Origin of the sequence: Pantoea sp. Lu_F5_004 (assembly GCF_051136245.1) — a bacterium.
Lineage (GTDB): Bacteria > Pseudomonadota > Gammaproteobacteria > Enterobacterales > Enterobacteriaceae > Pantoea > Pantoea agglomerans.
Genome location: NZ_CP194946.1, coordinates 57,672 through 171,487, shown reverse-complemented (window position 1 = coordinate 171,487; position 113,816 = coordinate 57,672). Strand labels below are relative to the sequence as shown.

Genomic DNA, 113,816 nt, shown 5'->3' with positions numbered 1-113,816 from the left:
TGGGTTCTGCTTATCTGGCAGGTCTGGCCGTCGGCTTCTGGCAGGATCTGGATGAAGTCCGCTCTAAAGCGGTTATTGAGCGTGAATTCCGTCCAAGCCTGGAAACCACCGAGCGTAACTTCCGTTATGCTGGCTGGAAAAAAGCCGTAGCCCGCGCCCAGGCGTGGGAAGAACAAGAGTAATATCAATGCCCGCGACCGTTTCTGTCGCGGGCCTTTTCCCCGCTCCACTGCCCCGCTGTGTTACACTGCCTGCCTGTTTTTTGTCAGGTAGATGCCATGAAACGAGAACTTGCCATTGAATTTTCCCGCGTAACCGAAGCTGCCGCCCTGGCAGGCTATCACTGGTTAGGACGCGGCGACAAAAATGCGGCTGACGGCGCGGCTGTCCATGCCATGCGTCATGTCCTGAACTCCATTGAAATCGACGGTCAGATTGTGATCGGTGAAGGCGAAATCGACGAAGCTCCGATGCTCTATATCGGTGAAAAAGTCGGTACCGGCCGCGGCGATGCGGTCGACATTGCGGTCGATCCGATTGAAGGCACCCGCATGACGGCGCTTGGCCAGGCTAATGCGCTGGCGGTGATGGCCGTAGGCGATAAGGGCAGCTTTCTGCACGCACCCGACATGTACATGGAAAAACTGATTGTTGGCCCCACAGCGCGTGGAGAGATCGATCTCGACCTGCCGCTGGAAACCAACCTGCGTAACATCGCCATCGCGATGAAAAAGCCGCTGTCGCAGCTAACCGTGTCGATTCTGGCAAAGCCGCGTCATGACGCAGTGATCGGCCAGTTGCAGCAGCTGGGCGTGCGGGTGTTTACCTTCCCGGATGGCGATGTCGCCGCCTCCATTCTGACCTGCATGCCGGACAGCGAAGTCGATGTGATGTATGGCATCGGCGGCGCACCGGAAGGCGTGGTCTCTGCGGCGGTGATCCGCGCGCTGGATGGGGATATGCAGGGCCGGTTGCTGGCGCGTCACCACGTGAAAGGCGACAGCGCTGAAAACCGTCTGCTGGGTGAACAGGAGCTGCAGCGCTGTGCAGAGATGGGGATTGAAGCGGGCAAAAAGCTGACGCTGAATGAGATGGCACGCAATGACAACGTGGTGTTTGCCGCCACCGGCATTACCAGTGGCGAACTCCTGAAAGGCATTACGCGTCAGGGCAATATCGCCACCAGCGAGACCCTGCTGATTCGCGGTAAATCACGCACCATCCGCCGTATTCAGTCGATTCACTATCTCGACCGTAAAGATCCGGCGCTCCATCCCTTTATCCTGTAACCGGCTGGTTGCCGCGCTCCGGCTGACGTGAGAGCGGTAACCAGCAGAGCAGCATCACCAGCGCCGTAAAGAACATCAGCATGCCAAGGCTGAACTGATCGCGCTGCGGCATCATGGCTGACAGCCACGCCACCAGGCCCGATCCCAGGTTCTGCATCCCGCCAATCAGCGCGCCCGCGCTACCCGCCAGCCAGGCATAAGGTTCCATCGCGCCTGAAGTCGCCAGCGGGAACAGCATGCCAGCCCCAAAGAAGAACAGCGCAGCCGGAACCAGCAGCGTCCAGATATTCATCACGCCGAACCATGCCGGGATCCACATCAGGATGCCCGCCAGCAGGCAGCTATTTACGCCCCACCACATCAGACTGTGCCATGAACCCTGCTCGCGACCGGCAAACCAGGCACCAAAAAATGCTGCCGGAATCGGCAGGATGAACAGGATGCTGACGGTCAGGCTATGCAGGCCGAGCACGCCGCCCAGCAGGACGCCACAGCTCGACTCAAATACCGCAATCCCGGCCAGCGCGCCAATCAGCAGCACAATGTAGCGAACGAAATTCGCGTCGCTGAGCAGGCGGGCGTAGCGTTTAAAGAAAGGTGTCACTTCCGCGCTCTGCGGTCGGGTCTCCGGTAGCCAGCGTGCCATTGAGACGGTTACCGCCAGACAGAGCAGCAGCAGAAAGGCAAAGCAGGCGTGCCAGCCAAAGAGCTGAGTCAGCAGTGCACCAATTACCGGTGCCAGCAGCGGGCTGACCAGAATGCCCATATTAAGCAGGCTGTTAGCGCGCCGCAGTGCGTGCCCCTCGTAGAGATCGCGCGGCATGGTGCGGGCCATCACGCCAGCTACGCCGGTGCCCAGTCCCTGAACAGCGCTGCCGAACACCAGCATATCGAGCGATGTCGCCATCAGTGCCGTAATTGCGCCGATCATAAAGATCATCATGCCCGCCAGGATCACTGGACGACGACCGATGCTGTCTGACAGCGGGCCATAGATCAGCTGGGATCCGCCATAGGTCATCAGATAGGCCGCCATCACACGCTGCAGCGCGCCATCCCGCACATTCAGAGCATCCGCCATCACCGACATCGCCGGGACATAGATAGTCTGTGCCATCTGCCCTACTGCCACCAGCACAATGAGCATCACCAGCAGCGGGCGATTTTCGAGTTTAGTCATCATGATTATGCAAAATTTCTTTCTGTGAAAGGAAGTTAAAACAGCGGTTCACCCGCCAGTCATCTTGTTATGGCGGGCAAAATATCAGGATTAGATGACAAAGCGAGAGGTGAGCGAAAAGGTCCCGGCTTGCGCCTGTCAAGTTTATGGGCCAGCCTGTAAAGACAAAGCAACAGTTTGTCGATTAGAGCCTTTGCCCCGGCGCAGGCTGGCAATCTCACCGGGCAGCCGCGAAAATAGTGACCTGCCTGAATAATCAACAACCAGGGAGTGATTATGGCTGAGTGGGTCAATGCTGAAGTAAAGGAAGTAAAAAACTGGACGGATGCGCTGTTCAGTCTCCGGGTAAAAGCGCCCATCGATCCCTTTATCGCCGGGCAATTTGCCAAGCTGGCACTGGAAATCGACGGTGAGCGGGTACAGCGCGCTTACTCTTACGTCAATGCGCCGAAAGATGATCTGCTGGAGTTTTACCTGGTCACCGTGCCAGAGGGCAAACTGAGTCCGCATCTGCAGGCACTTCAGCCTGGCGATCAGGTGATGGTCACCAAAGAAGCGGCAGGATTCTTTGTGCTGGATGAAGTCCCTGAGTGCAAAACCTTATGGATGCTGGCAACCGGCACCGCTATTGGCCCCTACCTGTCGATGCTACAGCAGGGCGAAGGTCTGGATCGCTTTGAAAACATCGTGCTGGTTCATGCTGCACGCTATGCAGCCGACCTGAGCTTTTTGCCGCTGATGCAGCAGCTGCAACAACATTATCAAGGCAAGCTGCACATCCAGACGGTGGTGAGTCGCGAAGAGATCGCCGGTTCGCTGACTGGCCGGGTCCCGGCGCTGATCGAAAACGGTGAGCTGGAGCGCGCCACCGGGTTAAGCCTGGATGCTGACAGCAGCCATGTGATGCTGTGCGGCAACCCGCAGATGGTGCGTGATACCCAGCAATTACTGAAAGAGACGCGCGAGATGCGCAAGCACCTGAAGCGCAAGCCGGGCCATATCACCAGCGAACATTACTGGTGAGCCGTTTGCCGGTATCGCACCGGCTGAGTCGCGGTACCAAACCGGTTAGCGCCGGCGGTACCGCGAAAGAGACCGAGATCGAGCAGCAGGCCAGCCAGTAACATAAACGGAATGGCGCGACCCAACAGCCAGGGCAGTATGCCGTCCAGCATGCTCCAGTTCCCTGCCACCAGTAGCCAGGCAACAATCACCAGAAATCCCCAGTAGCCGCGGCGATTACGATCGTGCAACCGTTTAACGATAACCGCGCTGGCGGGCCATAGCAGGCAGACCACGCCAAAGGCCGCCATCTGAGTATCAAGCCAGTCGTTAGCCGCTAACGCGAATAACAGGGTTGTTGTCAGCAACCAGACCGCCTGCCAGATCCAGAAATCACGTCGTCCCAGCCGGCCGCGCCAGGAAAAACACCATTGTTGTAACGTCATGCATTATCATCCAGAGAGAAGAGAACCGCTGCGGTTTTGACCTCGCGGATAAAAACCGTTTTAATTTGCGCCTGAGTTTACGGGTTAGGATCGACAAAATGAAGAATTTGCCTGGCGCACTGCTGTTATCGTTTGCGCTGACGGTTCCGGTCTTTGCCGCCGATCCGCCACCGCAGGATCGGGCCGATGCGTTGCCCACCGCCCCCTATCTGCTGGCGGGCGCCCCCACCTTTGATATGACTATCGGCCAGTTCCGCGAAAAGTATAATCAGGCCAACGGGGCGCTGATGCTGCCGGAATATCGCGCCATTGATAATCGGGGTGACAAAAGCACCCTGACGCGCGCCGCCAGCAAAATCAATGAAACTCTCTATGCGTCTACCGCGCTGGAGCCCGGTACCGGCAAAATTAAGACGCTGCAGATTACCTGGCTACCGTTGCCAGGCCCGGATCAGAACGCCTCACAGCAAAAAGCGCTGGCCTACATGACCGCCATGTTGCGCTTCTTTGTACCGGGACTGAGCGCCGATGAAGGACGTAAAAAGCTGGAGGGTTTGCTGAAGCAAGGTAAGGATTTACCCTACTTTGCGCAGGTCGAGGGCGCGTTGCGTTTTGTGGTGGCTGACAACGGCGACAAGGGGCTGACCTTCGCCGTTGAGCCGGTCAAACTGGCGCTCGCCAGCCCCTGATGATGAGGCCGAAAATGACGAAAAGCAAAGCCATCGCTACATTTGATCTCTATACTGTCTGGCAGACAACGCTGCCAGCTGGCAGCGATTTTTCATGTATCGCTTTATGCGGAGGATAGAATGCGACATCCACTGGTTATGGGTAACTGGAAGTTGAATGGCAGCAAGCAGATCACAGCTGAACTGATCGCCGGTCTGCGCAAGGAACTGTCTGGCGTTGAGGGTTGTGGCGTCGCCATTGCACCGCCAGCTCTCTATCTCGAGCAGGCAAAACACGCCATCTCCGGTAGCCACATCGCACTGGGTGCGCAGAACGTAGACGTTAACCTGTCTGGTGCGTTTACCGGTGAAGTTTCCGCAGAGATGCTGAAAGATATCGGCGCGAAATATATCATTATCGGTCACTCAGAGCGCCGCACTTACCACAAAGAGAGCGACGAATTCATCGCGAAGAAATACGCGGTGCTGAAGTCAGTGGGCCTGGTACCGGTGCTGTGCATTGGTGAAACCGAAGCGGAAAACGAAGCGGGTAAAACCGAAGAAGTCTGCGCTCGTCAGCTGGATGCCGTTCTGGAAACTCAGGGCGCCGAAGCGTTTAAAGATGCGGTCATCGCGTATGAGCCAGTCTGGGCCATCGGTACCGGCAAATCTGCCACCCCTGCTCAGGCACAGGCCGTTCATAAATTCATTCGTGATCATATCGCGAAGAAAGATGCGGCTATCGCAGAACAGGTCATCATCCAGTACGGTGGCTCAGTTAACGATAAAAATGCAGCTGAGCTCTTCACCCAGCCCGACATTGATGGCGCGCTGGTTGGCGGTGCCTCACTGAAAGCGGACGCTTTCGCTGTGATCGTTAAAGCTGCAGCGGCTGCAAAAAGCGCCTAAGCAGTAAACGTACCGATTAAAGGCGGCTTAAGCCGCCTTTTTTATGGGCGCTATCAGCTGACAGGCGTGATCCTGTACCTCCTCCGCCGAACCGCTGTTCAGCAGCAGCCAGTTTCGCTCTATCGCCATCAGCACCAGTCGTCCATCACTTAATTCAGCCAGTGCCAGCCCATATTTCCCCATCTCGCTGCGTGCCTCTGGCCGCTCATCGGCCAGTCGGATAAACGCACTCTGCCGGGTCAGCTCGTCCGGGGTCAATGCACGCAGCCAGTAGCGGTGCTTACGCAGCGTGATGCTCTGCCACCGCCCGCTAAGCTGTGGCGTCAGCTGATCAAGCTGCTGACGCACATCGGGTCGCAGGCAGGAAATATGAATATGGAGCTGGTTCTGCGTGCGGCCATGCTGTGAATTGATAGCCAGTGACAGGACCCGATCATCAATAGGTGAGCCGTGTCGCTGCGCAAGCAGAGTCCGCTCATTCCAGGCAAGGGCAAAGTAGTTGGGCGTAGCGGATTGCAGTAACCCCGGGCTTTCGATGCCGGTGATCCTGTCGATCGGGATCAGCAGATACTGCAACGGCCCGTGCATATCTTTCAGCATGGCATAGCGATGCCGCTGATCGACGCGCTGACAGGGCGCAGGTTCTCCACCACTCTGCTGGTGAGGCAGACATTTCTCGCTGACGATCTGCCACAATGCATCACTGTTCTTTTTGAAATGCAGTGCGGCAGCCAGCATCCCCGCAATGACCAGTACCAGCAGAACCGCAACCAGGCGGGTTGCACGACGATGTGTCGGCATAACAACGCTTCCTGAATGGCTTAGCAGCCTGCATCCTCGCCTGGCGAGAAAAAAATGTCACGGGGAATTCTGGCAGATAACCCAGCGGCTGGGCGGAGAAGAGAAAAACCGGGATGGTAGAGGATAAGCGGTCAGCGCAGGGATGCGCTGACCGCAACGCATTACGGTTTCATGACCTGGTCATAGCTGCCGCCATCGGCGAAGTGAGCTTTCTGAGCCTGTGTCCAGCCACCAAACTTGTCCTTAATGGTAAACAGCTTCACTGGCGCAAAGGTGCTGGCGAATTTCTTCGCAATTTCAGCATCACGCGGACGGTAGTAGTTCTGTGCAGCGATAGTCTGGCCTTCTGGCGAGTAGAGGTATTTCAGATAAGCGTCGGCGACTTTACGCGTCCCCTTTTCATCTACCACTTTATCGACCACCGACACGGTCGGTTCAGCCAGAATCGATTCGCTCGGGGTGACAATCTCGAACTTGTCTTTGCCCAGCTTGTTAACCGCCAGATACGCTTCGTTTTCCCAGGCGATCAGCACATCACCAATCCCGCGCTCAACGAAGGTATTGGTTGCGCCGCGTGCGCCGGAATCCTGCACTTCAACGTTTTTAAACAGCGCTCTGACGTAAGCCAGCGCTTTGGCCTGATCGCCGTTGTTATGATCCAGCGCCCAGCCCCAGGCCGCCAGATAGTTCCAGCGTGCGCCGCCGGACGTTTTCGGGTTAGGGGTAATAACAGATACGCCTGGCTTCGTCAGGTCGCTCCAGTCATGGATGCCTTTAGGATTATCTTTACGAACCAGGAAGACAATGGTCGAGGTGTAGGGCGCAGAGTTGTCCGGCAGACGCTGAATCCAGTTTTTATCAATACGACCGCGTTCTGCAATGGCATCAACATCCGATTGCAACGCCAGTGTGACCACATCCGCCCGAATGCCGTTAATCACGGAGGTCGCCTGCTTACCGGAACCGCCATGCGACTGACGGACCACGACATTATCGCCGATTTCCTGTTTGTAGTGCGCACTGAACGCTTTGTTGTACTGTTCGTACAGCTCACGCGTTGGATCGTAGGAAACGTTTAACAGCTGAATGTCTTTCGCCAGAACGCTGGTTGAGGCCAGCAACAGGGTAACGCCGATACTCCACTTGTTCATTACGCACTCTCCCAATATCGTTATGGGCTAAGCGTGACATAAACCAATACAGAGCTAAAAGAATTAAAAATAAGCTGTTATAACCATGGGGAATATAGAGGCGGGATGCCGGGGCGCGCCAGGTCGCACACCCCGAAGAAGAATTAATAGAGTTTTTTCGCGGTGTCGAGCCAGTCGCGTTTGAACGGACGCTTCATATTTTCAATGGCGTCGACGATGTCGTGATGCACCATCTTCTCGTTCTGAATACCGACGCAACGGCCGCCGTAACCCTGCATCAGCAGTTCAATGGAGTAGGCACCCATGCGTGAAGCCAGAATACGGTCATACGCACAAGGTGCACCGCCACGCTGAATGTGGCCCAGAACGGTAGAACGGGTTTCACGCTTGGTTTCTGTTTCGATGAAACGCGCCAGATCGTCGATATCGCAGATGTGCTCAGTAATCGCCACGATAGCGTGCTTTTTACCTTTGGCGATGCCCGCTTTGATTTCCGCTACCAGCTCTTCACGGGTATACGGGAACTCAGGCAGTACGATGAACTCACAGCCACCGGCAATGGCGGCCGCCAGTGTCAGATCGCCACAGTAGCGACCCATCACTTCCACAATCGAAATACGCTGATGCGATGAAGAGGTATCACGCAGGCGGTCAATCGCTTCAACCACAGTTTCCAGCGCAGTGAAATAACCGATAGTGTAATCCGTTCCGGCAACGTCGTTATCGATGGTGCCTGGCAGACCAATGCACGGGAAGCCCATTTCAGTCAGGCGCTTAGCCCCCATGTAGGAACCGTCACCACCAATAACAACCAGCGCATCGATGCCGCGCTTTTTCATGTTCTCAATGGCAACCTGACGCACATCTTCATTACGGAACTCAGGGAAGCGAGCTGAGCCCAGGAAAGTGCCGCCGCGGTTAATCATGTCTGAAACGCTGTAGCGATCAAGATTGATCATGCGATCTTCGTACAATCCCAGGTAACCGTCATAGATCCCAAAAACTTCCAGTCCTTCACTCAGCGCGGAACGCACCACGCCACGAATAGCTGCGTTCATGCCTGGGGCGTCACCGCCGCTGGTTAATACACCAATTTTTTTGATCATGACAACCTCTGGATTGTTCAAAACTAAGGGTTAATCCTGCCTGTCGATCGCTGCTGAAGCTCATTTTACGACTCGCGCGACACGTGATGGCAGATAGTATATCAAAGGCTTGCTGCTGAATTGATTCAGGTCAGACAACTTTTCACTATTTTTTGCAGCAATGTTAGCGTTACGTCATCCCTGCCGTATCGATTTGATTCATTTAAGTTAAAAACCTAAAGAATCCTTTCTCTCGAACGGTACCACAGAACAGGGATCCTGATGGATAATTACGTCTGACCCGGGAAATTCTTTGCGTAACGCCTTCTCAACCTGATCGGCTACCCGATGCGCCTGCACCAGTGGCAGCTGATCTTCCAGTTCCAGATGCAGCTGAATAAATTTGGTCGGCCCGGACTGACGGGTTCGCAGATCGTGAACGCCCTGCACCTGCGGCCAGTTTGTCGCAAGCGTCAGGATTTGCTGCCGTTCCTCTTCCGGTAACGCGCGATCCAGCAATGACTGAACCGCCTCGTAGCCCATACGCAGTGCGCTGTAGAGAATAAAAATACCAATGCCCAGCGCGAACAGGGCATCCGCGCGGGCAAAGCCGTAGCTGCTCAGCACCAGCGCAATCAAAATAGCGCCATTCATGATGACATCGGACTGATAGTGCAGCATGTCAGCCCGGATCGCCTGGCTGCGGGTTTTACGAACCACCCATCGCTGAAAGGCCACCAGTACCAGCGTTGAGCTCAGCGCCACCACGGTTACTACAATACCGACGCCGGGCGCCCGCAACTCATTGGGCGTCGCCAGATGCTGCAGGCCGGTCAGAAACAGAAACAGCGCCGAGCCAGAAATAAACATACTTTGCGCCAGCGCTGCCAGCGACTCCGCTTTGCCGTGCCCGAAAGTATGATCCTCGTCGGCAGGCTGCAGCGCATAACGCACCACCAGCAGATTGGTCAGCGAGGCGGCGATATCCACCAGTGAATCCACCAGAGAGGCCAGTAAACTCACCGAACCGGTGTACCACCAGGCAAAAATTTTCACGAGCAACAGCACAGACGCAAGAATGGTCGCGCCGAGCGCAGCACGCTTTACCAGTCTGCCATAAGAGGGTTGCATGCCAGATTCCCTGTGCGGCATCAGTGATGATGCGCAACAAAATGAATGAATGGCTCAAGTTTAACATCGGGAGGCGGGCACTGCTTAGCGAGTCGTTCAACGGATCGGACTCTTTTGGAAAAGCGCGACAGGCACAAAAAAACAAGCCCCGGCCTCTGTGGGAGGACGGGGCAAAGTGCCATACACATCAGTACCAGGCCACATTCAGGCCCTGATCTGGGCTGAGAAAGGGGCGACGACTACTTTTTGCCGCCTTTTTTCCCGGCTTCTGATGCTTTTTCACGATCGTTTTTGAAATTTCCGCCGCCGCTACTCTGACCGCCTTTCTTACCGGCTTCAGACGCTTTTTGCGGATTATCTGCGAAATTACCTGAACCACCACGATGCTCTGCCATAACTTACTCCGTTAATAGATTCATTCAGGACTACATAATGTGGTTGCTGCTCCCTGAGACTTCGCAAAGACACTTAACTTCCCTGCAGTGACAGGATTAAGTGTAGAGGGTGCGCCTGAACCGGCAAGCGTAACGCGGGGGATTTATCTCATTGAAAAATATAATTAAAGTTTTCTATGCCTGCCTGTAATTCATTCACTTTCAGTGAGTTATAATATTTAACAGGCGGTAAAACCCTTACCGGTACGCTTAAATTTAAGTCATGACCTGAATAGTAAAGAATCGGCGAGACTTATCCATTAAAGCTCAACAAGCGCTAATCAAACAGGGGTTTTATTGCGTGGTGATGATTCCAGTCAAAATAAAAAAAGTGAAAAAAAGGTAAAAAAAACCCCCACCATCATGGCGGGGGAAGACAGGGATGTGTCTATGGCAAGGAAAACAGGGATACTATGTTACTGGTTACTGCTGGTACTACTCACTGCCTGCAGCGATGACGCTGACTGCAAATTCGAAAACTGTCGCAGCTCATTAAGCCGCCGCTGGTAATTCTGCTGTAACGCCGACTGCTGGGCTGGCGTTAGCAGCTGGAACATTTGATTCTGTACGCGCGCCATCTCGACCTGCTGTTCAACCTGAACTCTGGCGATCACTTCCGCCTTCTCGCGGATGGCCGCTTCGTTAAACTGGTCTGCAGTCACTAACTCATGTAGTGCTGCGATATCGTCAATATGGACGACCGGGCGCTCATGTCGGGCCTGTTGCATCAGGTCTCGCATCTGCTGACGTTGCTCTTCAGTCAGCTCGATGCCATCGAACATGTGGCTTTGCGGATTTTGCGTCATACTGCCTGTCGGCAATCCGCCATGATGCATCTCGTCAATCGTCGTCGCATCTTTAGCACCTGCGCTGGCGACACTCAGAGCCATCGCTGAGGCAAGGACGACGGCGGTTAATTTGCGCATCGTGTACTCCAGTTCGTTCCGTTTTGCGATTCAACGAGAGCCAGTGTACGGCGACAGCTGCAAACATCCGTCAGGGGGTGTAAAACTACGTAAAGCGATGGATAGGTGCGCCAGGAACACGGTATTTTGCCTGCGGAGGGCTACAAAAATGAATAAAATCCTGTTGGTAGATGACGATCGCGAATTAACTTCGCTTTTAAAAGAACTGTTAGAAATGGAAGGGTTTGAAGTGGTGGTAGCCAGCGATGGTGAACAAGCGCTGAACCTGCTCGATAACTCAATTGATTTGCTTTTACTGGATGTCATGATGCCGAAGAAAAACGGTATCGACACCCTGAAAGAACTGCGTCAGCAACATCAAACCCCCGTCATCATGCTAACGGCGCGCGGCAGCGAGCTGGATCGCGTACTGGGCCTCGAACTGGGCGCAGATGACTATCTGCCTAAGCCGTTTAACGATCGTGAACTGGTGGCGCGTATCCGCGCTATTCTGCGGCGCTCAAACTGGAGTGAACAGCAGCAGCAACACGACAATAGCTCGCCCACGCTGGAAGTGGACTGCCTGCGTCTCAATCCCGGCCGTCAGGAGGCCAGTTTCGATGATGTCACGCTGGATTTGACCGGCACGGAATTCACCCTGCTCTATCTGCTGGCGCAGCATCTGGGCCAGGTGGTGTCGCGTGAGCATCTGAGTCAGGAAGTGCTGGGCAAACGCCTGACGCCTTTTGACCGCGCTATTGATATGCATATCTCCAATCTGCGTCGCAAGCTGCCTGAACGCCGTGACGGCCATCCCTGGTTCAAAACCTTACGTGGCCGCGGCTATCTGATGGTTTCGGCATCATGATTGGAAGTCTGACCACCCGTATCTTCGCCATCTTCTGGTTGACGCTGGCGCTGGTGTTGATGCTGGTGCTAATGGTGCCCAAGCTCGATTCACGACAGATGACCTCGCTGCTGGAAAGTGAACAGCGGCAGGGCATCATGATTGAGCAACACGTCGAAGCAGAGCTGTCACAGGATCCCCCTAACGATCTGATGTGGTGGCGTCGTCTGTTTCGGGCAGTGGAGAAGTGGGCACCGCCGGGTCAGCGGCTGCTGTTAGTGACCAGTGAAGGTCGGGTGATCGGCGCGCAACATAACGAAATGCAGGTTATCCGCAATTTTATCGGCCAGTCTGACAATGCCGATCATCCGCAGAAGAAGAAATATGGTCGTGTTGAGCTGGTAGGGCCTTTCGCCGTTCGGGATGGCGAAGATAACTACCAGCTTTACATGATTCGTCCCGCCAACAGTTCCCAGCTCGATTTCGTCAATCTGCTGTTTGACCGTCCCCTGTTACTGCTTATCGTCACCATGCTCATCAGCTCACCACTGCTGCTCTGGCTGGCCTGGAGCCTGGCTCGTCCGGCACGTAAGCTGAAATATGCTGCCGACGAAGTCGCAAGCGGAAACCTGCGTCAGCATCCGGAACTGGAATCGGGCCCACAGGAGTTTCTGGCGGCGGGTTCCAGCTTTAACCAGATGGTCAGTGCGCTGGAGCGGATGATGACCGGTCAGCAACGTCTGTTATCGGATATCAGCCATGAGCTTCGTACCCCGCTCACCCGTCTGCAACTGGCTACCGCGCTGCTGCGTCGGCGTCAGGGTGAAGGCAAAGAGCTGGGCCGCATTGAGATGGAAGCACAGCGTCTTGATGGCATGATTAACGATCTGCTGGTGCTGTCGCGCACCCAGCATAAAAATGCGCTGGTCAGCGAAGCGATGAAGGCGAATCAGTTGTGGAATGGGGTGCTGGAAGATGCCCGCTTCGAAGCGGAGCAGATGGGCAAGAAGATGGATATTCCCTATCCGCCTGGCCCGTGGCCGCTTTATGGTAACCCCCATGCGCTGGAGAGTGCGCTGGAAAATATCGTACGCAATGCGCTGCGCTATTCACACACCCATATCAGCGTCAGCTTCTCCGTCGATATTTCCGGCATCACGGTACATGTTGATGACGATGGACCTGGCGTGAGTCCGGAAGATCGTGAACAGATTTTCCGGCCTTTCTACCGTACCGATGAAGCACGCGATCGCGAATCCGGCGGCACCGGTCTTGGCCTGGCGATTGTTGAAACGGCAGTGCAGCAACATCGCGGCTGGGTTAAAGCGGATGACAGCCCATTGGGCGGCCTGCGTCTGACCCTCTGGTTGCCGCTCTACTCCTCCGCTCGTCAATAATTTGTTATGCTTCGGCCCCTGTCATCGGGGGCCTTATGCTTAACATTGTCTTGTTTGAACCAGAAATTCCGCCGAATACCGGCAATATCATCCGCCTGTGTGCCAATACTGGCTTTCAGCTTCATCTGATTCAGCCGCTTGGTTTTGCCTGGGATGACAAGCGTTTACGCCGCGCCGGGCTGGATTACCACGAATTCACTGCCATTAAATTCCACGCCGACTATCAGGCATTTATCGCCTCAGAGTCGCCTGAGCGTCTGTTTGCGCTGACGACCAAAGGTACGCCCGCACACAGTGCCGTAGCGTACCAGGCTGGCGATTATCTGCTGTTTGGCCCGGAGAGCCGTGGTCTTCCGGCTGAGATCTTAGCGGCGCTACCGGCTCAGCAGAAAATCCGTATCCCGATGAAAGCGGAAAGCCGCAGTATGAATTTGTCGAACGCCGTTTCGGTGGTGGTCTATGAAGCCTGGCGCCAGCTTGATTATGCGGGCGCGCTGATTAAAGACTAGATGCCGTCGCCAAACTGAAAACCCGCCAGGCTGCCATTAAAGTGCTGATCCATATCCATCGACGGCTTTTCACTGCCTGGCTTACCGACGATTCGCGCGGGTACGCCTGCTGCGGTGGTGTGCGGCGGCACGGGCTGTAACACCACGGATCCGGCACCGATTTTGGCTCCCTTGCCAACTTCAATATTGCCCAGGACTTTCGCACCGGCACCAATCATCACCCCTTCACGGATTTTCGGGTGACGATCGCCGCTGGTTTTGCCGGTTCCGCCCAGCGTAACCGATTGCAGGATCGAGACATCATTCTCAACCACGGCGGTTTCACCAATCACAATGCCTGTGGCATGGTCGAGCATGATGCCGTGGCCTATGTTGGCGGCGGGATGAATATCGACGGCAAAGGAGACGGAGATTTCATTCTGCAGATAAACCGCCAGCGCGCGCCGGCCTTCATTCCACAGCCAGTGGCCAATGCGGTAGGCCTGTAAGGCGTGAAAACCTTTGAGGTAGAGCAGCGGCGTGGAGTATTTATCGACTGCCGGGTCACGCTGGCGCACCGCCTGAATATCGTACGCCGCTGACATAATCATCGACGGATCTTCACGGTAGGCTTCTTCGACGATTTCACGAATGGCGATGGCGGGCATAATCGGGTTAGCCAGCTTGTTGGCCAGCATATAACTCAGTGCGCTACCGAGATTTTCATGCTTGAGCAATGTCGCGTGGAAGAAGCTGGCCAGCATCGGCTCACAATCAGCCAGGGCGCGCGCTTCTGCTTTGATATTATTCCAGACCAGTTCTAACTCATCAGACGACATTGCTGTTTTCTCCCGATAAAAAAAGCGCCTGAATGGGCGCTGCAGGTGATGATGCTACGCGTCCTGCGTTAGCCAGTGCTGTTTTCGTCCTTCCTTGTTCGTCCCAGCAGACTCAATGCTGCATCTCTCGCCGGCTTTTCGCAATACAGCACCTGATAAATCTGCTCGGTGATCGGCATTTCCACACCAAAACGGGCAGCCAATGCTTTGACTTCTTTGGTGTTTCTGTAGCCTTCTACTACTTGTCCGATAATGCGTTGCGCGCTATCTACATCCTCGCCCTGGCCCAGCATCATGCCAAAACGACGGTTACGTGACTGATTATCGGTACAGGTCAGCACCAGATCGCCCAGACCCGCCATCCCCATAAAGGTGGTGGGATCGGCACCCAGCGCGGCGCCCAGCCGGCTCATTTCAGCCAGACCACGGGTGATCAGTGCGGTACGCGCATTCGCGCCAAAACCAATTCCGTCAGAGATCCCGGCACCAATAGCAATCACGTTTTTTACCGCACCGCCCAGCTGTACGCCGATGAAGTCAGGGTTGTTATAAACGCGGAAGCTCTTACCGCAGTGCAGCTTCTGCTGCAGATCCTCAGCAAACTGCGCATCCGTTGCGGCCAGCGCGATAGCCGTCGGTAATCCGGCTGCCAGCTCTTTCGCAAAAGTCGGTCCGGAGATTACAGCCAGCGGAATGTCATCGCCGACAATTTCCCGCGCCACATCCTGCAGCAGACGGCCGGTCTCTTTTTCCAGCCCTTTGGTCGCCCAGACAATACGCGAGTCGGATCGCAGATGAGGCTTGATCTGCTGCAGTACCTCGCCAAAGACATGACTCGGCACCACAACCAATAAATCGCGGCTGGCAGCAATAGCTTTGGTCAGATCAGGTTCAAGGGAAAGATTGTCGGGGAACGGGACATCAGGCAGGAAAGCGGTGTTGCAGCGGTCACTCTGAAGTTGCGCCAGATGCGCCGGGTTATGTCCCCACAACAGCACCGGATGGCCGTTGCGGGCCAGCGTAATCGCCAAAGCGGTGCCGTATGAACCGGCACCGATGACGCTAATCGAAGCGTGAGTTGTCATCAGGCATCCTGATGTGGTTCAGCACCTTCTTCACCTTGCTGCTGCTGCAGGTAGTTCATGAACAGCGCATCAAAGTTAACCGGTGCCAGGTTCAGCTGCGGGAAGGTACCACGTGATACCAGGCTGGTAATGCATTCGCGTGCGTACGGGAACAGGATGTTCGGGCAGTATGCGCCCAGGCAGTGTGCCATCTGCGTTCCTTCGATACCGCTGATGGTGAAAATACCGGCCTGCTGAACTTCACACAGGAAAGCGGTTTCTTCGCCCACGGTGGCGGTTACAGTCACACGAAGTACCACTTCGTAAACTTCGTCAGCCAGCTGAGAAGATGCAGTGTCCAGATCCAGTTTAACGTCCGGTTCCCACTCTTTCTGGAAAACCTGTGGTGCATTTGGCGCTTCAAAAGAGATGTCTTTGGTGAATACGCGCTGAATCTGGAATTGCATTTCGTTGGTGTTATGTTCTGACATGTGACCAAATCCTATGTATGAGATTGTCCGGCGTAAAATTACGCCTGCAGTAAGGGATCTAAACCTTCGCGATTATCGAGTGCGAATAAGTCGTCGCAGCCACCAATGTGCTGCGCATCAATAAAAATCTGAGGCACGGTGGTGCGGCCGCTACGCTTGATCATCTCTTCGCGTTTCGCCATGTCTCCATCAATGGGGATCTCCTGAAACGATACGCCTTTTTGCGTTAACAGCGCCTTCGCCCGATGACAGTAAGGGCAAGTCGCCTTGGTATACACTTCAACATTTGCCATGATCAGCACCTCTGTATGATTATTTGCCGCGAACTAACGGCAGATTTTCGCCGCTCCAGCCACTGATACCATCTTTCAGCACTGAAACCTGCTCAAAGCCGGCCGCGCTGAGATGCGCAGCAGAATCACCCGCGCTTTGTCCGGTTGCACACACCACAATTATGGGCTGCGCTTTATGCTTTGCCAGTTCGTCGATGTTGCCTTTTTTAATCTCAGCGGCTGCGACATTCAGCGCACCTGAAATATGACCTCTGCGGAAATCGTCGCGCGAACGCACGTCTACAACTACCGCGTCCTCTTTATTAATCAGGCGGGTTGCTTCACCGCGACTGATCGTTTTTACCTTAGAGAACATTCCTTTAACGGTAGTCACAATCACCAGAACGAGTAAAACGACCCATGCCAGACTCAGGATGGGGTGATTGCTTGCAAACTGCATAATTTCTTGCATGAGGGGTAACGACTCCAGACCGGGCTAATAAGCTAAAACAAGGGTTCTGAGTATACCTGCGCCACTTCGCATGTACAGATGCTATGCGGCCAGAGTATCGATTTGTGCTTCATTTTCCAAAAAAAGTGGCTGAATAGCAAAAATGGCGTAAGGCTTAATCCATGTCATTGTGAAAGTGGACATAACTGGAAAAGCAAATGCCAGTGGGGAGCACTGGTAAGCGGCGGTTCATCGTGGAATAATCATTGGCCTATGAAGGGAAAAACAACCGTTTCGCACACAAGGACCCGTCCCAACGGCGATAACCTGCCGTTGTTCACACACTTGTCCAGCCTCTCCCTTAGCCTGCTTTGTGCGGGGGCACTGTTATTGCCTGCGGCCGCCGTTAGTGCAGAAGACAGCAAATCTCAGTTGCAATCTATTCAGCAAAACATCGCTGAAAAAGAGAAAAGCGTTAAAGCGCAAAAGCTTCAGCGCAGCAAATTACTGGATCAGTTGCAGAGCCAGGAAAAAATCATCGCTCAGGCGAGCCGTCAGTTGCGTGACACCCGCAATAGCCTCAACGCCCTGAATGACGAAATCAAACAGCTTGCCACCTCCATCGCCCGCCTTGAAAAACAGCAAACCCAACAGGAAAACCTGCTTTCAGAGCAGCTTGATGCGGCGTTTCGTCAGGGTAAGCACAACGGTGTACAGCTGTTGATGGGCGGTGAAGAGAGCCAGCGCAGCGAGCGTATTCTGGCCTATTTCGGCTATCTGAATGCTGCGCGCCAGAAAAATATCGAATCGCTGCAACAGACGCGTCAGGATTTGGCTCAGCAACGCGCCACGCTGGAGCAGAAGCAACAGCAGCAGAAAGGCTTATTAGCGCAGCAGCAGGGCCAGCAGCAGAAGCTGCAACAGGCGAGCGAAGCGCGGAAAAAAACCCTGACGAAACTGGAAAGCGCGCTGGAAAAAGATCAGGCCGATCTGGTCGAGATGCGTCAGAACGAAAGCCGTCTGCAGGATAAGATTGCCCGTGCGGAACGCGAGGCGCGCGAGCGCGCCGCCCGTGAAGCGCGTGAGGCGGAAAAAGTGCGTCAGCGTCAGGCGCAGGCGAAAGCCAAAGGCTCCAGCTATCAGCCGACCCAGAGCGAACGCGAACTGGTGGCGCGCACCGGTGGACTTGGTCGTGCCGGCGGGCAGGCCTTGTGGCCGGTACGCGGACGCATTGAACATCGCTTTGGTGAACAGCTGCAGGGTGAACTGCGCTGGAAAGGACTGGTGATTGATGCGCGCGAAGGTACCGAGGTGAAAGCTATCGCCGATGGCCGCGTGCTGATGGCCGACTGGTTACAGGGTTACGGCCTGGTGGTCGTGCTGGAACATGGTAAAGGCGATATGAGCCTGTATGGCTATAACCAAAGTGCGCTGGTGAGCGTGGGTACGCAGGTGAAGGCAGGACAGCCTATCGCACTGGTGGGCACCAGTGGTGGCCGCGGTACCCCGTCGCTCTATTTTGAAATCCGACGTCAGGGACAGGCCGTCAATCCACTCCCGTGGTTAGGAAAATAGGTTTTGCTGCAACTTCGAAAAATCCCCGTTCTGTTGAGCGCCCTGCTGTTCAGCTACGCTGCGCAGGCGGGCAAACTGGCCATTGTCATCGATGACGTAGGCTATCGACCTGCCGAAGAGAACAAGGTCCTGCAGATGCCGCAGGCCATTTCTGTGGCGGTTTTACCCAACGCGCCACATGCCCGTGAAATGGCCACCAAAGCGCACCAGAGTGGTCACGAAGTGTTGATCCATCTGCCCATGGCGCCGCTGAGCAAACAGCCGCTGGAAAAAGATACCTTAACGCCGGAGATGAGTAGCGAAGAGGTTACCCGCATCATGCGCAATGCGGTTAACAACGTGCCTTATGCCGTAGGTCTGAACAACCATATGGGCAGCAGGATGACCTCCAGCCTGCCCGGCATGCAGAAAGTGATGCAGGCGCTGAACCACTATAATCTCTACTTTCTGGATAGCATGACCATCGCTAACAGTCAGGCTGTTCCTGCCGCACAGGGCACCCAGGTCAGGGTATTAAAACGCCGGGTATTTCTGGATGACAGCCAGGATATTAATGCCATCCGCCAGCAGTTCAGTCGGGCGGTGAAACTGGCGCAGCGCGACGGTTACGCCATTGCTATTGGTCATCCCCACCCTAACACCGTGCGGGTGCTGCAGCAGATGTTACCCACATTGCCAGCCGACGTTACGCTGGTTCGCCCCAGTCAGTTGCTGAACGAATCACTCCGCAGCGGCTCACGGACACCTGTGGCGCCGGCAAAACCGGCGACACCGCGCTTCCAGCCCGCTGGCCTGTGTAAACCGAAACAGCCGCTGGCGCCGGTTCCTGCCACCCGAGCCTTAACGGTAATAGCGGAAAGTGTGAATAACAGTCCGCTGTTTAACACGCTAAAAAATCTGTTCTGAATTTGCTATGAATGCTAAGTGTTCAGCTTAGCGTTCATTTATACGCAGAAATTACTATAATCCTCGGTCGGGCGATAACGTGCTGTGCAGGAACAGTGATAGGGATGACGATTAAACAAAAAATCCTGCTGCTGGATAACGGCAGAGAGTGGGGCGGCGGCACCAACAGTATGCTGGAGCTGTTGAAGCGTATCGATCGTCAAAAGTTTGATATCACCTGCTGCTTCTATCACAACTACAGCCGTGGCAACGACGAAACCATTGAGGCCACGCTGAATGCGCTGGCTATCCCGGTCTTTTTTATTCCGCAAATCAGGCAGCCACGCTGGGCAAAGTTTGTTAAAGAAGTCGCGCGGGCACTGCTGTTTTTTAATAAAAAGCTCAAGAAGCGCGCCATCGATCAGATTGATACACACTGGCGCATTATGCCCAATGCCAGCAAAATCAATTCACTGCTGCAGCTGGGGAAGTTTGACACGCTTTATATGAATAACCAGCCCAGCACCAATGTGGAAGGTTATCTGGCGGCGCGCAGCCTGGATGTTGCGGTAGTGCAACACTGCCGTATCGATCCGGTTCTGGAACCGCGGCTGGTCAGCATGGTCAATCAGGATTGCCAGGCGATCATTGCCGTGTCACAGGGCGTGAATAACACCCTGCGCAGCCACGGTGTTGATGCGGAACGCTGTTTTACCGTCAATAACGCTATCGACATCCACCAGCCTCTGCCCGACCGCCTTGAAGTACGCCAGCGCTTTAAACTCTCCCCTTCGACCTTTGTGTTCGGCACGATTGGCTCGCTGATATTGCGTAAATCTAATCACCATATTCTGCAGGCACTGGGCCGTTTTAAACGCGCTAATCCCGATGCCGACTGGAAGATGGTGGTGGTCGGAGCGGGTCCGGAACTTCAGCATCTGCTGCAACTCGCTACCGCAGAGAACATCCAGCAGCACGTGGTCTTTACCGGCTTTCAGAACAACGCGCTGGATTACCTCACTGCCTTTGATGCGTTTATTCTTGCCTCACGCAGTGAGGGCTTACCAAGGGTTGTGCTGGAGGCGATGCTGGTGAATACCGCCGTAGTGGGATCCCGCGTGGTCGGTACTGCCGAATTGATCAGTCATGACGAAACCGGGCTGCTGTTTGATTATGGCAACGTGGTGCAACTGACCCAGCATCTGACCGCACTGTGGCAGGATGCGGATTTACGTCAACGCCTGATCAATGCGGCAGCGAAACGCGTACGTGAACAGTACGCTATTGAAACTTATATCAGCGGCGTCGAGAATATTTTACAAAGCGTCGTGAAAAAGAAACCTCATGCTTAATTTTTTAAATCCCCGTTATCGCCATATCAGGGCGAGTCATAACCTGCCTTATTCGCAGAAAGAGGTTCAGGGTACTGTACCGGTCACTTCTGTCGTGATCCCCTGCACCGGCGCGGACTATATCGAAGAAGCCCTGCTCAGTGCCGATTTTGCGGCGCGCTTTGCGACAGAGGCTGAAGAGATCGTAATTGTCAGCGATCAGCCGGCTCACGCCTTTGGCAGCCTGCCAGTAAAAACCCGTGTCGCTACGCTGGATGTCCCGCATCGGGAAGAGAGTTATCGCTACAAGCAGATCTATCGCAGTCGTTTGATTAAATTGCAGGCGCCCTTACAGGCTAAAGGCGACGGCATTCTGATGATCGATTCCGACCTCAATCTGCTTAAGATGCCGGAGATCATGATGAAGCCCGGCCATCTCTATTCCAGTTTTCGTCAGGGGAAAATGATTGCCAAGCTGGCTGATGCGCCGGAAGAGGCGATTCCCGCCTACTACCCGCACAGTATCCGGCCCTGGCTGGTGGATCACGTGAATGGGGCTTACCTGGCCGCCACCCGTGATGTCTGGCAGCGCATTTCGCCGCTGTGGCTGACGCTGTTTAATGATACCTGGAATTTAATGAACGACAGCCAGCCGCCTACTGACCAGCTGCCGCTGGCGGTATTGCTGGACATGCTGGATATTAAAACCGTCAATCTGGGCGAATGGGCTAACTGGCCGGTCTCAAAGAAAATTGGCGGTCAGTCGGCGGTGATCCCGCCTGAAGTGGTAGGCGCACATGGCGGCTTTCCGCTGTCGGAATGGCAAAAATACCTCGCCGATCCGCAACAGCCGCTGAACTTCAAAGGCCAGGACTACACGCGCAAAGTGCGCTACCTGACCGATGAAGAGAAAAAACAAAGCTAATCATACGGCCGCTCTGGCGGCCGCTGTTTTAATCCCAGCTCAGTATCACTTTTCCCGAGCGTCCTGAACGCATCTCATCAAAGCCCTGCTGGAAATCGTCGATTCCATAGCGATGGGTAATAACCGGCGTTAAATCAAGCCCGGACTGGATCAGCGCCGCCATTTTATACCAGGTTTCAAACATCTCCCGGCCATAAATGCCCTTGATAAAAAGCCCTTTGAAGATCACCTGATTCCAGTCGATCGCCATTTCACCCGGCGGGATGCCCAGCAGTGCAATCCGCCCCCCGTGATTCATTACCTCCAGCAATGAACGGAAGGCAGGTGGTGCACCAGACATCTCCAGCCCGACATCGAATCCTTCTGTCATGCCCAGCGAGTGCATCACGTCTCGCAGATCCTCATTCGCCACATTCACCGCGCGCGTGACGCCCATTTTGCGCGCCAGTGCCAGACGATACTCATTGATGTCCGTGATCACCACGTTGCGTGCGCCGACATGGCGACAGACCGCGGCGGCCATGATGCCGATAGGACCCGCGCCGGATATCAGCACATCCTCACCCACCAGATCGAACGATAGCGCGGTATGCACGGCGTTGCCGAACGGATCAAAGATTGCCGCCAGCTCATCGGAAATGTTGTCGGGAATTTTGAACGCATTGAAGGCCGGGATAACCAGATACTCCGCAAAACAGCCCTGGCGGTTAACACCTACACCCATTGTGTTACGGCATAAATGCGTTCGCCCGGCACGGCAATTGCGGCAATGTCCGCAGGTAATGTGCCCCTCGCCCGAGACCCGATCGCCAATCGTAAAGCCTTTCACTTCCTGTCCTATCGCAACCACTTCCCCCACATATTCATGACCGACAATCATCGGTACCGGAATGGTTTTGCGCGACCAGTCATCCCAGTTGTAGATATGGACATCGGTACCGCAGATGGCGGTTTTACGAATCTTAATCAGCAAATCGTTGTGGCCCGGCTCCGGAACCGGCGCATCGGTCACCATCCAGATGCCCGTTTCCTTCTTCAGTTTGGCGAGTGCTTTCATGACGGTCTCCTCAGGCGATAACGCCCAGTTGTTTGCCGATACGGGTAAAGGCCGCCACCGCACGTTCCAGCTGTTGCTGGGTATGCGCCGCAGAGATTTGGGTGCGAATACGTGCCTGTCCTTTTGGCACCACCGGATAGAAGAAGCCGGTAACGTAGATGCCTTCCTGTTGCAGCAGGCGGGCGAACTCCTGGGCGACGCTGGCTTCACCCAGCATTACCGGGATAATGGCGTGATCGGCTCCCGCCAGCGTAAAGCCCGCCGCCGTCATCTGCTCCCGAAAGTAACGGGCGTTGTCCCACAGACGCTGACGCAGCCCGTCGCCTTCGCTGAGCAGATCCAGCACCCGCAGCGAGGCGGCAACAATGGCCGGGGCCAGCGAGTTAGAGAACAGATAGGGACGGGAACGCTGGCGCAGCCACTCCACCACTTCTGCTTTTGCTGCGGTGTAGCCACCGGAGGCGCCACCCAGCGCTTTACCCAGCGTGCCGGTAATGATGTCGACCCGGCCCATCACATCGCAATATTCATGGGTTCCGCGTCCGGCGTTCCCGACAAAGCCCACCGCATGGGAATCATCCACCATCACCAGCGCAGAAAACTCATCGGCCAGATCGCAGATAGCGGGCAGATTCGCAATCACCCCATCCATTGAGAAGACCCCATCGGTGGCGATCAAAATATGACGCGCGCCTTTATCGCGCGCTTCCTGCAGACAGGCGCGCAGCTGCGCCATATCGTTATTGGCATAGCGGTAACGCTGCGCTTTGCACAGCCGGACGCCATCGATGATGGAAGCGTGGTTCAGCGCATCAGAGATGACGGCATCCTGCGCATCGAGCAGGGTTTCAAACAGGCCGCCATTGGCATCGAAACAGGAGGAGTAAAGAATGGCATCCTCCATGCCGAGAAAGTCTGCCAGCCGCTTTTCCAGCTGCTTATGACTATCCTGCGTGCCGCAAATAAAGCGCACCGACGCCATGCCAAAACCATACGAATCCATCCCCTCTTTCGCCGCCTGAATCAGCGCCGGATGGTTCGCTAAACCTAAGTAGTTATTGGCGCAGAAGTTAATCACCGCCGGATTATCGCCAACCGCGATCTCCGTCTGCTGGGCAGAGGTGATGATCCGCTCCTGTTTAAACAGTCCTTCCTGACGTGCATCATCAAGTTGCTGACGAAGTTGTTGATAAAATTGCGCAGGCATCATTGCTCTCCTCAGATGGCAAAAATCTGGCATATCTTACTGAACAGGCCGCTTCTTCACGATAAATCGCCCAACAGAATGTCATTTTTGCAGCATAGTTCACGCCGCAAGGATGTACGCATAAAGCGTTACAGAGTCATCTGGCTGTCTGCACCCTGATGAAATGTTATGATGTGAGATATTCGTGTGTGAAACCTCCTGTTTCACCCCACAACGTTGAAGGTAACAACATGATTATCGTAACTGGCGGCGCAGGAATGATTGGCAGCAACATTGTCAAAGCGCTGAACGATCGCGGTCACACCGACATTCTGGTGGTGGATAATCTGAAGGATGGCACCAAGTTTGCCAATTTAGTCGACCTGGATATCGTCGATTACATGGACAAAGAAGAGTTCCTGATGAGCGTGATGGCGGGCGATGATTTAGGCCCGATCGAAGCGGTGTTCCATCAGGGCGCCTGCTCCTCCACCACCGAGTGGGATGGCAAGTACATGATGGAAAACAACTATCAGTACTCCAAAGAGCTGCTGCACTTCTGTCTTGAGCGCGAGATCCCGTTCCTCTACGCTTCTTCCGCAGCGACCTACGGCGGACGCAATGAGAATTTCATTGAAGAGCGTCAGTATGAGCAGCCGCTTAATGTTTATGGCTACTCCAAGATGCTGTTCGACCATTACGTCCGTCAGATGCTGCCGGAAGCGAACTCGCCGGTATGCGGCTTCCGCTATTTCAATGTCTATGGACCGCGTGAAGGCCACAAGGGCAGCATGGCAAGCGTTGCCTTCCATCTGAACACGCAGATCAGCAACGATGAAAATCCAAAACTGTTTGAAGGCAGCGACGGCTTTAAACGTGATTTCATCCACGTTGATGATGTTGCGGAAGTGAACCTGTGGTGCTGGGAAAATGGCGTCTCCGGGATTTACAACTGTGGCACAGGCCGCGCCGAGTCCTTCCAGGAAGTGGCTGACGCAGTACTGAAGTTCCACCAGAAAGGTCAGATCGAGTACATCCCGTTCCCGGAAAAGCTCAAAGGACGGTACCAGGCCTATACTCAGGCCGATCTCACTAAATTGCGTGCCGCTGGCTACGACAAGCCATTTAAAACGGTGGCGCAGGGCGTCGCTGACTATATGGTCTGGCTGAACCGTAACGCATAAAGGAAGCTGCTCCGGCGATGAAAATTCTGGTAATCGGCCCGTCGTGGGTCGGCGATATGATGATGTCGCAAAGTCTCTATCGCACCCTCAAGGCCGAACATCCCGATGCGGTGATTGACGTGATGGCACCTGCATGGTGCCGTCCGTTGTTGTCACGCATGCCGGAGGTGAATCAGGCGCTGGCGATGCCGCTTGGGCATGGCGCGCTGGAAATCGGTGAGCGTCGCCGGTTGGGCAAAGTGCTGCGCGCCAGTCACTACGACCGTGCTTATGTGCTGCCTAACTCTTTCAAGTCGGCGCTGGTCCCCTTCTTTGCCGGAATAAAACGCCGCGTCGGCTGGCGCGGTGAAATGCGCTATGGCCTGCTGAATGATTTGCGGGTGCTGGATAAAGCCGCGTTTCCGCTGATGGTTGAGCGCTACGTTGCGCTGGGCTACGACACACCTGTTGCGTCGGCGGCGCAGCTGCCACAGCCGCTGTTGTGGCCAAAACTGCAGGTTGAAGAGCAGGAAAAAATTGAAACGGCCGCACAGTTTCAGCTCGCCGCGACCCGTCCGGTCATCGGTTTTTGTCCGGGTGCTGAATTTGGTCCGGCCAAACGCTGGCCGCACTATCACTACGCCACGCTGGCCCGCCAGTTGATTGCTGAAGGCTTTCAGATCGTGCTGTTTGGCTCCGCCAAAGATCGCCCGACCGGCGAAGAGATTATCGCTGCGCTGCCCGAAGAGGCGCGTGGCCACTGCCGTAATCTGGCGGGTGAAACTCAGCTGGAACAGGCGGTGATTTTGCTGGCGCAATGCCGTGCCGTGGTCAGCAACGACTCCGGCCTGATGCATATCGCCGCGGCGCTGGATCGTCCACTGGTGGCGCTCTATGGACCAAGCAGCCCTGACTTTACGCCGCCGCTGGCAAAGCAGGCGCGAATTATTCGCCTGATTACCGGCTATCACAAAGTGCGCAAAGGCGATGCCGAACAGGGCTATCACCAGAGCCTGATCGATATTCAGCCTGAACGTGTACATCAGACGCTGAGCGAACTGCTCGCGCCACAGGAGGTGCCATGCACGTCCTGATTGTTAAAACTTCATCAATGGGCGATGTGCTGCATTCGCTCCCGGCACTGACCGATGCAATGCATGCCATTCCCGGCATCCGTTTCGACTGGGTAGTGGAAGAGAATTTCGCACAGATCCCTGGCTGGCATCCCGCAGTAGATAAAGTGTTACCGGTCGCGATTCGCCGCTGGCGCAAACACTGGTTTGGCAGTCAGCAGCGTGAAGAGCGCGTGCTGTTTAAGCGCGCGTTACAGTCACGTGAGTACGATATCGTGATTGATGCACAGGGCCTGATCAAAAGTGCCGCGCTGGTCACCCGCTTATCGAAAGGGGTGAAACATGGGCAGGACAGCCGTAGCGCGCGTGAGCCGTTCGCCAGCTGGTGGTATGACATCCGCCATGAGGTCAGTAAGCGACAGCACGCGGTTGAGCGGACGCGCGAACTGTTCGCCAAAAGCCTGGGCTATGAAAAGCCGCAAAGTCAGGGTGACTACGCGATTGCCGGACACTTCCTGCATCATCTGCCCGCTGACGCACATCATTACCTGGTCTTTCTGCATGCCACGACACGTGACAACAAGCACTGGCCGGAATCACACTGGCGACAGCTGATTGAGCAGATGCAGCCCAGCGGGTTGCGGGTGAAATTGCCCTGGGGTGCTGAGCATGAGCATCAGCGTGCGCAGCGCCTTGCAGAAGGATTTGAGCATGTCGATGTGCTGCCTAAGCTGACGCTGGAAGCGATAGCACAACAGCTGGCGGGCGCACGCGCGGTGGTCTCAGTGGATACAGGATTGAGCCATCTGACGGCGGCACTGGATCGCCCCAACCTCACGCTGTATGGTCCAACCGATCCTGGATTGATTGGCGGTTACGGGCAGAACCAACAGGCACTGAGCGCCCCGAATCATAATCTGGCAGAGCTGACTGCTGACACGGTGGCAGAGAAACTGCGGGCCGTTATTACGGAAAACATGCCATGAACTATGTGCTGATCTACCTGCTGTTGCTGCCTTTCCGGGCCATAATGCGGCTGTTTTACCGGCCAACCGGACGCAGCCTGATCATCCAGACAGCAAAGATTGGTGATTTTATTAATATCACCCCGATGCTGCGCGCACTGGGTCAGTCTGAGTTGCTGATCAGCAAAGCGGTGGAGCCGCTGGCGCGTCACGATGACACGGTCAGCCGCTATTTTCTGATTGAAGAGGCGAAGCGCAACTTTTTTGCCAAACTGAACCTCGCGTTCACTCTGATGAACCGCTATGACAACGTCTATCTGGTGCAGCCAAACAGCGTGAACCTGTTTTTCGCCGCGCTCTGCAACGCACCGAACAAGCAGTTTCTGCGCACCTATGTGCGTAAGTCCTACCATAAGACCTTCTATCGCAGCGCCAGCGGTATTGTCGACCACACCAAAACGGATTTAACGCTCGACAGCTACCTGAAGCTGATTAATCGAGACTACCGCTACACCGATTTCCCCAAGCATGCGACCTCTCCGCTCTGGCAGCCGCCTGCGCCGCCCGCCGCGCTGGTTAATCCGCGCAGCGGTATTAAAATTGGCATCAGTATTTCTGCCGGTAACCGGGCTAAAACCATTCCCGCCAGCATCTGGCAGCAGCTGATGGCGTCGCTTGCTGACCTGCCCTGTACCTTTTATGTGTTTGGCCCACCGGCTGAGCAGCCGTGGCTGGATGAGTTACTGAGCCTGACCGGCCCGAAAGACAATATCGTCAGTCTGATTGGTGAGCTAAAACTGGAAGAGGTTCCGTGGGCCATTGCACAGATGGATTTCTACATCTCCTCTGACTCTGGCAATGCTTATATTGCAGATGCGCAGCAGATACCGGTGATCGTGCTTTATGGCCCGTGTGATATCAGAGAACAGCGCCCGGTCCATAATGCACTGTTTATCGGACCGGATAATATTGCTGCGTCGTCGTTCATTTTTGCCGCTCCTTATACGTTTGATCAGCCTGCTGAAAAATTATTCGGGCTGGATCACGATAAACTGACTAGAATACAAACGTTTATTACTCATAATCTGGAATAGTGAAGCGTAATGGCAATTACCCCTCTTACTGAGGCCGTTCAACAAAGTCAGCTGCTGGTTAACACGCTTGCTGACACGGATGATAATCCGGTTCATGTTGCGTTTGGCATCAACTACGCCTACGCGCGTGGCCTGGGCATTACGTTGTTTTCACTTCTCAGCCATCATCCTGATACCGCTTTCCACGCCCATATTTTTTCAGACTCGCTTTGCGAAGAGGATGTGGAAAAACTGCGATCGCTGGCCACGGGCCATAGTCTGGCGATCACGCTGCATATCTTTAACCGTGCCTGGGTTGATCAGCTGCCTGCGGTCGGACGCTATCCCAAAAGTATCCACTACCGTTTCCTGATCCCGGAAACCGTGGCGAGCTACAGCGATCGGGTGATCTATATTGATGCTGACACCCTGGTGGTGGGCGACTACTCTCCCCTGTTCACGCTGGATATCACTGATTACACGCTGGCGGCCTGTAATGACACACCGCGAGCGCGACATAACCAGTGCGCAAGGCTGGGGCTGAAGCATCACCATTATTTCAACTCCGGCTTTATGCTGATTAATATTCCACGCTGGCTCGAAAGGCAGACCACCGCGCGCATTACCGACGTGCTGGTAACGCGGGGTGCAGAGTTTGGTTTTCCCGATCAGGATGCGCTGAATATCGTGCTGGAGGATGAGGTCCTGATCCTGCCAGACCGCTATAACCACATATACGACATCATCGCCAATAAAGTCTGGGATCACTCGGGCGTGCCTGAAGAGACGGTGATGATTCACTACACCGGTAAATGCAAACCCTGGCATGCATGGGCTGGCAGCGATCTTTCCCAACGCTACTACAGCTATTACCAGCGCTCACCCTGGGCTTCACAACCGCTTGATACGCCAAAGCATTATAAAGAGATGAAGCGATTCGCCCATGTAAAATGGCATCAGAAACAGTATGCTGAAAGCCTGAGCTGGATGATGAAGTATGTCAGTCTCAAGTTTTTTAAGCAGAGTGAGCAATAGCACACTCAGGTTTATCAGATTGATGCAGGCGCTGTTATTTCAGCGCCTGACTTTCCCGTCATTTATCCCGCCGGCTGTTTGCCACGACCTCTGTAATAACGACGCTGACAGCAAGCCAGCATAATCATCTGTTTACCTGCACGGCCACATTGCGTAAAAAAAGCGCATATAGCGCATTATTATTGTCGGGCGTGGTTTTTAGTAAAGCAGGGATGCAACATCGTTTTATAATTGTGAACTCCCTGATTTCACTCTGCTGATTTGGAAATGATTTATGACGAGGCAACGCCCTTTCGCAGTGAATACAATGCTGGTGCAGATATTGTCATGAGTACTTCTCCTCTGCTGAGTATCATTACCCCGATGTACAATGCGGGCAGCATGTTTGATGAGTTCATGCAGTCACTGCTGGCGCAGACGCTGACTCTGCTTGAGATCATTATCGTCGATGACGGTTCAACCGATGGCTCAGGCGAGCGCGCCGATCAGTATGCACAGCAGCATTCTCACATTCGTGTGATTCATCAGGAAAATGGCGGCGTCTCGCGCGCCCGTAACGCCGGGCTGGCGATTGCCCGCGGGAAATATGTCACCTTCCCTGATGCAGATGACACCATGAAACCCGATATGTATCAGACGCTGGTGACGCTGGCGGAAGCAGATAATCTGGATGCGGCACAGTGCAACGCCGAGTGGTTTTTCAAACACAGCCAGCGGGTAAAGCCGCTGATTCCGCTGGATCGCCTGCGCAGCACGCCGGTTCTGAGCGGTCCCGACTGGCTGAATACCGCGCTGAAAACCCATCGTTATATGCATGTGGTCTGGCTGGGCATCTATCGCCGGGAACTGATTGAGCAGCACCAGTTGCAGTTTGAACCCGGCCTGCATCATCAGGACATTCCCTGGACCACTGAATTTATGCTGCTGGCAAAACGCGTGCGTTATACCGAAGCGGTGCTCTATCGCTACTACATGCATGACGCCTCAATCAGCAATCGCAAACGTACCGGCGAGCGCAACGTTGAGTATCAGCGCCACTACATGAAGATTGCGCGACTGCTGGAAGAGCTCAATGACCGCTATCGTGACCGCGTGAAGATCTACCCGTCGTTTCACTATCAGGTGACTCATGAAGCGCTCAGCGTTTGCCACAGTGTAAGACGTGAGCCTGACGCACGCGCACGCCAGGCAATCATTGCCGAGCTGTTCGCCACCCGGACACACCTGCGCATGTTACGCAATGCCCGGGGAATTAAGCAGTGGTATCAGTTGCTGTTGTGGCTGGCCCGACTCTATCGCTGGCGTGATAAATAACCTTTGAGGCTGGCTTTATCCTAAAAAGGGTTTGCCCTACAATCGGTTCACTGAATTCTGAGAACTCTTGTTTATGGCCAGCCTGACTCCAGCAAACATCTCTCCAAAAAATATATTACTGATTAAGCTGCGCCATCATGGTGACATGCTGCTCACAACGCCCGCCATCAATGCGCTTCATGAGCGTTATCCGCAGGCCAGCATCGACGTGTTGCTTTATCAGGAGACGCGTCCGATGCTGGAAGCGCATCCGGCTATCCGCCATTTGCACGTCATCGATCGTAAATGGAAGCAGGAGGGTACCTGGCGCAAGCTGGGCCATGAGCGTGCATTAATTCGCGCCATACGTGCCGCCCATTATGATCTTGTGATTAATCTGGCCGATCAGTGGCGGGCAGCCCTGATTACGCGGCTCTCTGCGGCACCCGTTCGCATCGGTTTTGCCTATAAAAAACGCGATAACGTCCTTTGGCGATGGTGTCACAACTGCCTGGTCCCCACACATAATCACAGCAAACTGCATACCGTTGAGCAGAATATGTCGGCGCTGGCACCCCTCGGCATCAGCAGCAACGGCGCACGTGTCTCAATGCACTACAGCGACGCTGACCAGCAAACTGTGCTGACCCGACTGGCGGAACATCATGTCACTGCACCCTATATTGTGGTGCAGCCGACCTCACGCTGGGGCTTTAAATGCTGGGAAGAGGAGAGTGTTGCCGCCACGCTCGATCAGCTGGCGCAGCCGGGCCGCAAGGTGGTGCTGACCGCCGGGCCGGACAAACAGGAGCTGGCGATGATTAACCGCATTCGGGCGCTGTGTGCGTCGCCGGATGTGGTTTCGCTGGCCGGTCAGTTTACCCTGCCGCAACTGGCGGCGCTTATCGATCATGCCCGGCTGTTTATTGGTGTCGACTCTGCACCAATGCACATGGCCGCCGCACTTGAAACGCCCTGCATTGCGCTGTTTGGCCCGACCAAGCTGCAGCACTGGCGGCCATGGGGCGACAACAATCATGTCATCTGGGCGGGTGACTATGGCCCGCTGCCCTCACCCGATTCCATCGACACCAAAACAGACCAGCGTTATCTGTCGGCCATTCCGGTGAAGGATGTGGTCGCGGCAGCGAGGAGCTATCTGAATGAGTAAGTTACGGCTGGCGATTGTCCGGCAGAAATATCGTCCGGATGGCGGTGCCGAGCGTTTTATCTCCCGCGCGCTGGAAGCGCTGGGCAGCGAGCAGCTCGATCTCAACATCATTACCCGCAGCTGGCAGGGCACACCGAATCCTGACTGGCATCTGCATATCTGTAATCCGGCAAAGCTGGGCCGGGTATCCCGTGAGCGTGGTTTTGCCCGTGCTGCACGCACCTGCTGGGAGCGCGAGAAGTTCGATATTGTGCAAAGCCACGAGCGCATCGCGGGCTGTGATATTTTTCGCGCGGGTGATGGTGTTCATCGCGTCTGGCTGGAACAGCGCGCCCGCATCGTCTCATCGTGGCAACGACTGAGTGCTGTGCTCAGCCCTTATCATCGCTATGTTCTGCAGGCGGAAGCGGAGATGTTTAACTCTCCGACGCTGAAAGCGGTGATCTGTAATTCTGAGATGGTAAAGCGCGATATCCTGCGCTGTTTCTCGCTCGACGCCGGAAAAATCCACGTTATTCATAATGCTATCGACGCCAGCCGTTTCCAGCCCGCCACGGAAGCAGCACGTCGCGCTACCCGTCAGCAGCTGGCGCTGCCTGATGCGGCGACCGTACTGATTTATGTCGGCTCCGGCTTTGAACGCAAGGGGTTGAAAGCGGCGATACAGGCGCTGGCTGCCAGCGACCGTTATCTGATTGTGGTGGGTCAGGATAAGCAACTGCAACGGTATCAGCAGCTGGCAAATCAGCTTAACTGTCTGGACCGGCTGCGCTTTGTCGGCGTACAGCAGGATGTGCAGCCGTTCTATCACGCAGCTGATGGCCTGCTGCTGCCCACCCTCTACGATCCTTTTCCTAATGTGGTGCTGGAGGCGATGGCCTGCGGCTTACCGGTGATTACCAGCACCGGCTGCGGTGGCGCAGAATTTATTACCGCTGGTCAGGAAGGATTCGTCTGTGATGCCTTGGATATCAAGGGGTTAAATCAGGCTATTAATGCACTACCGGCGCTTTCTGTCGATTCACGAATGGGTGACGCGGCGCGGCGCAAAATTGAACCTTATGGTCCACAACGGCTGGCGCAGGCGCTGACTTCGCTTTATCAGCAGGTCCTGAGCAGCAACTGACAATGTGGGATGAGTGCATGCGGGGTTTCTGATAACATGCCGCCATCTGATTTTAATCTGCTTTTAGACGCGAATTTGCTGTAACGGTAACTATGACGACCATTTACACCGCATTGCTCTACTTAATTCAGCCACTGATTTGGCTGCGCCTGTGGCTGCGCGGTCGTAAAGCGCCTGCCTATCGCAAACGCTGGGCAGAACGCTATGGCTATTGTGTCGGCAAAGTTAAGCCCGACGGCATTGTGCTGCACTCGGTCTCTGTGGGTGAAACCCTGGCCGCGATCCCGCTGGTGCGCGCTCTGCGTCATCGTTACCCGACCCTGCCGATTACCGTCACCACCATGACGCCTACCGGCTCTGAACGCGCGCAATCTGCATTTGGCAAAGATGTGCATCACGTCTATCTGCCTTATGATCTGCCGGGTTCAATTAATCGTTTTCTGGATACGGTCAACCCCCGCCTGGTGATCATCATGGAAACTGAGCTGTGGCCGAACATTATCCGCATTCTGCACCAGCGTAATATTCCACTGGTGATCGCCAATGCCCGCCTCTCGGCCCGGTCGGCCAAAGGCTACCGCAAGCTGGGTAAATTCATGCGCCGGCTGTTGCAGAGCATCACGCTTATCGCGGCGCAGAATGCGGAAGATGGCGACCGCTTCCTGAGCCTGGGCCTGAAACGTTCTCAACTAACGATTACCGGCAGCCTGAAGTTTGATATTTCCGTGACGCCAGAACTGGCCGCCAGAGCGGTAACGCTGCGTCGACAGTGGGCGCCGCGCCGTCCGGTGTGGATCGCCACCAGCACGCACGAAGGTGAAGAGGCCATTGTGCTGGATGCCCATCGCCGCCTGCTGCAGACCTTCCCGGATCTGCTGCTGATTCTGGTGCCCCGCCATCCCGAACGTTTTAACGATGCCCGTGAACTGACGCAGGAACGCGGCTTCAGTTTTATCCTGCGCAGCAGCGGCGAGATCCCGTCTGGCTCAACGCAGGTGGTCATCGGAGACTCAATGGGCGAACTGATGCTGCTATACGGCATTGCCGACCTGGCCTTTGTCGGCGGCAGCCTGGTTGAAAGGGGTGGACACAACCCGCTGGAGCCTGCTGCCCATGCTCTTCCGGTTCTGATGGGACCCCATATCTGGAACTTCAAAGATATCTGCAGCAAGTTGCAGGAAGGCCAGGGGCTGATCACCGTCACCGACGTGATTTCGCTGGAAAAAGAGGTCACCAACCTGTTACAGGATGATGATTACCGCCGTTATTACGGACGTCATGCGGTAGACGTGCTGCACCAGAATCAGGGTGCGCTACAGCGTCTGCTACAGTTACTCGAACCGCATCTGCCACCACGGGCCCACTAATGTCAGCACGCCAACGTCTTTCCGTGGTGATGATCGCCAAAAACGAAACGGAACTGCTGCCTGATTGCCTGGCCTCGGTCAGCTGGGCCGATGAAATTATCGTGCTGGACTCAGGCAGCCATGACAACAGTGTCGACATCGCCACGCAGGCTGGGGCGAAGGTCTACCACAATGATGACTGGCAGGGCTATGGCATCCAGCGCCAGCGCGCGCAGCACTATGCCACCGGCGACATGATTCTGATGATCGATGCGGATGAACGCGTGACACCTGAACTGCGCGCCGCGATTGAGCAGGTGCTGGTCGCGCCACCCAGCCGTACGGTTTATAGCCTGGGCCGCAGTAATCTGTTTCTCGGCCGCTTTATGCGCCATAGCGGCTGGTATCCTGACCGCGTCATGCGACTCTATCCACGCACCTTCCGCTACAATGACAATCTGGTGCATGAATCACTGCAGAGTGACGGCGCGCCAGTGGTGGCATTACCCGGCGATCTGCAGCATCTGACCTGCCGCGATTTAATCGCCTTTCAGCGCAAGCAGCTGGCTTATGCAGAAGCCTGGGCTACGGAACGCCATCGGCGCGGTAAGCGTTGCAGCCTGTTTTCTCTGTTCAGCCATACGCTGGGCGCGTTTGTGAAAACCCTGCTGCTGCGTGCCGGTTTTCTCGACGGAAAACAGGGCTGGATTCTGGCGGTGGTCAATGCGCAATATACCTTCAATAAATATTCAGCCCTGTGGGCGCTGAATCATGCTTCGGCAAAAGGGCGAGTATGATCACGAAAGCCATCTATCCCGGAACGTTTGATCCTGTGACGCTCGGCCATCTCGACATCGTGACGCGAGCAGCGCAGATGTTTGATCAGGTCATTCTGGCCGTTGCCGCCAGCCCCAGTAAAAAACCAATGTTCAGCCTGGATGAGCGCGTGGCGCTGGCTGGTGAAGTGATAGCCCATCTGCCCAACGTTGAGGTGGTCGGATTCAGCGACCTGATGGCGAATTTTGCCCGTGACCAGCAGGCGAATGTGCTGGTCCGTGGCTTGCGTGCGGTGTCAGACTTTGAATATGAAATGCAGCTGGCCCAGATGAATCGTCATCTGCTGCCAACGCTGGAGAGTGTTTTCCTGATGCCGTCTGAAGGCTTCTCGTTTATCTCATCTTCGCTGGTCAAAGAGGTGGCGCGTCACGGCGGCGATGTTACCGCCTTCCTGCCCGCGCCGGTGCATCAGGCATTGCTGGCTAAACTGGCTTAATGCTGGCAGTTCGGGCACCAGTAGGTGCTGCGCTGCCCGTGTCTGCCGCTGACAATCGGCGTACCGCATGCCCGGCAGGGTTCGCCTGCCCGCCCATAAACCTGTAACTGCTGTGCAAAATAGCCTGGTTTACCGTCGGTCTGTAAGAAGTCACGCAGTGTGGTTCCGCCCTGCTCAATGGAGCGTAACAGCACCGCTTTGATGGTATTGACCAGCAGTTCCGCTTCGGCCTGCGACAGACTGCCGGCAGCACGATCGGGAATGATCCCGGCGGTAAACAGTGACTCGCTGGCGTAAATGTTGCCCACGCCCACCACCACTTTGTTATCCATCAGCCACTGCTTGATGAGCGTCCGCTTGCCGCGTGACTTCTCAAACAGGTAAGCGCCGTCAAACTCCTCGCTAAGCGGCTCCGGCCCGAGATGTGCCAGCACGCTGCTGCCCGCCAGATCGCTGCTCCAGAGCCAGGCACCAAAGCGGCGCGGGTCGGTGTAGCGCAGCACTTTGCCGTTGCTCATGACCAGATCAACATGGTCATGCTTCGCCGCTGGCAGCTCTTCTGACAGCACGCGCAGGCTACCGGACATGCCAAGGTGGATAATGATCCAGCCATGCGGCAGTTCCAGCAGCAGATATTTCGCCCGGCGCTGCACACTGAGCACCGGCTGATCGCTCAGCGCCAGGATCTCCTGCGAAACGGGCCAGCGCAAACGTGAATTACGCACCACGGCGTGAAGGATGGTTTCACCGACCAAATGCGGCTCGATACCGCGACGGCTGGTTTCAACCTCTGGCAACTCTGGCATACCCTCTCCTCAGCGTTTTACACAAACAAAAAACCCGGCCGGAGCCGGGTTTTTAGCAGAACACTAAAATTACTTAATTTTAGCTTCTTTGTAGAGCACATGCTGACGTACAACCGGATCGAACTTTTTCAGTTCCAGCTTCTCTGGTTTAGTACGTTTGTTCTTCGTGGTGGTATAGAAGTGACCTGTACCAGCAGAGGAAACCAGCTTGATCTTCTCACGAATACCTTTAGCCATGATTCAGTTCCTTAGTACCTTAGTACTTCTCACCACGGGCACGCATATCGGCTAACACCGTATCAATGCCCTTTTTATCAATAATACGCATACCTTTAACAGATACACGCAGAGTAACGAAGCGCTTCTCGCTCTCAACCCAAAAACGGTGTGAGTGCAGGTTCGGAAGGAAACGGCGTTTCGTCGCGTTCATTGCGTGGGAACGGTTGTTACCCGTCACCGGACGCTTTCCAGTTACCTGGCAGACTCGTGACATGTCAATATCTCCAAAAATCAAATCAGCTCGAGCTTTAAAAATTAGGTTTGGGCCGCCTCGTCAGGCTTGCAGCCCGCCAGGCGAATTCCATGGAACCCGCTAAGCTGGCCTAACCGCCAAACCCGAGATTCTCAAAGGTGGCGTAGTATACGCCGCTCAGCCCAAGTGCTCAAGTCCCGAACAGATAAAGATCCCGAATGATCGGGCAAAAAGCCGCCACCTGGCGTGAAATTTCCCGCTGTCAAAGCCATCCCCGCTCGGCAAAGGAGACATATTCGCCATGACCAATCACCAGATGATCGAGCAGACGGATGTCGAGTAGCTGGCAGGCTTCGCTGACTTTATGGGTCACTTCACGGTCTGCACGGCTCGGCTCTGCCATGCCCGACGGGTGATTATGCGCCAGTATCAGGGCTGCGGCATTGAGCTTCAGCGCTTCCCGGACAATCTCGCGGGGGTGAACTTCCACGCTGTTAATGGAACCAGAGAACATATTTTGTGCCCGCAGCACACGGTGCTGATTATCCAGAAACAGTGCCATAAAGATCTCACGCTCCTGATGGGCTAACAGACTTTGCAGATACTGGCGCGTGATTTGTGGATTTTCCATTGCGCTTTCGCGGGCCAGCTTACTGGCGAAAAAACGCTTCGCCAGTTCGGCAATCGCATGAAGTTGTGCCAGCTTGGCATCGCCGACCCCTTTGATTTCACCGAATGCCGCTTTGTCTGACGTCATGAGCTGATAAAGCGAGCCAAAACCGTCCAGCATCTGACCGGCCAGCTCCAGGACGTTCTGTCCAGGCGATCCGGTACGGAGAAAAATGGCCAGTAGTTCGGTATCGCTGAGGGCATGCGCACCCAGCTTCTGGAGTTTTTCCCGTGGTCCCTTTATTTTCATGTCCGCTCTCCCTGAGATGAGCCTCAGCATGGCCCATCATGAAGCGTGCGGCTATGAGTGAAGCTGCAATCTACGAGACGGCTCGCAAACGCAGTCAGTGAAAAGGCGCATCCGCGCTTTTGTGATAAAGTCCGTGCATTCGCCGCCGCGAGCGGCAGAGAGCTTAGTGAGGGCAACATCATGATGGGATTAGCCGGCAAAAAAATTCTTCTTGGCGTGAGCGGCGGTATTGCTGCTTATAAAGCACCTGAGCTGGTGCGCCGCCTGCGCGATCGCGGTGCTGATGTCCGCGTGATGATGACAGAGGGTGCGAAAGCATTTATTACTCCGCTCAGCCTGCAGGCTGTCTCCGGCTATCCGGTATTTGACGATCTGCTTGATCCGGCAGCGGAGGCGGCGATGGGTCATATTGAACTGGCAAAATGGGCCGACCTTATTGTGCTGGCACCGGCCACTGCTGACCTGATTGCCCGTATTACTGCCGGTATGGCAAACGATCTGGTGACGACCGCCGTGTTAGCGACGGCCTCACCCGTGGCAGTGGTGCCCGCTATGAATCAGCAGATGTATCGTGCGGCGGTGACCCAGCATAACCTGCAGAGCCTGCAGGCGCGTGGCGTGCTGGTTTGGGGACCGGACAGCGGCAGCCAGGCCTGCGGCGATGTCGGGCCGGGCCGGATGCTCGACCCGCTGGTGATTGTTGACCATGCGGTGCAGTGGGCCTCGCCCGTCAACGATCTGCAACATCTCAACATTATGATTACCGCCGGCCCTACCCGTGAGGCGCTGGACCCGGTGCGCTACATCACTAACCACAGCTCCGGCAAAATGGGCTTTGCCATTGCCGACGCCGCCGCCAGACGCGGTGCACAGGTCACGCTGGTCAGCGGCCCGGTCACCTTGTCTGCGCCAGCGGGTGTGCGGCGAATTGATGTGACCAGCGCGCTGGAGATGCAGGCCGCCGTCATGAGTGAGATAGATAAACAACATATTTTCATTGCAAGCGCAGCCGTGGCAGACTACCGGGCAGCCGATATTGCGGCCGATAAAATCAAGAAACAGGGCGGCGATGATAACGTCACGCTGAACCTGGTAAAGAATCCCGATATTGTTGCCGGCGTCGCTGCACTTCAGGAAAACCGGCCATTCGTCGTTGGATTTGCTGCTGAAACACAGAATGTGGAAGAATACGCCCGGCAAAAACGGGTGCGCAAGAATCTGGATCTGATCTGCGCTAACGACGTCGCTAAAGCCGGACAGGGGTTTAATAGCGACACCAATGCTCTTCACCTTTTTTGGCAGGATGGAGAAAAACGCTTACCGCTCAGCGATAAGTCACTCCTTGGCCAACAATTAATAGACGAGATTGTCAGCCGTTATGATGAAAAAAATAGACGTTAAAATCCTGGATCCGCGCGTCGGCAAAGAGTTTCCACTGCCGACCTACGCGACTTCAGGTTCCGCTGGGTTAGATTTACGCGCCTGCATTGATGATGTTCTCGACATCGCACCAGGCACCACAACGCTGGTTCCGACCGGCCTGGCGATTCATATTGCCGACCCCGATCTGGCCGCTGTGATCCTGCCGCGCTCAGGCCTTGGCCATAAACATGGCATCGTGCTGGGCAACCTGGTGGGTCTGATTGACTCCGACTATCAGGGACAGCTGATGGTCTCGGTCTGGAATCGCGGCCAGGAAAGCTTCTCGCTGCAGCCCGGCGATCGCATGGCACAACTGGTCTTTGTACCGGTGGTGCAGGCGGAATTTAACCTGGTCGAAGATTTCGACGCCAGCCTGCGCGGCGAAGGCGGCTTCGGCCACTCCGGCCGCCAGTAACCCGCATTACCGACTTTCACTTACGCCCGTTATTTTTTCCTCATCGCCACAGGACGCGTTCCTGTGGCAGATGCGTAGGTGTTGCCTGTTTTTAGGTGAATTTCAGGGGTCTTTAAGGTCATGGCAGAAAAAAAAGTCGCGAAGCGGAATCGTCGCGAAGAGATTTTGCAGGCGCTGGCGCAGATGCTGGAGTCGGGTGATGGCAGTCAGCGCATTACCACAGCCAAACTGGCAGCCACGGTGGGCGTTTCCGAAGCGGCGCTATATCGTCACTTCCCGAGTAAGACACGAATGTTCGATAGCCTGATTGAGTTTATCGAAGACAGTCTGATTACCCGCATCAATCTGATCCTCAAGGATGAAAAAGAGACCATGACGCGTCTGCGTCTGATCGTGCAACTGATTCTGGGATTTGGTGAGCGTAATCCGGGACTGACACGCATTCTGACCGGCCATGCATTGATGTTTGAGCAGGACCGACTGCAGGGACGCATCAATCAGCTGTTTGAGCGGATTGAAGTGCAGCTGCGACAGGTGATGCGGGAACGGAAAATGCGCGAGGGCGAAGCCTTTCAGGCTGATGAGGCGGTGCTGGCAAGTCAGTTGCTGGCTTTCTGTGAGGGTTTACTGTCACGGTATGTCCGTTCTGAGTTTCGTTTCAGTCCTACCGCAGACTTTGAGGCTCGCTGGCCGCTGATTGCCGCGCAGCTGGCGTAAAGCGTAAAAGAAGGCGGGCATTGCGCCCGCCTCTGTTAAATCCCGTACGCTTTCTGATAGGCACGCACCTGAGCCAGATGATCGGCCATCTCAGGCTTCTCTTCCAGCCAGGCAATCAGGTCTGCCAGCGTTATAATCGCGGTTACTTTGCAGCCGTAATCACGCTCCACTTCCTGAATAGCCGACATTTCTCCGCGCCCACGCTCCTGACGATCAAGCGAGACCAGCACGCCTGCCAGAGTGGCGTTGTGCGCGCCGATAATATCCATCGACTCACGAATCGCGGTGCCTGCGGTGATCACATCGTCCACCAGCATCACTTTGCCCTGCAGCGGACTGCCAACCAGCAGGCCACCTTCGCCGTGATCTTTCGCTTCTTTACGGTTAAAGCAGTAAGGCACATCGCGGTCATGATGATCCGCCAGCGCCACCGCCGTGGTGGTGGCTATCGGAATGCCTTTATAGGCCGGGCCGAACAGCAGATCAAAATCAACAGCGCCATCCACCAGCGCCTGCGCGTAGAAGCGTCCCAGCAGCGCTAAATCCCGTCCGCTGTTAAACAGACCAGCATTAAAGAAATAGGGGCTTTTACGCCCGGACTTCAAAGTGAACTCACCGAACTTCAGCACCTGCTTGTTCAGGGCAAATTCAATAAACTGACGCTGCCAGGCTTTCATTTCTCACTCCTCAAATAAAGAAAAGGCGACTCTGAGGTCGCCTGTTACATCAATTTTCCAGCGCTGCTTTCTGCGCCTGAATTAATTCCTCAATTCCGCCCCGTGCCAGCGCCAGTAGCGTCAGCAACTCTTCATGGCTGAACGGTTCGCCCTCAGCGGTGCCCTGCACCTCGATCATGCGGCCATCTTCCAGCATCACGACGTTCATGTCGGTTTCTGCGGCTGAGTCTTCAACATACTCCAGATCGCACAGCGCTTCGCCTTTGACGATGCCCACTGAAATCGCCGCGACCATGCCCTTCATCGGGTTCGCTTTCAGTTTGCCGCTGGCCACCAGCTTGTTCAGCGCATCAGCCAGCGCCACGCAGGCTCCGGTGATTGATGCGGTGCGAGTGCCGCCATCGGCCTGAATTACGTCACAGTCGAGCGTAATGGTAAATTCACCCAGCGCTTTAAGATCAACCGCGGCACGCAGTGAACGGGCGATCAGACGCTGAATCTCCAGCGTACGTCCGCCCTGCTTGCCTTTTGCGGCTTCACGCGCCATACGGCTGTGGGTCGAACGCGGCAGCATGCCATATTCGGCCGTTACCCAACCCTGGCCCTGGCCTTTGAGGAAACGCGGAACCCCTTCGTCTACCGAGGCAGTGCAAAGCACTTTCGTTTCGCCGAATTCCACCAGAACGGAACCCTCTGCGTGTTTGGTGTAATTGCGGGTCAATGTGACTGGACGCACCTGTTGTGCGCTACGGCCTGCTGGACGCATGGGTATTCTCCGGCTTGCTAATGATTGGCTGCGCATTATACGGACTTCCTTGCCCGCTGTCTCTTGCGCTGGTCTGACGCAGGCATCAGATGAAATTCCCCGCCAGCTGTGGCTAAATGCGCGTTCCTTTCTCTCTGATAAAAAAGACATATGGCCGCCATTCTTCATTTCCTGCTGGCGCTGGTGGTGATCTTCGCCCTTGCGCTGCTGGTCAGTCATGACCGTAAGCAGATTCGTCTGCGCTTTATTATTCAACTGATTGTGGTGGAAGCCGCGCTGGGTTGGTTCTTCCTTCACTCTGCCGGGGGTCTGGCGCTGGTCGGCTCGTTCGCCGGTTTCTTTGAGACGCTGCTGGGTTTTGCCGCACAGGGCACGGAGTTCGTGTTTGGCGGAATGAGTAAGCAGGGGCTGGCATTTATCTTCCTTGGCGTGCTCTGCCCGATTGTCTTTATTTCGGCACTGATCGGCATATTGCAGCACTGGCGTATCCTGCCACTGCTGATTCGTATTTTCGGGACGCTGCTGTCGAAGATTAACGGCATGGGCAAGCTGGAGTCGTTCAACGCCGTCAGCACGCTGATTCTTGGGCAGTCGGAAAACTTCATCGCTTATAAAGGCATTCTGGGTGATATCCCGCCGCGCCGGCTCTACACCATGGCAGCGACCGCGATGTCTACCGTTTCGCTGTCGATTGTCGGTGCTTATATGTCGATGATCGAACCGAAATATGTGGTTGCGGCACTGCTGCTTAACATGTTCAGCACCTTTATTATCCTGTCGATCATCAACCCGATGAAAAGCCAGGATGAGCAGCCTATCGCGCTGGATAAACTGCATGAAGAGCAGAGCTTCTTTGAGATGCTGGGCGAGTACATCCTGGCCGGCTTCAAAGTTGCGATGATTATTCTGGCCATGCTGATTGGCTTTATTGCCCTGATTGCTGCCGTCAACGCACTGTTTGCGGCGGTGTTCGGCTACAGCTTCCAGCAACTGCTCGGCTACCTGTTCTATCCTCTGGCCTGGCTGATTGGCATTCCCAAAGCCGATGCCCTGCAGGCGGCCAGTATCATGGCAACCAAACTGGTGGCGAATGAGTTTGTGGCGATGATTGAACTGCAGAAAGTCGCGGCGGGCATGAGTGCGCGTGGGCTGGGTATTCTGTCGGTGTTCCTGGTCTCGTTCGCTAACTTTGCCTCTATCGGCATTGTGGCAGGCGCAATAAAAGGACTGAATGAGAAACAGGGAAATGTAGTTTCTCGTTTTGGCTGGAAGCTGGTCTATGGCTCCACGCTGGTCAGTCTGCTCTCCGCAGCCTTTGCCGGTCTGTTTATCTGATTATTCAACGGGCGGCAGTTCTGCCGCCCGCTTTCGCCTTAGAATCCGACGCAGACGGGTGCATCCACCCGCATAACCGACTCCTGACCAAACCGTTTTTTATAGAGGCTGCGTAACGCCTCTATATCACTGTTGGTGGCGGGATCGATCCCGTGGATCAGCATCAACGCCTTACTGTTCTCCCGTGCCAGCTGACCGTTCTCGCCCAGCCATTGCCCTTTGGCATCATAGACCGACAGCCCCGCTTTAAACCGTGGCGTGACCTCGTTATCCACGAAGTTCATCCAGTCGAGTGAACTCACCCTGCCGCCATCAGGCTTGCTCAGTCCAAACCACAACGTGGTCTGCATCATCATGTCGCCACCCGCACAGATGGGTTGCGGTTTAGTGGGCGGCGGGTGGCGTGCCTGGCAACCAGCCAGCAGCAGAGCCATCACAACAGGAAGGGCAATAACGCGAGACATAGATCAGTCATCCTCACAAAGGGTCAATGGTCATCATAAGTGGCTGTCGCTGAAAGCGGAAATGGTTCGTTATTTTCCTGTGCGACGCTTATGCCTGTTATGCCGTGGCTCGCCTCGCTATACTTCACCCATCTTTCCGCAAATGAGTACCGCTTATGATCCGCAGTATGACCGCTTATGCCCGCAGCGAAGCCAAAGGCGAATGGGGCAGCGCCGCCTGGGAGCTGCGTTCCGTGAACCAGCGTTATCTGGAAACCTACATCCGCCTGCCGGAACAGTTTCGTGGGCTGGAGCCGGTTATCCGCGAGCGCATTCGCCAGCGTCTGACGCGCGGTAAAATTGAGTGCAACCTTCGTTATGATGCCGATCCCAGCGCGCAGGGCGAACTGATGCTCAACGAAACGCTGGCGAAACAGCTGGTGCAGGCTGCCAACTGGGTAAAAATGCAGAGCGACGAAGGCGCGATTAATCCGCTGGATATTCTGCGCTGGCCGGGTGTAATGTCTGCGCAGGAACAGGATCTGGATGCCATTAACACCCAGTTGTTGCAGGCACTGGATGGGGCGCTTGATGACTTTATCGCGGCACGCGAAAGCGAAGGTACCGCCCTGAAAGCAATGATTGAGCAGCGTCTGGAAGGCGTCTCGCAGGAAGTCAGCAAAGTGCGTGCGCAGATGCCTGAAGTAATCAAATGGCAGCGTGAGCGGCTGGTCGCCAAACTGGAAGATGCTGAAGTCCAGCTGGAAAACAATCGCCTTGAGCAGGAACTGGTGATGATGGCGCAGCGGGTTGATGTTTCTGAAGAGCTGGATCGTCTGGATGCGCACGTTAAAGAGACTTACAACATCCTGAAAAAGAAAGAGGCCGTGGGCCGCCGTCTCGACTTTATGATGCAGGAGTTCAATCGTGAGTCGAACACGCTGGCATCGAAGTCGATCAATGCAGAAATCACGACTTCAGCCATTGAACTGAAGGTGCTGATTGAGCAGATGCGCGAGCAGATTCAGAATATCGAGTAATTTCCACTCAACAAAGCGCTCGCAGTGGCGCTTTGTTGCCCTTTCAGGCGCAGTCAACACTTAAAGAGTCAGCTCCTTATGCCAGTTGATCGCTTTTTCAGCGCGGCCAGCATCAGAATCAGGTAAAGATAAATAAATAATCATTTCCAGACTGTTCCTGAAACGGCCTCGCTTACAAATAAAGCTTCTTTCAGGTTTATGTTAATTATTTGAAAAATAATAATTTTACAGGATATATGTACTTTTATAGCCGGTTTTTCCGCATATCCATGAAACAGGTCAATCCTGTAGATGCCGGAGTTTCCCTTTCTTTGAAGGCACTTTTTGATAAAATGTTGGTCGAAATCAGTACAGCTGTACCGCCTTAAGACTCATGGAAGTGCTCTTTGTGCGATGCATCCCCCTATCCCATGAAGGTTGTTAATGAAAAACACCGGAAAATTTAGCAGTTCGCTGCTGCATCCGCGTTATTGGTTTACCTGGTTTGGCCTTGGCGTACTCTGGCTGCTGGTCCAGCTCCCCTATCCTGTTCTTATGCGTCTCGGTGCCGGTGCCGGCAAAATCTCTCGCCATTTCCTGCAGCGCCGCGAGCGTATTACCCGTCGTAACATCGAACTCTGCTTTCCGGGCATCAGCGAAGAAAAAACAGAACATATGATCGCCGGTAATTTTGCGTCGCTCGGGATGGCGCTGGCTGAAACCGGTATTGCCTGGTTCTGGTCTGACCGTGCGGTAAGACGTCTGTTTAAAGTGTCGGGAATGGAAAATCTGCATGCCGCGCAGAAAGAAAAGCGAGGCGTGATGCTGATTGGTGTGCATTTCATGTCACTGGAGCTGGGCGGCCGCATCAGCGGACTCTGTCAGCCAATGATGGCGATGTATCGCCCACACAATAACCAGGCGATGGAGTATGTGCAGACCAAAGGGCGGATGCGCTCAAATAAAGCGATGATCGACCGTCGTGATCTACGCGGTATGGTTAATGCCCTGAAACAGGGTGAATCGGTCTGGTTTGCGCCTGATCAGGATTACGGCCCCAAAGGCAGTACCTTTGCGCCGCTGTTTGCGGTGGAAAAAGCCGCCACGACTAACGGGACTTTTGTTCTGTCGCGTCTGGCGAAGCCAGCGATGGTGCCGATTATGCTGATTCGTAATCCAGGAAATGATGGCTACCATTTGATCATCGAACCGATGCTGGAAAATTATCCTCATACGGACGAGGCTGCTGCTGCAGCTTATATGAACAAAGTGATCGAAAATCAGATCCTTCGCGCACCCGAACAGTATCTTTGGCTGCATCGTCGCTTCAAAACCCGGCCACCGGGTGAAGAGTCGCTCTACGTCTGAGTTAACTGATAAAGCAGGCCTCGCGCCTGCTTTGTTGTTTTAATCTGCTGAACGACATCTGCTCTACGTCCACTCTCTCATCCTCGTTTGCTGTGCTCTCATACTGACTCTGCCGTTATAGCTACCCCTGCAGTTTCAGCTGTTCAGCACACCTGTCTGCGTCCGGCAGGCTGGTATCAAAGAGATAATTAAGGAATGATGAATCCTCTTACCTCGTCAATGCCGGACAATCTTATGGATATCAACGATACACAGCAGTGGCAGCGTCCGCTGATTGATGATCGCCTTACGCCCTATATTGAAGTGGATGCAGAGCGCCTGGAGCAGAACCTGCAGCATATGCAGCGCAAAGCCAGTGCGGCAGGCGTCGCGTTGCGACCGCATATTAAAACGCATAAAAGCGTCTGGATTGCGCAGCGTCAGATCGCGTCCGGCGCCCAGGGTGTTACCGTCTCAAAGCCCAGCGAAGGAATCAGTTTTATTCAGGGCGGCGTTCGTGATCTGCTATTAGCCTACCCGATTGTGCAACCGCAAAGCGTGGCTGAATTGCTGCGCCACGCCGTGCTTCATCAGGTAAAGCTCACCCTGATTGCGGACAGGCTGCAGGGCGTAGCGGCTATTGCTGATGCCTGTCAGCAGCAACCGGAATGCGACCTTGCGGTAGCGATTAAGGTTGATGTTGGGCTACATCGGATAGGTGTCAATCCTGATACAGATGAAGCGGTGCTGATTGCTGAGGCGCTACAGGCCAAAGGGTTACGCTTTGCCGGATTAGTGTCACATGCCGGCCACGCTTATGGTGCCGGGAATGCCGCGGCCATTGCGGATGTCGCCCGGCAGGAAACGGCATTGATGCAGCGAGTACAGGCAAAACTGCAGGCGGCTGGTTTTACCGACTGCCCTCTCTCTGTGGGTTCAACGCCTACGACGCTGGCAGCAGAGATTGCACCCTGCATTCATGAAATCCGGCCCGGAAACTATGCACTACTGGACCTAACCGCCTGCCGTCTCGGATTAAGTCACGTCGATCAGCTGGCAATGAGCGTCCTTACCCGTGTCGTGGCGGTGAACGATCATTTCGCGATTGTGGATGCCGGGTCAAAAATGCTGAGTTCGGATAAAGGGCCACACGGCACCAATGCCAGCGGCTTTGGTGTGGCAGCCGACGAAGCGGGTCATACTTATGAAGTGACAAAATTATCTGAGGAGCACGGTTTTCTGCTTTATCAGGATCGCCGCCCTGAAGTCGGCACGCTGCTGCGTATCTTCCCTAATCACAGTTGTGCCGTGATGGCGCAGTCGGACGGCTTTGTTCTGCGGCACGCTAACGGCCATTGCGAAGATCATGTGGTTTCTGCGCGCGGCAATTTCATCTGAGTCAGTGGCAGACAGCATCACCAGTTGTCTGCCATTTGTACGAAACCCTTTCAACACCACACTTCTGCTGTTACAACGTTTTAACAAGCCTGGCCCCATGCTTTAATGCTTTTTTAGCTTATTCACTGGAGGTTACATGCTCTCCTCTCGCACTCTGAGCCTGACGATTCCACGTCACTGGTTAGATCTTTATGAAACCATCTGGAAGCCAGAATTTTTCCCAAAGTGGGCTTCCGGGCTGACGCACAGTGCGTTAGAACCCGATGGCAATCGCTGGCGTGCTAAAGGCCCCCAGGGCAGTGTGAAGATCCGGTTCTCGCCACATAATCCGTTTGGGGTAATGGATCACTGGATTGATAGCGGCTCAGGAAAGGAGATCTACGTACCGATGCGCGTGATAGCAAACGAACAGGGCGCCGAGGTGATGGTAACGGTCTATCGCCAGCCATTTACTTCAGATGAGAAATTTAAGCAGGATATTGAATGGGTTAGCAACGATCTTGAGAAACTCAACCAGCTTCTTACACAATAAATCAATGAGTTAGCGCGCCTTTTTCTCTGCATTTATCACTGGCCGTTAATGAAAAAAAATAGAAAAACTTTCGACGATAAAGCATAAAGCGCTTATCTGATTACTCATCATCCTTACGCATTTATCACCAACCCTGCTTAAGCATCGTTGCCAGGAAAAATCCTGGCAAAACCCTATGAAAGGCAGGCGACCCCCTCTGATTCCGGGCCTGCTGGTTTGCCGCATAAACAATTTCTCACTGGCCCATACATTAATCATTAACAATCGTTTATTAGCAATCTGCTGGGGATTTAATATTTATCATGCATAAAGTGAAACCATTTATTTCTGCGGTCGCGTAATCAGACTTTTCTTATGGTGTTAAATTAAATAAAACAATGTATAAATCATTCCACACACAGCAATACCCATAATGATAAAGCAGGAAAAAAGTCATGGACCGCTCAACGTATCCTTTGTTATCAGAAAAAGAATGCATTGAGATTGCCGCAAGGATGCTGGCAGGAGAATATAAAACTACAACAGGATTTATTCGTGATCTGGCGGAATTCTTATTCGCTGCAGGGGATTCCGCCATGATACGAAACAGCAATTTTACCAGGGATATCTTTTTATCCAGGCATCATTTGATTGAACCCATAATAACATGGCAAGCCTGTAAAGCGTTTTCAGGACTTCGGCCGGAAAAATTGCACTAACTAACGGTGTTACAGCAACCTCTCCTTGCCGTTACACAACTATTTAATTCTCACAGAGTCGATGGACTCTAACGAGTATATTATGGCAATACGTGAAAACAGTCTGAATAGCGCAAAATGGTCTCTGCTCTCTTCAATCAAAATTATTGGTATCGGCGTATTACAACTCTCGTTGCTGGCGCAGATTCTGCAGGCGAATGAACTCAATCTGCTGGCGATCGCCGTGATTGCTTTACTGGCTATCGATACTCTGGCCGATCGGGGCTTCTCAAATACGCTGATCCGCCGCTCGATTCTCTCTATCAATGACCTCTCCACGATCTACTGGGGGAATATGCTGATGGGCGTCGCGGTGTTTGGTCTGTTATTTACTGGCAGCCACCTGCTGACCAGCCTGTTTGATCAACCTGAACTGGCATTAATGCTGCAGATGGTCTCAGTGGTGTTTATTATCATCCCACAGGGTCAGCATTACCGTGCGATATTACAGCGCGAAAAACAATATACCCGTATCGCTTTTGCTGAAACCTCCTCGGTATTAGCCGGGCTTGCCGTCACCTTATTTACCGTCTGGCTGACCCCTTCAGTATTGTGTGCGATCTGGGGTTATCTGGCCATGGCATCGATTCGTATGCTGATTTACTGCTACTATGGTCGTTCATGGTTCCAGCCGGAATACCGTTTTAGCCTGAATGCATTTTCTAAAATTCGTGCAAGAAACAAATAATAAAATAAGTCTGTATGGTGGGCTCTGAGCATCCGAAACGATGCGTTGGCGTGCTGTTAACCAGCACGCCTTTTCTTTTTATTTAGTCTGTCGCAATATTTACCTGATCGATTCTTTTCCCGCAGCATCCAGCCCTTTTTTATCTCCTGTATAAACTGGTTTTCGACCAGCGGCTATCTGGCGATCGTCGTCAGTTCACCGCCCGCCCTGGGTCGGAAAACCCCGCGCCGGAACGCGCAAACCCTCTGTACGTTGTTTCCTCTCAACTTTTTCAATCACCTGCCGCAGACCCTTCGCAAAAAAGTCTTTCTATGATGACGCCAGCGCTGGCTGGTATAAACTGCGCTCATCCCGGACGCCGATCGCCAGAAAATCTTCGGCGCCGTCTCTCAAGCAATGCCGTAGTCTTGCCGCCGTCTTACTGGAGTCTGCTATGTTACTGACCGTTCTCTACATTATTGGTATTACTGCTGAAGCCATGACGGGTGCGCTGGCGGCGGGGCGTCGCAAAATGGATCTGTTCGGTGTCATCATTATCGCGTCTGTGACCGCCATTGGTGGCGGTTCGGTGCGCGACATCCTGCTGGGTCACTATCCGCTGGGCTGGGTGAAACATCCCGAATACATCATGATTGTTGCAGCGGCGGCGGTAGTAACCACTTTCCTGGCACCCCTGATGACGCATCTGCGCAAAGTGTTTCTGGTGCTTGATGCGTTGGGACTGGTGGTCTTTTCTATTATCGGCGCGCAGGTTGCGCTCGATTCAGGACACGCCATGATTATTGCCGCGATAAGCGCGGTCATTACCGGCGTCTTTGGCGGCGTACTGCGTGACATGTTCTGTAATCGCATTCCGCTGGTGTTTCAGAAGGAACTCTACGCTGGTATCGCTTTCGCCTCTGGCTGGATGTATATCCTGCTGCTGAAAACCACGCTGGCGCATGAGGCGGTGATTATCATCACCCTGCTGTTTGGATTCTTCGCCCGTTTACTGGCGCTGCGCTTCCGTCTTGGTTTGCCGATTTTCAACTATCCCCATCCCGAGCATTGAGGATGCGGGAATTCCCTGCTGTCTCAGGAAGGCGATCAGCGCCTGCAGGCGGGCATCATGGAACTGCGCAACCAGGCGCGTTGCCAGCGCCGCACCGACACCCGGTAAAGCTTGCCAGTCCCTGACATCCCGCTGCGTTAAGCTCTCCCACTGCTGATCGGGCAGCGCACTGAGGGCCTTCCGCGGCAGTGAAACACCTAAGGCATCCACCCAGCGACGAAGCGGCTGCTGACGGGTGAGATTAAAACGGTGCCAGAGCTGGCCCGCCCGCTCCGGAGAGAGGCCCGTTGCGGCGGCGATCTGTTCTGGTGTTAACGTCAGCCAGCCGAACAGGTGTGTCATACTGCCGGTTTCCAGTAAGTGCAGCCAGGTGCTGCGCTCAACGCCAGGAATATTCAGTACCGTTTTCTGACTGAGCCAGCGTAATTTTGCCAGTAGCTGCTTCTGGCATTCAGCGCTGAAGGTGTAACAACTCAGCGGCGTGTAGCGCGACGCGTCGGGAGGCTGAGGATAGTGCCGCTCTGCCACGCGCCAGATCACCCGCTCCAGCCGGGGAATGCCCTGGCCTGCCAGACTCAGTGTGATGACATCTCCCGCCACGATATCGCTCTCCTGCCAGCGACGCAGCGATCCAACATTGACCCGCCTGACCGTCTTATCATCCAGCTGTACCGGCTGCAGATTAAGTACCGCGGCTATCTTCCCGGTTCGGCCGACTGGAAAATCGACGGAGAGCACTTCAGCGCTGACTTCCGGAGGCTGATATTTCCAGGCAACGGCCCATGTTCCCTCTCCAGGCAGCCAGTTTTTGCCCGCAGGACGCAGGCTCTGATGAACGACGACGCCGTCAGTGACAAAGGGCAGCGCAGCATGAAACCAGCGCTCCCGCCACGCTGCAACCTCCTCTTCGTCTTTAACGCTGTGGCTCCAGTTTGCGGCAACGCCCAGTCCCCAGCGGCTGAGTTGCTGAAGGCGTTCCGTCATCGTGGCGGGGCCATCTGGCCAGGCCCAGATAAAAATATCGAGCGAATCCAGCAGAGGAACCCGCTGCTTGCTCATCATGGCGCCAGCGACCTGTGAGCGCGCATTCCTGCCGCCATCAACCGCCTGCTGATGACCGGTCATCGACAGAAACAGCTCACCCTGCAGCACAACCTCTTCAAGTCCGGTCTCGATCCGCAGCGGAATCGCAGGGATCCAGGCGGCTTTAGCCAGCCACTCTTCACCGCGTAATCCATCACCACGACTCAACAGTGAAACCAGCCTGCCGTGGCGATAAACCAGGGAAACGGCAATGCCATCCACTTTCGGCTGCACCCAGAGATCGTGCCGTCCCTGCATCCAGTAAGCCAGGGCCAGCTTGTCGCGCATCTTTTTTACGCCCGTGTGGGCGACCGGATGCAGGTGCTCACCCTCACCCGGCAGTTGCGGTGCGTAAGCGGGCTGCAGAGGGTTAAAGCAGTGCTGCCAGTGATTCAGTCGCTGCTGCAGACTGTCATAATCTGCATCAGCCACCGGACTCTGCCCCTGACGATAGTAAGCATCATCCCAGTGCTGCAGTTGCTGTTGCAGACGACGGATCTCTTCTGACGCCCGGGTGGGTGTCCAGACGGGACAAAGGGCGCTGTGCGCAGGCCATATGGCAATCCACAGAGCAGCCGCAAACAGCGGCCAGCCGAATACTTTCATGATCTCTCTCCTGACGTTTTGCAGCATTCAATACCGGTGCTTCAGCGTCAGCCAGAGGTGATGTTCAGTTATGGAAGGGATGCCGTCGCAATCAGGGAATAATTACAGTCGTCCGACAGAGATTTGCGCGAAGATGCGCAAAAGTTGAGGGTTGCCGCTGCGCAAACGCTGCGTGGCAGCGGGAAGCTGTGTATACTGTGCAGGAAATCGACTCCGCTTTTAATCAATTCAAGAAAACCATGGCTCAAGGCACGCTCTATATTGTTTCTGCTCCCAGCGGCGCAGGTAAATCCAGCCTGATTCAGGCGCTGTTAAAGACCCAGCCGTTGTATGATACGCAGGTCTCTGTTTCGCACACGACGCGCGGTATGCGTCCGGGTGAAACCCATGGCGAACATTACTTTTTTGTTGAGAAACATGAATTTGAGCAGATGATCGCGGAAGAGGCTTTCCTCGAACATGCCAAAGTTTTCGACAACTATTACGGTACTTCGCGCCATGCTATTGAGCAGGTGCTGGCAACCGGCGTTGACGTGTTTCTCGACATCGACTGGCAGGGTGCGCAGCAAATTCGCACCAAAATGCCTGGCGCACGCAGCATCTTTGTTTTGCCGCCTTCGAAAGAAGAGCTCGATCGCCGTCTGCGCGGTCGTGGCCAGGACAGCGAAGAGGTGATCACGCGCCGCATGGCTCAGGCGGTAGCGGAAATGAGCCACTACGCTGAGTACGACTATTTAATTGTGAATGATGATTTCGATCTGGCGCTGTCCGATCTGAAAACCATTATTCGCGCAGAACGTCTGCGTATGGCGCGTCAGAAGGCGCGTCACGATGCTTTAATCAGCAAACTGTTGGCAGTCTGAATACAGTTTCAGTATGATGCGCAGTCATTTCTTCATCTGTGGAGTAGCACACCTATGGCACGCGTAACCGTTCAGGACGCAGTAGAAAAAGTTGGTAATCGTTTTGACCTGGTGTTGGTCGCTGCACGTCGTGCACGTCAGATGCAGGTAGGCGGCAAAGATCCACTGGTTCCGGAAGAGAACGATAAACCTACCGTTATCGCCCTGCGCGAAATCGAAGAAGGTTTGGTCACCAATCAGATTTTAGATGTGCGTGATCGTCAGGAACAGCAAGAGCAGGAAGCCGCTGAGTTACAGGCCGTTACCGCTATCGCTGAAGGTCGTCGTTAACAGCCACCTGCAGGTCGCCCTTGTATCTGTTTGAAAGTCTCAATCAACTGATTGAAAAATACTTGCCAGAGGAGCAGATCAAGCGCCTCCAGCAAGCCTACCTTGTCGCACGTGATGCCCACGAGGGACAGACACGCTCCAGCGGTGAGCCTTATATCACCCATCCGGTTGCCGTGGCCTGTATTCTGGCGGAAATGAAGCTCGACCATGAAACTCTCATGGCCGCGCTGCTGCATGACGTGATCGAAGATACGCCTGCCACTTACCAGGACATGGAACAACTGTTCGGTAAAAGCGTGGCGGAACTGGTCGAAGGCGTTTCCAAGCTGGATAAGCTGAAATTCCGCGACAAGAAAGAAGCGCAGGCAGAGAACTTCCGCAAGATGATTATGGCGATGGTGCAGGATATCCGCGTCATTCTCATCAAGCTGGCTGACCGTACCCACAATATGCGCACTCTCGGCGCATTACGTCCGGACAAGCGTCGCCGCATCGCGCTGGAAACGTTAGAGATTTACAGTCCGCTGGCGCACCGCCTGGGTATTCATCATCTTAAAACAGAGCTGGAAGAGCTCGGTTTTGAGGCCCTCTATCCGAACCGTTATCGGGTCATTAAAGAGGTGGTGAAAGCCGCGCGCGGTAATCGTAAAGAGATGATCCAGAAGATTCTGTCTGAGATCGACGGCCGTTTGCAGGAAGCGGGCATTCCCTGCCGCGTCAGCGGGCGTGAAAAACATCTTTACTCGATTTACCGCAAAATGACGCTGAAAGAGCAGCGTTTTCACTCGATCATGGATATCTATGCCTTTCGCGTCATTGTGAAAGATCTGGATACCTGCTATCGCGTTCTGGGCCAGATGCACAGTTTGTATAAACCGCGTCCGGGCCGCGTCAAAGATTACATCGCCATCCCCAAAGCGAACGGCTATCAATCGCTCCATACCTCAATGATTGGTCCGCATGGCGTGCCGGTCGAAGTACAGATTCGCACCGAGGATATGGATCAGATGGCGGAAATGGGGGTCGCTGCGCACTGGGCTTATAAACAGGCGGGCGAAAGTGGCACCACCGCACAGATTCGCGCTCAGCGCTGGCTGCAAAGCCTGCTGGAGCTGCAACAGAGTGCGGGCAGTTCGTTTGAATTTATTGAAAGCGTGAAGTCCGATCTCTTTCCCGATGAGATCTACGTCTTTACACCTGAAGGCCGCATTGTTGAGCTGCCAACCGGTGCGACGCCGGTGGACTTCGCTTATGCGGTCCACACCGATATCGGCCATGCCTGCGTTGGCGCACGCGTTGACCGCCAGCCTTATCCGCTGTCGCAAACCCTGACCAGCGGTCAGACGATTGAGATCATCACCGCGCCAGGCGCCCGTCCTAACGCCGCCTGGCTCAACTTTGTCGTCAGCTCCAAAGCCCGCGCAAAAATTCGTCAGCTGCTGAAAAACCTCAAGCGCGAAGACTCCGTCAATCTGGGTCGCCGCCTGCTCAGCCATGCGCTGGGCGGCAGCCGTAAACTGGCTGAGATCCCGCCTGAGAATATCAGGCAGGAGCTGGATCGTATGAAGCTGACCTCGCTTGACGATCTGCTGGCAGAAATCGGTCTGGGCAATGCGATGAGCGTGGTGGTGGCGAAGAACCTGTTGCAGGCTGACAGCAACGCCATCAGCAGCAACAGCAAGCGCGGTAAACTGCCGATCAAAGGTGCAGATGGCGTGTTGATTACCTTCGCCAAATGCTGCCGTCCGATTCCCGGTGACCCGATTGTTGCCCATGTCAGTCCCGGCAAAGGGCTGGTGGTGCATCATGAATCCTGTCGGAATATTCGCGGCTACCAGAAAGAGCCCGAAAAATTCATGCCGGTCGAGTGGGATAAAGTCACCGAGCAGGAGTTCGTGGCGGAAATCAAAGTCGACATGTTTAACCATCAGGGCGCACTGGCTAACCTGACAGCGGCAATCAACACGGCCGGTTCCAATATTCAGAGCCTGAATACCGAAGAGCGTGATGGCCGCGTTTACAGCGCCTTTATCCGCCTGACCGCACGTGATCGCGTCCATCTGGCGAATATCATGCGTAAAATTCGCGTGATGCCGGATGTGATCAAAGTCCATCGTAACCGTAATTAGGCATGAACGATCAACGATTTGCCCGGATTCAGGCGATGCTGGCACTGCGCCAGCACGATCTCACTGTCTGTATGGAGCAGGTGCATAAGCCGCACAATGTTTCCGCGGTGATCCGCACGGCGGACGCCGTCGGCATCCACGAAGTGCACGCCGTCTGGCCGAGCCAGCGGATGCGCACTCAGGCTTCCGCATCTGCCGGAAGCAACAGCTGGGTAAAAGTGGTCACCCATCCCACCATCGGCGATGCTGTAAAAAAGCTCAAACAACAGAAGATGCAGGTTTTAGCGACCCATCTCTCTGCCGATGCCGTGGATTTCCGTGAGATCGATTATACCCTTCCGACCTGCATCCTGATGGGCCAGGAAAAAACCGGCATCACCGAAGAAGCGCTGGCGCTGGCCGATCGGCAGATTGTGATTCCAATGGTGGGTATGGTGCAGTCGCTGAATGTCTCGGTCGCCTGCGCGCTGATCCTGTATGAAGCACAGCGGCAGCGGCAGAACGCGGGTCTGTACCTGCGCGACTACAGCCTGCTGGACGAAGATGAGCAGCAACGTCTGTTGTTCGAAGGCGGATTCCCGGTGCTGGCGCGGGTCGCAAAACAGAAAGGTTTACCCTATCCGCGCATCAATGCGCAGGGAGAAGTTGAAGCCGATCCCAGCTGGTGGGCAACCATGCAATCGACCGGTAAAAGAAGATGAAAGGCCGTCTGCTGGATGCCATCCCGCTCAGTACCCTGACCGGCGTCGGTGCCAGCCAGGCGGCAAAGCTGGCCAAAATTGACCTGCATACCATTCAGGATCTCCTGCTTCATCTCCCGCTACGCTACGAAGATCGTACCCAACTCTATGCCATTGATGATCTGCTGCCCGGTATCTGGGCCACAGTAGAAGGCGAAGTGCTGCACACAGATATCACCTTTGGTCGCCGCCGGATGATGGTGTGTCAGATTAGCGATGGCAGCGGCGTACTGACGATGCGCTTCTTTAATTTTAATGCCGGGATGAAGAACAACCTGTCGCCGGGCCGGCGCGTCACCGCGTATGGTGAAATTAAACGCGGTCAGCGTGGCGCTGAGATTATCCATCCCGAATACCGAATCCAGGGCGAACAGAGCAATGTGACGCTGGAAGAGACCTTAACGCCGGTTTATCCCACCACCGAAGGTATTCGGCAGGCCACGCTGCGTAATCTCACCGATCAGGCACTGACGCTGCTGGAGAGCTGCCCGATTGCCGAACTGCTGCCGCAGGAACTGAGCGGCGGTTTAATCAGCCTGCCAGATGCGCTCCGCACGCTGCATCGTCCCCCACCCGATCTAAAACTCAGCGAGCTGGAGAGTGGTCGTCATCCGGCACAACGCAGATTGATTCTGGAAGAGCTGCTGGCGCACAACCTCAGCATGCTGGCGGTACGCGCCGGTGCTCAGCGCTATTACGCTTTACCGATGCTTCCCCGGCACAACCTTAGTGACCAGCTGCTGGCTGCGCTGCCCTTTTCACCGACCAATGCGCAGAAACGCGTGGTGGCGGAGATAGAGAAAGATCTGGCAAATGACTTTCCGATGATGCGGCTGGTGCAGGGTGACGTCGGCTCGGGTAAGACACTGGTCGCCGCGCTTTCTGCGCTGAACGTTATCGCACATGGTAAGCAGGTAGCCCTGATGGCGCCGACCGAACTGCTGGCTGAACAGCACGCCAGTAACTTCCGCCAGTGGTTTGCGCCGCTGGGCATTGAAGTGGGCTGGCTGGCCGGAAAACAGAAAGGCAAAGCCCGCCAGGCTCAGCAGGAAGCGATAGCCAGCGGTCAGGTGGCGATGGTGGTGGGCACACATGCCCTGTTTCAGGAGCAGGTGCAGTTCAACGGTCTGGCACTGGTCATTATTGATGAGCAGCATCGATTTGGCGTCCACCAGCGACTGGCGCTGTGGGAGAAAGGTGAGGAGCAGGGCTTCCATCCGCATCAGCTGATCATGACCGCCACACCAATTCCGCGCACCCTGGCGATGACCGCTTATGCCGATCTCGATACCTCAACCATTGATGAGCTGCCGCCGGGACGTACACCGGTGACCACGGTGGCTATCCCCGATACCCGACGTGATGAGATTGTGGCGCGGGTTGAGCATGCCTGCCGTGAAGGGCGACAGGCCTACTGGGTCTGTACCCTGATTGAAGAGTCAGAATTGCTGGAAGCACAGGCGGCAGAAGCCAGCTGGGAATCCCTGAAAACTGCGCTGCCGGACTTAAACATCGGGCTGGTGCATGGCCGGATGAAGCCTGCGGAAAAACAGGCGGTAATGCAGGCGTTTAAAGCGAATGAACTGCAGCTGCTGGTGGCAACGACCGTAATTGAGGTCGGCGTGGACGTGCCGAATGCCAGCCTGATGATCATCGAAAACCCGGAGCGGTTAGGGCTGGCGCAGCTGCATCAGCTGCGGGGCCGTGTGGGTCGTGGTGCCGTGGCATCACACTGTGTACTGCTCTACAAAGCGCCGCTGAGCAAGACGGCGCAGAAGCGTTTACAGGTGCTACGCGACAGCAATGACGGCTTCGTCATTGCCCAGTTCGATCTGGAGATTCGCGGGCCGGGTGAACTGCTGGGCACGCGTCAGACCGGCAATGCCGAATTTAAAGTGGCCGACCTGCTGCGCGATGCGGCGATGGTGCCCGAAGTTCAGCGTGTGGCGCGCCACATCCACCAGCACTATCCCGAGCAGGCCAGCGCATTGATTGAACGCTGGCTGCCAGAGAACACCCGTTATACCAACGTCTGAATGATCCCCATCTGATTCGGCTTTTTGAACCACGTCGGGCAAACGATTGCTTTTAGCCTGCGGATGATTACAATCGCCACATTATTTTTTGGGAAGAACAGAAGATGTCCACTAATCCGCAGCCAGAACAGCCTTCCGCCACGCAAAGCGAACTGATTTATCGTCTTGAAGATCGTCCCCCTCTGCCGCAAACGCTGTTTGCCGCCGGTCAGCATCTGCTGGCGATGTTTGTCGCGGTCATTACCCCTGCGATTCTGATTTGTCAGGCGTTAGGGCTGCCCGCAGAGGATACCCGGCACGTGATCAGCATGTCGCTGTTTGCATCAGGTGTGGCATCACTGCTGCAAATCAAAACATGGGGGCCGGTAGGTTCGGGCCTGCTGTCGATTCAGGGCACCAGCTTCAACTTCGTTACGCCCTTGATTATGGGCGGCATGGCGCTAAAAAATGGCGGCGCTGACGTGCCCACCATGATGGCGGCGCTGTTTGGTACGCTGATGGTCGCCTCCTGTACCGAAATGGTGCTGTCACGCGTATTGCACCTGGCGCGCCGGATCATTACGCCACTGGTTTCCGGTATCGTGGTGATGATTATCGGCCTGTCGCTGATTCAGGTGGGGCTTACCTCCATTGGCGGCGGTTTCAGTGCGATTAACGACCATACTTTTGGTGCGCCGAAAAATCTGATGCTGGCAGGGGCTGTGCTGCTGGTGATCGTGCTACTTAACCGGCAGAAGAACCCCTACCTGCGCGTTGCCTCCCTGGTCATTGCCATGGCGGTGGGCTATCTGCTGGCCTGGGCGATGGGCATGCTGCCTGCCGCCGGCATCCCCACCGATCAGCCGCTAATCGTGGTGCCGACCCCGCTCTATTACGGGCTGGGCTTCGACTGGAATCTGCTCATCCCGCTGATGCTGGTGTTTATGGTGACCTCTCTGGAGACTATCGGCGATATCACCGCCACCTCAGATGTGTCAGAGCAGCCGGTCAGCGGACCCCTCTATATGAAACGCCTGAAAGGCGGCGTGCTGGCGAATGGCCTCAACTCCTTTGTCTCCGCGCTGTTTAATACCTTCCCGAACTCCTGCTTCGGTCAGAACAATGGCGTGATTCAGTTAACCGGTGTTGCCAGCCGCTACGTGGGCTTTGTTGTCGCGCTGATGCTGATTGTGCTGGGGCTGTTCCCGGCGGTCAGCGGGCTGGTGCAGATGATCCCTGAACCGGTACTCGGCGGCGCCACCATTGTGATGTTCGGCACCATCGCCGCCTCGGGTGTTCGCATTGTGTCACGCGAGCCGCTTAACCGCCGCGCCATCATGATTATTGCGCTGTCGCTGGCGGTGGGCCTGGGCGTTTCCCAGCAGCCGCTGATCCTGCAGTTTGCGCCTGACTGGCTGAAAACCCTGCTCTCTTCCGGTATTGCGGCGGGCGGCATTACCGCTATCGTACTCAACCTGATTTTTCCGCCAGAGAAGTAAGGCCAGAGGCAGGCTTCGGCCTGCCTGCTAATTATTCGGATTTACATCCAGGCTGTTGAGCTGTAACGGTAATTCAGGCATAACAACCTCTCACCGGATTTAACTCGGGAAGGATGCTATGAAATTTATTGGAAAGTTTTTCCTCACCTTACTTTTGCTGCTGCTTTTCACCCTGGTCGTGATCTATGTTCTGTTGCAGACACAGTGGGGTGCAGGCTGGTTTAGCCGTTGGGTGAGTGACAAAACCGAATGGCATCTCTCCCTGAGTAAAATTGAACACAATTTCTCCTCTCCCTCTCACATCATTCTGGATGACTTCAGCTTTGGTCACGATGGACAGCCTGCAGTTCTGGTTGCGAAACGGGTCGATCTCGGTCTGGCACTGATTCAGTTCAGCGATCCGCTGCATTTCAGCAGCCTTGAGCTGCGCGATGGAGAAGTGAATCTGGCCAATCTGGCAGCAGGCAGCGCGCTACCGATTCAGGCCGATCGCCTGCAACTCAACAATATGCGTATCGACAGCCCCAACAGCGCGTTACCGCTGTTTGCTCAGCAGGTGAATGGCGGCATCCTGCCGTGGAAACCCACTGCCCTTGATATGCTGGGTCGCGATGCCCGCTTCCAGATGAGTGCAGGCAGCATGACGCTGAATAATGTGCCGGGTGAAAACGTACTGATCCAGGGCAGTGTTTCCCAGGGGCGGATGCGCTTTGACAATATTGGTGCCGACCTGGCGCGTGGCTCTATGACCGGCAACGGTGAGCGCGATGCCCAGGGCAACTGGAAAATTAATCAGCTGCGACTGAACGATATCCGTCTGCAGACCACCAGCAGCCTGAAAGATTTTCTGCATAGCCTGCAGGTTGTCCCCTCTATTGCCATTACGCGACTCGACATGACCGATGCCCGCCTGCAGGGGCCTGACTGGGCGGTAACGGATCTGGATTTGACGCTGAGAAACGTTAACTGGCAGGGTGATGACTGGCAGAGTAACGATGGTTCGCTGGCGCTGAATGCCAGCAATTTTATCAACGGTGGATTCGAACTAAATGACCCCATCGTTAACCTGGACTTCTCACCGCAGGGCGTGGCGCTGACGCAGTTCAGTTCACGCTGGGCGAATGGGGTGATTCGGGCTGACGGTGACTGGTCGCGTAGCGATAAACGCCTGACACTGAAAAACCTGGCGGTGGCCGGACTGGAATATACGCTGCCGCAGGACTGGCGCGACCGCTGGCAGGCGACACTGCCCGCGTGGCTGGATAGCGTAGCGGTGACGCGCTTCACCTCTAATCGCAACCTGATTATCGATATCAATCCGGCTTTTCCCTTCCAGCTGACCTCACTAGATGGATCCGGTGAAAACCTGCTGCTGGCGCAGCAGCACCAGTGGGGGATCTGGTCGGGTAAGCTCAGCCTGAACGCGGCAGAATCAACCTTTAATCGCACCGACCTGCGTCATCCGTCGATTGCGCTGAGCGCTGACCAGCAGCAGATTCAGGTTACGGAGCTGAGTGCGTTCAGTAATAAGGGTCTGCTCGAAGGGACGGCCACCGTAGGCCAGCAGCCAGCCCGTCCGCTGACGCTACAACTGACAGGTCGTGCTGTGCCGGTGAATGTGTTGCAGAACTGGGGATGGCCCGCACTGCCGTTAACCGGTGACAGCAATATGCAACTGCAGCTGAGCGGTGCATTAACCGCAAATCAGCCGCTGCGCCCGACGGTTAATGGCAGTTTGTCTGTGACTACAGACAGTCAGCAACTGCAGCAGACCATGCAGGCTGGCGAGGTACATTGATAACATTAAGGGCCGCAGATGCGGCCCTGATGATTAGTTGATACGCGCGCCGGAACCGCCCTCTTCCAGCGGCCCGTCAGGATCGGCGGGCAGGACGATATAGACCCCTTCAAATACAGCGCCACACTCATCATTGCCAAACAGCTCCACCTCAAGCTGCACACGCGCTTTACGTCCGCGAGCCAGGCGGTCGAGATCGCCGCTTAATGAGCCCAGATCGGCAATCGCGCCAGGCCGTCCGCTGATGGGGTGGCTGTAGCGAATGTGCGCATCCGCCAGAATAATGGTGCCGCCCAGATGACGCTCGCGCAGCAGCAACCAGATTAATCCCCAACCGGTCAGCGTTGCCAGCGAAAACAGGCTGCCAGCGAACAGCGTCTGGTGTGGATTCTGGTTGCCCGCTTCAGGCATGGTGGTGATAAATTTTTGCCCGGTAAACTGCAGAATACGAACGCCCATCTTCTCGCTGAGCGGAATATGATCATACCAGGCCTGTTGCAGCTGACCGCACCAGTCGGCGCGATGCAGGATATCGTCAAGCGTGACGACCGGTTTGATCATCAAAAAGTGACGAACCGGCGTCGTCTGCGGCGCGGTAATCTCGCCCTGATTGATGTAGCCGAGTTTAGCGAAGAAAGCGACAGCATCTTCGCGGGCGCTACAGGTTACCCGCTTAGCCCCTTCCTGACGCGCCACGGATTCCAGCGTCATCGCCACCAGGGTACCCAGTCCCTTGCCCTGAACCGAAGGATGAACGGCCATGAAGCGGATAGCGGCCTCATTGTCGGCATTAATATAGAGACGCCCGATGGCGACCGGATTTCCCTGCTCATCAACCACCATCTGATGATGCGCCAGCGCATCCCAGGCGTCACGTTCCGACCCCTGCGGCTGACGCAGAGGTTTACGCAACATCTCCCAGCGGAACTGATAATAGATATCCAGCTCTTCCGCCGTCTGTGGCACGCGAAGGTGATACATGTAATGTTTCTCCCGCTCGGATGTGTGGCCTGTTCCCTGCCGCTCAGCTGACGTTCTCAAACCTGTAACCAGAACGTCACAGGACCATCATTCACCAGCGAGACCTGCATATCCGCAGCAAAACGGCCATTAGCCGTGGTGATGCCCTGCTTGCGACAGCAGTCGCTGAAATATTCATACAGCCGCTCGGCTTCAGCGGGCTCGGCGCCACCCGAAAAGGAAGGACGCATCCCTTTTTGGGTATCTGCGGCCAGCGTAAACTGTGACACCACCAGCACGCTTCCGCCCGCCTGGCGAACACTCAGGTTCATTTTGCCCTGCTCATCACTAAAGATGCGATAGCCCAATACGCGTTCTGCGAGACGTTCCGCACGCGCGTTGTCATCACCCTTTTCCACGCCCAGCAAAACCAGTAAACCGGCATCGATTTCACCGACCACTTCCTGATTGACGCTGACGCTGGCGCGCTGTACGCGTTGAATCAATGCAATCATGTTTCCTCGCGTTGCTCCTCTTTGTGTTGCTGCTTTAACTGCCGATAGTCGGCTAACGCAACGGTGATTTCAGCGCCTAACAACACAATACACCAGGTCCAGTAGACCCAGAGAAACAGAATGGGGATCACGGCCAGTACGCCGTAGATCAGCTGATAAGAGGGGAACATAGTAACATAGAGCGCAAAGCCCTTTTTGCCCAGCTCAAACAGCGCACCGGCAACCAGCGCGCCAATCAGCGCATCGCGCGGCGGCACTCGCTGGGTAGGAACGATGCTGTAAAGCAACCAGAAGGCGAGCCACGACAGCAGGAGCGGGAAAATTCGCAGCATCTGATCGACCAGGCTGGTGACGCCTGTAGCGTTAATCCAGCGCAGCGACAGCAGATAAGAGCTGATTGCCAGACTGGCTCCGGCCAGTAACGGGCCAAGTGTCAGGATCATCCAGTAGACCGCAAAGGAATAGACCATCGGCCGCTTCTTGTTGCTGCGCCAGATGGTGTTTAACGCGGTATCGACGGAATGCATCAGCAGTAAGGCGGTAACAATCAGGCCGACCGCTCCGACCGCCGTCATCCGGTTTACGTTAGCCACAAACTGCTCAAGATAGCGTTGCAGCGTGTTACCTGCAGCCGGCATCAGATTGGTAAAGACAAAGTGCTTCAGCTGCACGCTGATATCTGAAAAGACCGGAAACGCCGCAAACAGGGCAAACACCACCGCAATCAGCGGCACCAGCGCCAGCAATGAGACATAAGCCAGATTACCGGCCTGGGTCGTCATGCCATCCTCATCAATGCGTTTCCACAACAGTTTGAGCCACAACCAGAACGCATGCAGCCCGGGACGAAATTTACGTGACATCATGAATTACTGTTGACCTGCAAACCAGTTGGGTACCGTTTTACTGTCAGTAACCAGTACACTTTCAATACCCAGCGCGCGGGCCGCCTCAATGTTTTGTGGATTATCGTCAAAAAATACCGCCTGATCGGCAGCCACACCTTCTGCGTCCAGCACATGCTGGTAAATGCGGGCTTCCGGTTTACGCATGCCCAGCTGCTGGGAGAGATAGAGCTTGTCGGCTGCCTGCTGCACGTCCGGATACTGCGTTGGCCAGAATTCGCAATGCAGTTTGTTGGTGTTAGAGAGGATCACCACCCGATGACCTTCCAGCCGCAACCGGTTCATCAGCGCCAGGATTTCCGGACGCACGTCAACGAATACCGCCTGCCAGCCAGCGGCAAACTGTTCATAGCTCAGCGCGATTTCCAGCTTTTCACACAGCGCCAGCGCGAAATCTTCATCGCTGATCTCGCCACGTTCGTGTTGTTCAAACGCCTCATCCATCTGGAAATGGCTTTGCAGCGAGGCCAGCGGCACACGACTAAGGTCACTCCAGACACCCAGCACGCGGTTAAAGTCGATATCGATAATCACATTGCCCAAATCAAAGATATACAGCATGGTGTGTCTCCTTCTGTTCCCTGGAGTATTCACTCTAGCGGCAAAAGGGCAGGCTGAACAGGCACTCGCGGAGAGAAAAGCGTAAACGGCAGCGGGCAGCTAAAAAGCGCGACATATCCCGCAAATAATCGCTGGCCCGGCTGAAGAGGCAGGAATTTCAGGCAAAAAAAAGCCCCGCAGGCGGGGCTCTTTATCAGCTAAAGGCGCAATTATGCGTCTTTAGGACCACGTGATGCACGTTTACGGTCGTTTTCAGTCAGGTGACGTTTACGGATACGCACTGACTGTGGTGTAACTTCTACCAGTTCGTCATCATCGATGAACTCGATCGCCTGCTCAAGGGTCATCTTGATTGGCGGAACCAGCGTCGTGGCTTCATCAGTACCTGAAGCACGCATGTTGGTCAGTTTCTTACCGGTCAGGCAGTTAACTGTCAGGTCGTTAGAACGGCTGTGAATACCGATGATCTGGCCTTCATAGACTTCTGCACCGTGACCCAGGAACAGCTTACCGCGGTCCTGCAGGCTGAACAGTGCAAACGCAACTGCTTTACCCTGACCGTTGGAGATCAGTACGCCGTTCTGACGCTGGCCCACTTCGCCCGCACGAATGTCATCGTAGTGGCTGAAGGTAGAGTAGAGCAGACCGGTACCGGAAGTCATGGTCATGAATTCGTTACGGAAGCCGATCAGGCCACGGCTTGGGATCACGTAGTCGAGACGTACGCGGCCTTTGCCATCCGGATCCATGTTTTTCAGATCGCCCTTACGCTCACCCATGGCTTGCATGACTGAACCCTGGTTGTTCTCTTCGATATCCAGCGTAACGTTCTCGAATGGCTCCTGTTTACGGCCATCGATTTCGCGGAAGATAACTTTCGGACGGGATACCGCCAGTTCGAAACCTTCACGACGCATGTTTTCGATCAGAACAGACAGGTGAAGCTCACCACGACCTGATACGCGGAACGCGTCAGCATCTTCGGTTTCTTCAACGCGCAGTGCCACGTTGTGAACCAGTTCTTTGTTCAGACGCTCAAGGATCTGACGTGACGTCACGTACTTACCTTCTTTACCGCAGAACGGTGAGGTGTTGACGTTGAAGAACATGGTTACGGTCGGCTCATCGACGCTCAGTGCTGGCAGCGCCTGCACGTTCTGTGGATCACAGATGGTGTCAGAGATGTTCAGCTCGCCCAGACCGGTGATAGCAATGATATCGCCCGCTTCTGCCAGGTCGCTGTCGATACGCTCAAGACCCAGGTGAGTCAGGACTTTACCGACTTTACCGTTACGGGTTTTGCCTTCGCTATCGATGATAGTGACTTGCTGGTTAGGCTTAACTTTACCGCGCTTGATACGGCCGATGCCGATCACGCCCAGGTAGTTGTTGTAGTCCAGCTGAGAGATTTGCATCTGCAGTGGGGCGTCAGCCTCAACCTGCGGAGGTGCAACGTGGTCGACGATCGCCTGATACAGCGGGGTCATATCGTCAGCCATGTCGGTGTGCTCAAGACCTGCAATACCATTCAGCGCAGAGGCGAAAATGATAGGGAAGTCGAGCTGCTCATCAGTAGCATCCAGGTTAACGAACAGGTCAAATACCTGATCAACAACCCAATCCGGACGCGCACCAGGGCGGTCTACTTTGTTGATAACCACAATCGGCTTCAGACCATGCGCGAACGCTTTTTTGGTCACGAAGCGGGTTTGCGGCATAGGGCCATCCATCGCATCTACAACCAGCAGCACCGAGTCCACCATGGACATGACGCGCTCAACTTCACCACCGAAGTCGGCGTGTCCCGGGGTATCAACGATGTTGATACGGTAGTCATTCCACTTAATGGCGGTGTTTTTTGCGAGGATGGTAATCCCACGCTCTTTCTCCAAATCATTGGAGTCCATCACGCGCTCTGTTGCTTCGGTACGGGCATCAAAAGTACCGGATTGTTGCAGCAGTTTGTCAACCAGGGTGGTCTTTCCATGGTCAACGTGCGCGATGATGGCGATGTTACGCAAATTTTCGATCACAGCTTTGCCTCAGGCATTAGAAATAGCGCGTTATTGTACACTGATTAAGCGGAAGACTGAACACGATCACACTTTTCACTGAAAGTTTATTGCATGGAGGCCAATTTGCCCTGTTACCGGTGCAGAAAATGCACTAAGTTGGTCTGATGCACCAAAATAGTGCCACCCGATGACCGTTAAGCACCACAGTGGTGCAATAAAACGATCATGGTGCAGCCGCTTTATGACAAAAAGGTGCACCACAAGGCGATTTAAGCAACATCAAAAAAGTTGGCACAGAATTCGCTTTATCTAAATCAAGCGTAAACGCCAGACAGATGTCGGTTGAAGAGCGTGCCGGAAGAGGTAGGTCAGGGAGTTGTTTTCCCGCAACGTATTCCGGAAACGACGTTTCCTCGCCATGTAGATAATGAAAGACCATTTCCAGGAGAGTTGAGTATGTCCGCTGAACACGTTCTCTCGATGATGAACGAGCATGAAGTTAAGTTTGTTGACCTGCGTTTTACCGATACCAAAGGTAAAGAACAGCACGTTACGATCCCTGCTCACCAGGTTAACGCTGACTTCTTCGAAGAAGGCAAAATGTTCGATGGTTCGTCTATTGGCGGCTGGAAAGGCATTAACGAATCAGACATGGTGCTGATGCCTGACGCCACCACGGCGGTCATGGATCCTTTCTTCGAAGATTCTACGCTGATCATCCGTTGTGACATCCTCGAGCCAGGCACCATGCAGGGCTACGACCGCGATCCACGCTCTATCGCTAAGCGCGCTGAAGATTTCCTGCGCTCTTCCGGTATCGCTGATACCGTGCTGTTTGGACCAGAACCAGAATTCTTCCTGTTCGATGACATCCGTTTCGGCTCATCGACGTCCGGTTCACACGTTGCTATCGACGATATCGAAGCGGCATGGAACACCGGTAAAGAGTACGAAGGCGGTAACAAAGGTCACCGTCCAGGTCTGAAAGGCGGCTACTTCCCGGTTCCACCGGTTGACTCATCACAGGACATCCGTTCTGCCATGTGTCTGACCATGGAGCAGATGGGCCTGGTTGTTGAAGCGCATCACCACGAAGTGGCGACCGCGGGTCAGAACGAAGTGGCAACCCGCTTCAATACCATGACCAAAAAAGCGGACGAAATTCAGATCTACAAATATGTGGTTCACAACGTTGCGCACGCTTACGGCAAAACCGCGACCTTTATGCCGAAGCCTATGTTTGGCGACAACGGTTCAGGCATGCACTGCCATATGTCACTCTCCAAAGGTGGCCAGAACCTGTTTGCCGGCGATAAGTACGGCGGCCTGTCTGAAATGGCGCTGTTCTACATCGGCGGTATCATCAAGCACGCTAAAGCGATCAACGCCCTGGCGAACCCGACCACCAACTCTTACAAGCGTCTGGTCCCGGGTTACGAAGCACCGGTTATGCTGGCTTACTCTGCCCGTAACCGTTCAGCCTCAATCCGTATTCCGGTTGTTGCCAGCCCGAAAGCGCGTCGTATCGAAGCGCGCTTCCCGGATCCAGCGGCTAACCCATACCTGGCGTTCACCGCACTGCTGATGGCTGGCCTGGATGGCATCATCAACAAAATCCATCCTGGCGATGCGATGGACAAAAACCTGTATGACCTGCCACCGGAAGAAGAAGCTGAGATTCCAAAAGTTGCAGGCTCTCTGGAAGAAGCGCTGAATGCACTGAACGAAGACCGCGAGTTCCTGACCCGCGGCGGTGTATTCACTGACGAATCGATCGATGCTTACATCGAACTGCGTAAAGCAGAGATGGATCGCGTTCGCATGACGCCACACCCGGTTGAGTTCGAGCTCTACTACAGCGTTTAACTGGTCAGACGTTTTTTGTTGCCGTGGAAACTTTTAGCCCATCTTCGGATGGGCTTTTTTCTCCGCGAATTCACCGTTCATTCGCCCTCTTTTCGGCTTAAAGACTAAAATGCACCTCTTTAGTGCAGAGGAACGTTGTATGGCAACTGGCTCTCTGCCCGATGCAGGGCAGATTCTCAACGCGTTAATCAACAGTATTTTGTTGGTGGATAACGATCTGGTTATTCATTACGCCAACCCGGCGGCGCAGCAATTACTGGCGCAAAGCTCACGCAAATTGTTCGGCACGCCGTTACCGGAATTAACCGGCTACTTTTCGCTGAATATCGAGGTGATGCGCGAGAGTCTTGAGGCTGGCCAGGGATTTACTGACAGTGAGGTCACGCTGGTGGTAGATGGTCGCGCACACATTATGTCGCTGACTGCCCAGCGGTTACCCGATGGCTTAATCCTGATGGAAATGGCGCCGATGGATAATCAGCGTCGTCTCAGTCAGGAGCAGTTACAGCATGCCCAGCAGGTGGCCGCTCGCGATCTGGTTCGCGGCCTGGCCCATGAGATTAAAAATCCGCTGGGAGGATTGCGCGGCGCGGCACAGCTTTTATCCCGCGCCCTGCCCGATCCCTCGCTGAATGAATATACCAAAGTCATTATTGAACAGGCCGATCGGTTGCGGAATCTGGTTGATCGTCTGCTGGGGCCGCAGCAGCCGGGCATGCACATCACGCAGAGCATTCATCAGGTGGCCGAACGGGTGGTCAATCTGGTGTCGATGGAGCTGCCGGAGAATGTCTCGCTGGTACGGGATTATGATCCCAGCCTGCCGGAACTGCCGCACGATCCCGATCAGATTGAACAGGTGCTGCTTAACGTGGTGCGCAATGCGCTTCAGGCGCTGGGCGACGATGGCGGCACCATTATTATCCGCACCCGCACGGCTTTCCAGCTGACGCTGCACGGCACGCGTTATCGCCTGGTGGCACGTATTGATATTGAAGATGATGGCCCCGGCATTCCGGCCCAGCTGCAGGATACGCTGTTTTATCCGATGGTCAGCGGACGCGAAGGCGGTACCGGTTTAGGCCTCTCCATCGCCCGTAGCCTGATTGATCAACATTCAGGAAAAATAGAATTTAACAGTTGGCCGGGACACACCGAATTCTCGGTTTACCTGCCTATTCGCCAGTGAGGTTTCTATGCAACGAGGGATAGTCTGGATCGTCGATGACGATAGCTCCATCCGCTGGGTGCTTGAACGCGCGCTCACTGGAGCCGGTTTGAGCTGTGCGACTTTTGACAGCGCAAGCGAGGTGCTGGATGCCCTCTCAACCAAGACCCCGGACGTTTTACTGTCAGACATTCGCATGCCCGGTATGGATGGCCTGGCGCTGCTGAAACAGATTAAACAGCGTCATCCGATGCTTCCGGTCATCATAATGACGGCGCATTCTGATCTGGACGCTGCCGTCAGCGCCTATCAGCAGGGTGCCTTTGATTACCTGCCTAAGCCGTTTGATATCGATGAAGCGGTTGCGCTGGTCGAGCGTGCTATCAGCCATTATCAGGAGCAGCAGCAGCCACGTAATCAGCCGGTCAGCGGACCCACCACCGATATCATCGGTGAAGCGCCCGCGATGCAGGATGTGTTCCGCATCATCGGGCGATTATCGCGCTCGTCGATCAGTGTGCTGATCAACGGCGAGTCCGGTACCGGTAAAGAGCTGGTGGCCCATGCGCTGCATCGCCACAGCCCACGCACCAAAGCGCCCTTTATCGCGCTCAACATGGCGGCGATCCCCAAAGATTTAATTGAATCAGAACTGTTTGGTCACGAAAAAGGCGCCTTTACCGGGGCGAACCAGATCCGTCAGGGCCGTTTTGAGCAGGCGGATGGCGGCACGCTGTTTCTGGATGAGATCGGTGATATGCCGCTGGATGTGCAGACCCGTCTGCTGCGCGTGCTGGCCGATGGCCAGTTCTATCGCGTTGGTGGCTATGCGCCGGTCAAAGTGGATGTGCGTATTATCGCGGCGACCCACCAGAATCTGGAATTACGTGTACAGGAAGGCAAGTTCCGTGAGGATCTGTTTCACCGCCTGAATGTGATTCGTGTGCATCTGCCGCCGCTGCGTGAGCGTCGTGAGGATATCCCGCGTCTGGCGCGTTATTTCCTGCAGGTGGCGGCGCGTGAGCTGGGTGTGGAAGCGAAGATTCTGCATCCGGAAACCGAGACAGCGTTAACCCGACTGCACTGGTCAGGAAACGTGCGTCAGCTGGAGAACACCTGTCGCTGGCTGACCGTGATGGCTGCGGGTCAGGAAGTCCTGATTCAGGACCTGCCCGGAGAACTGTTTGAATCCAGTACGCCGGAGAATCCGGTGCAGTCGCTGCCTGACAGCTGGGCAACGCTGCTGGCACAGTGGGCCGATCGCGCTCTGCGTTCCGGTCATCAGAATCTGCTGTCAGAAGCACAGCCGGAGATGGAGCGAACGCTGCTCACCACTGCGCTGCGTCATACGCAGGGCCACAAACAGGAAGCGGCACGTTTGCTGGGCTGGGGACGAAACACGCTGACGCGCAAGCTCAAAGAGCTGGGCATGGAATAAGCGGTTCAGTACGGGCTGGTGCAGTCTGCCAGCCCGTTTCTTCAGATAACGCGGGAGAACTGCTGCTGACGCGCTTTCTGACGCAGATAGCGATCAAAGCACATGCAGATATTGCGGATCAGTAACCGGCCAATCCCCGTCACCTCCAGCCCCGTAGCGGTTTGTTCCACCAGCCCATCAGCTATCAACGGTTTCAGCAGCGCCAGATCCTCAGCAAAATAGTCGCCAAAGCGAATGCCCCACTGTGCTTCTGTCGCGGCAAAACTCAGCGAGAAGTTACAAATCAGCGTTTTTATCACGTCACGACGCAGGCAATCATCGTCGGTTAAGGCGATGCCACGCCACAGGCCATTTCCCTGCTGTTCCACACAATTGTACCAGGTATTAAGGTCTTTCTGGTTCTGCGCATAACTGTCGCCAATCATGCTGATGGCAGAGACGCCAAGCCCCAGCAAATCGCTGTCGCCCTGCGTCGTATATCCCTGGAAATTGCGATGCAGCTGCCCTTTGCGCTGCGCGATGGCCAGTTCATCCTGCGGCTTCGCAAAGTGATCCATTCCAATGAACTGGTAGCCCTGCTGAGTCAGGGTTGCGATGGTCTGCTGTAAAATATCCAGCTTTTGCTGAGCCGATGGCAGTTCATCCTCTTTGATTTTACGCTGTGCCGCGAACATCGCCGGCAGATGCGCATAGTTAAAGACGCTAAGACGATCCGGGCTCAGCGCCAGTACACGCTCCAGCGTCCAGGCGAAGCTGGCGGGCGTCTGCAGGGGTAAACCATAGATCAGGTCAATGCTGGTCGAGCTGAACCCCTGTTCACGGGCACGCGCCATCAGACCGAAAATCACCTCTTCATCCTGTACCCGGTTAACCCGCTCCTGCACCGATTTGTTGAAGTCCTGCACCCCCATGCTCAGACGATTAAATCCCAGCGATCGCAGGTGATCAATCACATCCAGCGCAATTTCCCGGGGATCCACTTCGATCGACATTTCGGCATCATCGGCCACGCTGAAATGCTGCTTCAGTAAACCCACCAGCCGGGAAATCTGCGCATTGTCGAGGAAGGTTGGCGTGCCGCCGCCCCAGTGAAGCTGCGTGACCTGACGCTGACGAAACAGCGGCGCACGCTGAATAATCTCCTGCTCAAGCACATCCAGATAGCGGTCCGCTTTGTGGCGCTGACGCGTCACTACCTTATTGCAGCCGCAGAAGTAACAGAGACGATGGCAGAAGGGAATATGGACATAGAGCGACAGCGGACGATCAGGGTAACGCGCCACGGCACGCTGGAAGTCGTTTTCGGCGTACTGCTCGCTGAACTCCAGCGCAGTGGGATAGGAGGTGTAACGCGGGCCGGCATAATTGTACTTTTCAATTAACGCCTGATCCCACTCAATCTGCTGCGATGGCATGCTCACTCCTTCCGGGAACGTCGTCTGAGAGAAGGTCGCGAAGAAGAGGAGACAAAAGGTGAGCGGGATGAGACCCGACGTAAACGTTGCTTCAGACGCGACAGGCGTCGTAGTTTAAACAATAACCACAGCAGATAACATGTCGCCAGCAGCGCGAAAATTGATCCAGGCCAAAACATTGTCGTTTACCTGTTAAGCGCGGCATGCGGATAACGCATGCCGATCAAATTTGCTTAGTTGCCTTTCAGCAGACGGTACATATCTTCTTCAGCCTGCTCATCTTCGGCATCATCCATCACAATGCCTAACTGCTCCATCAGTTCGTCGATACGATCCAGCGAGGCATCCAGCCAGCCCTGATCTTCAGCCGACAGCGTTTCGCCATTTTCCAGGCGATCCAGCAACGCATCCAGACGTTCGTCATTTTCCAGCTTCGCCAGCTCTTCTTCTGGTGTCAGACGCACTTTCTTCTCTGCTGCTGGTTTTTCTGCGCTTTTCTTTGGTTTAACGGCGGCGGTTTTTCCTTCAGCGATCAGGGCCACCGGTTTTTTACTCCCGATGCGCGGATCTTTCACGCTGTCCGCCTGACGTCCGCCATTGTTTTCGGACGCAGCCGGATTAGCACGGCTGCCAGATGCATGTCCGCGATGCTTTTTATCACGTTTGCGATCGCGTGCTTCATGGTTGATATCGTCACGCGATTTGCGTTTGGCTTTGACGGCAGGTTTGCCGTTAGCAGCTCGTGCAGGTTGCTTCATAGTATTCGGTCCCGGCTTTTTTTATTCAGTATAGAATTGCGGCGAAATCTAGCAGAAAGTAGACAAAGAAAAAAGGCGACAGCTCAAGCTGTCGCCTTATTTCATACCTTCATAAGAAGGAATCATGTTTTAAATCCTTTTCGGCTCGTAACATCCCGGTTAATCCCGCGCCTGCTCAACTCCTGAGCTATTCCTTATCCCTGTCTGGCCGCATCCCTGACCCCTTTCCACTCCATCGCTCATAACCCTCCTGGTATCCCTGAGCGCATCATCCTGATGTGTGCTGCCGTGCACTGCACACTAATGTAGACCAACTGGTAAAAGCCTCAAGTCAGTGTCAAAAATAGTTAGTTCAAAAAAAGAACGATTAACATCAAGGCATTGAATTACATATTTTTTTATTTTTAGTAATTAAAGTAAAAAGCGAAATAACCCGCACCGTTAATGGCAAATCTCTTACAAAGTTTGTTACCGAGATGCGATTGAGCACTTTCGCGTCATAACGCGTATAATCGCCCGCATTGCCTTAATGCGTTTTCTGGAGTGTCACCTTGTCTGAATTGAATTATCACGTTACCCACTTTGTCATGAGCGCGCCGGATATCCGCCATCTGCCTGCCGATACCGGAATTGAAGTGGCTTTCGCTGGCCGCTCGAACGCGGGAAAATCGAGTGCGCTGAATACGTTAACCAATCAGAAGGGTCTGGCGCGTACCAGTAAAACGCCGGGACGTACGCAGCTGATTAACCTGTTTGAAGTGAAAGAAGGTAAGCGTCTGGTCGACCTGCCCGGTTACGGTTATGCCGAAGTCCCGGAAGAGATGAAGCTGAAGTGGCAGCGCGCGTTAGGTGAATACCTGCAAAAACGTCAGGCGCTGAAAGGACTGGTTATCCTGATGGATATCCGCCATCCGCTGAAAGATCTCGACCGGCAGATGATTCAGTGGTCAGTGGAAAGTGGCATTCCGGTGCTGTTGCTTCTCACTAAAGCAGACAAACTGGCCTCAGGTGCCCGTAAAGCGCAGCTCAATGTCGTGCGTGAAGCCGCACTCGAATTTGTTGGTGATGTGCAGGTAGAACTCTTCTCATCGCTGAAGAAAATCGGCGTGGATAAGGTTCGTCAGAAGCTGGACAGCTGGTTTAATACGCTTGAACCGGCGGTTGAAGATCAGGACGCGGAAGAGTGAGTGGAAACCCTGTGCCGGTGACGCTGACGGTACAAAAAGCCCAATAAAAAACGCCCCAGTCACAGAATGACTGGGGCGGCTAAATTCAGCCAAATCCGATTACGTGAAGTAAAAGGTCTGAAAGATAGAACATCTTACCTCTGTACCCTACGCGACGAACTTTACCTGATTTTCTGTGCGTGACAAAGGCTTTTTTGTTGCTTACTTACATCAAACAGGACTTTTTTTACCATGCACGTCACAAAAATAGCGTTGTGATGTAGTTTAATGACGAAAAAAGTGTTTAGGCGATAAGCAGTTAGAAAAGCGCTTTCTCTCCGTGCCAGCGTTGACCGCGCTAAACCGGGCAACTAAACGATTTTCTTATACCTGATTCAGGGCCGATTCTGTTCTTCAGAACCGACCACACGCATCGAATCAGTGGGCTTCATCCCAGTTGTCACCCACACCGACCTCAACCAGTAAAGGTACGTCGAGCTGTACGCTACCTTCCATCAGCGCACGGATTTTCTGGCTCGCCTCTTCAACCGCCTCGGCTTTGACTTCGAACACCAATTCATCGTGAACCTGCATGATCATTCTGACGGCATTGTCGTTTTGCTGTTCCAGCCAGTTATCCACGGCAATCATTGCCCGCTTGATGATATCCGCTGCCGTTCCCTGCATCGGCGCATTGATCGCGGCACGTTCTGCGGCTTTCCGGCGAATGGCGTTACCGGATTTAATATCGGGCAGCCACAGCCGACGGCCTTCCAGCGTTTCGACATAGCCTTTACTCGCCGCCAGCTGGCGTGTGTTCTCCATATAGCGCAGGACGCCCGGATAGCGTTCAAAGTAGAGATCCATATACTTTTTCGCTTCACCCGCACCGATATTCAGCTGACGCGACAGACCAAAGGCGCTCATGCCATAAATCAGACCAAAGTTGATCGCTTTGGCGCTGCGACGCTGTTCGCCGCTGACCTTATCCAGCGCCACGCCAAACACTTCGGATGCCGTCGCGCGGTGGATATCTTCGCCCTGGGCAAAAGCGTCCAGTAATCCTTTGTCCTGAGAGAGATGCGCCATGATACGCAGTTCGATTTGTGAATAGTCTGCCGCCACAATGCGATGGCCTTTGGCCGCAACAAATGCCTGACGGATTCGGCGTCCTTCATCATTACGCACCGGAATGTTTTGCAGATTCGGATCGGCAGAGGATAAGCGTCCGGTTGCGGTGACGGCCTGATGATAAGAGGTATGTACCCTGCCACTGATCGGATTAATCATCAGCGGTAATTTATCCGTGTAAGTAGACTTAAGTTTGGATAAGCCGCGATGCTCCAGAATCACTTTGGGCAACGGATAATCAAGTGCCAGCTCGGCTAACACCTCTTCGCTGGTTGACGGCGCGCCGCCTGGTGTTTTCTTCGTGGGTTTGATGCCCTGTTTTTCAAACAGGATCACCTGAAGCTGCTTGGTGGATGAGAGGTTAAAGGGTTCCCCCGCCAGCTCATGCGCTTTTAACTCAAGCTCAGCCAGTCGGGCCGTCAGCTCTTTCGAGTGCTGCGCCAGAATAGACTGATCGATCAGCACACCGTTGCGCTCTATGCGGGAAATCACCGTCAGTAACGGCATCTCGATCTGTTCGAAGACTTTTTTCGGTCCCGCTTCTTTCTCCAGCTCTGGCCACATCTTCAGATGCAGCTGCAAAGTCACATCTGCATCTTCGGCAGCGTAATGGGATGCCTGCTCTAACGCGATTTGATTGAACGTCAGCTGATTTTTACCTTTACCGGCGATCTCCTGGAAGGTCACGGTTTTATGGTTAAGCCAGCGAGCGGCCAGGCTATCCATGTCATGTTTGCCCACCACGCTGTTGAGGATATAGGACTCAAGCATGGTGTCGAATTTGATACCGGCCAGTTCAATGTCGTAGTTTTTCAGCACGCCGCGATCGTATTTCAGGTTCTGGCCAACTTTCCAGGCGCTCTCATCTTCCAGCAGGGGCTTGAGCTGTGCCAGAACGGTGGCGCGATCCAGTTGATCAGGCGCATCAAGATAGTCATGGGCAACCGGCAGATAGGCGGCTTCACCGGGCGCCACCGCGAAGCTGATGCCGACGATGTTAGCGCTCAGGGTATCCAGCGCGTCGGTCTCCAGATCAAACGCAAAAACTTCGCTGTTTTTCAGCTTCTCCAGCCAGCTATCAAAGAGATCCTGATCCAGAATGGTGACATAACCCTCGGTCGGTAACACGCTGCTGGTTTCAGCCACCGGGGCCGGTGCATCAGCCAGCGCTTTTTGCGCCTGCGTAGTGCTCTTTTTGCCCTGCAGCCATTTACCGTCCTGCAGGTCACTCAGCCAGCGTTTGAACTCGTAACGACTGAACAGGGCCTGCAATGCCTCTGTATCGGGTTCAGTGACTGTGAGCTCTTCACAGGGCAGCGCCAGCTCAACGTCTGTCTTAATGGTCGCCAGCTGATAAGAGAGAAACGCCACATCACGATTCTGCTCAAGTTTGGTCGCCATGGTTTTGGCACCACGAAATCCGAGATCGGCCACTTTGTCCAGATTGTCATAGATCGTCTGCATGCTGCCCAGCCCCTGCAGCAACGCCTGTGCCGTTTTCTCACCGACGCCTGGCACGCCAGGAATGTTATCGGAGCTATCACCCATCATGGCAAGGAAATCGATGATCAATGCGGGTGGAACACCATATTTCTGCTCAACCTCTTCTGGTCCCAGAATGGTGTTGCTCATGGTGTTAATCAGCGTGATGGCGGGCGTGACCAGCTGCGCCATATCTTTGTCGCCGGTGCTGATCAGCACTGAGAGACCCTTTTTCTCCGCTTCCAGCGCCAGCGTACCGATGACATCATCAGCCTCGACGCCGCTCACAGCCAGCAACGGCAGCCCCATCGCCCGCACCATCTCATGCAGTGGCTCAATTTGTGCACGGAGCTCGTCAGGCATCGGGGGACGGTGAGATTTGTAATGCTCAAACAGCTCGTCTCTGAAGGTTTTGCCTTTGGCATCGAACACCACAGCAACGTGACTCGGATTGTATTGCGCCAGCAGGCTTTTCAGCATGTTGAGCACGCCGTACATGGCGCCAGTGGGTTCACCTGCACTGTTGGTCAGCGGCGGAAACGCGTGATACGCGCGATAAAGATAGGATGAGCCATCGACCAGAATCAGGGGATTTTCTGCTATTTGCGCCATAAGTCTGTGTAGTCTTCGTTGCTATGAGTTGGGCTATAAGGATGCCACAACCAGGCAGAAATGGTGAACTAAGGCGTGCCACGTCTGGTGTTTTTCACGCTTTTGGGGACAGGATCGCAACGATCGTTCTGTGGATAACTTTGTGCGTAAAAATTATAACGCGCTGTTTTTCAGGAAAATAAATAATCGGCACCTGAATAAAAATCATAAATTTCATTGGCTTATTTAATTTCCGTGACCCGATCGCTATTTTTAATAGCGCGATCCCTTGTGTGGATATTAAATTTATGCCCTGGAGATGGACAAAAATTGGCCCGTTGTTCAAAGGCATAAAAAAAACGCCAGCAGAGCTGGCGTTTAACGGGGTGTGAGGCTGATTACTTCTGGCTTACCAGGAATTTAACCACGTTCGCATAGTCCGCGACGAAATTATCCATAGAGCTGGTATCCAGACCGCCGTTGTTAACCATGTATTTGCCGTTCACGAAAATAGCTGGCACACCACGCAGATCAACATCAGCAGCGGCTTTTTGCTGCTGCGCAACCAGCGCTTTTACGGCGAAGCTGTTCCAGGCAGCATCATAGTCAGCTGCGGAAATACCGGCCGCTTTGACAAAGGTCTCTTTCAGACTGGCAGGATCGGTGATGGTCTGCGTTTTCTGAATGCCATCGAAGATCGGTGCTGTCACTTTATCTTCAACGCCCAGCGCCATCGCGACAGCCCAGGCCTGGGTCACAACCGGCCCCAGATCTCCACCGAGAAAATCGACGTGGTATTTCACCATTTTAGTGTCAGCAGGCAGATTCTTTTTCACCGCGTCATTGACGTGATAAATACGTTCAAACTGATAGCAGTGCGGGCAGAAGAAGGAGAAGAACTCCATCACCTGAGGTTCGCCGGCCACAGGTTTAGGCAGACTCACATATTGTTTACCTTCAGTGAACTGGGCAGCAGATGCGCTGAATGCCAGCACTAAACCCATCAGTGCAAACCAAATTTTTTTCATCGTGAAAAATTCTCCTGACTACGTCATTAATATTGCGGTGTCAGCTGCAGAGGAGGTTCCTGCAACAGCTTCTCCTGCTCGGTAAAGAGTGAAATTTGCCTGCGCCAGAAATCTTCATCTGTCATCCAGGGGAAAGCGCGCGGAAAAGCGGGATCCTGCCAGCGTCGGACAACCCAGGCCAGATAATAAACCATGCGCATGGCGCGTAAAGGTTCAATCAGTGACAATTCATTAATATCAAAATCACTGAACTCACTGTACGCCTCCAGCAGTATATCCCATTGAATTCGCTGTTCCTGACGATCGCCGCTGATCAGCATCCAGAGATCCTGCACAGCAGGGCCATTACGGGCATCATCCAGATCGACAAACAGCGGTCCGTCACGCCACAGGATATTACCCGGATGGCAGTCGCCATGTAATCGTAGCGGCTGCCACGTGGTGTGCCACTGTTGTTGCAGCGTGTTTCCCAGCTTATCGATAGCCTGTAGCAGTGCAACTTTAAGCGATGCAGGCACTAACAGAGAGTGCTCCAGCACCTGCCGGGGTTCATGCAGATATTCATCCAGACCGATGGCAGGCCGATGCCTGAACAGCGCTTTACGCCCGGTCTGATGAATGCGGCCCAGGAAGCGGCCTACCCACTCCATCTGATCTTCGTTGTCTGTCTCATATTGCCGTCCGCCCAGGCTGGGGAATACGGCAAAGAAGAAGCCAGCGTGACTGTGCAATGTCTCACCCTTTAACCGCAGCGGCGCCGCGATGGGCACTTCATCAGCCAGCAGATCAAGTGCGTACTGATGTTCTTCAGCAATCTGTTCGGCACGCCAGCGCTGTGGGCGATAAAACTTCGCAACATAGCGGCGTTTTTCGTCGTCGCTGAATTGATAAACCCTGTTCTCATAGCTGTTCAGGGCTGTCAGACCCGATTCGACGCGAATTCCTGTTTCCCAGAGCGCATCAAGCAACACGTCGGGATTCAATGTCTGGAAATTAAAAGCAGCGTCGCTCATCATGTTACCTGTAGTTGCCCTTGCAAATAGCAGCCAAGGATAACACTACTCGTCCTGTTTAATGACACCCCGTGCGCGGAGCAGTGCTGTTTTGAAATCAACTTCATAGTCTTTTTTCAGGCCTGGGATCTCATCATCGCTGGCTGAGTCACGCATCTTGAGATGGTAAATTAATACATCATCGGTTAATTCACTTAATGGGCCACGGAAACCAGATTCCTGAGCCAGTTTCTGCAAAAATGTGACCAGATTAAGATCTGGCTCTTTTTGCCAGGCGGGTTGCAGCAACTCGATTAACTCGTTTAAACGATGGCATTTCATTCAGATTTCTCCTTTCACAGTGCGTCATCAGCGAGGGCACAGTCATGACAATGTTAACCGGCATCATTCTGGCCGGTGGTCAGGGCCGCCGTATGGGTGGTCAGGACAAAGGATTAGTACAGCTGGATGGCAGGCCGCTTTATCAGCATGTCCTTGAACGGCTCAGGCCACAAGTCGACATTGTCATGATTAATGCGAATCGTAATATTGATCGCTATCAGTTAAGCGGATGCCGCGTGGTGCAGGACGTCTTTGAGGATTATCCCGGTCCGCTGGCCGGTATCTACAGTGGGTTGCTCGCCATCGATGGTGAATGGGCCGCTTTTTGCTCCTGTGATACGCCTGCAATACCGCTCAACTTCGTGGAAAAACTGGTCGATCAACGCGGTGAGGCGCCGGCAGTCTGGGTACGTTCACAGTCGCGCGATCATCCTACGCTGGCGCTGATTCATCGGGAAATGGCTGCACCTCTTTATGACTATCTTCAGGCTGGTGAACGACGTCTTATGCATTTTCTGCGCGACCACGGTGGCCATGCTGTCCGGATGGATGATGATGAGGCTGCCTTCCGCAATATCAATACGCCTGATGACCTGAACAACAGAGGCTGACATGTCATTACCTATACTTGCCATTGTGGGCTGGAGTGGAACCGGGAAAACGACGCTATTGCAGCAGGTGATACCGATTCTCGGCGCTAAAGGTATCCGCGCAGGATTGATTAAACATACCCATCATCAGATGGATGTGGATACGCCTGGCAAAGATAGCTATCTGCTCAGAAAAGCGGGTGCCAGTCAGGTAATAGTGGCCAGTTCAGAGCGATGGGCACTGATGTGTGAGACGCCGGAAAAGCAGTCGATTAATCTGCCTTATCTGCTCAGCCGCATGGATCACGCTACACTTGAGGTCGTGCTGGTCGAAGGCTTCAAGGATGAACCCGTACCTAAAATTGTTTTATGGCGTGCCGGGATCAAGGGTGGGATCGAGGAACTGCTTGATGAGCAGGTGATCGCTGTCGCCAGCGACCAGAAATTAACTCTGAACGTGCCAGTTCTGGATATAAATCGTCCGGACAGCGTTGCAGACTTCATTGCTGACTGGCTTGAGAAAGGCTGAAATGGATGTTGTGATGCAGTTTTTCACGATCTGCGGACGTAAAAAAGCCCCGCACTTCCGTGCGGGGCTTCTTCACTTATTTAATGCCTGGCAGTTCCCTACTCTCGCATGGGGAGACCCCACACTACCATCGGCGCTACGGCGTTTCACTTCTGAGTTCGGCATGGGGTCAGGTGGGACCACCGCGCTAAAGCCGCCAGGCAAATTCTGTCTCCGCGCCGCCCGTAAGGCCGCGCAGATATATCCGGTTCAGGCTGAAAATTGTGTCTCTCAAAAACGCCTCTGGCGTTGTAAGGTTAAGCCTCACGGGTCATTAGTACCGGTTAGCTCAACGCATCGCTGCGCTTACACACCCGGCCTATCAACGTCGTAGTCTTCAACGTCCCTTCAGGACTCTCAAGGAGTCAGGGAGAACTCATCTCGGGGCAAGTTTCGTGCTTAGATGCTTTCAGCACTTATCTTTTCCGCACTTAGCTACCGGGCAATGCCATTGGCATGACAACCCGAACACCAGTGGTGCGTTCACTCCGGTCCTCTCGTACTAGGAGCAACCCCCCTCAATTCTCCAGCGCCCACGGCAGATAGGGACCGAACTGTCTCACGACGTTCTAAACCCAGCTCGCGTACCACTTTAAACGGCGAACAGCCGTACCCTTGGGACCTACTTCAGCCCCAGGATGTGATGAGCCGACATCGAGGTGCCAAACACCGCCGTCGATATGAACTCTTGGGCGGTATCAGCCTGTTATCCCCGGAGTACCTTTTATCCGTTGAGCGATGGCCCTTCCATTCAGAACCACCGGATCACTATGACCTGCTTTCGCACCTGCTCGAGCCGTCACTCTCGCAGTCAAGCCAGCTTATGCCATTGCACTAACCTCACGATGTCCGACCGTGATTAGCTGACCTTCGTGCTCCTCCGTTACTCTTTAGGAGGAGACCGCCCCAGTCAAACTACCCACCAGACACTGTCCGCAGCCCGGATTACGGGCCTACGTTAGAACATCAAACATTAAAGGGTGGTATTTCAAGGTTGGCTCCACGCGAACTGGCGTCCGCGCTTCAAAGCCTCCCACCTATCCTACACATCAAGGCTCAATGTTCAGTGTCAAGCTGTAGTAAAGGTTCACGGGGTCTTTCCGTCTTGCCGCGGGTACACTGCATCTTCACAGCGAGTTCAATTTCACTGAGTCTCGGGTGGAGACAGCCTGGCCATCATTACGCCATTCGTGCAGGTCGGAACTTACCCGACAAGGAATTTCGCTACCTTAGGACCGTTATAGTTACGGCCGCCGTTTACCGGGGCTTCGATCAAGAGCTTCTCCTTGCGGATAACCCCATCAATTAACCTTCCGGCACCGGGCAGGCGTCACACCGTATACGTCCACTTTCGTGTTTGCACAGTGCTGTGTTTTTAATAAACAGTTGCAGCCAGCTGGTATCTTCGACTGGCTTCGGCTCGGGGAGCAAGTCCCTCCACCTACGCGCCAGCGTGCCTTCTCCCGAAGTTACGGCACCATTTTGCCTAGTTCCTTCACCCGAGTTCTCTCAAGCGCCTTGGTATTCTCTACCTGACCACCTGTGTCGGTTTGGGGTACGATTCTGTGTTACCTGATGCTTAGAGGCTTTTCCTGGAAGCTGGGCATTTATCACTTCAGCACCGTAGTGCCTCGTCGTCACGCCTCAGCGTTAACAAGCGTCCGGATTTACCTGGACGCTCCGCCTACACGCTTAAACCGGGACAACCGTCGCCCGGCTGATATAGCCTTCTCCGTCCCCCCTTCGCAGTAACACCGAGTACAGGAATATTAACCTGTTTCCCATCGACTACGCCTTTCGGCCTCGCCTTAGGGGTCGACTCACCCTGCTCCGATTAACGTTGAACAGGAACCCTTGGTCTTCCGGCGAGCGGGCTTTTCACCCGCTTTATCGTTACTTATGTCAGCATTCGCACTTCTGATACCTCCAGCATGCCTCACAGCACACCTTCGACGGCTTACAGAACGCTCCCCTACCCAACAACACATAGTGTCGCTGCCGCAGCTTCGGTGCATGGTTTAGCCCCGTTACATCTTCCGCGCAGGCCGACTCGACCAGTGAGCTATTACGCTTTCTTTAAATGATGGCTGCTTCTAAGCCAACATCCTGGCTGTCTGTGCCTTCCCACATCGTTTCCCACTTAACCATGACTTTGGGACCTTAGCTGGCGGTCTGGGTTGTTTCCCTCTTCACGACGGACGTTAGCACCCGCCGTGTGTCTCCCGTGATAACATTCTTCGGTATTCGCAGTTTGCATCGGGTTGGTAAGCCGGGATGGCCCCCTAGCCGAAACAGTGCTCTACCCCCGAAGATGAGTTCACGAGGCGCTACCTAAATAGCTTTCGGGGAGAACCAGCTATCTCCCGGTTTGATTGGCCTTTCACCCCCAGCCACAGGTCATCCGCTAATTTTTCAACATTAGTCGGTTCGGTCCTCCAGTTAGTGTTACCCAACCTTCAACCTGCCCATGGCTAGATCACCGGGTTTCGGGTCTATACCCTGCAACTTAACGCCCAGTTAAGACTCGGTTTCCCTGCGGCTCCCCTATACGGTTAACCTTGCTACAGAATATAAGTCGCTGACCCATTATACAAAAGGTACGCAGTCACCCCCATAAAGAGGGCTCCCACTGCTTGTACGTACACGGTTTCAGGTTCTGTTTCACTCCCCTCGCCGGGGTTCTTTTCGCCTTTCCCTCACGGTACTGGTTCACTATCGGTCAGTCAGGAGTATTTAGCCTTGGAGGATGGTCCCCCCATATTCAGACAGGATACCACGTGTCCCGCCTTACTCATCGAGCTCACAGCATGTGTGCTTTTGTGTACGGGAGTATCACCCTGTACCCTGCGACTTTCCAGACGCTTCCACTAACACACAAACTGATTCAGGCTCTGGGCTGCTCCCCGTTCGCTCGCCGCTACTGGGGGAATCTCGGTTGATTTCTTTTCCTCGGGGTACTTAGATGTTTCAGTTCCCCCGGTTCGCCTTGCAGCACTATGTATTCATGCTGCAATGATGCACAGAGTGCACCGGGTTTCCCCATTCGGACATCGACGGCTGTAGCGGTTCATATCACCTTACCGTCGCTTTACGCAGATTAGCACGTCCTTCATCGCCTCTGACTGCCTGGGCATCCACCGTGTACGCTTAGTCGCTTAACCTCACAACCCACAGGCGTTTTACAACGCTGCGTGCTGCAAGCATTTGAGAGACTCGAACGCATCGCTGAGTCATTCCTTATTACGGAGGAATGACGCGCTGCGTCGTTTCAATTTTCAGCTTGTTCCGGATTGTTAAAGAGCAAATATCTCAAACGCGGCCCGGCTGCTTACGCAACCAAATCGGTTTTGAGATACTGTATGGAGACACCTTTCACCTGTCACCAAGCAGGTGGCGTCCCCTAGGGGATTCGAACCCCTGTTGCCGCCGTGAAAGGGCGGAGTCCTAACCGCTAGACGAAGGGGACACAAAAGTGTCACGACTTCGCAGCCGTCCTGCTCATTACTTTTTTATCAGACAATCTGTGTGGACACTGCGCGGGAAGGTATCTTCAGGTAAGGAGGTGATCCAACCGCAGGTTCCCCTACGGTTACCTTGTTACGACTTCACCCCAGTCATGAATCACAAAGTGGTAAGCGCCCTCCCGAAGGTTAAGCTACCTACTTCTTTTGCAACCCACTCCCATGGTGTGACGGGCGGTGTGTACAAGGCCCGGGAACGTATTCACCGTGGCATTCTGATCCACGATTACTAGCGATTCCGACTTCACGGAGTCGAGTTGCAGACTCCGATCCGGACTACGACGCACTTTGTGAGGTCCGCTTGCTCTCGCGAGGTCGCTTCTCTTTGTATGCGCCATTGTAGCACGTGTGTAGCCCTACTCGTAAGGGCCATGATGACTTGACGTCATCCCCACCTTCCTCCGGTTTATCACCGGCAGTCTCCTTTGAGTTCCCGACCGAATCGCTGGCAACAAAGGATAAGGGTTGCGCTCGTTGCGGGACTTAACCCAACATTTCACAACACGAGCTGACGACAGCCATGCAGCACCTGTCTCAGCGTTCCCGAAGGCACCAATCCATCTCTGGAAAGTTCGCTGGATGTCAAGAGTAGGTAAGGTTCTTCGCGTTGCATCGAATTAAACCACATGCTCCACCGCTTGTGCGGGCCCCCGTCAATTCATTTGAGTTTTAACCTTGCGGCCGTACTCCCCAGGCGGTCGACTTAACGCGTTAGCTCCGGAAGCCACTCCTCAAGGGAACAACCTCCAAGTCGACATCGTTTACGGCGTGGACTACCAGGGTATCTAATCCTGTTTGCTCCCCACGCTTTCGCACCTGAGCGTCAGTCTTTGTCCAGGGGGCCGCCTTCGCCACCGGTATTCCTCCAGATCTCTACGCATTTCACCGCTACACCTGGAATTCTACCCCCCTCTACAAGACTCAAGCCTGCCAGTTTCAAATGCAGTTCCCAGGTTAAGCCCGGGGATTTCACATCTGACTTAACAGACCGCCTGCGTGCGCTTTACGCCCAGTAATTCCGATTAACGCTTGCACCCTCCGTATTACCGCGGCTGCTGGCACGGAGTTAGCCGGTGCTTCTTCTGCGGGTAACGTCAATCGACAGGGTTATTAACCCCGTCGCCTTCCTCCCCGCTGAAAGTACTTTACAACCCGAAGGCCTTCTTCATACACGCGGCATGGCTGCATCAGGCTTGCGCCCATTGTGCAATATTCCCCACTGCTGCCTCCCGTAGGAGTCTGGACCGTGTCTCAGTTCCAGTGTGGCTGGTCATCCTCTCAGACCAGCTAGGGATCGTCGCCTAGGTGGGCCATTACCCCGCCTACTAGCTAATCCCATCTGGGTTCATCCGATAGTGAGAGGCCCGAAGGTCCCCCTCTTTGGTCTTGCGACGTTATGCGGTATTAGCCACCGTTTCCAGTGGTTATCCCCCTCTATCGGGCAGATCCCCAGACATTACTCACCCGTCCGCCACTCGTCACCCAAGAGCAAGCTCTCTGTGCTACCGTCCGACTTGCATGTGTTAGGCCTGCCGCCAGCGTTCAATCTGAGCCATGATCAAACTCTTCAATTTAAGTTTGATTTGCTTAAACAAGTTAAGCGGTGCTCATCTGTAAAACGTCATAATGAATTTCATTATGTGTTCACTCGTGAGGCTTGATATTTTTTACGTCCGGAGACGCTGATATCAATCCTGCGAGTGCCCACACAGATTGTCTGATAAATTGTTAAAGAGCAGTGCGAACAGTGCGTTAGCGTCCTGTCGCGAGGTGGCGTATATTACGCTTTCCTCCTGCAGAGTCAACCTCTTTCTCAGAAGTTTTTCTCCGGCGGCGCAGTCTCCTGTGCCTCTCAACCCGTTTCCCGTTGCCGGTGTTCCGTGTCGATGGAGGCGCATTATAGGGAGTTTCCGCGGGCTGACAAGCGTTTCTTTGAATTAATTTGCTGAGCGCATCTTTTTTAAACGAACGGCTTAAAAAGAGACGTTTCATGAAGGAATAACGCACAAAAATCGCCATTAAACGTTGTAAAGAGACCTGCCGTTGCTTAATGCGGGTGCTATTATTTTGCTTCTTCTCGCAGGATAACCCCAGGAAGGACACTCAATGATAAAATCCGCGCGCAGCATGGCTGGTTTGCCATGGATAGCTGCCATGGCCTTTTTCATGCAGTCACTCGACGCCACCATACTGAATACAGCCCTGCCCGCTATCGCCACCAGCCTCGACCGTTCTCCTCTGGCCATGCAATCCGCCGTCATCAGTTACACCCTGACTGTCGCTATGTTGATTCCGGTCAGCGGCTGGCTCGCCGATCGCTACGGCACGCGCAAGGTGTTTATCGTTGCCGTTTCGCTGTTCACCCTCGGCTCGCTGGCTTGTGCACTTTCTCCCACACTCCAGGTACTGGTCATCTCGCGCATCATACAGGGCGTCGGTGGTGCAATGATGATGCCGGTCGCGCGGCTGGCGCTGTTACGCGCCTATCCGCGCAGTGAGCTGTTGCCGGTGCTCAACTTTGTCACCATGCCGGGATTAGTTGGCCCGATACTGGGTCCAATGCTGGGCGGGGTGCTGGTGACCTACGCGACCTGGCACTGGATCTTCCTGATTAATATCCCGATTGGCATTCTCGGCATTATCTACGCACGCAAATATATGCCGGACTTCACCACGCCGAAGCGCCGCTTCGACTTTTTCGGCTTCTTATTGTTTGGGGCCGGACTGGTGATGATCTCGATTGGGATTGAGCTGTTTGGCGAGCGGATTGTTTCCGCCTGGCTGGCGGGCGGGATATTACTCAGCGGGATTGTGCTTTTGCTTCTTTATATAGTGCATGCCCGAAATCACCCTTCGCCACTGATCAATCTGCCGATGTTTAAAACCCGGACGTTCTCAGTGGGCATCGGTGGCAACATCGCGTCACGTCTTGGCACCGGCTGTGTGCCCTTTTTGATGCCGCTCATGTTGCAGGTCGGCTTTGGTTATTCAGCGATTATCGCGGGCTGCATGATGGCACCCATCGCCATTGGTTCAATACTGGCGAAGTCGACTGTGACGCAACTGCTGCGCTGGCTGGGTTACCGCCGCCTGCTGGTTGGCATTACCGCCATTATTGGCATTCTGATCGCCAGCTTCTCTCTGCAGTCGCCCGCTGAAAGCATCATTGTGCTATTACTTCCGCTGTTTATTCTCGGCATGGCCATGTCTACGCAGTTTACCGCCATGAATACCATCACCCTGGCCGATCTGAATGATGATAACGCCAGCGGCGGTAACAGCGTGCTGGCCGTGACTCAGCAGCTAGCAATCAGTTTTGGTGTGGCCGTCAGCGCCGCGGTGCTGCGCTTCTACCAGGAGTTTGAAACCAGCACCATTTCACAGTTCCACGCCACGTTTCTGACCATGGGCGTGGTAACAGTACTGTCGGCGCTGACCTTTATGCTGCTGAAAAACGGTGATGGTCGTAATCTGATCAGTAATCGCGACAAAAAGAAAAAGCGCTAAACCGATCCACGCACCACCAGTTCCGGCGTCAGCACCAGCGTTTGCTGACTGGCGTCGGGATTGCTGAGACGATGGAGCAGGGTGTCTATTGCCAGTTCACCCAGCGCATCTTTCGGCTGATGAATGGTACTCAGTGGCGGAGTGAGATAGCGCGCCAGTTCGATATCGTCATATCCCATTACCGCCATCTGCTGCGGAACCTGCATGCCGGCCTGATAGAGTGCGTGATAAACGCCCACCGCCATGGCATCGTTGCTGGTGAAAACCGCTTCCGGCGGCGTTTCCAGCGCCAGCAGTTCGACCATCCCGTTGTAGCCTCCCTGGAATTCAAAGTCACCATTCACCACATAGCCGGGCAGAATCGCCAGGCCACTCTTTGTCATGGCGTTGCGATAACCTTCCAGACGCATACGAGCCGGGGTTTTGTCCTGTGGACCGGCGATACAGGCGATGCGGGTATAACCACTGTCGATAAGATGCTGAGTCGCCATCTCCCCGCCCAGCAGCGCGTTATCCTGAATAATGTCACCACGGCCTTCAAACGGCGCCCAGTCCATCATAACGGCAGGTATAGAGGGATAACGGTTCAGAATGTCGGCCGAGGGCAGGTGGCTTTCCGTACACATGATCAATAAACCGTCGACGCGCTTCTGCATCAGCGTTTCCAGGCTGCGGTTCATCCGCTCTTCATCGCCTGCCGTGTTACAGAGAATCAGGCTGTAGCCACGCTGATAGCAGCTCTCCTCCACGCCCCGCACCACTTCGGCATAAAATGGGTTACTACTGGTGGTCAGCAACATACCGATCGTGTGCGTCTGATTGATTTTCAGACTGCGCGCCAGCGCAGAGGGGGCGTAGTTCAGATGGCGGATGGCCTGCTCAACTTTTTCGCGCACGCCTTCACTAACAAAACGATTGTTATTGATAACGTGCGAGACAGTGGAGGTAGAGACGCCCGCCAGGCGAGCGACATCTTTCATGGTGCTCAAATGCTTAGCCCTGCTGCTGCAAAAATTCATCGATCTCGGCGCGCCACGGCACGGAGGGCTGCGCACCCGAGCGCGTAACGGCGATAGCAGCGGCGGCATGGGCAAACCGCACCGCGTCATACATCGTTTTCTGCTCCAGCCGCGCGGTAATAAAGGCGCCATTAAAGGTGTCGCCCGCCGCGATGGTGTCGATAGCTTTAACGCTGAAGCCAGCAATACGCTGACCTTCTCCCTGCTCGCTCAGCCAGACACCGCGGCGACCCAGAGTAATCAGTACCGTGCCGATACCTTTCGCATGCAGTACTGCCGCAGCACGGGCGGCATCTTCATCGTTGCTGACCGCAATGCCGGTCAGACTCTCGGCTTCAGTTTCATTCGGGGTAATAATGTCGATCAACGCCAGCAGTTCATCTGAAAGCTGGGTGGCGGGTGCAGGATTGAGAATAACCTGCGTCTGATGCTGTCGGGCAAGCGTCGCGGCGGCCAGCACACTTTCCAGCGGTGATTCCAGCTGCATCAATAGTGCATTGGCGTCGGCGATAACCTGCTGATGGCGTGTCACGCAGGCGGGTGTTAACGCCGCGTTTGCACCGGAGTAAATGCCGATATTGTTCTCACCGTCGCCATTGACGAAAATCATCGCCACACCGGTCGACTCACCCTCAACCACTTCGACCGGCGTAGTATCAATATTGTCCCGGGCCAGTTGCTGACGAACACGTTCACCAATGTCGTCAGCGCCCACACAGGCGATAAATGCGATATCGGCACCAGCACGACCGGCGGCGACAGCCTGATTCGCACCCTTACCGCCAAACGCAATCTGATAATTCTGCCCGATCACCGTTTCACCGGGACGAGGAAAGTGCGCCAGATTAAGGATGTGGTCAGCGTTAATGCTGCCAAGAACGGCCAGTTTTGCGTTTTTGCTCATTAGGGGAGTCCGGAATAAGTGCGCCACCAGGAGGGTGGCGCAGTGCCCTGCTTTTCTTTGAGTTATTGAGTGACCAGCTTCAGGTCGACCGGGTTGATCGCCTTCACTTTTTCACCCTTCAGCACTTTATCAGCGGTATCTACGCCGATCATGCCAATTTTGTCTGGCATCTGTGCCACGGTCGCAGACAGTTTGCCACCTTCTACCGCTTTAACGCCATCGGCAGTACCGTCAAAACCAACGACGATCACACCGGTTTTACCGGCGGTCTGCAGCGCACGCAGTGCACCCAGCGCCATTTCGTCGTTCTGAGCGAATACGGCCTGAACGTCCGGGTGTGCCTGAAGCAGGTTCTGCATGACGTTCAGACCTTTGGTACGGTCAAAATCGGCAGGCTGGCTGGCGAGGATCTGGAATTTGTGCGCATCAGCGGCCTGTTTGAAGCCTTCGCCACGCTCACGGGCGGCAGAAGTCCCGGCAATGCCCTGTAGTTCAATAATTCTGGCGTTTTCGCCGACCTTTTTGGCGATGAAGTCGCCGGCCATTTTACCGCCGAAACGGTTATCGGAAGCGACGTGGCTGACAACGGTACCCTGTGCCGCAACGCGATCCAGCGTGATAACCGGGATGTTCGCCTGGTTAGCCATCTTCACCGCATTGCCCACAGCATCAGAGTCGGTTGGGTTGATCAGCAGCAGTTTGGTGCCGCGAACCGTCAGATCCTGCACGTTAGCCAGCTCTTTAGCCGGGTTGTTCTGTGAATCCAGCACCACCAGGTTGTAGCCCAGTTTGTCCGCTTCTTTCTGCGCACCCTCTTTCAGCGAAACAAAGAACGGGTTGTTCAGGGTTGAAACCACCAGCGCGATAGTATCTTTGGCCATAGCGCTGGTACTGAGCGTTGCGCCAAGGATCACGGCCAGTGCGGTTAACTTTTTCATCATGTCATCCTGTGTAAGGTCAGAGTTATTTACTGCTTTTATTATCTACCAGCACCGCCAGCAGGATTACTACCGCCTTAACGATCATCTGGTAGTACGAAGAGACGCCCATCAGGTTCAGGCCGTTGTTCAGGAAGCCGAGGATCAGTGCGCCAATCAGGGTGCCGAAAATACGCCCTTTACCGCCTGCCAGGCTGGTTCCGCCCAGCACGACCGCAGCAATCGCATCCAGCTCATAGCCGGTGCCCGCTGTCGGCTGTGCCGAAGAAAGACGCGCCACTTCAATGGTGCCTGCCAGCGCCGCCAGCATGCCACTCAGGGAATAGACGATGATTTTGACGCGATTCACATTGATGCCGGAGAGACGCGTTGCCGCTTCATTACCGCCAAGCGCATAGATATAGCGACCCAGACGGGTGTGCTGCAGCATGTACCAGGCAGCAATAAAGACCAGCGCCATCAGCCAGACCGGCGCAGGGATACCCAGCGGACGACCAATACCAAACCAGCCCAGCAGATCGGCATTGGCATTAAAACCCGTGTTAACCGGACTGCCGTCGGTGTAGACCATGGTGACACCGCGCAGCAGCAGCATCATGACCAGCGTGGCGATAAACGCCTGCACCTTGCCGCGCGCCACAATGGTGCCGGTCAGGGCACCGATTGCCGCTCCCAGCGCCAGCGACGCCGCCACCGCGACCAGGGCATTCACCTCCATGCCCACCAGCGATGCACCCACCGCGCCCGTCAGGGCCAGCAGCGATCCCACAGAGAGATCGATACCAGAAGTGAGGATCACCAGCGTCATCCCGACCGCCATAATGGCGTTAACCGAGGTCTGCTGCAGAATGTTGAACAGGTTCGCCACGGTAAAGAAGTTCGGGCTCTGGCTGGCCACCACAGCGATCAGCACCATCAGCGCAATCAGCGACTTCTGTTCCAGTAGCCAGCTTTTGCTAAACCAGCGACGGCTGGCAGGTAAAGTTTGGGTCGTCATACCACTAAATCCTCGCTGTGTTGCTTGCCTACGGCGGCTGCCATCAGGCTCTCCTGAGTGGCTTCTTCTCGGGTAAATTCGCCGCTGATACGGCCTTCATGCATCACCAGAATCCGATCGCTCATGCCCAGCACTTCCGGCATTTCCGAGGAGACCAGAATGATGCTCAGCCCTTCGGCTTTAAACTGGTTAATCAGTTGATAGATCTCTTTCTTCGCGCCGACATCCACACCGCGTGTCGGTTCGTCCAGAATCAGTACGTTAGGCCGGGTCATCAGACCGCGGGCAATCGCCACTTTCTGCTGGTTGCCGCCCGAAAGCAGACCAATGGGCTGCTCCATTGAAGGCGTTTTAACGTTAAACAGCCGGATAAAATCGCCCACCGCCAGCTGCTCTGCCGCATGTTTCAGCGTGCCGCTGCCGTGACTGAAATAGCCTAACGCTGTCAGCGACATGTTCTCTTTAACTGACATGCCCAACACCAGGCCATCGCGCTTACGATCTTCGGAGATATAGACGATGCCGTTAGCCAGCCCATCCTGCGGTGAGCGCGTCACTACTTCCCGACCATTGAGCCACAGTGTGCCCTCGCGACGCGGCAGGGCGCCGTAAAGCACCTTCATCAGTTCGGTACGTCCCGCGCCCATCAGGCCGGAAACGCCGAGGATTTCACCTTTACGCAGGCTGAAACTGACGTTATCCACGCCCGGTCCGCTGACGTTCTCCACTTTCAGCCGCACGTCGCCTGGTGCCTGATCAATATGGGGATATTGATCTTCCAGCTTACGGCCGACCATCATTTCGATCAGGCTCTCTTCCGTCAGCTCGCTGACCGGGCGTTCAGCAATAAACTGACCGTCGCGGAACACCGTGACGTCATCGCAGATCTCAAAGATCTCTTTCATGCGATGCGAGATATAGACGATGCCGCAGCCCTGCGCTTTCAGTTCGTTGATCACCCGGAACAGCGACAGCGTTTCGGTATCAGTCAGCGCATCGGTCGGCTCATCCATGATGATCACCTGCGACTCAAAGCTCAGGACTTTGGCGATTTCGACCATCTGCTGATCGCCAATCGACAAATCCCCCACCAGCTTGTGGCTGTTGAAGCGCAGATTAAGCCGTTTAAGCAGCGCATCGGCTTCGGCATACATACGCGGCCACTGGATACGGCCAAAACGGCTGACATATTCGCGGCCGAGGAAAATATTCTCCGCCACGGTTAACTGAGGGATCAGGTTCAGTTCCTGATGAATGATGCCAATACCCGCTTCCTGAGACGCTTTCGGCCCACTGAAACGGGTCTCTTTGCCCAGCCAGCGCAGCGTACCGGTATCATATTGATAGATGCCGGTCAGCACTTTCATCATCGTGGACTTGCCTGCGCCGTTCTCGCCCACCAGCGCCATCACGCGTCCTGCCCGGACATTCAGCGACGCCCCCTTGAGGGCTTTCACACCCGGAAAGGATTTTTCAATGCCGTCGAGTTGCAGTAAAGGTTGCATAGCGGCCTCAGAAGGTCACACCGGCGCTGAGGATGACATTCGCAAACGGAGAGCACTCTCCGCTGCGAATGACCGCCTGACTACGCTGCGTTTGTTGTTTGAATTGTTCATGACTGGTGTAGCTGATGGTGATGATATTCCCCTGGTGCTGTTGCAAGGCTTCGAGCACGGCGACAAGCGCGCTATGAAGTTGCGGATTATGCTGCTTAATCTCTTCCGCGATCAGGGCGCTCTCTACCTGCATCTCCAGTACGACAGCATTAACCACCTGCATAAAATCAGGCGTACCCGGCGTGAGCGCTAAATCGATGCGCTGCGGTCCGGCCGGAATCGGCAAGCCTGCATCAGCAATCGTCAGCGTATCCGTGTGTCCCAGGCGGGCAATCACATGAGAGAGTTCAGCGTTTAACAAGCGACCTTTTTTCATCTTTTCACTCCACAGCGAAACGTTTCGCTGTCAGGAGTGTATGAAAAGCCGCCATCAACTCAACCGGCAAAGAAGAAATCTGTGATCGTTATCGAAACGTTTCGCTCACGCGGGGAGAAATTTGTATTAAGTCAGGGAACGGGCAGAAAAAAGGGCCGCGAATGCGGCCCCGGAGGAGAGGATTAAGGCAGTTTCTTAACCTGCTTAACGTCCATCTCAATGCTGTTGAAATCTTTATCCAGTTCACCCGTCAGCTCAACGTTGTCTTTAGGTGAGATAGTCTGGCCGTTCCAGTGCTTGTGGTCGATTTCGACTTTCATGGTGCCGGTCTGGTCGCGGAACAGATAATCTTCGTTGCCGATCTGTTTCTCCAGCTTACCGCGCACGGTGACCCAGCTGTCATCTTTCATCTCTTCAGCCTGCTTTACGGTCACCACACTGGTGTGATCGGCACTGAAACCGCCCTGACCGGCTGCTGCCTGCGTCTGTGCGGCTGGCGCACTGGGATCAACAAATCCACCCTGCTGTGCAGCGAAAACCGGGGCAGAAGCCAGCATTACGACGGCCAGAATTGCAGCGTGTTTTTTCATTTTGTCACCTCTTTTCCATGATGTGGTTCGTCTTGTTGAGCTTAGTTGACCATAAAGTTCTTAACAGCTTCTTAAGAGGCAAAAATAAGCTATTTTCGCCGAAATCAGCTGTACAAGCAGGAAGTTGCTTCGTATAAAGCGCTATCGGAACAGGGAGACGTGATGCGTATTTTACTGATTGAAGATGATCGTTTAATTGGCGACGGTATCAAGGCGGGGCTGAGTAAACTGGGCTTCAGCGTTGACTGGTTTACCTCTGGTGAGACGGGGTTTAACGCGCTGGAGGCCGCGCCCTGGGATGCGGTGATCCTGGACCTCTCACTGCCCGAGCGGGATGGGCTCGATATTCTGCGGCAGTGGCGACAGCAGGGGAAAGATGTACCGGTACTGATACTGACCGCCCGCGATGCGCTCGATCAGCGGGTCGAAGGCCTGCAACTGGGAGCCGACGACTATCTGTGTAAACCCTTTGCCTTAACTGAAGTGGCTGCTCGCTTACAGGCGCTGATCCGCCGCCGTCATGGCCAGCTGCAGCCCGAACTCCGGCACGGTAATGTGGTGCTGATCCCCGGCAGCCACAGTGTGATGCGCGAAGGTGAGGCGATTGCGCTGAAAAGCCGTGAACTGGCGCTGCTGGAACTGTTTATGCGAAACCCTGGCCGGGTGCTGACACGCAGCCAGCTGGAGGAGAAGCTCTACAACTGGGACGCCGATGTCTCCAGCAATGCGGTAGAAGTTCACATTCATCATCTGCGTAAAAAACTGGGCAGCCAGTTTATCCGCACGCTGCACGGCGTCGGTTATACCCTGGGAGCGGCTGAATGCGATCAATGAGCCTGTTTCTGCGGCTGGGTATCGGTTTTGTGCTGCTGCTCGGGATCTGCTGGGCCAGCGCCAGCCTGAGTGCCTGGCATCAGACACGTGAAACCCTTGATGAGCTCTTCGATACCCAGCAAATGCTGCTGGCCAAGCGTCTGCTGACGCTGGATTTCTCCTCACTGGACAACGCCACTCTACCCAGAACCAAAGAGATACTGCGCCACCATCGCGGCGATCAGGATGACGACGCCCTGGCCTTTGCCGTCTTCACGCGTGACGGCAGGCAGGTGATGAATGATGGTGACAATGGCCGCTACCTGCCGTTTGAGGCGGAGTATCAGGGATTTCATGAGGGCCAGCTTACCAATGATGACGATCGCTGGCGGTTTGTCTGGCTGACTACGCCCGACCAGCAGTTCCGGGTGGTAGTGGGTCAGGAGTCCGAATACCGTGACGACATGACGCGGGATCTGATGAAAGCCAGCATGCTGCCCTGGCTGATCGCGCTGCCCTTTATGTTGCTGCTACTGATCGGTCTGGTCTGGTCTGAACTGCGCCCACTGAAGACGCTGGCACAGCAGCTGGCGCAGCGCGCGCCCGATGATGATACGCCGCTGCAGGCAGACCGCGTGCCAAAAGAGGTGCAACCGCTGATGGTCGCGCTCAACGGTCTGTTCAGCCGCATCAGCGCAATGATGCAGCGTGAACGGCGCTTTACCTCTGATGCCGCACATGAGCTGCGCAGTCCGCTGGCCGCGCTGCAGGTGCAAAGCGAGGTGATCCAGCTGACTGCAGATGATGAAGTGATGCGAATCCATGCGCTGCAGCAACTGGATGCCGGCATTATCCGCGCAACCCGGCTGGTGGATCAGCTGCTGACACTCTCACGGGTTGAAGCAGATGATGCACGCAGCGCCTTCGAAACGGTGGCGCTGAAACGCACGGTCCAGGAGACGCTGGCTGCACAGCTGCCGCTGGCGGATAAAACGGGTGTCACGCTGCGGCTGCATGCTGACGCCGATCCGCAGATTCAGGGGCATCCGCTGTTACTGTCACTGCTGGTGCGTAATCTGCTGGATAATGCCATTCGCTATACGCCAGCGGGCAGCGAAGTTGATGTGCGGCTTCAGGCGAATAGCCTGTCGGTAGAGGATAACGGCGAAGGTCTGAGTGCAGCCGATCTGCAACGGCTTGGTGAACGTTTCTGGCGACCGCCAGGTCAGGAGAAGAGCGGAAGCGGGCTGGGATTATCGATAGTCCGCAATATCGCCCAGTTGCACGGGATGCAGGTCAGCTTCAGCCAGCGCTCAGGCGGCGGATTATGCGTTACGCTGCGCTGGTCAGCGCCCACCCCGTAAGGCGGGCGCTGCAGATCAAATTTCGACCTGGGTGCCCAGCTCAATCACCCGGTTTGGCGGGATCTCAAACTGGTCTGGCGCGCGGAGCGCATTGCGCTGCAGCGCCAGGAAGAGTTTGCCACGCAGGCGCAGATACCACGGCCGTTTGCCGATAATCAGCGACTCATGCGACATGAAGAAGGATGTCTCCATCATGCGGCAGTTGAGCCCTTCCAGCCCGCAACGGTGGAAAATCTCCTCAACGTTTGGCGTTTCGCGCCAGCCGTAGCTGGCCACCACCCGCCAGAAGGTGGGCGACAGCTGCTCAATCGTCACGCGACGCACGTTGTGCACGTAAGGCGCATCTTCCGTCCGCAACGTCAGCAGCACCACCCGCTCATGCAACACTTTGTTGTGCTTAAGGTTATGCAGCATGGCAAACGGAATCACATTCAGTGCACGCGACATATAGACCGCCGTGCCCGGCACGCGAACCGGCGGCGATTTCTCCAGTGACGCGATCATCGCCTCCAGGGAGTTGCCATGCTCGTGCATGCGGCGCAGCAGGCGGAAACGTTCGCTTTTCCACGTCGTCATAATGATAAACATCACCAGGCCTAGACAGAGCGGCAGCCAGCCACCAGAGAATATTTTCACCAGGTTGGCGGTAAACAGCGGCACGTCGATACAGAGCATCAGTACCAGGATGACGGCAACCGCCAGCTTATTCCAGTGCCAGTTTTTAACCGCCACGGTACAGGAGAGCATCGCGGTCAGCACCATGGTGCCGGTAACAGCTATGCCGTAGGCCGCAGCCAGATTACTTGAATGCTCAAAGCTGATAATCACAATCAGCACGGCGAAGTAGAGTACCCAGTTAATCACCGGAATATAGATCTGGCCCGATTCGCGCTCAGAGGTGTGGATGATACGCATCCCCGGCAGATAGCCCAGTCGCACCGCCTGACGCGTCAGCGAGAAGACGCCGGAGATCACCGCCTGTGAGGCAATCACCGTGGCCAGCGTCGCCAGAATCAGCATCGGGATCAGCGCCCAGTCCGGCGCCAGCAGGAAGAAGGGGTTTTTAATCGCTTTGGGATCGCTGAGTAACAGCGCGCCCTGACCAAAGTAGTTCAGGACCAGCGACGGCAGCACCACCGAGAACCAGGCCAGTCGGATCGGCACTTTACCGAAGTGACCCATATCGGCATACAGCGCTTCAACCCCGGTAATCGCCAGCACCACCGCGCCCAGCGCGAAGAATGAGACAGATTTATAGTGCAGGAAGAACTCGACCGCATAGGCGGGGTTCAGCGCATGCAGCACTTCCGGGTTTTTCATGATGCCACTGACCCCCAGGATCGCCAGCACCAGGAACCACACCAGCATCACCGGCGCGAAGAGTTTTCCCACCATGCCGGTGCCATGTTTCTGAATCGCAAACAGCAGCGTCAGCACCGCAATCGACATCGGCACAATAAAGGGATCCAGCGACGGCGCTGCAATCTCCAGGCCTTCAATGGCTGACATCACCGAAATGGCCGGCGTGATGACCACTTCCCCATAGAAGAAGCTGCCGCCAATCAGGCCCATGATCACCAGCACTGCCGTGGCGCGTGCACCCGTATGGCGGCCCGCCAGCGACATCAGTGTCAGAATACCGCCTTCACCGGCATTGTCGGCACGCATCACATAGCTGATGTACTTCAGTGATACCACCAGCACCAGCAGCCAGAAAATCAGCGACAAAAAGCCAAACACCGCTTCCCGCTCAACGCCGAAGCCAAACTGTCCGGAGAGACATTCACGTAAGGTATACAGCGGACTGGTGCCGATATCCCCGTAAACAACACCAATAGCGGCCAGCGTTAATCCGCGAAGTGACTGCTTATTATCCGAGCTCATAGAGTTATCTTTTGTTGGAGTCTAAGAGGCGCAAAAAACCCCTCGCTCAGGCCATCAAAAAGCGCACAGTATGCACGGTTTGCCGAAAATTCCTATACCCGCTTCGCCTGTCTGTCAGGGTAACAGGGTGGTTTCAGGCATTAAAGCGTCAATCAGCGCCGCTTTCAAAGCAGGCAAACCTTATGAAACAAAAAAGCTGACAGCTATCAACGCTTTCACGCATGATGATCTATAGAGTAAGGCGCTTGCTGAAGCGCGGCGGCCCGACGATCGTAAGGACATTGAAGTGATTATGGCTCAACCCCATCTTTTGGCAGAAAGAATTTCTCGCCTTAGCAATGCGTTAGAAAAAGGATTGTATGAGCGACATCATGCCATCCGCCTTTGCCTGCTGGCAGCGCTGAGCGGTGAAAGCGTATTCCTGCTGGGACCGCCCGGCATCGCCAAGAGCCTGATTGCCCGCCGCCTGAAATATGCCTTTCAGCACGCCCGCGCCTTTGAGTATCTGATGACCCGTTTCTCCACACCGGAAGAGGTGTTTGGCCCGCTATCCATTCAGGCACTGAAGGATGAAGGGCGCTATCAGCGCCTCACTAAAGGTTATCTGCCCGACGCGGAGATTGTTTTTCTGGATGAGATCTGGAAAGCCGGCCCGGCGATTCTGAATACCCTGCTGACCGCTATCAACGAACGCCGCTTCCGCAATGGCGACAGTGAAGAGGCCATTCCGATGCGTCTGCTGGTCACCGCCTCCAATGAAATGCCGGAAGCGGACAGCGGCCTTGAAGCGCTCTATGATCGGATGCTGATCCGCCTGTGGCTGGATAATGTGCATGAGAAGCAGAACTTTCGCAGCATGCTGACCCATCAGCAGGATGAGCACACCAATCCGGTCGCGGAATCCCTGCGCATCAGTGATGAGGAGTATGCGCAGTGGCAGCTCGGCATCAGTCAGGTCAGCCTTCCGGATGCGGTGTTCGAGCTGATTTATCAGCTGCGCCAGCAACTGGAAAGCCAGCCCGCCGCGCCCTATATTTCCGATCGTCGCTGGAAAAAAGCGATTCATCTGCTGCAGGCCAGCGCCTTTTACAGTGGCCGCAGCGCCATTGCGCCGATAGACCTGATCTTGCTGAAAGATTGCCTCTGGCACGACGTCGCGTCCATGCAACTGCTGGAGCGTGAAATCGATCAGCTGATGACGCAGCACGCCTGGCAGCAGCAGCCGATGCTGCTGAAACTGCATCAGATAAAAGCGCGTCGCATGGCTCTGCAGCAGCAACAGAGCATCGCACAGGCGATCACCCTGGAAAAACACAGTGGGATGTTCAGTCGCAAACCCCATTACGATCTGCCGGAAACCTTCACTGATGAGCAACTGACGCTGATGCTGCAAAAGCCGCTGATGCTGCATGACATGCAGGTGACACATCTGGTTATCGCGCGTGATGCACTGAATCAGTGGCTGCAGAAAGGGGGCGAGGTTCGCGGCAAGCTCAATGGGATTGGCTTTGCGCAGAGTCTGGATTTACAGGTGGATGCGCAGCACTGCCTGGCTATCCGTGATGTCAGCCTGCAATCGTCGCGTCTGACACTGCCTGGCGTCAGCAACAGCGAGCCACTGCCCGGTGAGATCACCGAAGCGCTGGATGCACTGGAGAGTGAACTGCGGTCGCAGCGTCATCTGTTCAGCCAGCACCAGCGCTGCCTGTTTATCAGTGATGACTGGCTGGCGCGGGTTGAAACCAGCCTGCAGGATGTGGCGGAACAGCTGAAACAGGCGCGTAAATGATCCCACTGGAGACGCTCAGCACACTGCTCTCCGTGGGTGAAACCGAACTGATTGAAGAGCTGATTATTGCCCTGCTGGCGTCTCCACAGCTGGCGCTGTTTTTTGAAAAGTTTCCCGGGCTGAAAAAAGCGCTGTTGCGCGATGTGCCACGCTGGCGAGCGGAGATCAACGCTGAACTCAAAACCACGCCGGTTCCGGCCACGCTGGCCGAAGAGTTTCAGCTGTTCCAGCGGGTACAACTCCTCAGCGATCGTGAATTCAGCCACCAGCTGAATGCCACACTTCAGGCGCTTGAAAGCCTGCCTTCCCCTTTTCTGGATGAAGCCAACCGGCTGCTGCAGCACACCGATATCAGCCATCTCAGCAGCGCGCAGCACCAGCTTTTTCTACAGCGCTGGCGGCTGAGCCTGACCTTACAGACCCTGACGCTGAATCAGGCGTTGCTGGAGCAGCAGCGCGAACGCCTGCTGGCGGAACTGCAGCAGCGTATGGCGCTGAGCGGTCAGCTGGCACCGATTCTCGGCGACGATGACGAAGCCGCCGCTGGCCGGCTGTGGGACATGAGCAAAGCGTCACTGCAGCCTGGCGACTATCAGCTGATGCTGCAATATGGCGACTTTCTGGCGCAGCAACCGGAGCTGCTGAAGCTGGCCCAGCAGCTGGGTCGCAGCCGCGAGGCAAAATCGGTGCCGTCGCAGGATGCCCCTATGGAGGCCTTTCACCATATGGTGCAGGAACCTGCGGCCGTGCCGGAGGAGGTCAGCGGCATTCACCAGAGCGATGACGTGCTGCGTCTGCTGCCGCCGGAATTAGCTGCGCTGAGTATCAGTGAACTGGAGCTGGAGTTTTACCGGCGGCTGGTAGAGAAACGGCTGCTGACCTACAAGCTGCAGGGCGATGCCTGGCATGAAAAGGTCACGATGCGTCCGGCCAGCCACCAGCAGCATGAAGAGCAGCCACGCGGGCCTTTCATCGTCTGCGTCGATACCTCGGGTTCGATGGGTGGCTTCAATGAGCGCTGCGCCAAAGCGTTTTGTCTGGCGCTGCTAAAAGTCGCGCTGGCCGATCGCCGTCGCTGCTACATCATGCTGTTTGCGCATGAGGTGATCGGCTATGAACTGACCGGTGATGACGGGCTGGAACAGGCGATTCGCTTTCTCAGTCAGCGCTTTCGCGGCGGCACCGATCTGGCAGCCTGCCTCTCTTCCGTTGTGACCCGTATGGAAGGCGTCCTGTGGCAGGAAGCCGATGCGGTGATCGTCTCCGATTTTATTGCCCAGCGTCTGCCGGAAGAGGTGATCGGGACCATTAAAACGCGTCAGCGAAATAATCAGCAACGTTTTCACGCCGTGGCTATGTCGGCCCACGGGAAACCAGGCATTCTGCGCATCTTCGACCATATCTGGCGTTTCGATACCGGCATGAAAAGCCGTCTGCTGCGTCACTGGCGGCGTTAAGTCATCGGGCAGAAATGCATATTTGCTATAGTAAATTACCGTTTCACTTACTCAGCAATCTGGAGCTTCCTGTGACGCTTGCTCAACCTCATCGCGATCTGCCTGCACCGACGCGAACGCTACTGCTCTCCGGCCATAACATTGAACAAAAACGTGCCGAATTGCTGGCCTATTTCCACCAGACCTGGGAACAGTATGAAAGTCTGTTTACCTGTCTGGTCGATCCCAGGGCCTGGTTTACCAAAGCCATTCCGCTGCGCCATCCTTTAATCTTCTATTTTGGCCACACCGCCACCTTCTACATTAATAAGCTGATGGCCGGACGCCTTATCGATGCGCGTCTGGACGATCGTATCGAAGCGATGATGGCGATTGGTGTGGATGAAATGAGCTGGGACGATCTCAACGACAGCCACTATGACTGGCCCACCATTGAAGAAGTCCGCGAATACCGCGGGCGCGTTAAAGCGCTGGTCAGCGATCTCATCCAGACCCTGCCGCTGACTCTGCCGATCACCTGGGAGAGTCCGGCCTGGGTGATCCTGATGGGTATTGAGCATGAGCGTATTCATCTGGAAACCTCCAGCGTACTGATACGCCAGTTACCGGTCGGGTGGGTGAAACCCCAGCCCGCGTGGGCGGTCTGCCCGATGGCGCGCCACCAGCGCGAGGCTGTTCCGGCCAATACCCTGCTGCCGATGCCCGGCGGCACCGTCACGTTGGGTAAAACCGACGATACCTATGGCTGGGATGTCGAATATGGCCGCCAGCAGATCGCGCTGCAGCCGTTCCAGGCGAGCAAAATGCTGGTCAGCAACGCGGAATTCCTGGCCTTCGTTGAGGCGGGGGGGTATCAGGACGCTCGCTGGTGGGATGACGAAGGCTGGGGCTGGTGTCAGTTTGCTAAAGCGGAGATGCCCACCTTCTGGGTCGGCACGCCTGCGATGCCCGATCAGCTTAAACTGCGTCTGATGTGTGAAGAAGTCGCGATGCCGTGGGACTGGCCTGCCGAGGTTAACCAGCTGGAAGCGGCGGCCTTCTGCCGCTGGAAAGCGGATCAGACGGGTATGAGCCTTCAGCTTCCCTGTGAGGCGGAGTGGGCTCAGCTGCGCGAACAGGTCGCGGGCGATCAGCCGGATTGGGATCGGGCACCGGGCAACATTAATCTGGCGTACTGGGCTTCCTCTTCACCGGTCGATCTCTTCGCCCAAGGTGACTTCTTCGATATCGTCGGTAACGTCTGGCAGTGGACGACCACGCCGACCAACGGCTTTGAAGGTTTTAAAGTCCACCCGCTTTATGATGATTTCTCTACCCCGACCTTTGATGGCAAACATTCGCTGATCAAAGGCGGTAGCTGGATATCGACCGGCAACGAAGCGCTGAAATCGGCACGCTATGCGTTCCGCCGCCACTTCTTCCAGCATGCCGGTTTCCGCTACGTGGTTTCCAGCCATCAGGAAACCATGGCGCTGAACCCGTATGAATCTGACGCCATGGTGTCACAATATCTCGATTTCCAGTATGGCCCGCGCTATTTCGGCGTAGATAACTATGCCGAAAGCCTGGTAAACCTGGCACTGAATTACACCACGGCACGCGGCGAGGCACTGGATATTGGCTGTGCCACCGGACGCGCCAGTTTTGAACTGGCCCGCCACTTTGAACGAGTCACCGGTATGGACTACTCGGCGCGCTTCATCGATGTGGCGCTTCAGCTGGCCAGCGGCGAAGACTTCCGTTATCTCCTGCCACAGGAAGGCGATCTGGTGGAGTATCGCCAGGTTCGCCTGAAAGATTTCGCGCTGGAGAGCGAACTGGCGCAGCGGATTCAGTTTGTTCAGGGCGACGCCTGTAACCTTAAGCCGCAACCCGCCCGTTACGATCTGGTACTCGCTTCCAACCTGATCGATCGCCTGCGTCAGCCCGCACGCTTCCTGCGGGATGTCACGCCGATGCTGCGTCAGGGCGGCATTCTGGTGCTCTCATCGCCCTATACCTGGCTGGAGGATTTCACGCCGAAGGAGAACTGGCTGGGCGGCGTGCGTGAAAACGGTGAGGCACTGACGACGCTGCAGGCACTGCAACGTCTGCTGGCGGCCGACTTCGACCTGGTCGATGAACCGCAGGATAAACCGTTTGTGATCCGAGAAACGGCCCGCAAGTTCCAGCACACGCTGGCGCAGGTCACCGTCTGGCGCAAACGCTAAGTGAACCGGCAGCGGCGCCCGTCGCTGCCGGGAGTTGCCTGAACCACTATTTTGCTGCACATTCATCCTTGTTTACTTAAGCAGACCAATAACGAGGATGGCCATGGCCGAACATCTGCAGCTCGATAACCTGGATCGCGGCATTCTGAATGCCCTGCTCGACAACGCGCGCACTGCTTACGCCGAGCTGGCAAAACAGTTTAACGTCAGCCCCGGCACCATTCATGTCCGCGTGGAGAAGATGAAGCAGGCGGGCATTATCCTGGGCACCCGGGTTGATATCGATCCGCGCCAGCTGGGGTTTGATGTCTGCTGTTTTATCGGCATTATCCTTAAGAGCGCGCGTGACTATCCGGCGGCGCTGAGCAAACTGGATGCGCTGGATGAAGTAGTTGAAGCCTGGTACACCACCGGCCACTACAGCATCTTTATTAAAGTGATGTGCCGGTCTATTGATGCCCTGCAACAGGTGCTGATCAACAAGATCCAGACCATAGATGAAATTCAGTCGACGGAAACGCTGATCTCACTGCAAAACCCGATCATGCGCACTATCAAGCCCTGATCCTTCTCCGCCTTGTGCATAATCTTATCCCTGACGAATGTGGCGGCTGACAACGGCTGCGTTCGCTTCTCTTAATCTATTAACCCTGTTGTCCACAGGTGGATCACCGCTTGATCACAGCGTACAATGCTCGCCTTAATGTCCGGGAGAGCAAGATGGCCGATATCACCTTAATCAGTGGCAGTACTCTGGGTAGCGCAGAGTATGTGGCTGAACATCTGGAAGAAAAACTACAGGAAGCGGGCTTCTCAACGCAGATGCTGCATGGCCCGGAGCTGGATGAAGTGCCACATGAGGGTATCTGGCTGGTGGTCTGTTCAACTCACGGTGCAGGCGATATTCCCGATAACCTGCTGCCGCTGTTCGAAGCCATCACGGAAAGCCAGCCCGATCTCTCGCAGGTCCGGTTTGGTGCCATCGGACTCGGCAATCATGAATATGATCTCTTTTGTGGCGCGATCCGCCAGATTGAAGCGCTGTTAATTGCTCAGGGTGCCCGCCAGATCGGCGATCGTCTGGAGATTGACGTGCTGGAGCATGAGATCCCTGAAGATCCCGCGGAAGCCTGGCTGGAAAGCTGGAAAAAGGCGATCTGAAGGGGGCTGGGGATCGCGAAATAGTGACGATCCCCAGTGAAAGATGCTGATTTTATCCTTTTCCGCTCGTTTATTTTGTGGATAACTACCCTCTTTTACTGCGTATAACTGGTAGTTATCCAAAGAACAACCGTAGAATGATTTTTGAGCTGTGGATAACATGCCATTTTGATCCCAGCTTATACGGATCAGGATCACCGATCACTAACAGGTAGTGATCCTCTTCATCCTGTTGTTTCTGCTGTGCTTCTGGCACATATCCACAGAAAAGCGGGATCCTAATAAGAGATCTAACAGAAAGATCATATACAGATCTAAGATCCTTTCTTTTAAAACCGGACGATCCCGCGGCTTTCACCCCAGACGGAATTTGAGTAGAATCCACGCCCCAGGACGACGATCCTGCAAGTTCATCAACCGAGGTACCACTTCATGTTTTATCAGGATCCTTTTGACGTCATCGTAATTGGTGGTGGTCATGCGGGCACCGAAGCCGCAATGGCGGCAGCCCGAATGGGTCAGCAAACCCTGTTACTCACCCATAACATTGATACGCTTGGACAAATGTCCTGTAACCCGGCGATTGGTGGGATTGGCAAAGGACATTTGGTGAAGGAAGTGGATGCCCTGGGTGGTCTGATGGCCAGTGCGATTGACCAGGCGGGTATCCAGTTCAGGATACTAAACGCCAGCAAAGGTCCGGCAGTGCGGGCGACCCGTGCTCAGGCGGATCGCGTGCTCTATCGCCAGGCAGTGCGTACGGCACTGGAGAACCAGCCCAACCTGATGATCTTCCAGCAGGCGGTCGACGATCTTATCGTGGAAAACGATCGTGTGGTGGGTGCAGTCACCCAGATGGGACTGAAGTTCCGCGCGAAAACCGTCGTCCTCACCGTCGGCACGTTCCTTGACGGCAAAATTCATATCGGTCTGGATAATTACAGTGGCGGTCGCGCAGGTGATCCCCCGTCCATTCCGCTGGCAAAACGACTGCGTGCGCTGCCGCTGCGGGTAGACCGCCTCAAGACCGGTACGCCACCGCGTATCGATGCGCGCACCATCGATTTTTCAGTGCTCAGCCCGCAGCACGGCGATAACCCGATGCCGGTGTTCTCGTTTATGGGCAATGCGTCTCAGCATCCACAGCAGGTACCGTGCTGGATCACTCACACCAATGAGAAAACCCATGAGGTGATCCGCAATAATCTGGATCGCAGCCCGATGTACGCCGGGATCATCGAGGGGATCGGTCCACGCTACTGCCCGTCGATCGAAGACAAAGTGATGCGCTTTGCCGATCGTAACTCGCATCAGATCTTCCTGGAGCCGGAAGGGCTGACCAGCAATGAGATCTACCCGAATGGCATCTCAACCAGTCTGCCATTTGACGTGCAGATTCAGATCGTTCGTTCCATGCAGGGCATGGAGAATGCGAAGATCGTGCGTCCGGGCTATGCCATCGAGTATGACTTCTTCGATCCACGCGATCTCAAACTGACGCTGGAGAGCAAATTTATTCACGGCCTGTTCTTTGCCGGCCAGATCAACGGCACAACCGGTTACGAAGAAGCCGCTGCGCAGGGGATGCTGGCGGGGCTGAATGCCGCCCGTCAGTCTGCGGACAAAGAGGGCTGGGCACCACGTCGTGACCAGGCTTATCTCGGCGTACTGGTTGATGACCTTTGCACGCTCGGTACCAAAGAGCCGTACCGGATGTTTACCTCCCGTGCTGAATATCGTCTGATGCTGCGCGAAGACAATGCCGATCTGCGTCTGACCGAAACCGGTCGTGAACTGGGTCTGGTGGATGATGCGCGCTGGGCGCGTTTCAATCAGAAGCTGGAAGCGATTGAACAGGAGCGTCAGCGTCTGCGCGATATCTGGGTCCATCCGAAGTCAGAGCACGTGACGGAAGTGAATACGGTACTCAGCGCGCCGCTGACCAAAGAAGCGAGCGGCGAAGATCTGCTGCGCCGTCCTGAGTTGACCTATCTGAAGCTGATGACGCTGGATGCCTTTGGTCCGGCACTGGCTGATGAGCAGGCCGCTGAGCAGGTTGAGATTCAGGTTAAATATGAAGGTTATATCGCCCGTCAGCAGGAAGAGATCGATCGCCAGCTGCGTAACGAGAACACGCTGTTACCGGTGGAGCTCGACTATCGCCAGGTCAACGGCCTCTCTAATGAGGTGATCGCCAAGCTGAACGATCACAAACCGAGTTCGATCGGTCAGGCGACGCGTATCTCCGGCATTACGCCGGCTGCCATCTCAATTCTGCTTATCTATCTGAAAAAACAGGGTCTGCTGCGTAAAAGCGCCTGATCTGAAAACGGGGCGAGGAGACTCGCCCCCGCTGAATGGACTTATGCTGTGATCAACACACTCACGTCGCTGCTACAGGCAGCCGGTATTTCCCTCTCCGATCAACAAAAACAGCAGTTGGTTGCCTATGTCGGCCTGCTGGATAAGTGGAACAAAGCCTACAATCTGACATCAGTGCGCGATCCGCAACAGATGCTGGTACGCCATATCCTCGACAGCATCGTGGTGGCGCCGCATCTGCAAGGCTCACGTTTCATTGATGTGGGAACCGGACCTGGACTGCCTGGCATTCCGCTGGCTATCGTGATGCCTGATGCGCACTTTACGTTGCTCGACAGCCTGGGCAAGCGGGTGCGGTTCCTGCGTCAGGTTCAGCATGAGTTAGGACTCACTAACATTACTCCGGTGCAGAGCCGGGTTGAAGCGTTCCCGGCTGAGCCGCCCTTTGATGGCGTCATCAGTCGTGCATTTGCCTCGCTGACCGACATGGTGAACTGGTGTCATCATCTGCCGGGAAGAGAAGGGCGCTTCTTCGCGCTGAAAGGCGTGCGCCCGGACGACGAAATTGCGGAGTTACCGGCAGGCTATGTCTCTGACGCGGTGATTAAGCTGCAGGTACCGCAGCTGGAAGGTGACCGCCATCTGGTCATTCTTCGTCACCAGTAGGCTTTCAACTGGCAGATATTTAGCGTTTATCAGCCAGTTTTTTTCGTCAGTTAAGGGATGAAAAAAGTGCAGATGATGCGCTATCAATAAAAGATTTTGATTAAGCTCTTGCTGACCAAACGTTAAAACGCTGACGGAAATTATCCGAAAAGCTCTGTTACATTTAACGTTTAATTCACATTCAGTTATCAGAAATATCACTTGTATAGGCGGGTCGCTGAATAAAAGTAGTCACGGCAGAAAATATATCGCGGTAATAACTTTGCGTGCGTAATATCAATTACACGATTCTTAAGCACAGTTCGATGTCAATAGCGTGTTTTCTGTGAAAATAGTCTTGCAGATGCATTTTTATAATTTCAATGTTTTGATTTTATTGAATTAATTTGTAATACAGATTGTTCTTAAATAGAGCGCAGATAAAACTCAGTGCAGTCAAAGTGCTTATTATGTGATCTAAAGCACGCTTTAAAAGCAAGTTGCGAGAGAATTTTCAGTCAGATTAGGGTGAATCTCTGCAGGGTAATCTTTGGAAAAATAGCCCTCCGGAAAGAAATTTAAATAATTGTTCACCTTTTCGCTACTTACCGATTGAAATCGCAGGTGCGGCCCGTATAATTTGCACGGCTTTTGCTGCTTGACTCAACTGCGCAAAGGCAGTCTTATACGACACGCGACATACCCCTAACGGGGCAGGAGAGTATCAGCGTCATGTCAGTGTCTCTTTACAGTGTAAAATACGCCCGAACGGTGCTGATGATTCAGCTGGTGACGATAGTCATCATCGGTGCACTCTTTGCTCTTAAAGATGTCATCTGGGGTCTCTCTGCTCTTGCTGGCGGTGCGGCAGCCTGGCTGCCAAACGTATTGTTTTTGTTTTTAGCCTGGCGCCTGCAGGGGCAAACCCCAGCTTCGGGGCGAGTCGCGTGGAGCTTCGCTTTGGGTGAAATAGCCAAAGTGTTTGCGACCATCATTTTGCTCATTGTGGCGTTGGGTCTATTCGGAGCGGTTTTCTGGCCGGTCGGAATAACCTGGTTATCGGTGCTGGTGGTACAAATGCTGGCACCGGCGGTAATTAACAACAAAGGGTAAGAGGCATCATGGCTGCAGGAGAAATCTCTACTCCGCAAGAGTACATTGGTCACCACCTGACTCATCTTCAGTTGGACCTGCGTACCTTCGAGATAGTGAATCCGCACGACGCTCCCGCGACGTTCTGGGTATTAAATATCGATTCCATGTTTTTCTCTATGGTGCTGGGAATCATCTTCCTGGTGTTGTTCCGTAGTGTGGCGAAATCTGCCACCAGCGGTGTGCCAGGGAAAATGCAGGCGGCTATCGAACTGGTTGTCGGTTTCGTCGATAGTAACGTGCGCGACATGTATCACGGTAAGAGCAAACTTATCGCCCCGCTGGCTCTGACAATCTTTGTCTGGGTCTTCCTGATGAACTTCATGGATCTGCTGCCAATCGACTTGCTGCCATATATTGGCGAGCACGTATTGGGGTTACCGGCGCTGCGCGTCGTACCATCTGCAGACGTGAACATCACGCTATCTATGGCGTTGGGCGTATTTATTTTGATTCTGTTCTACAGCATCAAAATGAAAGGCATTGGCGGCTTCACTAAAGAGCTGACGCTGCAGCCTTTTAACCACCCGATCTTCATCCCGATCAACCTGATTCTGGAAGGTGTGAGCCTGCTGTCTAAGCCTGTATCACTGGGTTTACGACTGTTCGGTAACATGTATGCGGGTGAACTGATCTTTATCCTTATTGCCGGTCTGTTGCCGTGGTGGTCGCAGTGGGTGCTGAATGTGCCGTGGGCCATTTTCCACATCCTGATCATTTCGCTACAGGCTTTCATTTTCATGGTCCTCACGATTGTCTATCTGTCGATGGCATCTGAAGAACATTGATTTTTTTCTCAACACTACTTTCCCTCTTGATTTCGGGTTGCAGCGCACACCGCTGAAGCCCGGAAGATGAAGGGAGCATTTAACTGAAACAAACTGGAGACTGTCATGGAAAACCTGAATATGGATCTGCTGTACATGGCTGCCGCTGTGATGATGGGCCTGGCGGCAATCGGTGCTGCGATCGGTATCGGCATCCTCGGAGGAAAATTCCTGGAAGGCGCTGCTCGTCAGCCTGACCTGATTCCTCTGCTGCGTACGCAGTTCTTTGTTGTAATGGGTCTGGTGGATGCAATCCCGATGATCGCTGTTGGTCTGGGTCTGTACGTGATGTTTGCTGTCGCCTAAAGCCCTGTGTTCACTCAGCGCACAATGTGCAAGGGTGAACGGATTCTGCCGCTTATCGTTGATAACGGCAGAAAAGTTAAATACTCAATCTAGAGGCATTGTGCTGTGAACATTAATGCAACAATCCTCGGCCAGGCTATCGCGTTCATCCTGTTTGTCGCGTTCTGCATGAAGTACGTATGGCCGCCGCTCATGGCTGCTATCGAAAAGCGCCAGAAAGAAATTGCTGAAGGCCTTGCTTCTGCTGAACGTGCAAAGAAAGATTTGGATCTCGCGCAGGCTAATGCGACCGACCAGCTGAAAAAAGCCAAAGAAGACGCTCAGGTCATTATCGAGCAAGCGAACAAGCGTCGCGCGCAGATTCTGGACGAAGCCAAAACCGAAGCTGAAAACGAACGTAATCGCATCGTGACACAAGCGCAGGCTGAAATTGACGCTGAACGCAAACGTGCGCGTGAAGAACTGCGTAAGCAGGTCGCGTTGCTGGCTATGGCTGGCGCCGAGAAGATCATCGAACGCTCCGTGGATGAAGCTGCTAACAGCGACATCGTTGATAAACTGGTCGCTGAACTGTAAGGAGGGAGGGGCTGATGTCTGATCTGATTACTGTAGCTCGCCCCTACGCCAAAGCAGCTTTTGACTTTGCTGTTGAGCATCAAAGTATTGAACGCTGGCAACAGATGCTGGCGTTTGCCGCAGAAGTGGCTCGCAATGAACAGATGGCTGATCTTCTCTCAGGTGCATTAGCACCCGAAGCGCTGGCAGCGTCGTTTAACGCAGTCTGTGGTGATCAACTGGATGAACCCGCGCAGAACCTGATTAAGGTGATGGCGGAAAACGGACGTTTGACAGCGCTTCCGGCTGTACTGGCCCAATACATCGAACTGCGTGACGCTCATGAAGCCACCGCTGAAGTTGATGTTATCTCCGCCAGTACGCTGAGTGACGACCAGCTGAATAAAATCAGCGCCGCGATGGAAAAACGTCTGTCACGCAAAGTTAAGCTGAATTGCAAAATTGATAAGTCTGTGATGGCAGGCGTGATCATCCGTTCGGGTGATCTGGTTATTGATGGCAGCGTACGCGGCCGTCTTGACCGTCTGGCTGACGTCTTGCAGTCTTAAGGGGACTGGAGCATATGCAACTGAATTCCACCGAAATCAGCGAACTGATCAAGCAGCGCATTGCTCAGTTCAATGTCGTGAGTGAAGCTCACAACGAAGGTACGATTGTTTCTGTAAGTGACGGTATCATCCGCGTACACGGCCTGGCCGATGTCATGCAGGGTGAGATGATTGCCCTGCCGGGCAACCGTTACGCTATCGCCCTGAACCTCGAGCGTGACTCGGTTGGTGCAGTGGTGATGGGCCCTTACGCTGACCTCGCCGAAGGCATGAAGGTTAAGTGTACTGGCCGTATTCTTGAAGTACCGGTAGGCCGTGGCCTGCTGGGCCGCGTAGTGAACACCCTGGGTGCTCCTATCGACGGTAAAGGCGCAATCGACAACGACGGTTTCTCACCGGTTGAAGTCATTGCACCTGGCGTTATCGATCGTCAGTCAGTCGACCAGCCGGTTCAGACCGGTTATAAGTCGGTCGATGCGATGATTCCAATCGGTCGTGGCCAGCGTGAGCTGATCATCGGTGACCGTCAGACCGGTAAAACCGCGATGGCGATCGATGCGATCATCAACCAGCGCGACTCAGGCATCAAGTGTGTCTACGTTGCGATTGGTCAGAAAGCCTCAACCATCTCTAACGTGGTTCGTAAGCTGGAAGAGCATGGCGCACTGCAGAACACCATTGTTGTTGTGGCGTCTGCTTCTGAATCTGCTGCACTGCAGTATCTCTCTCCGTACGCAGGCTGTGCGATGGGCGAATACTTCCGTGACCGCGGTGAAGATGCGCTGATCGTATACGATGACCTTTCTAAGCAGGCTGTCGCGTACCGTCAGATTTCTCTGCTGCTGCGCCGTCCACCAGGTCGTGAAGCATTCCCTGGCGACGTGTTCTATCTCCACTCCCGTCTGCTGGAACGTGCATCACGCGTAAGCGCTGATTATGTAGAGCGTTTCACCAATGGCGCAGTGACAGGTAAAACCGGTTCACTGACCGCGCTGCCGATCATCGAAACCCAGGCGGGCGACGTTTCTGCGTTCGTTCCGACCAACGTAATCTCGATTACTGATGGTCAGATCTTCCTGGAATCGAACCTGTTCAACTCCGGTATTCGTCCGGCCGTTAACCCAGGTATTTCGGTATCCCGCGTAGGTGGTGCTGCACAGACCAAGATCATCAAGAAACTGTCCGGTGGTATCCGTACCGCGCTGGCACAGTATCGTGAACTGGCGGCATTCTCGCAGTTCGCCTCTGATCTGGATGATGCAACCCGCAAACAGCTGAGCCACGGTCAGAAAGTGACCGAGCTGCTGAAGCAGAAACAGTATGCGCCGATGTCTGTTGCGCAGCAGGGTCTGGTTCTGTTCGCTGCAGAGCGTGGCTATCTGAACGACGTTGAACTGGCAAAAATTGGCAGCTTCGAAGCTGCACTGCTGGCCTTCGCCGATCGCGACCACGCTGAGCTGATGGCTGAAATCAACCAGTCGGGTAACTTTAATAACGATATCGAAGCCAAGCTGAAAGGCCTGGTCGAGACGTTTAAAGCAACCCAGTCCTGGTAATGTCTGGCGGCTTGTCTGAAAAGGCAGGCCGCAAGGCTTTGAGGAGAAGCTAATGGCCGGCGCAAAAGAGATACGAAGCAAGATTGGAAGCGTGAAAAACACGCAGAAGATCACCAAAGCGATGGAAATGGTCGCCGCCTCCAAGATGCGTAAAACGCAGGAACGCATGGCGGCCAGCCGTCCGTATGCAGAAACCATGCGCAAAGTGATTGGTCACCTTGCGTTGGGTAATCTGGAATACAAGCACCCTTACCTGGAAGAGCGCGACGTGAAGCGCGTCGGCTACCTGGTCGTTTCAACTGACCGCGGGCTTTGTGGTGGTTTGAACATTAACCTGTTCAAAAAGTTACTGGCGGATATGAAGTCCTGGTCCGATAAAGGCGTGCAGAGCGATCTGTCGATTATCGGTTCAAAAGGGGCATCATTCTTTAATGCTGTGGGTGGCAACATTGTGGCGCAAGTCAGCGGCATGGGCGATAAACCTGCTCTGTCTGATCTGATTGGCCCGGTAAAAGTGATGTTGCAGGCTTATGATGAAGGCCGCATTGACAAGCTGATGATCGTCAATAACAAATTCAATAACACCATGTCTCAGACTCCGACCATCACCCAACTGCTGCCGTTACCGCCAGCGGAAGGTGAAGAAGAGATGAAGGCGAAGACCTGGGATTACCTGTATGAACCCGATCCGAAAGCGCTGCTGGATACCCTGCTGCGTCGTTATGTCGAATCGCAGGTTTATCAGGGTGTGGTGGAAAATCTGGCCAGTGAGCAGGCCGCACGTATGGTGGCGATGAAAGCCGCAACCGATAACGGCGGAAATCTGATCAAAGAGCTGCAGTTGGTGTACAACAAAGCTCGTCAGGCCAGCATCACCCAGGAACTTACCGAGATTGTCGGTGGAGCCTCCGCGGTTTAACCAGGTTTGGAATTAGGTAGAGGATTCAAGATGGCAACTGGAAAGATTGTCCAGATTATCGGCGCCGTTGTTGACGTCGAATTCCCTCAGGACGCGGTACCGCAAGTGTACAGCGCCCTCGAGGTTATGAATGGTGATGCGCGTCTGGTGCTGGAAGTTCAGCAGCAGCTCGGCGGCGGCGTAGTACGTACCATCGCAATGGGTACGTCTGACGGCCTGAAGCGTGGTCTGAGCGTCAACGACCTGCAGAAACC

107 protein-coding genes, 1 tRNA gene and 3 rRNA genes (2 of these 111 cut by a window edge) are annotated in these 113,816 nt (G+C 54.7%); 65 read left to right on the top strand and 46 right to left on the bottom strand.

Annotation, left to right across the window (positions count from 1 at the left end):
• Together glpK and glpX are read left to right on the top strand one after the other, a co-directional pair.
• Positions 1 to 182 carry the 3' end of a glycerol kinase GlpK gene (glpK, locus tag ACR8BN_RS00815; RefSeq protein ID WP_010258184.1) on the top strand. The gene continues 1,330 nt to the left of window position 1, outside the view, so the window shows 182 of its 1,512 coding nt (coding positions 1,331-1,512); the start codon falls outside the window, past its left edge; its stop codon occupies positions 180 to 182.
• Positions 183 to 278: 96 nt separating this feature from the next.
• Positions 279 to 1,289 (top strand): class II fructose-bisphosphatase, encoded by a 1,011-nt coding sequence (gene glpX / locus ACR8BN_RS00810; RefSeq protein WP_434747242.1) that lies wholly within the window; start codon positions 279 to 281, stop codon positions 1,287 to 1,289.
• Here glpX and emrD read toward each other — a convergent pair.
• Positions 1,279 to 2,472, bottom strand: coding sequence for a multidrug efflux MFS transporter EmrD (gene emrD / locus ACR8BN_RS00805; RefSeq protein ID WP_022624918.1), 1,194 nt, complete (start codon positions 2,470 to 2,472; stop codon positions 1,279 to 1,281). The genes glpX and emrD overlap by 11 nt on opposite strands.
• Before the next feature lie 273 nt (positions 2,473 to 2,745).
• On the opposite strand from emrD, the gene fpr reads away from it, so the two are divergent.
• Entirely contained in the window at positions 2,746 to 3,492 is a 747-nt protein-coding gene (gene fpr / locus ACR8BN_RS00800; protein WP_033773140.1) for a ferredoxin--NADP(+) reductase, read from the top strand.
• On the opposite strand, the gene ACR8BN_RS00795 is transcribed toward fpr, so the two are convergent.
• A complete protein-coding gene (locus ACR8BN_RS00795) occupies positions 3,483 to 3,917 on the bottom strand; it encodes a DUF805 domain-containing protein (protein ID WP_191939579.1) in 435 nt (144 codons plus the stop codon). The genes fpr and ACR8BN_RS00795 overlap by 10 nt on opposite strands.
• A 98-nt stretch (positions 3,918 to 4,015) precedes the next feature.
• Between ACR8BN_RS00795 and ACR8BN_RS00790 the strand changes: the two genes are divergently transcribed.
• Positions 4,016 to 4,606 (top strand): DUF1454 family protein, encoded by a 591-nt coding sequence (locus ACR8BN_RS00790; RefSeq protein WP_022624917.1) that lies wholly within the window; start codon positions 4,016 to 4,018, stop codon positions 4,604 to 4,606.
• Between the two features lie 120 nt (positions 4,607 to 4,726).
• Entirely contained in the window at positions 4,727 to 5,494 is a 768-nt protein-coding gene (gene tpiA / locus ACR8BN_RS00785; RefSeq protein ID WP_010258199.1) for a triose-phosphate isomerase, read from the top strand.
• A 27-nt stretch (positions 5,495 to 5,521) separates the two neighbouring features.
• Here tpiA and ACR8BN_RS00780 read toward each other — a convergent pair whose 3' ends face one another.
• From ACR8BN_RS00780 to cpxP, 6 genes are all read right to left on the bottom strand, one after another.
• The gene (locus ACR8BN_RS00780) at positions 5,522 to 6,295 is read right to left on the bottom strand and encodes a CDP-diacylglycerol diphosphatase (RefSeq protein ID WP_434747241.1); all 774 of its coding nucleotides are present in this window, start codon (positions 6,293 to 6,295) and stop codon (positions 5,522 to 5,524) included.
• Positions 6,296 to 6,456: 161 nt separating this feature from the next.
• Positions 6,457 to 7,446 carry a sulfate ABC transporter substrate-binding protein gene (locus tag ACR8BN_RS00775; protein ID WP_434747240.1) on the bottom strand — a complete coding sequence of 330 codons (990 nt, stop codon included), beginning with the start codon at positions 7,444 to 7,446 and terminating at the stop codon, positions 6,457 to 6,459.
• A 143-nt stretch (positions 7,447 to 7,589) separates the two neighbouring features.
• On the bottom strand, positions 7,590 to 8,552 hold the full coding sequence (pfkA, locus tag ACR8BN_RS00770) for a 6-phosphofructokinase (protein WP_003851263.1): 963 nt from the start codon (positions 8,550 to 8,552) through the stop codon (positions 7,590 to 7,592).
• A gap of 207 nt (positions 8,553 to 8,759) precedes the next feature.
• Positions 8,760 to 9,662, bottom strand: coding sequence for a CDF family cation-efflux transporter FieF (gene fieF, locus ACR8BN_RS00765; protein WP_031591856.1), 903 nt, complete (start codon positions 9,660 to 9,662; stop codon positions 8,760 to 8,762).
• A gap of 239 nt (positions 9,663 to 9,901) precedes the next feature.
• A complete protein-coding gene (locus ACR8BN_RS00760) occupies positions 9,902 to 10,057 on the bottom strand; it encodes a general stress protein (protein WP_010258211.1) in 156 nt (51 codons plus the stop codon).
• 455 nt (positions 10,058 to 10,512) lie between these two features.
• Entirely contained in the window at positions 10,513 to 11,022 is a 510-nt protein-coding gene (gene cpxP, locus ACR8BN_RS00755) for a cell-envelope stress modulator CpxP (RefSeq protein ID WP_010258214.1), read from the bottom strand.
• Positions 11,023 to 11,170: 148 nt separating this feature from the next.
• Here cpxP and cpxR point away from each other — a divergent pair, with 148 nt between their 5' ends.
• The 3 genes from cpxR to trmL are packed head-to-tail and all read left to right on the top strand — an operon-like array spanning position 11,171 to position 13,754.
• Positions 11,171 to 11,869 (top strand): envelope stress response regulator transcription factor CpxR, encoded by a 699-nt coding sequence (cpxR, locus tag ACR8BN_RS00750; RefSeq protein ID WP_009088062.1) that lies wholly within the window; start codon positions 11,171 to 11,173, stop codon positions 11,867 to 11,869.
• Positions 11,866 to 13,245, top strand: a complete 1,380-nt coding sequence (gene cpxA / locus ACR8BN_RS00745; protein WP_010258221.1) for an envelope stress sensor histidine kinase CpxA — start codon at positions 11,866 to 11,868, stop codon at positions 13,243 to 13,245. Before cpxR ends, cpxA begins: the two co-directional genes overlap by 4 nt.
• 35 nt (positions 13,246 to 13,280) lie before the next feature.
• Positions 13,281 to 13,754, top strand: coding sequence for a tRNA (uridine(34)/cytosine(34)/5-carboxymethylaminomethyluridine(34)-2'-O)-methyltransferase TrmL (gene trmL, locus ACR8BN_RS00740; protein WP_010258223.1), 474 nt, complete (start codon positions 13,281 to 13,283; stop codon positions 13,752 to 13,754).
• On the opposite strand, the gene cysE is transcribed toward trmL, so the two are convergent.
• The 5 genes from cysE to ACR8BN_RS00715 all read right to left on the bottom strand — a co-directional run bounded on the left by cysE (position 13,751) and on the right by ACR8BN_RS00715 (position 16,871).
• Positions 13,751 to 14,572, bottom strand: a complete 822-nt coding sequence (gene cysE / locus ACR8BN_RS00735) for a serine O-acetyltransferase (RefSeq protein WP_010258225.1) — start codon at positions 14,570 to 14,572, stop codon at positions 13,751 to 13,753. The genes trmL and cysE overlap by 4 nt on opposite strands.
• A 68-nt stretch (positions 14,573 to 14,640) precedes the next feature.
• Positions 14,641 to 15,657, bottom strand: coding sequence for an NAD(P)H-dependent glycerol-3-phosphate dehydrogenase (gene gpsA / locus ACR8BN_RS00730; RefSeq protein ID WP_031591863.1), 1,017 nt, complete (start codon positions 15,655 to 15,657; stop codon positions 14,641 to 14,643).
• Entirely contained in the window at positions 15,657 to 16,127 is a 471-nt protein-coding gene (secB, locus tag ACR8BN_RS00725; protein ID WP_010258229.1) for a protein-export chaperone SecB, read from the bottom strand. Before secB ends, gpsA begins: the two co-directional genes overlap by 1 nt.
• 38 nt (positions 16,128 to 16,165) lie before the next feature.
• On the bottom strand, positions 16,166 to 16,420 hold the full coding sequence (gene grxC, locus ACR8BN_RS00720) for a glutaredoxin 3 (protein WP_010258231.1): 255 nt from the start codon (positions 16,418 to 16,420) through the stop codon (positions 16,166 to 16,168).
• A gap of 19 nt (positions 16,421 to 16,439) precedes the next feature.
• Positions 16,440 to 16,871: a rhodanese-like domain-containing protein gene (locus tag ACR8BN_RS00715; RefSeq protein WP_109653815.1), complete on the bottom strand. Its 432-nt coding sequence runs from the start codon at positions 16,869 to 16,871 to the stop codon at positions 16,440 to 16,442.
• 252 nt (positions 16,872 to 17,123) lie between these two features.
• Here ACR8BN_RS00715 and envC point away from each other — a divergent pair, with 252 nt between their 5' ends.
• The 4 genes from envC (at position 17,124) to ACR8BN_RS00695 (ending at position 21,566) form a co-directional block, all read left to right on the top strand.
• Positions 17,124 to 18,425, top strand: coding sequence for a murein hydrolase activator EnvC (envC, locus tag ACR8BN_RS00710; RefSeq protein WP_064703044.1), 1,302 nt, complete (start codon positions 17,124 to 17,126; stop codon positions 18,423 to 18,425).
• 3 nt (positions 18,426 to 18,428) lie between these two features.
• Positions 18,429 to 19,331: a divergent polysaccharide deacetylase family protein gene (locus ACR8BN_RS00705; protein ID WP_115764416.1), complete on the top strand. Its 903-nt coding sequence runs from the start codon at positions 18,429 to 18,431 to the stop codon at positions 19,329 to 19,331.
• 104 nt (positions 19,332 to 19,435) lie between these two features.
• A complete protein-coding gene (locus ACR8BN_RS00700) occupies positions 19,436 to 20,662 on the top strand; it encodes a glycosyltransferase (protein ID WP_424998134.1) in 1,227 nt (408 codons plus the stop codon).
• Positions 20,655 to 21,566, top strand: a complete 912-nt coding sequence (locus tag ACR8BN_RS00695) for a hypothetical protein (protein WP_109653817.1) — start codon at positions 20,655 to 20,657, stop codon at positions 21,564 to 21,566. Before ACR8BN_RS00700 ends, ACR8BN_RS00695 begins: the two co-directional genes overlap by 8 nt.
• 28 nt (positions 21,567 to 21,594) lie before the next feature.
• Here the strand turns inward: ACR8BN_RS00695 and tdh are convergent, their stop codons facing one another.
• Together tdh and ACR8BN_RS00685 are read right to left on the bottom strand one after the other, a co-directional pair.
• Positions 21,595 to 22,623, bottom strand: coding sequence for an L-threonine 3-dehydrogenase (gene tdh / locus ACR8BN_RS00690; protein ID WP_031591867.1), 1,029 nt, complete (start codon positions 22,621 to 22,623; stop codon positions 21,595 to 21,597).
• 10 nt (positions 22,624 to 22,633) lie between these two features.
• Entirely contained in the window at positions 22,634 to 23,830 is a 1,197-nt protein-coding gene (locus ACR8BN_RS00685) for a glycine C-acetyltransferase (protein WP_163638445.1), read from the bottom strand.
• Positions 23,831 to 24,060: 230 nt separating this feature from the next.
• On the opposite strand from ACR8BN_RS00685, the gene rfaD reads away from it, so the two are divergent.
• The 11 genes from rfaD (at position 24,061) to coaD (ending at position 35,327) form a co-directional block, all read left to right on the top strand.
• Positions 24,061 to 24,993 carry an ADP-glyceromanno-heptose 6-epimerase gene (rfaD, locus tag ACR8BN_RS00680; protein ID WP_010258257.1) on the top strand — a complete coding sequence of 311 codons (933 nt, stop codon included), beginning with the start codon at positions 24,061 to 24,063 and terminating at the stop codon, positions 24,991 to 24,993.
• A gap of 17 nt (positions 24,994 to 25,010) precedes the next feature.
• Positions 25,011 to 26,066, top strand: a complete 1,056-nt coding sequence (gene rfaF / locus ACR8BN_RS00675) for an ADP-heptose--LPS heptosyltransferase RfaF (RefSeq protein WP_010258260.1) — start codon at positions 25,011 to 25,013, stop codon at positions 26,064 to 26,066.
• Positions 26,054 to 27,031 (top strand): lipopolysaccharide heptosyltransferase RfaC, encoded by a 978-nt coding sequence (gene rfaC / locus ACR8BN_RS00670; RefSeq protein WP_010258262.1) that lies wholly within the window; start codon positions 26,054 to 26,056, stop codon positions 27,029 to 27,031. The genes rfaF and rfaC overlap by 13 nt, the downstream gene beginning before the upstream one ends.
• A complete protein-coding gene (locus ACR8BN_RS00665; RefSeq protein ID WP_434747239.1) occupies positions 27,028 to 28,104 on the top strand; it encodes a glycosyltransferase family 9 protein in 1,077 nt (358 codons plus the stop codon). Before rfaC ends, ACR8BN_RS00665 begins: the two co-directional genes overlap by 4 nt.
• A gap of 9 nt (positions 28,105 to 28,113) precedes the next feature.
• A complete protein-coding gene (locus ACR8BN_RS00660; RefSeq protein ID WP_434747238.1) occupies positions 28,114 to 29,118 on the top strand; it encodes a glycosyltransferase family 8 protein in 1,005 nt (334 codons plus the stop codon).
• Between the two features lie 327 nt (positions 29,119 to 29,445).
• Positions 29,446 to 30,432: a glycosyltransferase gene (locus ACR8BN_RS00655; RefSeq protein WP_242549952.1), complete on the top strand. Its 987-nt coding sequence runs from the start codon at positions 29,446 to 29,448 to the stop codon at positions 30,430 to 30,432.
• Positions 30,433 to 30,505: 73 nt separating this feature from the next.
• The gene (gene rfaQ / locus ACR8BN_RS00650; RefSeq protein ID WP_064703038.1) at positions 30,506 to 31,582 is read left to right on the top strand and encodes a putative lipopolysaccharide heptosyltransferase III; all 1,077 of its coding nucleotides are present in this window, start codon (positions 30,506 to 30,508) and stop codon (positions 31,580 to 31,582) included.
• On the top strand, positions 31,575 to 32,708 hold the full coding sequence (locus tag ACR8BN_RS00645; RefSeq protein WP_434747237.1) for a glycosyltransferase family 4 protein: 1,134 nt from the start codon (positions 31,575 to 31,577) through the stop codon (positions 32,706 to 32,708). Before rfaQ ends, ACR8BN_RS00645 begins: the two co-directional genes overlap by 8 nt.
• 92 nt (positions 32,709 to 32,800) lie before the next feature.
• Positions 32,801 to 34,075 (top strand): lipid IV(A) 3-deoxy-D-manno-octulosonic acid transferase, encoded by a 1,275-nt coding sequence (waaA, locus tag ACR8BN_RS00640; RefSeq protein WP_031591872.1) that lies wholly within the window; start codon positions 32,801 to 32,803, stop codon positions 34,073 to 34,075.
• Positions 34,075 to 34,851, top strand: coding sequence for a glycosyltransferase family 2 protein (locus tag ACR8BN_RS00635; RefSeq protein WP_434747236.1), 777 nt, complete (start codon positions 34,075 to 34,077; stop codon positions 34,849 to 34,851). Before waaA ends, ACR8BN_RS00635 begins: the two co-directional genes overlap by 1 nt.
• The gene (gene coaD, locus ACR8BN_RS00630; protein WP_010258279.1) at positions 34,848 to 35,327 is read left to right on the top strand and encodes a pantetheine-phosphate adenylyltransferase; all 480 of its coding nucleotides are present in this window, start codon (positions 34,848 to 34,850) and stop codon (positions 35,325 to 35,327) included. Before ACR8BN_RS00635 ends, coaD begins: the two co-directional genes overlap by 4 nt.
• Here the strand turns inward: coaD and mutM are convergent.
• From mutM to radC, 4 genes are all read right to left on the bottom strand, one after another.
• The gene (mutM, locus tag ACR8BN_RS00625) at positions 35,324 to 36,133 is read right to left on the bottom strand and encodes a bifunctional DNA-formamidopyrimidine glycosylase/DNA-(apurinic or apyrimidinic site) lyase (protein ID WP_010672095.1); all 810 of its coding nucleotides are present in this window, start codon (positions 36,131 to 36,133) and stop codon (positions 35,324 to 35,326) included. The genes coaD and mutM overlap by 4 nt on opposite strands.
• A gap of 69 nt (positions 36,134 to 36,202) precedes the next feature.
• Entirely contained in the window at positions 36,203 to 36,370 is a 168-nt protein-coding gene (gene rpmG / locus ACR8BN_RS00620) for a 50S ribosomal protein L33 (protein ID WP_003024094.1), read from the bottom strand.
• Positions 36,371 to 36,389: 19 nt separating this feature from the next.
• Positions 36,390 to 36,626: a 50S ribosomal protein L28 gene (gene rpmB, locus ACR8BN_RS00615; RefSeq protein WP_006121249.1), complete on the bottom strand. Its 237-nt coding sequence runs from the start codon at positions 36,624 to 36,626 to the stop codon at positions 36,390 to 36,392.
• Positions 36,627 to 36,867: 241 nt separating this feature from the next.
• Positions 36,868 to 37,524, bottom strand: a complete 657-nt coding sequence (gene radC / locus ACR8BN_RS00610; protein WP_031591882.1) for a RadC family protein — start codon at positions 37,522 to 37,524, stop codon at positions 36,868 to 36,870.
• 180 nt (positions 37,525 to 37,704) lie between these two features.
• On the opposite strand from radC, the gene coaBC reads away from it, so the two are divergent.
• The 3 genes from coaBC to slmA all read left to right on the top strand — a co-directional run bounded on the left by coaBC (position 37,705) and on the right by slmA (position 40,078).
• Positions 37,705 to 38,925 carry a bifunctional phosphopantothenoylcysteine decarboxylase/phosphopantothenate--cysteine ligase CoaBC gene (gene coaBC / locus ACR8BN_RS00605; protein WP_311976220.1) on the top strand — a complete coding sequence of 407 codons (1,221 nt, stop codon included), beginning with the start codon at positions 37,705 to 37,707 and terminating at the stop codon, positions 38,923 to 38,925.
• Positions 38,903 to 39,361 carry a dUTP diphosphatase gene (gene dut / locus ACR8BN_RS00600; protein ID WP_022624903.1) on the top strand — a complete coding sequence of 153 codons (459 nt, stop codon included), beginning with the start codon at positions 38,903 to 38,905 and terminating at the stop codon, positions 39,359 to 39,361. Before coaBC ends, dut begins: the two co-directional genes overlap by 23 nt.
• A 120-nt stretch (positions 39,362 to 39,481) precedes the next feature.
• The gene (gene slmA, locus ACR8BN_RS00595) at positions 39,482 to 40,078 is read left to right on the top strand and encodes a nucleoid occlusion factor SlmA (protein ID WP_083070698.1); all 597 of its coding nucleotides are present in this window, start codon (positions 39,482 to 39,484) and stop codon (positions 40,076 to 40,078) included.
• Positions 40,079 to 40,113: 35 nt separating this feature from the next.
• Here the strand turns inward: slmA and pyrE are convergent, their stop codons facing one another.
• Both pyrE and rph read right to left on the bottom strand, forming a co-directional pair.
• Positions 40,114 to 40,755, bottom strand: a complete 642-nt coding sequence (pyrE, locus tag ACR8BN_RS00590) for an orotate phosphoribosyltransferase (RefSeq protein WP_031591887.1) — start codon at positions 40,753 to 40,755, stop codon at positions 40,114 to 40,116.
• Between the two features lie 49 nt (positions 40,756 to 40,804).
• A complete protein-coding gene (gene rph / locus ACR8BN_RS00585; RefSeq protein ID WP_010258378.1) occupies positions 40,805 to 41,521 on the bottom strand; it encodes a ribonuclease PH in 717 nt (238 codons plus the stop codon).
• A 150-nt stretch (positions 41,522 to 41,671) separates the two neighbouring features.
• Here rph and ACR8BN_RS00580 point away from each other — a divergent pair, with 150 nt between their 5' ends.
• Positions 41,672 to 42,856 (top strand): NupC/NupG family nucleoside CNT transporter, encoded by a 1,185-nt coding sequence (locus tag ACR8BN_RS00580; protein WP_031591888.1) that lies wholly within the window; start codon positions 41,672 to 41,674, stop codon positions 42,854 to 42,856.
• A 38-nt stretch (positions 42,857 to 42,894) separates the two neighbouring features.
• Here the strand turns inward: ACR8BN_RS00580 and ACR8BN_RS00575 are convergent, their stop codons facing one another.
• Entirely contained in the window at positions 42,895 to 43,320 is a 426-nt protein-coding gene (locus ACR8BN_RS00575; RefSeq protein ID WP_137230433.1) for a DUF3574 domain-containing protein, read from the bottom strand.
• 155 nt (positions 43,321 to 43,475) lie between these two features.
• Between ACR8BN_RS00575 and ACR8BN_RS00570 the strand changes: the two genes are divergently transcribed.
• The 7 genes from ACR8BN_RS00570 (at position 43,476) to ACR8BN_RS00540 (ending at position 50,071) form a co-directional block, all read left to right on the top strand.
• Positions 43,476 to 44,339 (top strand): YicC/YloC family endoribonuclease, encoded by an 864-nt coding sequence (locus ACR8BN_RS00570; RefSeq protein WP_010258384.1) that lies wholly within the window; start codon positions 43,476 to 43,478, stop codon positions 44,337 to 44,339.
• 423 nt (positions 44,340 to 44,762) lie between these two features.
• Entirely contained in the window at positions 44,763 to 45,686 is a 924-nt protein-coding gene (gene lpxP / locus ACR8BN_RS00565) for a kdo(2)-lipid IV(A) palmitoleoyltransferase (RefSeq protein ID WP_031591897.1), read from the top strand.
• 234 nt (positions 45,687 to 45,920) lie between these two features.
• Positions 45,921 to 47,063, top strand: coding sequence for an alanine racemase (locus tag ACR8BN_RS00560; protein WP_434747563.1), 1,143 nt, complete (start codon positions 45,921 to 45,923; stop codon positions 47,061 to 47,063).
• A gap of 136 nt (positions 47,064 to 47,199) precedes the next feature.
• Positions 47,200 to 47,595 (top strand): hypothetical protein, encoded by a 396-nt coding sequence (locus ACR8BN_RS00555; protein ID WP_031591901.1) that lies wholly within the window; start codon positions 47,200 to 47,202, stop codon positions 47,593 to 47,595.
• 434 nt (positions 47,596 to 48,029) lie between these two features.
• Entirely contained in the window at positions 48,030 to 48,293 is a 264-nt protein-coding gene (locus ACR8BN_RS00550; RefSeq protein ID WP_182688027.1) for a hypothetical protein, read from the top strand.
• Between the two features lie 82 nt (positions 48,294 to 48,375).
• Positions 48,376 to 49,020 (top strand): oligosaccharide flippase family protein, encoded by a 645-nt coding sequence (locus tag ACR8BN_RS00545; RefSeq protein WP_083070716.1) that lies wholly within the window; start codon positions 48,376 to 48,378, stop codon positions 49,018 to 49,020.
• Positions 49,021 to 49,453: 433 nt separating this feature from the next.
• Positions 49,454 to 50,071, top strand: a complete 618-nt coding sequence (locus ACR8BN_RS00540) for a trimeric intracellular cation channel family protein (protein ID WP_010258398.1) — start codon at positions 49,454 to 49,456, stop codon at positions 50,069 to 50,071.
• Here the strand turns inward: ACR8BN_RS00540 and ligB are convergent.
• A complete protein-coding gene (ligB, locus tag ACR8BN_RS00535; protein WP_434747235.1) occupies positions 50,009 to 51,760 on the bottom strand; it encodes an NAD-dependent DNA ligase LigB in 1,752 nt (583 codons plus the stop codon). The two genes, ACR8BN_RS00540 and ligB, sit on opposite strands and share 63 nt — an antisense overlap.
• 239 nt (positions 51,761 to 51,999) lie before the next feature.
• Here ligB and gmk point away from each other — a divergent pair, with 239 nt between their 5' ends.
• The 7 genes from gmk (at position 52,000) to ACR8BN_RS00500 (ending at position 61,134) form a co-directional block, all read left to right on the top strand.
• On the top strand, positions 52,000 to 52,623 hold the full coding sequence (gene gmk / locus ACR8BN_RS00530) for a guanylate kinase (protein ID WP_010258405.1): 624 nt from the start codon (positions 52,000 to 52,002) through the stop codon (positions 52,621 to 52,623).
• A 54-nt stretch (positions 52,624 to 52,677) separates the two neighbouring features.
• Entirely contained in the window at positions 52,678 to 52,953 is a 276-nt protein-coding gene (rpoZ, locus tag ACR8BN_RS00525; protein WP_003851346.1) for a DNA-directed RNA polymerase subunit omega, read from the top strand.
• A gap of 20 nt (positions 52,954 to 52,973) precedes the next feature.
• Entirely contained in the window at positions 52,974 to 55,082 is a 2,109-nt protein-coding gene (gene spoT / locus ACR8BN_RS00520) for a bifunctional GTP diphosphokinase/guanosine-3',5'-bis pyrophosphate 3'-pyrophosphohydrolase (RefSeq protein ID WP_010258411.1), read from the top strand.
• Between the two features lie 2 nt (positions 55,083 to 55,084).
• Positions 55,085 to 55,783, top strand: coding sequence for a tRNA (guanosine(18)-2'-O)-methyltransferase TrmH (trmH, locus tag ACR8BN_RS00515; protein WP_069025535.1), 699 nt, complete (start codon positions 55,085 to 55,087; stop codon positions 55,781 to 55,783).
• Positions 55,780 to 57,858: an ATP-dependent DNA helicase RecG gene (recG, locus tag ACR8BN_RS00510; RefSeq protein ID WP_010258417.1), complete on the top strand. Its 2,079-nt coding sequence runs from the start codon at positions 55,780 to 55,782 to the stop codon at positions 57,856 to 57,858. Before trmH ends, recG begins: the two co-directional genes overlap by 4 nt.
• Before the next feature lie 104 nt (positions 57,859 to 57,962).
• Positions 57,963 to 59,336 (top strand): nucleobase:cation symporter-2 family protein, encoded by a 1,374-nt coding sequence (locus ACR8BN_RS00505; protein WP_010258420.1) that lies wholly within the window; start codon positions 57,963 to 57,965, stop codon positions 59,334 to 59,336.
• 118 nt (positions 59,337 to 59,454) lie between these two features.
• On the top strand, positions 59,455 to 61,134 hold the full coding sequence (locus ACR8BN_RS00500) for an AsmA family protein (protein ID WP_207092170.1): 1,680 nt from the start codon (positions 59,455 to 59,457) through the stop codon (positions 61,132 to 61,134).
• A gap of 33 nt (positions 61,135 to 61,167) precedes the next feature.
• Here ACR8BN_RS00500 and fabY read toward each other — a convergent pair whose 3' ends face one another.
• The 5 genes from fabY to typA all read right to left on the bottom strand — a co-directional run bounded on the left by fabY (position 61,168) and on the right by typA (position 66,108).
• A complete protein-coding gene (gene fabY, locus ACR8BN_RS00495; RefSeq protein WP_010258423.1) occupies positions 61,168 to 62,115 on the bottom strand; it encodes a fatty acid biosynthesis protein FabY in 948 nt (315 codons plus the stop codon).
• Between the two features lie 56 nt (positions 62,116 to 62,171).
• Complete coding sequence (dtd, locus tag ACR8BN_RS00490; RefSeq protein WP_022624890.1) at positions 62,172 to 62,609, bottom strand: D-aminoacyl-tRNA deacylase; 438 nt, start codon at positions 62,607 to 62,609, stop codon at positions 62,172 to 62,174.
• Entirely contained in the window at positions 62,606 to 63,475 is an 870-nt protein-coding gene (locus ACR8BN_RS00485) for a virulence factor BrkB family protein (protein WP_010672108.1), read from the bottom strand. The genes dtd and ACR8BN_RS00485 overlap by 4 nt, the downstream gene beginning before the upstream one ends.
• Positions 63,476 to 63,478: 3 nt before the next feature.
• The gene (yihX, locus tag ACR8BN_RS00480) at positions 63,479 to 64,075 is read right to left on the bottom strand and encodes a glucose-1-phosphatase (RefSeq protein WP_039387160.1); all 597 of its coding nucleotides are present in this window, start codon (positions 64,073 to 64,075) and stop codon (positions 63,479 to 63,481) included.
• A 209-nt stretch (positions 64,076 to 64,284) separates the two neighbouring features.
• A complete protein-coding gene (gene typA / locus ACR8BN_RS00475; protein ID WP_010258429.1) occupies positions 64,285 to 66,108 on the bottom strand; it encodes a ribosome-dependent GTPase TypA in 1,824 nt (607 codons plus the stop codon).
• A 438-nt stretch (positions 66,109 to 66,546) separates the two neighbouring features.
• Between typA and glnA the strand changes: the two genes are divergently transcribed.
• From glnA to glnG, 3 genes are all read left to right on the top strand, one after another.
• Positions 66,547 to 67,956, top strand: a complete 1,410-nt coding sequence (gene glnA / locus ACR8BN_RS00470; protein WP_010258434.1) for a glutamate--ammonia ligase — start codon at positions 66,547 to 66,549, stop codon at positions 67,954 to 67,956.
• Between the two features lie 139 nt (positions 67,957 to 68,095).
• Positions 68,096 to 69,145: a nitrogen regulation protein NR(II) gene (glnL, locus tag ACR8BN_RS00465; protein WP_008926971.1), complete on the top strand. Its 1,050-nt coding sequence runs from the start codon at positions 68,096 to 68,098 to the stop codon at positions 69,143 to 69,145.
• Between the two features lie 7 nt (positions 69,146 to 69,152).
• Entirely contained in the window at positions 69,153 to 70,562 is a 1,410-nt protein-coding gene (gene glnG, locus ACR8BN_RS00460; protein WP_010258440.1) for a nitrogen regulation protein NR(I), read from the top strand.
• Between the two features lie 41 nt (positions 70,563 to 70,603).
• Here the strand turns inward: glnG and hemN are convergent, their stop codons facing one another.
• Together hemN and yihI are read right to left on the bottom strand one after the other, a co-directional pair.
• The gene (gene hemN / locus ACR8BN_RS00455; protein ID WP_275102641.1) at positions 70,604 to 71,977 is read right to left on the bottom strand and encodes an oxygen-independent coproporphyrinogen III oxidase; all 1,374 of its coding nucleotides are present in this window, start codon (positions 71,975 to 71,977) and stop codon (positions 70,604 to 70,606) included.
• Between the two features lie 233 nt (positions 71,978 to 72,210).
• The gene (yihI, locus tag ACR8BN_RS00450; protein ID WP_010258445.1) at positions 72,211 to 72,735 is read right to left on the bottom strand and encodes a Der GTPase-activating protein YihI; all 525 of its coding nucleotides are present in this window, start codon (positions 72,733 to 72,735) and stop codon (positions 72,211 to 72,213) included.
• Positions 72,736 to 73,286: 551 nt separating this feature from the next.
• On the opposite strand from yihI, the gene yihA reads away from it, so the two are divergent.
• On the top strand, positions 73,287 to 73,922 hold the full coding sequence (gene yihA, locus ACR8BN_RS00445) for a ribosome biogenesis GTP-binding protein YihA/YsxC (protein WP_010258448.1): 636 nt from the start codon (positions 73,287 to 73,289) through the stop codon (positions 73,920 to 73,922).
• Between the two features lie 417 nt (positions 73,923 to 74,339).
• On the opposite strand, the gene polA is transcribed toward yihA, so the two are convergent.
• The 4 genes from polA to ACR8BN_RS00425 form a co-directional block, all read right to left on the bottom strand.
• On the bottom strand, positions 74,340 to 77,126 hold the full coding sequence (gene polA, locus ACR8BN_RS00440) for a DNA polymerase I (RefSeq protein WP_163658197.1): 2,787 nt from the start codon (positions 77,124 to 77,126) through the stop codon (positions 74,340 to 74,342).
• 377 nt (positions 77,127 to 77,503) lie between these two features.
• A complete protein-coding gene (gene dsbA, locus ACR8BN_RS00435; RefSeq protein ID WP_031591931.1) occupies positions 77,504 to 78,133 on the bottom strand; it encodes a thiol:disulfide interchange protein DsbA in 630 nt (209 codons plus the stop codon).
• A gap of 26 nt (positions 78,134 to 78,159) precedes the next feature.
• Positions 78,160 to 79,146: a serine/threonine protein kinase gene (locus tag ACR8BN_RS00430; RefSeq protein WP_010258460.1), complete on the bottom strand. Its 987-nt coding sequence runs from the start codon at positions 79,144 to 79,146 to the stop codon at positions 78,160 to 78,162.
• Between the two features lie 45 nt (positions 79,147 to 79,191).
• Positions 79,192 to 79,467, bottom strand: a complete 276-nt coding sequence (locus ACR8BN_RS00425) for a YihD family protein (RefSeq protein ID WP_033759287.1) — start codon at positions 79,465 to 79,467, stop codon at positions 79,192 to 79,194.
• Positions 79,468 to 79,511: 44 nt separating this feature from the next.
• On the opposite strand from ACR8BN_RS00425, the gene mobA reads away from it, so the two are divergent.
• Positions 79,512 to 80,078: a molybdenum cofactor guanylyltransferase MobA gene (gene mobA / locus ACR8BN_RS00420; protein WP_115758601.1), complete on the top strand. Its 567-nt coding sequence runs from the start codon at positions 79,512 to 79,514 to the stop codon at positions 80,076 to 80,078.
• Between the two features lies 1 nt (position 80,079).
• Positions 80,080 to 80,586 carry a molybdopterin-guanine dinucleotide biosynthesis protein MobB gene (gene mobB / locus ACR8BN_RS00415; protein WP_083070688.1) on the top strand — a complete coding sequence of 169 codons (507 nt, stop codon included), beginning with the start codon at positions 80,080 to 80,082 and terminating at the stop codon, positions 80,584 to 80,586.
• An 85-nt stretch (positions 80,587 to 80,671) separates the two neighbouring features.
• On the opposite strand, the gene rrf is transcribed toward mobB, so the two are convergent.
• The 4 genes from rrf to ACR8BN_RS00395 form a co-directional block, all read right to left on the bottom strand.
• A 5S ribosomal RNA gene (gene rrf, locus ACR8BN_RS00410) occupies positions 80,672 to 80,787 on the bottom strand.
• A 91-nt stretch (positions 80,788 to 80,878) separates the two neighbouring features.
• Positions 80,879 to 83,786, bottom strand: a 23S ribosomal RNA gene (locus ACR8BN_RS00405).
• A 230-nt stretch (positions 83,787 to 84,016) separates the two neighbouring features.
• Positions 84,017 to 84,091, bottom strand: a tRNA-Glu gene (locus ACR8BN_RS00400).
• An 89-nt stretch (positions 84,092 to 84,180) separates the two neighbouring features.
• A 16S ribosomal RNA gene (locus ACR8BN_RS00395) occupies positions 84,181 to 85,720 on the bottom strand.
• The 16S, 23S and 5S rRNA genes sit together here with 1 tRNA gene alongside, the layout of an rRNA operon.
• Before the next feature lie 532 nt (positions 85,721 to 86,252).
• On the opposite strand from ACR8BN_RS00395, the gene mdtD reads away from it, so the two are divergent.
• On the top strand, positions 86,253 to 87,653 hold the full coding sequence (mdtD, locus tag ACR8BN_RS00390; protein ID WP_031590970.1) for a multidrug transporter subunit MdtD: 1,401 nt from the start codon (positions 86,253 to 86,255) through the stop codon (positions 87,651 to 87,653).
• Here the strand turns inward: mdtD and rbsR are convergent.
• From rbsR to ACR8BN_RS00355, 7 genes are all read right to left on the bottom strand, one after another.
• Entirely contained in the window at positions 87,650 to 88,642 is a 993-nt protein-coding gene (rbsR, locus tag ACR8BN_RS00385; RefSeq protein ID WP_373995254.1) for a ribose operon transcriptional repressor RbsR, read from the bottom strand. The genes mdtD and rbsR overlap by 4 nt on opposite strands.
• A 4-nt stretch (positions 88,643 to 88,646) precedes the next feature.
• Positions 88,647 to 89,576 carry a ribokinase gene (gene rbsK / locus ACR8BN_RS00380; RefSeq protein ID WP_039390327.1) on the bottom strand — a complete coding sequence of 310 codons (930 nt, stop codon included), beginning with the start codon at positions 89,574 to 89,576 and terminating at the stop codon, positions 88,647 to 88,649.
• Between the two features lie 62 nt (positions 89,577 to 89,638).
• Entirely contained in the window at positions 89,639 to 90,514 is an 876-nt protein-coding gene (rbsB, locus tag ACR8BN_RS00375; RefSeq protein ID WP_031590976.1) for a ribose ABC transporter substrate-binding protein RbsB, read from the bottom strand.
• A 25-nt stretch (positions 90,515 to 90,539) separates the two neighbouring features.
• Complete coding sequence (gene rbsC / locus ACR8BN_RS00370; protein ID WP_010258841.1) at positions 90,540 to 91,511, bottom strand: ribose ABC transporter permease; 972 nt, start codon at positions 91,509 to 91,511, stop codon at positions 90,540 to 90,542.
• Positions 91,508 to 93,016 (bottom strand): ribose ABC transporter ATP-binding protein RbsA, encoded by a 1,509-nt coding sequence (rbsA, locus tag ACR8BN_RS00365; RefSeq protein ID WP_039390329.1) that lies wholly within the window; start codon positions 93,014 to 93,016, stop codon positions 91,508 to 91,510. Before rbsA ends, rbsC begins: the two co-directional genes overlap by 4 nt.
• 7 nt (positions 93,017 to 93,023) lie before the next feature.
• Positions 93,024 to 93,443: a D-ribose pyranase gene (rbsD, locus tag ACR8BN_RS00360; RefSeq protein WP_031590980.1), complete on the bottom strand. Its 420-nt coding sequence runs from the start codon at positions 93,441 to 93,443 to the stop codon at positions 93,024 to 93,026.
• Positions 93,444 to 93,625: 182 nt separating this feature from the next.
• On the bottom strand, positions 93,626 to 94,033 hold the full coding sequence (locus tag ACR8BN_RS00355; protein WP_010258845.1) for a YgiW/YdeI family stress tolerance OB fold protein: 408 nt from the start codon (positions 94,031 to 94,033) through the stop codon (positions 93,626 to 93,628).
• Positions 94,034 to 94,195: 162 nt separating this feature from the next.
• Here ACR8BN_RS00355 and qseB point away from each other — a divergent pair, with 162 nt between their 5' ends.
• The gene (gene qseB / locus ACR8BN_RS00350; RefSeq protein ID WP_031590982.1) at positions 94,196 to 94,867 is read left to right on the top strand and encodes a quorum sensing response regulator transcription factor QseB; all 672 of its coding nucleotides are present in this window, start codon (positions 94,196 to 94,198) and stop codon (positions 94,865 to 94,867) included.
• Entirely contained in the window at positions 94,855 to 96,210 is a 1,356-nt protein-coding gene (gene qseC, locus ACR8BN_RS00345; protein WP_080760173.1) for a quorum sensing histidine kinase QseC, read from the top strand. The genes qseB and qseC overlap by 13 nt, the downstream gene beginning before the upstream one ends.
• 15 nt (positions 96,211 to 96,225) lie before the next feature.
• Here qseC and kup read toward each other — a convergent pair whose 3' ends face one another.
• Positions 96,226 to 98,094 carry a low affinity potassium transporter Kup gene (gene kup, locus ACR8BN_RS00340; RefSeq protein ID WP_010258849.1) on the bottom strand — a complete coding sequence of 623 codons (1,869 nt, stop codon included), beginning with the start codon at positions 98,092 to 98,094 and terminating at the stop codon, positions 96,226 to 96,228.
• 292 nt (positions 98,095 to 98,386) lie between these two features.
• On the opposite strand from kup, the gene ravA reads away from it, so the two are divergent.
• The 15 genes from ravA to atpD form a co-directional block, all read left to right on the top strand.
• The gene (ravA, locus tag ACR8BN_RS00335; RefSeq protein ID WP_031590986.1) at positions 98,387 to 99,883 is read left to right on the top strand and encodes an ATPase RavA; all 1,497 of its coding nucleotides are present in this window, start codon (positions 98,387 to 98,389) and stop codon (positions 99,881 to 99,883) included.
• Positions 99,880 to 101,340: an ATPase RavA stimulator ViaA gene (viaA, locus tag ACR8BN_RS00330; protein WP_031590988.1), complete on the top strand. Its 1,461-nt coding sequence runs from the start codon at positions 99,880 to 99,882 to the stop codon at positions 101,338 to 101,340. The genes ravA and viaA overlap by 4 nt, the downstream gene beginning before the upstream one ends.
• A 71-nt stretch (positions 101,341 to 101,411) precedes the next feature.
• Positions 101,412 to 103,550, top strand: a complete 2,139-nt coding sequence (gene ovoA / locus ACR8BN_RS00325; RefSeq protein ID WP_434747234.1) for a 5-histidylcysteine sulfoxide synthase — start codon at positions 101,412 to 101,414, stop codon at positions 103,548 to 103,550.
• 103 nt (positions 103,551 to 103,653) lie between these two features.
• A complete protein-coding gene (asnC, locus tag ACR8BN_RS00320) occupies positions 103,654 to 104,115 on the top strand; it encodes a transcriptional regulator AsnC (protein ID WP_003849496.1) in 462 nt (153 codons plus the stop codon).
• 155 nt (positions 104,116 to 104,270) lie between these two features.
• Positions 104,271 to 104,711, top strand: coding sequence for an FMN-binding protein MioC (gene mioC, locus ACR8BN_RS00315; protein WP_010258855.1), 441 nt, complete (start codon positions 104,271 to 104,273; stop codon positions 104,709 to 104,711).
• A gap of 432 nt (positions 104,712 to 105,143) precedes the next feature.
• Entirely contained in the window at positions 105,144 to 107,033 is a 1,890-nt protein-coding gene (gene mnmG / locus ACR8BN_RS00310) for a tRNA uridine-5-carboxymethylaminomethyl(34) synthesis enzyme MnmG (protein ID WP_010258857.1), read from the top strand.
• Positions 107,034 to 107,081: 48 nt separating this feature from the next.
• The gene (rsmG, locus tag ACR8BN_RS00305; protein ID WP_010258859.1) at positions 107,082 to 107,699 is read left to right on the top strand and encodes a 16S rRNA (guanine(527)-N(7))-methyltransferase RsmG; all 618 of its coding nucleotides are present in this window, start codon (positions 107,082 to 107,084) and stop codon (positions 107,697 to 107,699) included.
• A gap of 711 nt (positions 107,700 to 108,410) precedes the next feature.
• Positions 108,411 to 108,791 (top strand): F0F1 ATP synthase subunit I, encoded by a 381-nt coding sequence (gene atpI / locus ACR8BN_RS00300; RefSeq protein WP_010258861.1) that lies wholly within the window; start codon positions 108,411 to 108,413, stop codon positions 108,789 to 108,791.
• Positions 108,792 to 108,799: 8 nt separating this feature from the next.
• Entirely contained in the window at positions 108,800 to 109,618 is an 819-nt protein-coding gene (gene atpB, locus ACR8BN_RS00295; protein ID WP_010258863.1) for a F0F1 ATP synthase subunit A, read from the top strand.
• A 105-nt stretch (positions 109,619 to 109,723) separates the two neighbouring features.
• A complete protein-coding gene (gene atpE, locus ACR8BN_RS00290) occupies positions 109,724 to 109,963 on the top strand; it encodes a F0F1 ATP synthase subunit C (protein WP_003849523.1) in 240 nt (79 codons plus the stop codon).
• Positions 109,964 to 110,068: 105 nt separating this feature from the next.
• Positions 110,069 to 110,539 (top strand): F0F1 ATP synthase subunit B, encoded by a 471-nt coding sequence (gene atpF, locus ACR8BN_RS00285; RefSeq protein WP_003849528.1) that lies wholly within the window; start codon positions 110,069 to 110,071, stop codon positions 110,537 to 110,539.
• A gap of 14 nt (positions 110,540 to 110,553) precedes the next feature.
• Positions 110,554 to 111,087, top strand: a complete 534-nt coding sequence (gene atpH / locus ACR8BN_RS00280) for a F0F1 ATP synthase subunit delta (protein WP_003849530.1) — start codon at positions 110,554 to 110,556, stop codon at positions 111,085 to 111,087.
• Positions 111,088 to 111,101: 14 nt separating this feature from the next.
• Entirely contained in the window at positions 111,102 to 112,643 is a 1,542-nt protein-coding gene (gene atpA, locus ACR8BN_RS00275; RefSeq protein WP_010258868.1) for a F0F1 ATP synthase subunit alpha, read from the top strand.
• 52 nt (positions 112,644 to 112,695) lie between these two features.
• Positions 112,696 to 113,562 carry a F0F1 ATP synthase subunit gamma gene (gene atpG / locus ACR8BN_RS00270; RefSeq protein ID WP_031590993.1) on the top strand — a complete coding sequence of 289 codons (867 nt, stop codon included), beginning with the start codon at positions 112,696 to 112,698 and terminating at the stop codon, positions 113,560 to 113,562.
• A 30-nt stretch (positions 113,563 to 113,592) separates the two neighbouring features.
• Positions 113,593 to 113,816, top strand: the start of a protein-coding gene (gene atpD / locus ACR8BN_RS00265; protein ID WP_010258870.1) for a F0F1 ATP synthase subunit beta. 1,174 nt of this gene lie beyond the right edge of the window; the window shows 224 of its 1,398 coding nt (coding positions 1-224); its start codon is at positions 113,593 to 113,595; the stop codon falls past the right edge of the window.

What these genes read in the sequence shown, in the direction of transcription:
- glpX (WP_434747242.1), top strand. Translation starts at nt 279, where the DNA reads ATGAAACGAGAACTTGCCATTGAATTTTCCCGCGTAACCGAAGCTGCC.
- emrD (WP_022624918.1), bottom strand. Translation starts at nt 2,472, where the DNA reads ATGATGACTAAACTCGAAAATCGCCCGCTGCTGGTGATGCTCATTGTG.
- fpr (WP_033773140.1), top strand. Translation starts at nt 2,746, where the DNA reads ATGGCTGAGTGGGTCAATGCTGAAGTAAAGGAAGTAAAAAACTGGACG.
- ACR8BN_RS00795 (WP_191939579.1), bottom strand. Translation starts at nt 3,917, where the DNA reads ATGACGTTACAACAATGGTGTTTTTCCTGGCGCGGCCGGCTGGGACGA.
- ACR8BN_RS00790 (WP_022624917.1), top strand. Translation starts at nt 4,016, where the DNA reads ATGAAGAATTTGCCTGGCGCACTGCTGTTATCGTTTGCGCTGACGGTT.
- tpiA (WP_010258199.1), top strand. Translation starts at nt 4,727, where the DNA reads ATGCGACATCCACTGGTTATGGGTAACTGGAAGTTGAATGGCAGCAAG.
- ACR8BN_RS00780 (WP_434747241.1), bottom strand. Translation starts at nt 6,295, where the DNA reads ATGCCGACACATCGTCGTGCAACCCGCCTGGTTGCGGTTCTGCTGGTA.
- ACR8BN_RS00775 (WP_434747240.1), bottom strand. Translation starts at nt 7,446, where the DNA reads ATGAACAAGTGGAGTATCGGCGTTACCCTGTTGCTGGCCTCAACCAGC.
- pfkA (WP_003851263.1), bottom strand. Translation starts at nt 8,552, where the DNA reads ATGATCAAAAAAATTGGTGTATTAACCAGCGGCGGTGACGCCCCAGGC.
- fieF (WP_031591856.1), bottom strand. Translation starts at nt 9,662, where the DNA reads ATGCAACCCTCTTATGGCAGACTGGTAAAGCGTGCTGCGCTCGGCGCG.
- ACR8BN_RS00760 (WP_010258211.1), bottom strand. Translation starts at nt 10,057, where the DNA reads ATGGCAGAGCATCGTGGTGGTTCAGGTAATTTCGCAGATAATCCGCAA.
- cpxP (WP_010258214.1), bottom strand. Translation starts at nt 11,022, where the DNA reads ATGCGCAAATTAACCGCCGTCGTCCTTGCCTCAGCGATGGCTCTGAGT.
- cpxR (WP_009088062.1), top strand. Translation starts at nt 11,171, where the DNA reads ATGAATAAAATCCTGTTGGTAGATGACGATCGCGAATTAACTTCGCTT.
- cpxA (WP_010258221.1), top strand. Translation starts at nt 11,866, where the DNA reads ATGATTGGAAGTCTGACCACCCGTATCTTCGCCATCTTCTGGTTGACG.
- trmL (WP_010258223.1), top strand. Translation starts at nt 13,281, where the DNA reads ATGCTTAACATTGTCTTGTTTGAACCAGAAATTCCGCCGAATACCGGC.
- cysE (WP_010258225.1), bottom strand. Translation starts at nt 14,572, where the DNA reads ATGTCGTCTGATGAGTTAGAACTGGTCTGGAATAATATCAAAGCAGAA.
- gpsA (WP_031591863.1), bottom strand. Translation starts at nt 15,657, where the DNA reads ATGACAACTCACGCTTCGATTAGCGTCATCGGTGCCGGTTCATACGGC.
- secB (WP_010258229.1), bottom strand. Translation starts at nt 16,127, where the DNA reads ATGTCAGAACATAACACCAACGAAATGCAATTCCAGATTCAGCGCGTA.
- grxC (WP_010258231.1), bottom strand. Translation starts at nt 16,420, where the DNA reads ATGGCAAATGTTGAAGTGTATACCAAGGCGACTTGCCCTTACTGTCAT.
- ACR8BN_RS00715 (WP_109653815.1), bottom strand. Translation starts at nt 16,871, where the DNA reads ATGCAAGAAATTATGCAGTTTGCAAGCAATCACCCCATCCTGAGTCTG.
- envC (WP_064703044.1), top strand. Translation starts at nt 17,124, where the DNA reads ATGAAGGGAAAAACAACCGTTTCGCACACAAGGACCCGTCCCAACGGC.
- ACR8BN_RS00700 (WP_424998134.1), top strand. Translation starts at nt 19,436, where the DNA reads ATGACGATTAAACAAAAAATCCTGCTGCTGGATAACGGCAGAGAGTGG.
- ACR8BN_RS00695 (WP_109653817.1), top strand. Translation starts at nt 20,655, where the DNA reads ATGCTTAATTTTTTAAATCCCCGTTATCGCCATATCAGGGCGAGTCAT.
- tdh (WP_031591867.1), bottom strand. Translation starts at nt 22,623, where the DNA reads ATGAAAGCACTCGCCAAACTGAAGAAGGAAACGGGCATCTGGATGGTG.
- ACR8BN_RS00685 (WP_163638445.1), bottom strand. Translation starts at nt 23,830, where the DNA reads ATGCCTGCGCAATTTTATCAACAACTTCGTCAGCAACTTGATGATGCA.
- rfaD (WP_010258257.1), top strand. Translation starts at nt 24,061, where the DNA reads ATGATTATCGTAACTGGCGGCGCAGGAATGATTGGCAGCAACATTGTC.
- rfaF (WP_010258260.1), top strand. Translation starts at nt 25,011, where the DNA reads ATGAAAATTCTGGTAATCGGCCCGTCGTGGGTCGGCGATATGATGATG.
- rfaC (WP_010258262.1), top strand. Translation starts at nt 26,054, where the DNA reads ATGCACGTCCTGATTGTTAAAACTTCATCAATGGGCGATGTGCTGCAT.
- ACR8BN_RS00665 (WP_434747239.1), top strand. Translation starts at nt 27,028, where the DNA reads ATGAACTATGTGCTGATCTACCTGCTGTTGCTGCCTTTCCGGGCCATA.
- ACR8BN_RS00660 (WP_434747238.1), top strand. Translation starts at nt 28,114, where the DNA reads ATGGCAATTACCCCTCTTACTGAGGCCGTTCAACAAAGTCAGCTGCTG.
- ACR8BN_RS00655 (WP_242549952.1), top strand. Translation starts at nt 29,446, where the DNA reads ATGAGTACTTCTCCTCTGCTGAGTATCATTACCCCGATGTACAATGCG.
- rfaQ (WP_064703038.1), top strand. Translation starts at nt 30,506, where the DNA reads ATGGCCAGCCTGACTCCAGCAAACATCTCTCCAAAAAATATATTACTG.
- ACR8BN_RS00645 (WP_434747237.1), top strand. Translation starts at nt 31,575, where the DNA reads ATGAGTAAGTTACGGCTGGCGATTGTCCGGCAGAAATATCGTCCGGAT.
- waaA (WP_031591872.1), top strand. Translation starts at nt 32,801, where the DNA reads ATGACGACCATTTACACCGCATTGCTCTACTTAATTCAGCCACTGATT.
- ACR8BN_RS00635 (WP_434747236.1), top strand. Translation starts at nt 34,075, where the DNA reads ATGTCAGCACGCCAACGTCTTTCCGTGGTGATGATCGCCAAAAACGAA.
- coaD (WP_010258279.1), top strand. Translation starts at nt 34,848, where the DNA reads ATGATCACGAAAGCCATCTATCCCGGAACGTTTGATCCTGTGACGCTC.
- mutM (WP_010672095.1), bottom strand. Translation starts at nt 36,133, where the DNA reads ATGCCAGAGTTGCCAGAGGTTGAAACCAGCCGTCGCGGTATCGAGCCG.
- rpmG (WP_003024094.1), bottom strand. Translation starts at nt 36,370, where the DNA reads ATGGCTAAAGGTATTCGTGAGAAGATCAAGCTGGTTTCCTCTGCTGGT.
- rpmB (WP_006121249.1), bottom strand. Translation starts at nt 36,626, where the DNA reads ATGTCACGAGTCTGCCAGGTAACTGGAAAGCGTCCGGTGACGGGTAAC.
- radC (WP_031591882.1), bottom strand. Translation starts at nt 37,524, where the DNA reads ATGAAAATAAAGGGACCACGGGAAAAACTCCAGAAGCTGGGTGCGCAT.
- coaBC (WP_311976220.1), top strand. Translation starts at nt 37,705, where the DNA reads ATGATGGGATTAGCCGGCAAAAAAATTCTTCTTGGCGTGAGCGGCGGT.
- dut (WP_022624903.1), top strand. Translation starts at nt 38,903, where the DNA reads ATGATGAAAAAAATAGACGTTAAAATCCTGGATCCGCGCGTCGGCAAA.
- slmA (WP_083070698.1), top strand. Translation starts at nt 39,482, where the DNA reads ATGGCAGAAAAAAAAGTCGCGAAGCGGAATCGTCGCGAAGAGATTTTG.
- pyrE (WP_031591887.1), bottom strand. Translation starts at nt 40,755, where the DNA reads ATGAAAGCCTGGCAGCGTCAGTTTATTGAATTTGCCCTGAACAAGCAG.
- rph (WP_010258378.1), bottom strand. Translation starts at nt 41,521, where the DNA reads ATGCGTCCAGCAGGCCGTAGCGCACAACAGGTGCGTCCAGTCACATTG.
- ACR8BN_RS00580 (WP_031591888.1), top strand. Translation starts at nt 41,672, where the DNA reads ATGGCCGCCATTCTTCATTTCCTGCTGGCGCTGGTGGTGATCTTCGCC.
- ACR8BN_RS00575 (WP_137230433.1), bottom strand. Translation starts at nt 43,320, where the DNA reads ATGTCTCGCGTTATTGCCCTTCCTGTTGTGATGGCTCTGCTGCTGGCT.
- ACR8BN_RS00570 (WP_010258384.1), top strand. Translation starts at nt 43,476, where the DNA reads ATGATCCGCAGTATGACCGCTTATGCCCGCAGCGAAGCCAAAGGCGAA.
- lpxP (WP_031591897.1), top strand. Translation starts at nt 44,763, where the DNA reads ATGAAAAACACCGGAAAATTTAGCAGTTCGCTGCTGCATCCGCGTTAT.
- ACR8BN_RS00560 (WP_434747563.1), top strand. Translation starts at nt 45,921, where the DNA reads ATGGATATCAACGATACACAGCAGTGGCAGCGTCCGCTGATTGATGAT.
- ACR8BN_RS00555 (WP_031591901.1), top strand. Translation starts at nt 47,200, where the DNA reads ATGCTCTCCTCTCGCACTCTGAGCCTGACGATTCCACGTCACTGGTTA.
- ACR8BN_RS00550 (WP_182688027.1), top strand. Translation starts at nt 48,030, where the DNA reads ATGGACCGCTCAACGTATCCTTTGTTATCAGAAAAAGAATGCATTGAG.
- ACR8BN_RS00545 (WP_083070716.1), top strand. Translation starts at nt 48,376, where the DNA reads ATGGCAATACGTGAAAACAGTCTGAATAGCGCAAAATGGTCTCTGCTC.
- ACR8BN_RS00540 (WP_010258398.1), top strand. Translation starts at nt 49,454, where the DNA reads ATGTTACTGACCGTTCTCTACATTATTGGTATTACTGCTGAAGCCATG.
- ligB (WP_434747235.1), bottom strand. Translation starts at nt 51,760, where the DNA reads ATGAAAGTATTCGGCTGGCCGCTGTTTGCGGCTGCTCTGTGGATTGCC.
- gmk (WP_010258405.1), top strand. Translation starts at nt 52,000, where the DNA reads ATGGCTCAAGGCACGCTCTATATTGTTTCTGCTCCCAGCGGCGCAGGT.
- rpoZ (WP_003851346.1), top strand. Translation starts at nt 52,678, where the DNA reads ATGGCACGCGTAACCGTTCAGGACGCAGTAGAAAAAGTTGGTAATCGT.
- trmH (WP_069025535.1), top strand. Translation starts at nt 55,085, where the DNA reads ATGAACGATCAACGATTTGCCCGGATTCAGGCGATGCTGGCACTGCGC.
- recG (WP_010258417.1), top strand. Translation starts at nt 55,780, where the DNA reads ATGAAAGGCCGTCTGCTGGATGCCATCCCGCTCAGTACCCTGACCGGC.
- ACR8BN_RS00505 (WP_010258420.1), top strand. Translation starts at nt 57,963, where the DNA reads ATGTCCACTAATCCGCAGCCAGAACAGCCTTCCGCCACGCAAAGCGAA.
- ACR8BN_RS00500 (WP_207092170.1), top strand. Translation starts at nt 59,455, where the DNA reads ATGAAATTTATTGGAAAGTTTTTCCTCACCTTACTTTTGCTGCTGCTT.
- fabY (WP_010258423.1), bottom strand. Translation starts at nt 62,115, where the DNA reads ATGTATCACCTTCGCGTGCCACAGACGGCGGAAGAGCTGGATATCTAT.
- dtd (WP_022624890.1), bottom strand. Translation starts at nt 62,609, where the DNA reads ATGATTGCATTGATTCAACGCGTACAGCGCGCCAGCGTCAGCGTCAAT.
- ACR8BN_RS00485 (WP_010672108.1), bottom strand. Translation starts at nt 63,475, where the DNA reads ATGATGTCACGTAAATTTCGTCCCGGGCTGCATGCGTTCTGGTTGTGG.
- yihX (WP_039387160.1), bottom strand. Translation starts at nt 64,075, where the DNA reads ATGCTGTATATCTTTGATTTGGGCAATGTGATTATCGATATCGACTTT.
- glnA (WP_010258434.1), top strand. Translation starts at nt 66,547, where the DNA reads ATGTCCGCTGAACACGTTCTCTCGATGATGAACGAGCATGAAGTTAAG.
- glnL (WP_008926971.1), top strand. Translation starts at nt 68,096, where the DNA reads ATGGCAACTGGCTCTCTGCCCGATGCAGGGCAGATTCTCAACGCGTTA.
- glnG (WP_010258440.1), top strand. Translation starts at nt 69,153, where the DNA reads ATGCAACGAGGGATAGTCTGGATCGTCGATGACGATAGCTCCATCCGC.
- hemN (WP_275102641.1), bottom strand. Translation starts at nt 71,977, where the DNA reads ATGCCATCGCAGCAGATTGAGTGGGATCAGGCGTTAATTGAAAAGTAC.
- yihI (WP_010258445.1), bottom strand. Translation starts at nt 72,735, where the DNA reads ATGAAGCAACCTGCACGAGCTGCTAACGGCAAACCTGCCGTCAAAGCC.
- polA (WP_163658197.1), bottom strand. Translation starts at nt 77,126, where the DNA reads ATGGCGCAAATAGCAGAAAATCCCCTGATTCTGGTCGATGGCTCATCC.
- dsbA (WP_031591931.1), bottom strand. Translation starts at nt 78,133, where the DNA reads ATGAAAAAAATTTGGTTTGCACTGATGGGTTTAGTGCTGGCATTCAGC.
- ACR8BN_RS00430 (WP_010258460.1), bottom strand. Translation starts at nt 79,146, where the DNA reads ATGAGCGACGCTGCTTTTAATTTCCAGACATTGAATCCCGACGTGTTG.
- ACR8BN_RS00425 (WP_033759287.1), bottom strand. Translation starts at nt 79,467, where the DNA reads ATGAAATGCCATCGTTTAAACGAGTTAATCGAGTTGCTGCAACCCGCC.
- mobA (WP_115758601.1), top strand. Translation starts at nt 79,512, where the DNA reads ATGACAATGTTAACCGGCATCATTCTGGCCGGTGGTCAGGGCCGCCGT.
- mobB (WP_083070688.1), top strand. Translation starts at nt 80,080, where the DNA reads ATGTCATTACCTATACTTGCCATTGTGGGCTGGAGTGGAACCGGGAAA.
- mdtD (WP_031590970.1), top strand. Translation starts at nt 86,253, where the DNA reads ATGATAAAATCCGCGCGCAGCATGGCTGGTTTGCCATGGATAGCTGCC.
- rbsK (WP_039390327.1), bottom strand. Translation starts at nt 89,576, where the DNA reads ATGAGCAAAAACGCAAAACTGGCCGTTCTTGGCAGCATTAACGCTGAC.
- rbsB (WP_031590976.1), bottom strand. Translation starts at nt 90,514, where the DNA reads ATGAAAAAGTTAACCGCACTGGCCGTGATCCTTGGCGCAACGCTCAGT.
- rbsC (WP_010258841.1), bottom strand. Translation starts at nt 91,511, where the DNA reads ATGACGACCCAAACTTTACCTGCCAGCCGTCGCTGGTTTAGCAAAAGC.
- rbsA (WP_039390329.1), bottom strand. Translation starts at nt 93,016, where the DNA reads ATGCAACCTTTACTGCAACTCGACGGCATTGAAAAATCCTTTCCGGGT.
- rbsD (WP_031590980.1), bottom strand. Translation starts at nt 93,443, where the DNA reads ATGAAAAAAGGTCGCTTGTTAAACGCTGAACTCTCTCATGTGATTGCC.
- ACR8BN_RS00355 (WP_010258845.1), bottom strand. Translation starts at nt 94,033, where the DNA reads ATGAAAAAACACGCTGCAATTCTGGCCGTCGTAATGCTGGCTTCTGCC.
- qseB (WP_031590982.1), top strand. Translation starts at nt 94,196, where the DNA reads ATGCGTATTTTACTGATTGAAGATGATCGTTTAATTGGCGACGGTATC.
- qseC (WP_080760173.1), top strand. Translation starts at nt 94,855, where the DNA reads ATGCGATCAATGAGCCTGTTTCTGCGGCTGGGTATCGGTTTTGTGCTG.
- kup (WP_010258849.1), bottom strand. Translation starts at nt 98,094, where the DNA reads ATGAGCTCGGATAATAAGCAGTCACTTCGCGGATTAACGCTGGCCGCT.
- ravA (WP_031590986.1), top strand. Translation starts at nt 98,387, where the DNA reads ATGGCTCAACCCCATCTTTTGGCAGAAAGAATTTCTCGCCTTAGCAAT.
- viaA (WP_031590988.1), top strand. Translation starts at nt 99,880, where the DNA reads ATGATCCCACTGGAGACGCTCAGCACACTGCTCTCCGTGGGTGAAACC.
- asnC (WP_003849496.1), top strand. Translation starts at nt 103,654, where the DNA reads ATGGCCGAACATCTGCAGCTCGATAACCTGGATCGCGGCATTCTGAAT.
- mioC (WP_010258855.1), top strand. Translation starts at nt 104,271, where the DNA reads ATGGCCGATATCACCTTAATCAGTGGCAGTACTCTGGGTAGCGCAGAG.
- mnmG (WP_010258857.1), top strand. Translation starts at nt 105,144, where the DNA reads ATGTTTTATCAGGATCCTTTTGACGTCATCGTAATTGGTGGTGGTCAT.
- atpI (WP_010258861.1), top strand. Translation starts at nt 108,411, where the DNA reads ATGTCAGTGTCTCTTTACAGTGTAAAATACGCCCGAACGGTGCTGATG.
- atpB (WP_010258863.1), top strand. Translation starts at nt 108,800, where the DNA reads ATGGCTGCAGGAGAAATCTCTACTCCGCAAGAGTACATTGGTCACCAC.
- atpE (WP_003849523.1), top strand. Translation starts at nt 109,724, where the DNA reads ATGGAAAACCTGAATATGGATCTGCTGTACATGGCTGCCGCTGTGATG.
- atpH (WP_003849530.1), top strand. Translation starts at nt 110,554, where the DNA reads ATGTCTGATCTGATTACTGTAGCTCGCCCCTACGCCAAAGCAGCTTTT.
- atpA (WP_010258868.1), top strand. Translation starts at nt 111,102, where the DNA reads ATGCAACTGAATTCCACCGAAATCAGCGAACTGATCAAGCAGCGCATT.
- atpG (WP_031590993.1), top strand. Translation starts at nt 112,696, where the DNA reads ATGGCCGGCGCAAAAGAGATACGAAGCAAGATTGGAAGCGTGAAAAAC.